This window comes from Tannerella serpentiformis, from assembly GCF_003033925.1.
Classification (GTDB): domain Bacteria; phylum Bacteroidota; class Bacteroidia; order Bacteroidales; family Tannerellaceae; genus Tannerella; species Tannerella serpentiformis.
Genome location: NZ_CP028365.1, coordinates 749,730 through 865,072, shown reverse-complemented (window position 1 = coordinate 865,072; position 115,343 = coordinate 749,730). Strand labels below are relative to the sequence as shown.

The 115,343-nt window shown below is 57.1% G+C and carries 101 protein-coding genes, 2 tRNA genes, 1 pseudogene and 1 riboswitch (2 of these 105 cut by a window edge); of the genes and pseudogenes, 56 read left to right on the top strand and 48 right to left on the bottom strand.

Translation table 11 applies throughout. The features are described 5' to 3' along the window. Nucleotides 1–40: the 3' end of a type I DNA topoisomerase gene (gene topA, locus C7123_RS03610; protein ID WP_069175801.1), read on the top strand. It extends 2,312 nt beyond the left edge of the window; the window shows 40 of its 2,352 coding nt (coding positions 2,313–2,352); the start codon falls outside the window, past its left edge; the stop codon is at nt 38–40. A gap of 659 nt (nt 41–699) precedes the next feature. Here topA and C7123_RS03605 read toward each other — a convergent pair. Further along, complete coding sequence (locus C7123_RS03605; protein WP_069175800.1) at nt 700–2,280, bottom strand: META domain-containing protein; 1,581 nt, start codon at nt 2,278–2,280, stop codon at nt 700–702. A gap of 424 nt (nt 2,281–2,704) precedes the next feature. On the opposite strand from C7123_RS03605, the gene C7123_RS03600 reads away from it, so the two are divergent. The 5 genes from C7123_RS03600 to C7123_RS03575 all read left to right on the top strand — a co-directional run bounded on the left by C7123_RS03600 (nt 2,705) and on the right by C7123_RS03575 (nt 10,311). After that, a complete protein-coding gene (locus C7123_RS03600) occupies nt 2,705–5,098 on the top strand; it encodes an FtsX-like permease family protein (protein WP_083206956.1) in 2,394 nt (797 codons plus the stop codon). Between the two features lie 833 nt (nt 5,099–5,931). Next, nucleotides 5,932–6,726, top strand: coding sequence for a head GIN domain-containing protein (locus C7123_RS03590; RefSeq protein ID WP_083206954.1), 795 nt, complete (start codon nt 5,932–5,934; stop codon nt 6,724–6,726). A 104-nt stretch (nt 6,727–6,830) separates the two neighbouring features. Next, nucleotides 6,831–8,036, top strand: a complete 1,206-nt coding sequence (locus C7123_RS03585; protein WP_069176417.1) for an L-serine ammonia-lyase — start codon at nt 6,831–6,833, stop codon at nt 8,034–8,036. Nucleotides 8,037–8,045: 9 nt separating this feature from the next. Next, entirely contained in the window at nt 8,046–9,326 is a 1,281-nt protein-coding gene (locus C7123_RS03580; RefSeq protein ID WP_037984278.1) for a hemolysin family protein, read from the top strand. Between the two features lie 52 nt (nt 9,327–9,378). Next, nucleotides 9,379–10,311: an RluA family pseudouridine synthase gene (locus C7123_RS03575; protein ID WP_069175796.1), complete on the top strand. Its 933-nt coding sequence runs from the start codon at nt 9,379–9,381 to the stop codon at nt 10,309–10,311. A gap of 115 nt (nt 10,312–10,426) precedes the next feature. Here C7123_RS03575 and C7123_RS12845 read toward each other — a convergent pair whose 3' ends face one another. After that, a complete protein-coding gene (locus C7123_RS12845; protein WP_216820863.1) occupies nt 10,427–11,119 on the bottom strand; it encodes a hypothetical protein in 693 nt (230 codons plus the stop codon). A gap of 191 nt (nt 11,120–11,310) precedes the next feature. On the opposite strand from C7123_RS12845, the gene C7123_RS03570 reads away from it, so the two are divergent. The 12 genes from C7123_RS03570 (at nt 11,311) to C7123_RS03515 (ending at nt 25,382) form a co-directional block, all read left to right on the top strand. Beyond that, a complete protein-coding gene (locus C7123_RS03570; protein ID WP_069175795.1) occupies nt 11,311–11,694 on the top strand; it encodes a co-chaperone GroES in 384 nt (127 codons plus the stop codon). A 15-nt stretch (nt 11,695–11,709) separates the two neighbouring features. Beyond that, complete coding sequence (locus C7123_RS03565; RefSeq protein ID WP_069175794.1) at nt 11,710–12,507, top strand: sulfide/dihydroorotate dehydrogenase-like FAD/NAD-binding protein; 798 nt, start codon at nt 11,710–11,712, stop codon at nt 12,505–12,507. Between the two features lie 22 nt (nt 12,508–12,529). Further along, nucleotides 12,530–14,005: an NADPH-dependent glutamate synthase gene (gene gltA, locus C7123_RS03560; protein ID WP_069175793.1), complete on the top strand. Its 1,476-nt coding sequence runs from the start codon at nt 12,530–12,532 to the stop codon at nt 14,003–14,005. A gap of 107 nt (nt 14,006–14,112) precedes the next feature. Beyond that, nucleotides 14,113–14,580, top strand: coding sequence for a copper resistance protein NlpE (locus tag C7123_RS03555; RefSeq protein ID WP_037985081.1), 468 nt, complete (start codon nt 14,113–14,115; stop codon nt 14,578–14,580). Between the two features lie 407 nt (nt 14,581–14,987). Next, nucleotides 14,988–16,346 (top strand): TolC family protein, encoded by a 1,359-nt coding sequence (locus C7123_RS03550; protein WP_069175792.1) that lies wholly within the window; start codon nt 14,988–14,990, stop codon nt 16,344–16,346. 10 nt (nt 16,347–16,356) lie between these two features. Further along, nucleotides 16,357–17,391, top strand: a complete 1,035-nt coding sequence (locus C7123_RS03545; protein ID WP_037998012.1) for an efflux RND transporter periplasmic adaptor subunit — start codon at nt 16,357–16,359, stop codon at nt 17,389–17,391. Nucleotides 17,392–17,402: 11 nt separating this feature from the next. Continuing rightward, nucleotides 17,403–20,567 (top strand): efflux RND transporter permease subunit, encoded by a 3,165-nt coding sequence (locus tag C7123_RS03540; protein WP_069175791.1) that lies wholly within the window; start codon nt 17,403–17,405, stop codon nt 20,565–20,567. 6 nt (nt 20,568–20,573) lie between these two features. Beyond that, entirely contained in the window at nt 20,574–20,867 is a 294-nt protein-coding gene (locus tag C7123_RS03535; protein ID WP_037998006.1) for a PG0541 family transporter-associated protein, read from the top strand. A gap of 114 nt (nt 20,868–20,981) precedes the next feature. Beyond that, nucleotides 20,982–21,563 (top strand): FG-GAP repeat protein, encoded by a 582-nt coding sequence (locus C7123_RS03530; protein ID WP_159049821.1) that lies wholly within the window; start codon nt 20,982–20,984, stop codon nt 21,561–21,563. Between the two features lie 48 nt (nt 21,564–21,611). Next, nucleotides 21,612–22,928, top strand: coding sequence for an alpha-L-fucosidase (locus C7123_RS03525; protein WP_069176416.1), 1,317 nt, complete (start codon nt 21,612–21,614; stop codon nt 22,926–22,928). 172 nt (nt 22,929–23,100) lie between these two features. Further along, a complete protein-coding gene (locus C7123_RS03520; RefSeq protein WP_037985064.1) occupies nt 23,101–24,423 on the top strand; it encodes an MATE family efflux transporter in 1,323 nt (440 codons plus the stop codon). A 527-nt stretch (nt 24,424–24,950) separates the two neighbouring features. Next, nucleotides 24,951–25,382 carry a YkvA family protein gene (locus C7123_RS03515; RefSeq protein WP_069175789.1) on the top strand — a complete coding sequence of 144 codons (432 nt, stop codon included), beginning with the start codon at nt 24,951–24,953 and terminating at the stop codon, nt 25,380–25,382. 47 nt (nt 25,383–25,429) lie between these two features. On the opposite strand, the gene C7123_RS03510 is transcribed toward C7123_RS03515, so the two are convergent. The 6 genes from C7123_RS03510 to C7123_RS03485 form a co-directional block, all read right to left on the bottom strand. Next, entirely contained in the window at nt 25,430–26,236 is an 807-nt protein-coding gene (locus C7123_RS03510) for an MBL fold metallo-hydrolase (RefSeq protein WP_069175788.1), read from the bottom strand. A 4-nt stretch (nt 26,237–26,240) separates the two neighbouring features. Then, nucleotides 26,241–27,392: a 1-acyl-sn-glycerol-3-phosphate acyltransferase gene (locus C7123_RS03505; RefSeq protein WP_069175787.1), complete on the bottom strand. Its 1,152-nt coding sequence runs from the start codon at nt 27,390–27,392 to the stop codon at nt 26,241–26,243. Then, a complete protein-coding gene (locus tag C7123_RS03500) occupies nt 27,389–28,696 on the bottom strand; it encodes a phenylacetate--CoA ligase family protein (protein WP_069175786.1) in 1,308 nt (435 codons plus the stop codon). The genes C7123_RS03505 and C7123_RS03500 overlap by 4 nt, the downstream gene beginning before the upstream one ends. Then, nucleotides 28,693–29,079: a hypothetical protein gene (locus tag C7123_RS03495; protein WP_037983512.1), complete on the bottom strand. Its 387-nt coding sequence runs from the start codon at nt 29,077–29,079 to the stop codon at nt 28,693–28,695. Before C7123_RS03495 ends, C7123_RS03500 begins: the two co-directional genes overlap by 4 nt. After that, the gene (locus C7123_RS03490) at nt 29,076–30,641 is read right to left on the bottom strand and encodes an HAL/PAL/TAL family ammonia-lyase (RefSeq protein ID WP_069175785.1); all 1,566 of its coding nucleotides are present in this window, start codon (nt 30,639–30,641) and stop codon (nt 29,076–29,078) included. The genes C7123_RS03495 and C7123_RS03490 overlap by 4 nt, the downstream gene beginning before the upstream one ends. A 49-nt stretch (nt 30,642–30,690) precedes the next feature. Next, nucleotides 30,691–30,764: transfer RNA gene (locus tag C7123_RS03485), tRNA-Ile, on the bottom strand. A 901-nt stretch (nt 30,765–31,665) separates the two neighbouring features. Here C7123_RS03485 and C7123_RS03475 point away from each other — a divergent pair. The 6 genes from C7123_RS03475 (at nt 31,666) to C7123_RS03450 (ending at nt 38,426) form a co-directional block, all read left to right on the top strand. After that, a complete protein-coding gene (locus C7123_RS03475; protein WP_069175783.1) occupies nt 31,666–34,155 on the top strand; it encodes an FtsK/SpoIIIE family DNA translocase in 2,490 nt (829 codons plus the stop codon). Beyond that, nucleotides 34,155–34,793 (top strand): LolA family protein, encoded by a 639-nt coding sequence (locus C7123_RS03470; protein WP_083207038.1) that lies wholly within the window; start codon nt 34,155–34,157, stop codon nt 34,791–34,793. The genes C7123_RS03475 and C7123_RS03470 overlap by 1 nt, the downstream gene beginning before the upstream one ends. 1 nt (nt 34,794) lies before the next feature. After that, the gene (locus tag C7123_RS03465; RefSeq protein WP_069175781.1) at nt 34,795–35,331 is read left to right on the top strand and encodes an NAD(P)H-dependent oxidoreductase; all 537 of its coding nucleotides are present in this window, start codon (nt 34,795–34,797) and stop codon (nt 35,329–35,331) included. Nucleotides 35,332–35,375: 44 nt separating this feature from the next. Continuing rightward, nucleotides 35,376–36,314 (top strand): thioredoxin-disulfide reductase, encoded by a 939-nt coding sequence (gene trxB, locus C7123_RS03460; RefSeq protein WP_037983532.1) that lies wholly within the window; start codon nt 35,376–35,378, stop codon nt 36,312–36,314. 133 nt (nt 36,315–36,447) lie between these two features. Next, the gene (locus tag C7123_RS03455) at nt 36,448–37,908 is read left to right on the top strand and encodes a glycoside hydrolase family 10 protein (protein WP_083206952.1); all 1,461 of its coding nucleotides are present in this window, start codon (nt 36,448–36,450) and stop codon (nt 37,906–37,908) included. After that, nucleotides 37,905–38,426, top strand: coding sequence for a UpxY family transcription antiterminator (locus tag C7123_RS03450; RefSeq protein WP_069175779.1), 522 nt, complete (start codon nt 37,905–37,907; stop codon nt 38,424–38,426). Before C7123_RS03455 ends, C7123_RS03450 begins: the two co-directional genes overlap by 4 nt. 358 nt (nt 38,427–38,784) lie before the next feature. Here C7123_RS03450 and C7123_RS03445 read toward each other — a convergent pair whose 3' ends face one another. After that, a complete protein-coding gene (locus C7123_RS03445; RefSeq protein WP_069175778.1) occupies nt 38,785–40,701 on the bottom strand; it encodes a RecQ family ATP-dependent DNA helicase in 1,917 nt (638 codons plus the stop codon). A gap of 77 nt (nt 40,702–40,778) precedes the next feature. Next, nucleotides 40,779–42,512, bottom strand: a complete 1,734-nt coding sequence (recJ, locus tag C7123_RS03440; RefSeq protein ID WP_037985041.1) for a single-stranded-DNA-specific exonuclease RecJ — start codon at nt 42,510–42,512, stop codon at nt 40,779–40,781. Nucleotides 42,513–42,872: 360 nt separating this feature from the next. On the opposite strand from recJ, the gene C7123_RS03435 reads away from it, so the two are divergent. Then, nucleotides 42,873–43,085, top strand: a complete 213-nt coding sequence (locus tag C7123_RS03435; protein ID WP_037985109.1) for a hypothetical protein — start codon at nt 42,873–42,875, stop codon at nt 43,083–43,085. Between the two features lie 10 nt (nt 43,086–43,095). Next, nucleotides 43,096–43,369: pseudogene (locus C7123_RS03430) on the top strand (type II toxin-antitoxin system RelE/ParE family toxin). Between the two features lie 22 nt (nt 43,370–43,391). On the opposite strand, the gene C7123_RS03425 reads toward C7123_RS03430, so the two are convergent. From C7123_RS03425 to panC, 9 genes are all read right to left on the bottom strand, one after another. After that, nucleotides 43,392–43,823: a hypothetical protein gene (locus tag C7123_RS03425; protein ID WP_069175777.1), complete on the bottom strand. Its 432-nt coding sequence runs from the start codon at nt 43,821–43,823 to the stop codon at nt 43,392–43,394. A 109-nt stretch (nt 43,824–43,932) separates the two neighbouring features. Continuing rightward, nucleotides 43,933–44,589, bottom strand: a complete 657-nt coding sequence (fsa, locus tag C7123_RS03420; RefSeq protein WP_037998585.1) for a fructose-6-phosphate aldolase — start codon at nt 44,587–44,589, stop codon at nt 43,933–43,935. A gap of 52 nt (nt 44,590–44,641) precedes the next feature. Next, entirely contained in the window at nt 44,642–46,183 is a 1,542-nt protein-coding gene (gene rny / locus C7123_RS03415; protein ID WP_037983527.1) for a ribonuclease Y, read from the bottom strand. 162 nt (nt 46,184–46,345) lie between these two features. Further along, nucleotides 46,346–46,654 (bottom strand): cell division protein ZapA, encoded by a 309-nt coding sequence (locus tag C7123_RS03410; RefSeq protein ID WP_069175776.1) that lies wholly within the window; start codon nt 46,652–46,654, stop codon nt 46,346–46,348. 17 nt (nt 46,655–46,671) lie between these two features. Then, nucleotides 46,672–46,947 carry a hypothetical protein gene (locus tag C7123_RS03405; RefSeq protein ID WP_069175775.1) on the bottom strand — a complete coding sequence of 92 codons (276 nt, stop codon included), beginning with the start codon at nt 46,945–46,947 and terminating at the stop codon, nt 46,672–46,674. Nucleotides 46,948–47,659: 712 nt separating this feature from the next. Next, a complete protein-coding gene (locus tag C7123_RS03400; protein WP_037983538.1) occupies nt 47,660–47,863 on the bottom strand; it encodes a winged helix-turn-helix domain-containing protein in 204 nt (67 codons plus the stop codon). A gap of 66 nt (nt 47,864–47,929) precedes the next feature. Then, nucleotides 47,930–49,252: an MATE family efflux transporter gene (locus tag C7123_RS03395; RefSeq protein WP_069175774.1), complete on the bottom strand. Its 1,323-nt coding sequence runs from the start codon at nt 49,250–49,252 to the stop codon at nt 47,930–47,932. A 101-nt stretch (nt 49,253–49,353) separates the two neighbouring features. Beyond that, complete coding sequence (panD, locus tag C7123_RS03390; protein ID WP_037983540.1) at nt 49,354–49,707, bottom strand: aspartate 1-decarboxylase; 354 nt, start codon at nt 49,705–49,707, stop codon at nt 49,354–49,356. A 45-nt stretch (nt 49,708–49,752) separates the two neighbouring features. Then, nucleotides 49,753–50,595 (bottom strand): pantoate--beta-alanine ligase, encoded by an 843-nt coding sequence (gene panC / locus C7123_RS03385; RefSeq protein WP_069175773.1) that lies wholly within the window; start codon nt 50,593–50,595, stop codon nt 49,753–49,755. Nucleotides 50,596–50,766: 171 nt separating this feature from the next. Between panC and C7123_RS03380 the strand changes: the two genes are divergently transcribed. The 4 genes from C7123_RS03380 to C7123_RS03360 all read left to right on the top strand — a co-directional run bounded on the left by C7123_RS03380 (nt 50,767) and on the right by C7123_RS03360 (nt 55,799). Then, complete coding sequence (locus tag C7123_RS03380) at nt 50,767–51,579, top strand: glycogen/starch synthase (protein WP_037983544.1); 813 nt, start codon at nt 50,767–50,769, stop codon at nt 51,577–51,579. Then, nucleotides 51,576–53,018, top strand: coding sequence for a DUF4270 domain-containing protein (locus tag C7123_RS03375; protein WP_069175772.1), 1,443 nt, complete (start codon nt 51,576–51,578; stop codon nt 53,016–53,018). The genes C7123_RS03380 and C7123_RS03375 overlap by 4 nt, the downstream gene beginning before the upstream one ends. A gap of 766 nt (nt 53,019–53,784) precedes the next feature. Continuing rightward, nucleotides 53,785–55,479: a SulP family inorganic anion transporter gene (locus tag C7123_RS03365; protein ID WP_069175770.1), complete on the top strand. Its 1,695-nt coding sequence runs from the start codon at nt 53,785–53,787 to the stop codon at nt 55,477–55,479. 101 nt (nt 55,480–55,580) lie between these two features. Continuing rightward, nucleotides 55,581–55,799, top strand: coding sequence for a hypothetical protein (locus tag C7123_RS03360; RefSeq protein ID WP_069175769.1), 219 nt, complete (start codon nt 55,581–55,583; stop codon nt 55,797–55,799). Between the two features lie 126 nt (nt 55,800–55,925). Here the strand turns inward: C7123_RS03360 and C7123_RS03355 are convergent, their stop codons facing one another. The 7 genes from C7123_RS03355 to C7123_RS03330 form a co-directional block, all read right to left on the bottom strand. Next, nucleotides 55,926–56,945, bottom strand: coding sequence for a 2-oxoacid:ferredoxin oxidoreductase subunit beta (locus C7123_RS03355; RefSeq protein ID WP_037997948.1), 1,020 nt, complete (start codon nt 56,943–56,945; stop codon nt 55,926–55,928). Between the two features lie 2 nt (nt 56,946–56,947). Further along, nucleotides 56,948–58,816 carry a 2-oxoacid:acceptor oxidoreductase subunit alpha gene (locus tag C7123_RS03350; RefSeq protein WP_069175768.1) on the bottom strand — a complete coding sequence of 623 codons (1,869 nt, stop codon included), beginning with the start codon at nt 58,814–58,816 and terminating at the stop codon, nt 56,948–56,950. A 56-nt stretch (nt 58,817–58,872) separates the two neighbouring features. Then, nucleotides 58,873–59,415, bottom strand: a complete 543-nt coding sequence (locus tag C7123_RS03345) for a shikimate kinase (RefSeq protein WP_069175767.1) — start codon at nt 59,413–59,415, stop codon at nt 58,873–58,875. 76 nt (nt 59,416–59,491) lie between these two features. Continuing rightward, the gene (lptB, locus tag C7123_RS03340) at nt 59,492–60,241 is read right to left on the bottom strand and encodes an LPS export ABC transporter ATP-binding protein (RefSeq protein ID WP_037985022.1); all 750 of its coding nucleotides are present in this window, start codon (nt 60,239–60,241) and stop codon (nt 59,492–59,494) included. A gap of 210 nt (nt 60,242–60,451) precedes the next feature. Further along, nucleotides 60,452–60,601 carry a hypothetical protein gene (locus C7123_RS12840; protein WP_159049820.1) on the bottom strand — a complete coding sequence of 50 codons (150 nt, stop codon included), beginning with the start codon at nt 60,599–60,601 and terminating at the stop codon, nt 60,452–60,454. A gap of 1,177 nt (nt 60,602–61,778) precedes the next feature. Next, nucleotides 61,779–63,506, bottom strand: coding sequence for a RagB/SusD family nutrient uptake outer membrane protein (locus C7123_RS03335; protein ID WP_069176415.1), 1,728 nt, complete (start codon nt 63,504–63,506; stop codon nt 61,779–61,781). Between the two features lie 48 nt (nt 63,507–63,554). Further along, nucleotides 63,555–66,890, bottom strand: coding sequence for a SusC/RagA family TonB-linked outer membrane protein (locus C7123_RS03330; RefSeq protein ID WP_069175766.1), 3,336 nt, complete (start codon nt 66,888–66,890; stop codon nt 63,555–63,557). A gap of 825 nt (nt 66,891–67,715) precedes the next feature. Here C7123_RS03330 and pdxH point away from each other — a divergent pair. After that, the gene (gene pdxH / locus C7123_RS03320) at nt 67,716–68,366 is read left to right on the top strand and encodes a pyridoxamine 5'-phosphate oxidase (RefSeq protein WP_069175764.1); all 651 of its coding nucleotides are present in this window, start codon (nt 67,716–67,718) and stop codon (nt 68,364–68,366) included. Between the two features lie 12 nt (nt 68,367–68,378). After that, nucleotides 68,379–68,777, top strand: a complete 399-nt coding sequence (locus C7123_RS03315; protein WP_069175763.1) for a VOC family protein — start codon at nt 68,379–68,381, stop codon at nt 68,775–68,777. Between the two features lie 449 nt (nt 68,778–69,226). Here C7123_RS03315 and C7123_RS03310 read toward each other — a convergent pair whose 3' ends face one another. Together C7123_RS03310 and pckA are read right to left on the bottom strand one after the other, a co-directional pair. Then, nucleotides 69,227–69,511, bottom strand: a complete 285-nt coding sequence (locus tag C7123_RS03310) for a GNAT family N-acetyltransferase (protein ID WP_083206950.1) — start codon at nt 69,509–69,511, stop codon at nt 69,227–69,229. A gap of 113 nt (nt 69,512–69,624) precedes the next feature. Next, complete coding sequence (pckA, locus tag C7123_RS03305) at nt 69,625–71,229, bottom strand: phosphoenolpyruvate carboxykinase (ATP) (RefSeq protein WP_069175762.1); 1,605 nt, start codon at nt 71,227–71,229, stop codon at nt 69,625–69,627. A gap of 212 nt (nt 71,230–71,441) precedes the next feature. Here pckA and C7123_RS03300 point away from each other — a divergent pair, with 212 nt between their 5' ends. From C7123_RS03300 to C7123_RS03230, 14 genes are all read left to right on the top strand, one after another. Further along, nucleotides 71,442–71,726 (top strand): hypothetical protein, encoded by a 285-nt coding sequence (locus C7123_RS03300; RefSeq protein ID WP_069175761.1) that lies wholly within the window; start codon nt 71,442–71,444, stop codon nt 71,724–71,726. Nucleotides 71,727–71,942: 216 nt separating this feature from the next. Next, nucleotides 71,943–72,638, top strand: a complete 696-nt coding sequence (locus tag C7123_RS03295) for an energy transducer TonB (RefSeq protein WP_037983564.1) — start codon at nt 71,943–71,945, stop codon at nt 72,636–72,638. Between the two features lie 129 nt (nt 72,639–72,767). Continuing rightward, on the top strand, nt 72,768–73,748 hold the full coding sequence (locus C7123_RS03290; RefSeq protein ID WP_069175760.1) for a polyprenyl synthetase family protein: 981 nt from the start codon (nt 72,768–72,770) through the stop codon (nt 73,746–73,748). 13 nt (nt 73,749–73,761) lie between these two features. Continuing rightward, nucleotides 73,762–74,550 (top strand): TatD family hydrolase, encoded by a 789-nt coding sequence (locus tag C7123_RS03285; protein WP_069176413.1) that lies wholly within the window; start codon nt 73,762–73,764, stop codon nt 74,548–74,550. A gap of 143 nt (nt 74,551–74,693) precedes the next feature. After that, nucleotides 74,694–74,781 (top strand) — tRNA-Ser (locus C7123_RS03280). Nucleotides 74,782–74,892: 111 nt separating this feature from the next. Next, nucleotides 74,893–75,636, top strand: coding sequence for a MotA/TolQ/ExbB proton channel family protein (locus C7123_RS03275; protein WP_038001358.1), 744 nt, complete (start codon nt 74,893–74,895; stop codon nt 75,634–75,636). Between the two features lie 8 nt (nt 75,637–75,644). Then, a complete protein-coding gene (locus C7123_RS03270) occupies nt 75,645–76,118 on the top strand; it encodes a hypothetical protein (protein ID WP_037983569.1) in 474 nt (157 codons plus the stop codon). 25 nt (nt 76,119–76,143) lie between these two features. Continuing rightward, nucleotides 76,144–76,752: a biopolymer transporter ExbD gene (locus C7123_RS03265; protein ID WP_037983571.1), complete on the top strand. Its 609-nt coding sequence runs from the start codon at nt 76,144–76,146 to the stop codon at nt 76,750–76,752. A gap of 23 nt (nt 76,753–76,775) precedes the next feature. Next, on the top strand, nt 76,776–77,249 hold the full coding sequence (locus C7123_RS03260) for an ExbD/TolR family protein (RefSeq protein WP_037983573.1): 474 nt from the start codon (nt 76,776–76,778) through the stop codon (nt 77,247–77,249). A gap of 220 nt (nt 77,250–77,469) precedes the next feature. Continuing rightward, nucleotides 77,470–77,958 carry an Lrp/AsnC family transcriptional regulator gene (locus C7123_RS03255; RefSeq protein WP_069175759.1) on the top strand — a complete coding sequence of 163 codons (489 nt, stop codon included), beginning with the start codon at nt 77,470–77,472 and terminating at the stop codon, nt 77,956–77,958. A gap of 349 nt (nt 77,959–78,307) precedes the next feature. After that, nucleotides 78,308–78,970, top strand: coding sequence for a peptidase E (locus C7123_RS03245; protein WP_237269268.1), 663 nt, complete (start codon nt 78,308–78,310; stop codon nt 78,968–78,970). A gap of 98 nt (nt 78,971–79,068) precedes the next feature. Further along, the gene (locus C7123_RS03240; protein ID WP_037998246.1) at nt 79,069–79,329 is read left to right on the top strand and encodes a SemiSWEET family transporter; all 261 of its coding nucleotides are present in this window, start codon (nt 79,069–79,071) and stop codon (nt 79,327–79,329) included. A gap of 252 nt (nt 79,330–79,581) precedes the next feature. Then, nucleotides 79,582–81,123 carry a PAS domain-containing protein gene (locus C7123_RS03235; RefSeq protein WP_069175758.1) on the top strand — a complete coding sequence of 514 codons (1,542 nt, stop codon included), beginning with the start codon at nt 79,582–79,584 and terminating at the stop codon, nt 81,121–81,123. Between the two features lie 131 nt (nt 81,124–81,254). Continuing rightward, on the top strand, nt 81,255–81,740 hold the full coding sequence (locus tag C7123_RS03230; protein ID WP_159049819.1) for a hypothetical protein: 486 nt from the start codon (nt 81,255–81,257) through the stop codon (nt 81,738–81,740). Between the two features lie 110 nt (nt 81,741–81,850). On the opposite strand, the gene C7123_RS03225 is transcribed toward C7123_RS03230, so the two are convergent. From C7123_RS03225 to C7123_RS03180, 10 genes are all read right to left on the bottom strand, one after another. Then, nucleotides 81,851–83,953, bottom strand: coding sequence for a biotin/lipoyl-containing protein (locus C7123_RS03225; protein WP_394365929.1), 2,103 nt, complete (start codon nt 83,951–83,953; stop codon nt 81,851–81,853). A 222-nt stretch (nt 83,954–84,175) separates the two neighbouring features. After that, entirely contained in the window at nt 84,176–85,729 is a 1,554-nt protein-coding gene (locus C7123_RS03220) for an L-lactate permease (RefSeq protein WP_037984119.1), read from the bottom strand. Nucleotides 85,730–85,774: 45 nt separating this feature from the next. Beyond that, nucleotides 85,775–86,356: a LutC/YkgG family protein gene (locus tag C7123_RS03215; protein WP_069175756.1), complete on the bottom strand. Its 582-nt coding sequence runs from the start codon at nt 86,354–86,356 to the stop codon at nt 85,775–85,777. A gap of 9 nt (nt 86,357–86,365) precedes the next feature. Next, nucleotides 86,366–87,742: a lactate utilization protein B gene (locus C7123_RS03210; RefSeq protein ID WP_037995693.1), complete on the bottom strand. Its 1,377-nt coding sequence runs from the start codon at nt 87,740–87,742 to the stop codon at nt 86,366–86,368. Next, the gene (locus C7123_RS03205) at nt 87,739–88,482 is read right to left on the bottom strand and encodes a (Fe-S)-binding protein (RefSeq protein ID WP_037985991.1); all 744 of its coding nucleotides are present in this window, start codon (nt 88,480–88,482) and stop codon (nt 87,739–87,741) included. Before C7123_RS03205 ends, C7123_RS03210 begins: the two co-directional genes overlap by 4 nt. A 170-nt stretch (nt 88,483–88,652) precedes the next feature. Beyond that, on the bottom strand, nt 88,653–89,948 hold the full coding sequence (locus C7123_RS03200) for an alginate export family protein (protein WP_159049818.1): 1,296 nt from the start codon (nt 89,946–89,948) through the stop codon (nt 88,653–88,655). Nucleotides 89,949–90,527: 579 nt separating this feature from the next. Continuing rightward, nucleotides 90,528–91,481, bottom strand: a complete 954-nt coding sequence (locus C7123_RS03195; RefSeq protein ID WP_069175754.1) for a DUF6261 family protein — start codon at nt 91,479–91,481, stop codon at nt 90,528–90,530. An 11-nt stretch (nt 91,482–91,492) separates the two neighbouring features. Continuing rightward, nucleotides 91,493–91,825: a hypothetical protein gene (locus C7123_RS03190; RefSeq protein WP_069175753.1), complete on the bottom strand. Its 333-nt coding sequence runs from the start codon at nt 91,823–91,825 to the stop codon at nt 91,493–91,495. A 3-nt stretch (nt 91,826–91,828) separates the two neighbouring features. After that, on the bottom strand, nt 91,829–92,182 hold the full coding sequence (locus tag C7123_RS03185) for a hypothetical protein (RefSeq protein WP_069175752.1): 354 nt from the start codon (nt 92,180–92,182) through the stop codon (nt 91,829–91,831). Beyond that, nucleotides 92,179–92,595 (bottom strand): HEPN domain-containing protein, encoded by a 417-nt coding sequence (locus C7123_RS03180; protein ID WP_069175751.1) that lies wholly within the window; start codon nt 92,593–92,595, stop codon nt 92,179–92,181. The genes C7123_RS03185 and C7123_RS03180 overlap by 4 nt, the downstream gene beginning before the upstream one ends. A 129-nt stretch (nt 92,596–92,724) precedes the next feature. Between C7123_RS03180 and C7123_RS03175 the strand changes: the two genes are divergently transcribed. Further along, nucleotides 92,725–93,744, top strand: a complete 1,020-nt coding sequence (locus C7123_RS03175) for a M28 family peptidase (RefSeq protein ID WP_394365933.1) — start codon at nt 92,725–92,727, stop codon at nt 93,742–93,744. Nucleotides 93,745–93,877: 133 nt separating this feature from the next. Then, nucleotides 93,878–94,306: a SufE family protein gene (locus tag C7123_RS03170; protein ID WP_037998646.1), complete on the top strand. Its 429-nt coding sequence runs from the start codon at nt 93,878–93,880 to the stop codon at nt 94,304–94,306. Nucleotides 94,307–94,404: 98 nt separating this feature from the next. Here the strand turns inward: C7123_RS03170 and C7123_RS03165 are convergent, their stop codons facing one another. The 4 genes from C7123_RS03165 to rplS all read right to left on the bottom strand — a co-directional run bounded on the left by C7123_RS03165 (nt 94,405) and on the right by rplS (nt 97,107). Beyond that, nucleotides 94,405–95,019, bottom strand: coding sequence for a ribonuclease HII (locus C7123_RS03165; RefSeq protein ID WP_069175750.1), 615 nt, complete (start codon nt 95,017–95,019; stop codon nt 94,405–94,407). A gap of 14 nt (nt 95,020–95,033) precedes the next feature. After that, a complete protein-coding gene (locus tag C7123_RS03160; RefSeq protein ID WP_037995024.1) occupies nt 95,034–95,348 on the bottom strand; it encodes a heavy metal-binding domain-containing protein in 315 nt (104 codons plus the stop codon). Between the two features lie 39 nt (nt 95,349–95,387). Next, nucleotides 95,388–96,590, bottom strand: coding sequence for an aminotransferase class V-fold PLP-dependent enzyme (locus C7123_RS03155; protein WP_069175749.1), 1,203 nt, complete (start codon nt 96,588–96,590; stop codon nt 95,388–95,390). Between the two features lie 157 nt (nt 96,591–96,747). Beyond that, nucleotides 96,748–97,107: a 50S ribosomal protein L19 gene (rplS, locus tag C7123_RS03150; RefSeq protein ID WP_037984771.1), complete on the bottom strand. Its 360-nt coding sequence runs from the start codon at nt 97,105–97,107 to the stop codon at nt 96,748–96,750. A gap of 268 nt (nt 97,108–97,375) precedes the next feature. Between rplS and C7123_RS03145 the strand changes: the two genes are divergently transcribed. From C7123_RS03145 to C7123_RS03110, 8 genes are all read left to right on the top strand, one after another. Beyond that, nucleotides 97,376–100,375 carry a glycoside hydrolase family 3 N-terminal domain-containing protein gene (locus tag C7123_RS03145; protein ID WP_069175748.1) on the top strand — a complete coding sequence of 1,000 codons (3,000 nt, stop codon included), beginning with the start codon at nt 97,376–97,378 and terminating at the stop codon, nt 100,373–100,375. A gap of 548 nt (nt 100,376–100,923) precedes the next feature. Next, entirely contained in the window at nt 100,924–101,646 is a 723-nt protein-coding gene (locus C7123_RS03140) for a DUF6261 family protein (protein ID WP_159049817.1), read from the top strand. A 210-nt stretch (nt 101,647–101,856) separates the two neighbouring features. Continuing rightward, on the top strand, nt 101,857–102,651 hold the full coding sequence (locus tag C7123_RS03135) for a dihydroorotate dehydrogenase electron transfer subunit (protein WP_069175746.1): 795 nt from the start codon (nt 101,857–101,859) through the stop codon (nt 102,649–102,651). Then, nucleotides 102,639–103,559, top strand: coding sequence for a dihydroorotate dehydrogenase (locus C7123_RS03130; RefSeq protein WP_069175745.1), 921 nt, complete (start codon nt 102,639–102,641; stop codon nt 103,557–103,559). The genes C7123_RS03135 and C7123_RS03130 overlap by 13 nt, the downstream gene beginning before the upstream one ends. A 162-nt stretch (nt 103,560–103,721) precedes the next feature. Further along, nucleotides 103,722–105,968, top strand: coding sequence for a leucine-rich repeat domain-containing protein (locus C7123_RS03125; RefSeq protein ID WP_069175744.1), 2,247 nt, complete (start codon nt 103,722–103,724; stop codon nt 105,966–105,968). 177 nt (nt 105,969–106,145) lie between these two features. Continuing rightward, nucleotides 106,146–107,312 carry an alpha/beta hydrolase family protein gene (locus C7123_RS03120; RefSeq protein ID WP_159049816.1) on the top strand — a complete coding sequence of 389 codons (1,167 nt, stop codon included), beginning with the start codon at nt 106,146–106,148 and terminating at the stop codon, nt 107,310–107,312. After that, nucleotides 107,309–108,010 carry an MgtC/SapB family protein gene (locus C7123_RS03115; protein ID WP_069175742.1) on the top strand — a complete coding sequence of 234 codons (702 nt, stop codon included), beginning with the start codon at nt 107,309–107,311 and terminating at the stop codon, nt 108,008–108,010. The genes C7123_RS03120 and C7123_RS03115 overlap by 4 nt, the downstream gene beginning before the upstream one ends. A gap of 381 nt (nt 108,011–108,391) precedes the next feature. Next, the gene (locus C7123_RS03110) at nt 108,392–109,102 is read left to right on the top strand and encodes a TlpA family protein disulfide reductase (protein WP_083206947.1); all 711 of its coding nucleotides are present in this window, start codon (nt 108,392–108,394) and stop codon (nt 109,100–109,102) included. Here the strand turns inward: C7123_RS03110 and C7123_RS03105 are convergent. The 6 genes from C7123_RS03105 to C7123_RS03075 all read right to left on the bottom strand — a co-directional run. Beyond that, on the bottom strand, nt 109,013–110,305 hold the full coding sequence (locus tag C7123_RS03105) for an acetyl-CoA hydrolase/transferase family protein (protein WP_037984758.1): 1,293 nt from the start codon (nt 110,303–110,305) through the stop codon (nt 109,013–109,015). The two genes, C7123_RS03110 and C7123_RS03105, sit on opposite strands and share 90 nt — an antisense overlap. A 554-nt stretch (nt 110,306–110,859) precedes the next feature. Next, nucleotides 110,860–111,074, bottom strand: a riboswitch (cobalamin riboswitch). Nucleotides 111,075–112,204: 1,130 nt separating this feature from the next. Beyond that, nucleotides 112,205–113,218, bottom strand: coding sequence for a UDP-N-acetylmuramate dehydrogenase (murB, locus tag C7123_RS03095; protein WP_069175739.1), 1,014 nt, complete (start codon nt 113,216–113,218; stop codon nt 112,205–112,207). 115 nt (nt 113,219–113,333) lie between these two features. Further along, a complete protein-coding gene (locus tag C7123_RS03090; protein ID WP_037984751.1) occupies nt 113,334–113,807 on the bottom strand; it encodes an SPOR domain-containing protein in 474 nt (157 codons plus the stop codon). 126 nt (nt 113,808–113,933) lie between these two features. Continuing rightward, entirely contained in the window at nt 113,934–114,479 is a 546-nt protein-coding gene (locus tag C7123_RS03085) for an RsmD family RNA methyltransferase (RefSeq protein ID WP_069175738.1), read from the bottom strand. Continuing rightward, a complete protein-coding gene (locus C7123_RS03080; protein WP_107490580.1) occupies nt 114,476–115,297 on the bottom strand; it encodes a DUF3822 family protein in 822 nt (273 codons plus the stop codon). The genes C7123_RS03085 and C7123_RS03080 overlap by 4 nt, the downstream gene beginning before the upstream one ends. Before the next feature lie 32 nt (nt 115,298–115,329). Next, nucleotides 115,330–115,343, bottom strand: the end of a protein-coding gene (locus C7123_RS03075) for a hypothetical protein (protein ID WP_069175736.1). Its footprint extends 673 nt past the window's final position; the window shows 14 of its 687 coding nt (coding positions 674–687); its start codon lies beyond the right edge, outside the window; its stop codon occupies nt 115,330–115,332.

Here is a 115,343-nt window from a genome sequence, read left to right as displayed (position 1 = left end):
GCCCAAGCGGCGTGTGCCGCGGCGTCGGTCGAACGGCTGACAGAGAAACGAAAAGTGGAGTTAGGCCGGAGGCAGCTTCGGCCGCCAGCGAAGTTAAACCGGGTACATGTGGGGGCGTTCCCATTATGTACCCGGCTTTGTTTTTATGGCCCATCAAGAATGACGGACAAATCATTCCTGATGGGCCATAAATTTCATACGGAAGGCTGTACCCGCTGCTTATTATTCCTCGTCATGCCGCATGACGGGCCCGCTGGGTCGCAGGCTCCTCAAAATGCGGCATGACGGGCTCGCTGGCACGCAGGCTCCTCAGAATGTCGCATGACGGGCCCGCTGGCTCGCAGGCTCCTCAAAATGTCGCATGACGGGCTCGCTGGCACGCAGGCTCCCCAGAATGTCGCATGACGGGCCCGCTGGCACGCAGGCTCCTCAAAATGTCGCATGACGGGCTCGCTGGCACGCAGGCTCCTCAAAATGTCGCATGACGGGCCCGCTGGCACGCAGGCTCCCCAGAATGTCGCATGACGGGCCCGCTGGCACGCAGGCTCCTCAAAATGCGGCATGACGGGTCCGCTGGCACGCAGGCTCCCCAGAATGTCGCATGACGGGCCCGCTGGCACGCAGGCTCCTCAGAATGTCGCATGACGGGGAGGCTTACTTCGGGCGGATGCTAAAGTGATGCGATGATGGTGGGCGTGGCTACATCCGCCGGAAAGAATACGCCGGGCCGCCGTCCGATTCGTAGTGGTTCGACAGCCAAAGCTCGTCGGCATTCAAGATGTAGCGGTATTCCGTGCCGCCGATGGTGATGTACTCCCGCTTGTTCCACGGGTGGAAGATGTAGTGCAACGTATTACCCTCTCCGAAGAACGTCAGACCTGTCAGCTCGGCGATGCCGTCGGCGCGGAGGGTGAGGACGTGCTGTCCCGGCGGATAGATGGTGGGTCTGGCGCGGCCATTCTGTTGTTCGACGAGTGTCCACCGACCGAGTAGGGCGGCGGGTGGCGTTTTGCCGATCAGCTCGGGTGCGGTGCGGAAGAGCAAGTAGCTGCGCCCCTCGTTATAGAAGATCTTCAGCCGCGTCCCGTCGGCGGTCAGCTTGAAGCGCTCGGAGCGGTTGAGGGCGTTGCGGTACTTATGGCCGTCGTCTGTTTCGCTCATTTCCGTGCCGCCGATATAGGTGATGCGAATACGATCGCCGTTGGCGTGATAGCGACCAAAGCCTCGATTGAAGGCCAAGGTGATATGCACCTCTCCGCTGCTCAAAAACTGAATTAAGAACCTCGATGATTTGTTCTCCGGAATGGTACTATGAAGCTCGGGCAAATACTGCGAGCCGTCGGCAGTGCGGCCAAAGGCGATGAGCTTCCAAGTGTTGAACAGCTTTTCCGAGAATGGACCGGCCATGAACACGTCTGAGCGGATGAAGAGCAGGTAGTCGTCATTGTCGCCATAGTAGAGTCGGAGCGAGTCATGGTCAGTAGCGGGGCGATACCACTGGACCTGCCGCAGGGCGTCGATGTAGCGACGGCCAAGGGCGCTCTCGCCAGCGGTTGTTGGCTCGGCGTCGAAGGTGAGCGTCAGGAGAGGTCCGTCGGTGCGGAAGGTACCGGAGAGGCGGTGCGTGGATGCGCAGCCCGTCCACGTCCGTTCCTCGAGGAAGATCAGGCTGAAGCGGTCGTCGCCGGTGGGTGCGACGGGTGTCAGCGAGCCATCGGAGATGCGGCCAAATCCGGCCAGTCTCCAGTGATGGAGCAGGAACGAAGTGACGGGGCGCTCGGGTTGGGGCGTGGGATCAGGGTCGGGATCGGGCGGAAGGTTGGAGAAATAGAGGCAGCGCCGACCGCCGGCGTAGTAGATCTTCAGCGAGTGGTAGGCCGTATCGATCTCGAAGCGCTCGATGTGGCGGAGGGCATTGCGGAGGCGTCGGGAGAGCTGGGGCAGGGCGGCCTCGTCGATGTCGGCGAGGGTGATGCGGAGCGTGGAGTCGGTCAGTGTGTAGCGGCCGCTGACGTCACGTCCGTAGAAGGTGCTGTCGGCGCGGAAGGTCAGCGTGTAGATGGCCGTATCGATCGTCTCCGAGGCGTACGCCGATAGGTTGCGGATAGCCACCAGGCGCCAAGTGTCCTCGATGGGGTTACGGCCAGGCGTCGGCGTCTGCGGGGTCGGGGGATTCGGGTTCGGCGTCGGGGTGGGCGTCGGATCGTCGTTGCAGGCTGCCCAAACCAAGGCGAAGAGCAGCAGGGCGAGAAGCCCGCGGAGGGTAGTTTTCGTTTCCATTATCGTGCATTGTTTAGTGTGAGGCATGTATGTGTAGGCTATCGTCCAAATGTTGGACGCCGTTGTCTACATCTTGGACAACAAAGGAAGGGCATTCGCTGCGTAACCGGTTGAGAATAATACGTTGGGCGCCGGTGGCATCGTTGTTGGATAAAACATGGAGGGTAGGCCGCGGGCTTCACGCTCCGTCTTCCACCTATTAAAATTGATTGAGAAGCTGTTTGGAATTTATTTCGGAGGCTATCGGGAGTATGTTTCTGATGATTTTGTTTCATCATTAGACGAGCATAGCGAGCTATGTGAGGATTAATGATGGGACAAAAGGGCAGAAACAGGCCTCGATAGACCCGAAATAGAAGAGGGAAAGCTCCGACCAAATGGCTTCTTAAAATGATCACTCAATAAATTCAAAACAGCTTCTCATATGATCCTTCTGAGACGATTACTAAAAAGCAAGTCCCTGCGCATGGTGAACGTGGCGGGGCTAGCGGTGGTCTTTGCTTGCATGCTCTTGTCGTATGCCTACGTGGCTTACGAATGCAGCTACGATCGCTTCCACACGAAGGCCGACCGCATCTATCGGCTCTCGCTGCGCACGGAGGGCGAGCCCGTCGACGTGCGTATTCATGGCTTTGAGACGGCCGACGCGCGGACGGCGGGCGTCAGCGGCATTGAGTCTGTGGTGCGGATGTACAAGGCCGACGGCTGCGAGATCCGCCACGAGGGCCACATCGACCTGCCCGGACCCTTCTACTTCGTGAGCGGAAACTTCCTCGACGTCTTCGACCTCCGACTGATCGACGGCGATCCCCGCACGGCGCTCGACACGCCCGACAAGGTCCTGATCAGTCGCAGCTATGCCCGCCGACTCTTCGGCGAGGCGTCGGCCGTGGGGCGTGAGCTGACGCTGGCTGGTGGACGACTGTATGCCGACCGCCAGATGTTCGTGGGCGGTGTGTATGAAGATCTGCCTGAGACGTCGCACTTCCACTCCGACCTGTTCGTGCGGCTGCCGGACGAGGATGCGGGCATGTTCACCTACGTCTACCTGCTGCTTAGCCCCGGCACACGCCCGGACGCCGTCGCACGAGGCATCGCCGCCAACATGCGCCGGCTGGGCGCTACGGACGATCCGCGGCCCGAGAGCCCGATGCTTTTCCCCCTCACCGACATCCACCTGCGCAGCCACTTCCAACGCGAACACGAGCCCAACGGAAACATCCTTTACCTCTACCTCATTGCCGGCGCTAACGTCATGCTGCTCGTGATCGTCCTCTTCAACCTCTGGCTTAACGCCGGACTGATCTTCGCCTTCAACCGACGCTATTACCAACTGCTGAGGCTGAATGGCGCCTCGTCGCGTCGGGTGCTCATCGACGAGATGATGATCGCCGGCGTCGTCGGAGGGCTGGCGGTGGCCGCCGGATGGGGGTTGGCGCAGGTCGTGGCGGCGCGATGGGCCGGAGCGGTCCCTGTCGGCGTGGTCGTGGGGATGAGCGCGGCGTTCGTGGCGATCGTCGTGGGCGTCTCCGTAGTGCCAGTCGTTGCGCGGATGTCGTCCACGCGGTTCCTGAGCATGCGGGCCGATCCGCGCGGTGGGGGCGTGGCGCTGTCGGGCGTCAAATACATGCTTATTGGGCAGTATGCCATTGTGCTTTTCGTGACGATCGTCAGTGTGTGCATCTCGCGACAGGTGGGGCGGATCCGCAGCTCGCAAGTGGGCGGACGAGAGCCGGCCGTGCTCGTCATGCAGTCGCAACCGATCGACGTCACGCGGCGCTTCGGGCTCTTGCGCTCCGAACTGCTGAAGCAACCGGGTATCGAGGCCGTGACGACGGCCATGCAGCTGCCCGGATCTGCCATCCGTGACGGGGTGATGGTGCAAAAAGAAGGCGAGAGCGAGGACAACGTGCGCCGCCTCGCTGTGCTGGTGGTGGGCGACGACTTCCTGCCCTTCTTTCGACTCCGCCCCGTGGCCGGCGAAGCCTTCGGGCGACTGCACCACACGGCCGATGAGGAGGAGCGCATGCTGGTCGCCGCCGCCCAGGGCCACCGCACGGACAACGGATCGGAGCAGTATATCGTGAACCGCAGCGCGGCCGAGGCGCTTGGTTTCCGCACGCCCGACGAGGCCATCGGCCAGCAGCTGCGCATCCGAACCGGCAACGGCGGGCTGGACTATATTGACCGCGGCACGATCGTGGGCGTCACGGACGACTTCAATTACACCACCTCGTTCGAGGTCACCCAGCCGCTGCTGGTCGTCCACCGTGCTTTTTTCCAGCATTGCCTCATGGTGCGGCTCGATCCGGACCGCAGGGACGAGGCGCTTGACAGTTTTCGGCGCGTCTGGGCGGCCGTGAATCCGGGCTACCCCGCGCAGTACACCTACCTCAGCGACGTCTACGACGGCGTCTATGCCAGCGAACGCTACGCCGAGCGCCTCACGCGGATCTTCGCGGCGCTTTGCCTGGCCGTTGCGACGCTGGGGCTGATCATCGTCATGGCGTTTGTCATCCGCCGGCGGACGAAGGAGATCGGCATCCGCAAGATCAACGGCGCGCGACCGTCGGACATCGTCCGTATGCTCAACTACCGGTTCGTCCTCTGGATCGGCGTGGCCTTCCTCCTGGCCGCACCCGCCGCCTACCTGCTGATGACGCGCTGGCTGGAGAACTTCGCCGCTCCGGCGCCCCTCGACTGGTGGCTCTTTGGGCTCACGGGCCTCGGTGTGCTGGTCATTTCGGTGGCCGCCGTCTCGTGGCAGAGCTGGCGCGCCGCTACGATCAACCCTGTGGACACGTTGAAGCTCGAATAAGTGTCCATTTTGAAGGCGAATGAGAGGCTGCCGATGGTGAAAAATTTTACGACGAGGGCGTCTGAGCAAAAAGACACCCCGTTGGAGAGTCCATTGAGGGTGTCTGAGCAAAAAGACACCTCGTTGGAGAGTCCATTTGGGGCGTCTGAGCAAAAAGACACCCCGTTGGAGAGTCCATTTGGGGCGTCTGAGCAAAAAGACGCTTCGTTGGAGAGTCCATTGGGGGCGTCTGAGCAAAAAGACGCCCCGTTGGAGAGTCCATTTGGGGTGTCTGAGCAAAAAGACACCTCGTTGGAGAGTCCATTGAGGGTGTCTGAGCAAAAAGACGCCCCGTTGGAGAGTCCATTGGGGGTGTCTGAGCAAAAAGACGCCCCGTTGGAGAGTCCATTTGGGGCGTCTGAGCAAAAAGACACCCCGTTGGAGAGTCCATTTGGGGCGTCTGAGCAAAAAGACGCCCCGTTGGAGAGTCCATTTGGGGCGTCTGAGCAAAAAGACGCCTCGTTGGAGAGTCCGACGGTAGTGTCTTTGCATCAGCGGCCCCTAAAATGGTTTCCAACGGCAGCGCCTTCGGGTCATTGGCCCCAAAAATGTTTTCCGACGGTAGCGCTTTCGGGTCATTGGCTCTTGAAATGGTTCCCAACGGCAGCGCCTTCGGGTCATTGGCTCTTGAAATGGTTCCCGACGGTAGCACCTTCGGGTCATTGGCTCCCAAAATGGTTTCCAACGATAGCGCCTTCGGGTCAGCGGCCCCTATAATTTTTTTCAGAGAAAACTGTAACAAACGACGCGCAAGTGCGTCTCAATGAGTAGAAACAACCTAACGTATAACGAATATGGAATCAAGAACAGTGAAGATCAGCTTGGTGGCTGCGGCTGCCTTACTTGTGACAACGGGATGCATCGCCCGCGGACTGCGACGCGAAAAGGGCCCGTCCGTGGAACAAACGCGTGAGGTGGCTGCCTACACGGCCATCCAAACGGGCGGCGGCATCGATGTGGTACTCTCCGACGAACTGAAGGCGGGCCAAATCGTGGTCGTGGCCAGTGAAAAGATGCAAGATCAGATCCTCACGGAGGTGGAGGGTGGCGAACTGAATATCCGTCTGCGGCCCTCACTCCTCGGGTGGTTCGGTCCGGGACCGATGAAGGTCATCGTGCCCAACACGGGCACCCTCACGCGGCTCCGGGCGTCGGGTGGCAGCGACATTTGGGCCGATCAGGTCATGCTGCGCGGCAGCTCGCTGGAGATCGGATGCTCCGGCGGATCGGATTTTAAGGGCAAGGTCACGGTCAATGAGCTTGACGTGGCTTGCAGCGGCGGCTCGGACTTCAAGGGCGAAGTGACCGCTACGACCTGCCGCTTCGAGGCCTCGGGCGGCTCCGATCTCGCGCTCTCCGGCAGCGCCAAGGAGTGCCAAGTGGACCTCTCCGGCGGATCAGACATGGACGCCAAGCGCTTCGAGGTCGGCGACTATGAGCTCTCAGCCAGCGGCGGGAGCGACGCCACGGTGCTCTGCACGGGCCATCTGACCGCCTCAGCCTCGGGCGGCTCCGACGTGCGCTACTCGGGGGACTGCCAGGCGACGACGTCGGACGACGTCTCGTCCAGTGTCAAGCGTCGGCGCTGAAGAAGCAGCCGATAGGATGGCCCTTCGGGGGCCGCATGGGGGGCTTTGCTCGTGGCGACGGACAGTTGCCCGACAAAGCCCTCCTCCTATCTTTGCCGCCCTTTATGAAATCGCTCAGAGAACTTTACAAGATTGGTAACGGGCCCTCCAGCAGCCATACGATGGGCCCCCAACGGGCCGCCCGAGCCTTCGCCGCGGACTCGCCCGGCGCACACGCCTTCCGTGTCACCCTCTACGGCAGCCTGGCTGCCACCGGACGCGGTCACTTGACCGACCAAGCCATCCTCCAAGTGCTTCAACCCCTCGCGCCGACGGAGATCGTCTGGCGCCCGGACGTCGTACTCCCCTTCCATCCGAACGGCATGTGCTTCGAGGCCCTCGAGGCCGACGGAGAGACCGTCGCACTCAGCCGCACCGTCTACAGCATCGGCGGCGGAGCCCTCTCCGACGGCCATTCGCGCGCCGAAACGACGCCCGACATCTACCCCCTGACCACCATCGCCGACATCCTCGCCCGCTGCGAACGCGAGGGCAGCACCTATTGGGAGTACGTCGAGGAATGTGAGGGCGCGGGCATCTGGGACTACCTCCGGGAGGTCTGGCAGGTCATGTGCGCGGGCATCGAACGGGGGTTGAACAACGAGGGCGTCCTGCCCGGCGGCATCGGTGTGCGCCGCAAAGCCGCCACGTACTACGTCAAGGCCAAGGGTTACATCGGCAGCCTCAATTCGCGCGGCCACATCTATGCTTACGCCTTGGCCACGTCCGAAGAGAACGCCTCGGGCGGCCGCATCGTCACTGCGCCCACATGCGGCTCCAGCGGCGTGCTGCCCGCCGTGCTCTATCACATCGCTAAGGCACACGAATCCCGAGAAATCCGCATCCTGCGGGCCTTAGCGACGGCCGGTTTGTTTGGAAACATCGCCAAGGAGAACGCCTCGATCTCCGGCGCAGAGGTGGGTTGCCAGGGGGAGGTCGGCGTGGCCTGCGCCATGGCCGCCGCAGCCGCCTGTCAGCTCTTCGGCGGCACCCCGGGACAGATCGAATATGCGGCCGAGATGGCCCTCGAACATCACCTCGGCCTCACCTGCGACCCCGTCTGCGGCCTCGTGCAAGTGCCCTGCATCGAGCGCAACGCCGTGGCCGCCGCGCGCGCCCTCGACGCGAACGTCTATGCGGTCTACTCCGACGGCAAACACCGCGTCAGCTACGACCGCGTGGTGGAAGTCATGAAAGAGACGGGCCACGACATCCCCAGCCTCTACAAAGAGACCTCCGAGGGAGGGCTGGCCAAGAACGCAATCCTCTAACCCTGCCTTATGGAAATCATTCTCATCCTCGGACTCATCCTCCTCAACGGACTGCTTTCGATGGCCGAGATCTCGCTCGTATCGGCCCGCAAAGCCAGACTCGAATCGCAGGTCAAGAAGGGCAAGCGCTCGGCGCAGAAGGCCCTAGACCTGGCCCAGAAGCCCGATCAGTTCCTCTCCACCACCCAGATCGGCATTACGCTCATCGGCATCCTCACGGGTCTCTTCTCTGGCGAGGCTTTCGCCCGAGATCTGGCCGGTGTGCTCGCCCGTGTGCCGGGGCTTGAGCCTTATGCGGTCGGGATATCCAAGCTGACGATCGTTGTCATTGTCACCTACCTCACGCTTGTGCTCGGTGAGCTTGTGCCGAAGCGTATCGGAATGAATTTCGCTGAGCAGGTGGCCGAACTTGTGGCTCGGCCGATGGACATCCTCTCCAAGGTGGCTTCGCCGATCGTATGGGTGCTTTCGAAGAGTACGCAGGGCGTGATCCTCCTGCTCGGGCTCAATCGCACGGGCGAGAATAAGGTGACCGAGGAGGAGATTCGGGCCGTCGTGCAAGAAGGCTTCGACAGCGGCGAGGTGCAAGACGTGGAGCAGGACATCGTGGAGCGCGTCTTCACCCTCGGCGACCGCGACGTCGGCTCGATCATGACCCACCGCAGCGACCTCATTTGGCTCAACATGCAGGACGGCATGGACGCCATCCGTCGGAAGGTCAAGGAGAACCTTTACAACGTCTACCCCGTAGCCTCGGAACGCTTCGACAACATTGTCGGCGTGGTCTTCCTCAAGGATTTATTCGGGCGCATTGATCAGCCCGACTTCACGCTGCAGCAGGTGCTCCGTCCGGCACAGTTCGTCCCCGAGAGCCAGAGCGTCTACAACGCCCTCGAACAGTTCAAACAAGCGCGAGTGAAGTACGGCATCGTCACCGATGAATTTGGTGGCGTGCAGGGGCTCGTCACACTGGCCGATATTGTGGAGGCACTCATTGGTCAATTGCCCGACGTGGACGAGGAGTTAGAGATCAAGCAGCGCGCCGATGGCAGTTGGCTCGTCGACGGACAATACTCCTTCTACAACTTCCTCGAGTATTTCGACATGGAGGATCTCTATGCCGACTACGACTACAACACCCTCAGCGGCCTGATCCTCGAGCTGCTTGAGCGCGTGCCCAAAACGGGCGACACGTTCAGCTGGCAGTGCTTCGACTTCGAGATTGTCGACATGGATCGCGCCCGCATCGACAAAGTGCTGGTCAAGAAGCATCCCGTGGCGAACACCTGATGGTCTCCGCGCATAACTAAACCCATAACATCCTCAAACGCCCCCTCATCGAATGAAATCGAACCGAACCTTCCGCCCCCACCGGGGCGCCCAGCCCGACGACCGTCAGCCGCGTGGCCAACGCGTCACCGTACGCGAGGCTTCGCCCCTCTTGCCCTTCCTTTTTGCTCACCTCACCGACCGCAGCCGGAGCGCCGTCAAGAGCCTCCTGCGCCACGGGCAGATCTGGGTCAACGGACGGGTCACGACCCATTTCGACATGCCGCTCCGTCCCGGCGATACCGTCCTCATCAGTCATGAGCGCGGCCGCCCCGCCTTCAATAGCCCCTACCTCAGGATCGTCTGGGAGGACGAATCGCTCATCGTCATCGACAAGCGTGACGGCTTGCTCTCCGTCTCCGACTCCGTGGCGCAGGAGCGCACCGCCTGGGCCATCCTCTCGGCCTACGTCCGCGAGCAAGACCCGAGGAACCGAATCTTTGTCCTCCACCGCCTCGACCGCGGCACATCCGGCCTGATGATGTTCGCCCGCAACAAAGGCGTGCAGGAGAAGATGCGGGAGGGATGGGCCGACATCGTCACACGGCGCTCATACGTGGCTGTTGTCGAGGGTGTGCCAGAGCCTGCGGAGGACACGCTGCGGAACTTCCTCGCTGAAAACAGTCGCATGAAGGTCTATTGCACTGACGCCCTGCATGGCAAGGAGGCCGTCACGCACTATCGCGTCCTCAAGGCCGCGAGCGACTGTGCCTTGGTGGAGTTCACGCTCGAGACTGGCCGCAAGAATCAGATCCGTGCGCAGATGGAAGCCTTCGGTCACCCCATTGCTGGAGACCCTAAATACGGCGCCCAGACCGATCCCGCGGAGCGTCTCATGCTGCACGCCTGTCGGCTGTGGTTCATCCACCCCGAGACGGGTCGTGAGATGCGTTTCGATACGCCCATTCCCACCGTCTTTTCCGCCCAAGTGCGCGATCGCGAGTAGGAAGTCGTTTAGGCACCCCATGCGGTGTGTTTTACGCCTAAATGTCAGTTTTGAGGTGACAAGATTGCTGAGAGATTATGTCTAATTGTCAGTCGACGCCCACTCTGCGATGCGTTTAGGACTCCAGTTGACGATTAGACAGACGAACGTGCCCCAGAGTGGGTACCCGCTTACGGTTAACGTGAGTCCGATGTAAGCAGAGAGCTTCCACGGAAGTCACGCGAGGGCCAAAACGTTTTTGGAAATGCTTGCAGCGTTCCTGCAAACTCCAGAAAGTTTTTCGAGGTCTTTGCAGCGTTCCTGCAAACGCCAAAAAGTTTTTCGAAGCACTTGCAGCATTCCTGCAAATTCCAGAAAGTTTTTCGAGGCCTTTGCAGCATTCCTGCAAACTCCAGAAAGTTTTTCGAGGCCTTTGCAGCATTCCTGCAAACTCCAAAAAGTTTTTCGAGGCCTTTGCAGCGTTCCTGCAAACTCCAGAAAGTTTTTCGAGGCCTTTGCAGCGTTCCTGCAAACTCCAGAAAGTTTTTCGAGAGACTTGCAACAGTGTTGTAAACGCCAAAAAGTTTTTCGTGGGACTTGCAACAGTGTTGCAAACGCCGAAAAGTTCTTCGTGAGACTTGCAACAGTGTTGCAAACGCCAGAAAGTTTTTCGTGGGACTTGCAACAGTGTTGCAAACGCCAGAAAGTTTTTCGAGAGACTTGCAACAGTGTTGCAAACTCCAAAAAGTTTTTCGTGGGACTTGCAACAGTGTTGCAAACGCCAGAAAGTTTTTTGTGGGACTTGCAACAGTGTTGCAAGCGTTTCCAAAAACACTTTGGCTGTCACAGTGCGCTATCCAAGACATTCTCCAGAAATAAGGAACCTCATTCTTTCGTCGAACACACGTTCAGTTAGAACTCCGGATTTCAAGGGCGACCAGCGCCCGTAAGTCCTTTCTTCTACTTTTGCGCGCCCAAGGGCCGCAGGGCCTATACGTATTTATGTAAGAGAGAAAAGAAATGCAGTTGTCGATAGACAGTAAAGAGTTTGACAAGTTTTTGATGGTAGGCGACAAGGTGCTGGTCAAGCCGACGAATCCGCAGGTGAAGACGAAGTCCGGGCTGCTCCTTCCGCCCTTGGTGCAGGAAGGCGAAAAGCTACAGACGGGCTATGTGATCCGCACCGGACCGGGTTATCCGCAGCCCTCGCACGTGGACGAGGACGAGGCGTGGAAGAAGAAGGACAACCGCAGCGCCTACATCTCCCTGCAAGCCCATGAGGGCGACTTGGCCGTCTACATGCAGAGCGCCGCTTATGAGGTAAGCATCAATCAGGAGAAGTTTCTCATCCTGCCCCACTCCGCCATCCTCATGTTGGTGCGCGACAAGGATTTGTTTGAATGAATAGGACTACGTGATATGAACAGAATCGTAAGCAAGGAACATTTCTCACCCCATGTGGTGAAGCTCGAAGTCGAGGCTCCGCTGATCGCACGGTCGCGCAAGGCGGGACATTTCGTCATCGTACGCGTAGGGGAGCAAGGCGAGCGCATTCCGCTGACCATCGCTTCCGCGGATACATCGCGGGGCACGATCACGCTGGTGGTGCAAGCCGTCGGGCGATCGTCGAAGAAGCTCTGCGCCCTCGATGAGGGCGACGCGGTGACGGACGTTGTCGGGCCGCTCGGGCAGGCTACCCACATTGAGCGCGTGGGCACTGTTGTTTGCGCCGGTGGAGGCGTCGGCGTAGCGCCTTTGCTACCTATCGTGGAGGCCTTCCATAAGGCTGGTAACCGCGTGATTGTGGTGCTGGCCGCTCGCACGAAGGACTTGATCATCCTTGAAGACCGCATGCGCGCCTGCTCAGACGAGGTGATCATTATGACGGATGATGGGTCGTATGGCACCAAGGGACTCGTCACGCAGGGCGTTGAGTCTGTGATCCAACGCGAGTCCGTCAACCTCTGCGTAACCATCGGGCCAGCCGTGATGATGAAGTTCGTCGCAGCCCTAACGAAGAAATACGAGATCCCGACCGTGGCCTCACTCAACACCATCATGGTGGACGGCACGGGCATGTGCGGCGCCTGTCGTGTGACGGTCGGCGGACGGACGAAGTTCGTCTGCGTCGACGGCCCCGAGTTCGACGCCCATCAGGTGGACTTTGACGAGATGATGATGCGCCTTCGCTCTTACAAGGAGGAGGAACAGAAGTAGAACGCCAGAAACGATAGACAGCATGGAAACCATACCGACCGTCGCCGACCGTCGCGCCGAATCGTGGCGCGAGGAACTTCGACAGGGCATGAAAGCCAAGGAACGCACCGCCATCCATCGGGTGGAGATGAACGAGCTCGACCCCGATTATCGCAGCCATAACAACGAAGAGGTGAACCAAGGCCTGACCGAGGAGCAGGCCTTACGTGAGGCGCAGCGTTGCCTCGATTGCGTGACGCCGACCTGCATGGAGGGTTGCCCGGTGAGCATACAGATCCCCTCATTCATTAAGAATATCGAGCGCGGCAACTTCCTCGAGGCTGCCCGCGTGCTGAAAGAAACAAGCGCACTGCCAGCCGTCTGTGGCCGCGTCTGTCCGCAGGAGAAGCAGTGTGAAAGTCGCTGCGTGCATGTGAAGATGAAGAAGGCGCCCGTGGCCATCGGTTACTTGGAGCGCTTTGCCGCCGACTATGAGCGCGAGAGTGGACAGATAGCCGTCCCTGAGTGTGCGCCATCGAAGGGCATTAAGATCGCCGTCGTCGGATCGGGCCCAGCGGGGCTGTCTTTTGCTGGCGACATGGCCAAGCGCGGCTATGACGTAACCGTCTTTGAGGCGCTTCACGAGATCGGCGGTGTGTTGAAGTACGGTATCCCCGAGTTCCGTCTGCCGAATCGCATCGTGGAGGTGGAGATTGACGGGCTGCGGAAGATGGGCGTGCAATTCATCACGAACTGCATCGTAGGCAAGACGATCAGCTACGACGATCTGCACGCCGACGGCTTCCGCGGCATCTTCGTAGCCAGTGGAGCCGGTCTGCCGAACTTTATGAACATCCCGGGCGAGAACTTGATCGGCGTCATGTCGTCCAACGAATACCTCACCCGCGTGAATCTCATGCACGCCGCTTCGACGGACGCCGATACGCCTGTCTTCAAGGGCAAGCACGTGGCTGTGATTGGTGGCGGCAACACGGCGATGGACTCTGTACGCACGGCGCGCCGCCTCGGTGCTGCCCGCGCCATGATCGTCTATCGCCGCAGCGAAGAGGAGATGCCTGCACGCATCGAGGAGGTGAAGCACGCCAAGGAAGAGGGCGTGGAGTTCTTGACGCTCCATAACCCGATCGAATACCTTGGCGACGAGAACGGACGTGTGAAGCACATGCGCCTCCAACGCATGGAGCTGGGTGAACCCGACGCTTCGGGGCGGCGCCGACCGGTACCAGTGGAGGGTGCAGTGGAAACAATCGACGTGGACGAAGTGATCGTCAGTGTGGGTGTTTCGCCCAACCCACTCATCCCGCAGGCCTTCGCAGGATTGGAGATCTCGAAACGGGGCACGATCATTGTAGGTGAGGCAGACATGCGTTCGTCGCTTGCGGATGTCTACGCCGGCGGCGACATCGTGCGCGGCGGCGCTACGGTGATCCTTGCTATGGGTGACGGGCGGCGCGCTGCTGCCGCAATGGACGAAGCCTTGCAGGAGCACAAATCGTGAATTAAATGTAAAAAGCAGCCTTTCTTGAGGAGTGCCCAAAACAATCCAACGGTGGGGCTGTTTCATATAGCGAATTTTGATTCTATGTTTTTTTAATTGCTACAGGTATGAAAAAGAAATTGCTTTATTGTGGAATCGCAGCTTTGACGCTGGGATTCGTATCGTGTAACCAAAACGCGAAGAACGCTGAGAACGCAGAAAATGCGGACAGCGCAATGGTAGCTGAGCAGCCCGCTGAGGCTCCGGCACCTGCATTTGATAAGGTAGGCGCATACGCCGGCACACTGCCCTGCGCAGATTGCAGCGGTCTGGAGACGACCGTAGAACTGATGGGCGACATGACCTACAAGGTGACGCAAGACGCCAAGGGTAAGAAGGACGGTGGCCACAGCGAGGCTGCAGGTAGCTTCACTTGGGATCCTGCAAGCGGCATTATCACGCTGGAGAATGCCGATGCACTGAGCTTCCGCAAGCTGCTGATTGAGGGCGACAACGTGGTAGTCGTAGGCGACGATGGCGCCAAGGCTGCTGAGAACGCTGACAAGTATGTCCTGACCAAGAAGCAACCGGCATAAGGATTTTTGATTTCAACGATAACATGCTTGAAAGCGTGCGGGCCGCGACGGTCTGCACGCTTTTTTTGTTTGCGCCAAACTGAAAAGCATCGTCTTTCGGGCTCTGCGTTGCGCAGGGAGCAAAAAAGGGTGTCTTTTGGAGCCCTGCGTAACGCAGGGAGCAAAAAAGGGTCTCTTTCGGAGCCCTGCGCAACGCAGGAAGCAAAAAAGGGTCTCTTTCGGAGCCCTGCGTTACGCATGGAGCAAAAAAGGGTCTCTTTCGGGCTCTGCGTTGCGCAGGGAGCAAAAGGCATTGCATTTTGGTGGAAGCTGTGAACTGATCTAAGTTCTGTCTTTCTTTGCAGCCCCGATTCACTGGGGAAGAACCTCGCCTCCTCCATTTTCCCGCTACATACACATTATACTATATGTCATTCCACAAGATCCTCTTCCTCGTTTGCCTTACGCCGTGGCTGTCCGGCCTTTCAGCGCAAGACGTGGAGACGACGCAGGCGCCTGACACGCTGCGCCTCCGATTAGACGAAGCGATTCAAATCGCCCTCACCGAAAATCCCACCGTCCGCGTGGCGGATTACGACGTCGAAATCAAAAAAGAAGCCCGACGCGAAGCGCGTGCCGGACTGCTGCCTGAGGCCTCGCTCAGCGCCTCCTACTCGCGCACGCTCAAGAAGCAAACGATGGTCATGGAGTTCGGCGGACAGTCCACCAAGATTCAAATGGGTACGGACAACTCCTACTCGGCCGGCTTATCCATCAACCTGCCCCTCTTTGCACCCGCGCTCTACCGCAGCATCCGGCTTACGGAGGCGGACATCGAGTTGGCCGTGGAGAAGGCGCGTGCATCACGCATCGGCATGGTCAACGAGGTCACGAAGGCCTTCTACCAGCTGCTTCTGGCGCAGGATAGCTACCGTGTGCTGCAAGAAGCCTATGCGCAGGCCGAGGCCAACCTCCGCATCGTCAACGAACGCTTCACGCTGGGGAGCGTCAGCGAGTACGACCGTATCCGCGCCGATGTGCAGGTGCGCAGTCTCAAGCCGGGGCTCGTCTCGGCAGGTAACGGTGTGGCGCTGGCGGGTCTGCAACTGCGTGTGTTGCTCGGGGTGGCTGGCGAACCCATCATCGCTGCCCGCGGCAGTCTGGCGGATTATGAATCGGCCATGAAGCCCGATCAGCCCATCGCCGAGACGCTGGAAAACAACAGCGATCTACGCCAGTTAGACCTCAACTTGGAGCTACTCAGCCACAACGAACGCCTGACGAAGGCCAACTTCCTGCCCACCATCGGCGCCTCCTACAGCTACTCGTATAGCTCGATGAACAACAACTTTCGCATTCGCAACTACTCCTGGTATCCCTATTCGCTCGTCGCGTTGAGCGTCAACATTCCGCTCTTCAAGGCCTCGAACTACCCGAAGCTGCGCAAGGTGCGCCTGCAAATGCAGCAGCTCCGCGAGACACGCCTCAACGCCGAACGTCAGCTCGGTATGCTCGTACAAAACGCTCGAGACAAGATGGCAGCGGCTTATGAACAGCAGGCCAGCAACCGCGAGGGCGTGGCCCAGGCGGAGAAAGGTCGGCTGATCGCCCGCAAACGCTACGAGGTGGGCATGGGCACTATCCTCGAACTCAACGACGCCGAGGTGGCACTCACACAGGCCGAGCTGGCCTATCGCCAAGCCATCTACGACTACCTCACCGCCCGCGCCGATCTGGAGAAGACGCTGGGGAATAACGACCTCGAACACACGATAAATCAGAAATAATAGAACAACAATGAAGAGAGAAATAATCATACGATCGGCAGTCGCCCTGCTGCTTGCGGCGGCTATCGTAGCCTGCTCGGGCGGAGGTAAACAGGCAGAAGAGACGGAGCAGGAAGCCCTGCCGAAGGTGAAGCTGGGCGCTGCCGTGCGAGAAGAGGTGGAGCAGGTGGAGACATATACCGCCACCGTCGAAGCGCAGGTCACGAACAATATCGCGCCCTCCATGCCCGTACGGATCGAGCGTATCAACGTCGAGGTGGGCGACCGCGTCAGCCGCGGGCAGGCGCTTGTGCAGATGGACGCCGCCAGCCTCCGCCAGCAGCAATTGCAGATGGAGAACCTGCGCGCCGACTTCCGCCGCATCGACGAGCTGTATAAGGTGGGCGGCGTGTCGCGCTCGCAATGGGAGGCCTCGAAGACGAGCCTCGATGTGAGCGAAACGGCCTACCGCAACCTGCAACGTAACACCACGCTGACGAGTCCCATCAGTGGCGTCGTCACGGCCCGTAACTATGACAATGGCGACATGTACAACGGCGCGCAACCCGTCCTCACCGTGGCGCAGATCCAGCCCGTGAAGCTGGTGATCAATGTGTCCGAAAGTCAGTTCACGCGCATCACCAAAGGCACCAAGGCCGAGGTGGAGCTGGATGTTTACCCCGGCGAGACGTTCGAGGGCACCATCAACCTGATCCACCCGACGGTGAACGCCACCACGCGCACGTTTGCAGCCGAGGTGCGGTTGCCTAACGCGGATCAGCGCGTGCGTCCGGGCATGTTTGGCCGTGTGAAGCTGAATCTTGGCAAGACGGAGCGCATCGTCGTGCCCGATAAGGCCATCATCAAGCAAGCCGGCTCGGGCGAACGTTACGTGTATGTCTGCCGCGACGGGCGCGTGTTGCGTCGCACGGTGGAGTTAGGTCGTCGCTTGGGCGACCGCTACGAGCTGCTCTCCGGCCTCGATGGCGAAGCCGACGTCGTTGTCGACGGGCAGTATCAGTCGGCTGTCAAGGACAGCGCACAAGTGGAAGTGGTAAAGAATTAATCAAGCACCCCATGAGCTTATACGAAGGAGCCGTAAAGAAGCCCATTATGACGAGCCTGAGCTTTCTGGCGATCGTCATCTTCGGACTCTTCTCCCTATCCCGTCTGCCGGTAGACCTCTATCCGGACATTGAAACGAACACCATCATGGTGCTCACCGCCTATCCTGGGGCCAGCGCGTCGGACATCGAGACGAACATTTCCCGACCGCTCGAGAACAGCCTCAACACGGTCAGCAACCTGAAGCATATCACCTCGCGCTCGTCCGAGAACTTGTCGCTCATCCAGCTCGAGTTCGAGTATGGTAACGACATCAATGAGCTGACGAACGACGTGCGCGATAAGCTCGATATGGTCAAGTCGCAGCTGCCTGATAACGCCGAGACGCCGATCATCTTCAAGTTCTCGTCAGACATGATCCCGATTTTGATCCTTTCGGTCGAGGCGGGAGAGAGTCAGCAGGCGCTCTACAAGATCCTCGACGACAACGTGGCCAACCCCTTGGCGCGCATCCCCGGCGTGGGTACCGTGTCGATCAACGGCGCACCCAAGCGCGAGATCCAAGTCTATTGCGACCCCGCCAAACTGGAGGCCTACAACCTGACCGTCGAAACCATCGGTGCCATCATCGGCGCAGAGAATCGCAACATCCCCGGCGGTAGTCTCGACATCGGTAACGAGACGTATGCGCTGCGTGTGGAGGGTGAGTTCAAGGACGCCCGCGAGATGGAGAGCATCGTAGTCGGAACGGTCGGCGGTGCGAACGTCTACCTGCGCGACGTGGCGCGGGTGGTCGACACCGTGGAGGAACGCACGCAGGAGGCTTACACGAACGCCATCCGCGGCGGTACGATCATCATACAGAAGCAATCCGGCGCCAACTCCGTCAACATCGCCAAGCAAGTACTCGCCAAGCTGCCCGAGCTGCAAAAGAACTTGCCGCCCGACGTGAAGCTGGGCATCATCTGGGACTCGTCGGAGAACATCCTCGAGACCATCGACAGCCTCACGGAGACGGTGCTCTACGCCCTGCTCTTCGTTGTGCTTGTCGTCTTCCTCTTCCTCGGTCGCTGGCGGGCCACGCTGATCATTTCGATCACCATCCCGCTCTCGCTCATCGCCTCGTTCGTCTACTTGGCCATCACAGGCAACACGATCAACATCGTCTCGCTCTCGTCGCTCTCTATCGCCATCGGTATGGTAGTGGACGACGCCATCGTGGTCTTGGAGAACGTTACGACCCACATCGAGCGCGGCTCGGCGCCGTCGCAGGCGGCTATACATGGCACAAACGAGGTGGCCATCTCTGTCGTCGCCTCCACGCTGACGATGATCGCCGTGTTCTTCCCCCTGACGATGGTCACGGGTATGACCGGCGTGCTCTTCAAACAATTGGGCTGGATGATGTGCGTCATCATGGTCGTTTCCACCGTGGCTGCCCTTACGCTGACGCCGATGCTTTGCTCGCGTCTGCTGCGCTTGCAACGCAAGCCGTCGAAGGCCTTCCGCACGTTTTATCACCCCATCCAACGCGCCCTCGACGCCCTCGACACGGGCTACGCGCGACTGCTCGACTGGGCCGTGAGTCACCGACGGACGATGGTGCTTTCGTGCATCGTCTTTTTCGTGCTCAGTCTCCTTTGCGCGGGTTACATCGGCACGGAGTTCTTTCCCCAGCAGGACAACGGCTACATCACCGCCAAGCTGGAGCTGCCTGTGGGTACGCGTAAGGAGGTGGCCCAGGAGTTGGCCGCGCGGCTGACGAACGAATGGCGACAGAAGTATCCCGAGATCACCGTCTGTAGCTATACCGTGGGTCAGGCCGACGCCACGAACACCTTCGCCGCGATACGCGACAACGGGTCGCACATCATCACCTTCAACCTTAGCCTTACGAAATCCAGCGAACGCAAACGCTCGCAGGCGATGATCGGCGACATGATGCGCGAGGATCTCAAGGCGTACCCCGAGTTCACGAAGACGAAAGTCGTGCCCGGCGGCGACAACGGCGGCATGGGCGGACAGGCTACGGCCGACTTCGAGATCTACGGCTACGACATGGCCACGACCGACCGCTTGGCGCAGGAGCTGCGCACGGAGTTGCTGAAGCAAGACGGCGTATCGGAGGTGAACATCAGCCGCGGCGACTACCTGCCGGAGTATCAGGTGGACTTCGATCGCGAGAAACTGTCCGTGCAAGGCCTCAACCTCTCCACCGCCGGCTCCTACCTGCGCAACCGCATCAACGGCTACACTGCGTCGCAGTATCGCGAGGACGGAGCGGAGTCGGACATCGTCGTGCGTTATGCGCCCGAGTACCGCACGGGCATAGAGGATATCGAGAACATACTCATCTACAATAATCAGGGACGCACCGTGCGGGTGCGCGACGTGGGTACCGTAGTGGAGCGTTTCGCGCCGCCGGCCATCGAGCGCAAGGACCGCGAACGCATCGTGACCGTCTCCGCTGTGCCGAAGCCGGGCGCGCCGTTAGGCACCGTCGTGGCCGAGGGCCAGAAGGTGATCGACCGCATGCAGACGCCGAGCAACGTCAAGATCCAAGTCTCCGGTTCCTTTGAAGATCAGCAAGACTCCTTCTCCGACCTCGGCGTCTTGGCGCTGCTCATCATCGTGCTCGTCTTCATCGTCATGGCCGCGCAGTTTGAGTCGCTGACGTACCCCTTCATCATCATGTTCTCCGTGCCCTTCGCTGTGAGTGGCGTGCTGATGGCGCTCTTCCTCTCGCGCACCACGCTGAACGTGATGAGCCTCCTGGGCGGCATCATGTTGATCGGCATCGTGGTGAAGAACGGCATCGTGCTCATCGACTACATCACCCTCTGCCGTGAGCGCGGTCGGGCGGTGAAGAACTCCGTCGTGACGGCTGGCAAGAGCCGTCTGCGCCCCGTGCTGATGACCACCATGACGACGATCCTCGGTATGGTGCCCATGGCCATCGGTGGTGGACAAGGCTCCGAGCTGTGGCGCCCGATGGGTGTCTCCGTCATCGGTGGCCTCACCGTCTCCACCATCCTCACGCTGCTGCTTGTGCCCGTGCTCTACTGCTCGTTTGCCGGCGTGGGCATCAAGCGCCAACGCCGCAAGATGCGCCGCATGCGCGAGATGGACGACTTCTATCAAGCCCACAAGCACCTCATCACGAAGCCCAAAGATTGACCCCTTATGAAAGCTGTATTTATAGCCTGCGATCAGGCCCATCACGAAGACGTCCTCACGCTGCTGACCCACTTCAACTGCCGCGGCTACACGGCTTTTGGACAAGTCACCGGACGCGGTTCCCAAACGGGCGATCCACATCTCGGGTCGCACGCCTGGCCGGCGATGAACGAGGCCATCCTGACCGTCGTTGACGCCGACCTCGTCCCCCGCCTGCTGGAGGCCCTTCGCGCCCTCGATGAGCGGTCCGACCAGCTCGGCCTCCGCGCCTTCGTCTGGAATGTGGAAGCGACCGTCTGACGAGCGCCCTGCGTCATCGTCCGATGATTCAGCGGGAGCCTCTCCGTAGCCGTCGCGATGCGTCTTGCGCGGGGGCTCCCGGTGTTTCCAATCATGCTTGCGGGATTTCCGCAAATGAAAAATCAACCATTAACGATGCCCCTCCTCGTCCTGCTTCTCGCCTTGATTCGTCTGCCCGACGGCGGCCACACGGAAGACACGCTCCGCCTCGTCACCGTCGCGGACACGCTTCACTACGTGCAGGTGGCCGACTACGCCGGTCGTGTCGAACGTTGGCCCTTGCCCTATCCCGTCTACCGTTTCCAGACGGGCGACATCAACGGCGATGGCCGCACCGACGTGCTTGTGGGCGTCATCAAGTCCACCCGCTACGACCCGCAGGTGGCGCGCCGGCTCTTCATTTTCAAGGTCTACAAAGACCGCTACATCCGCCCCCTGTGGATGGGTTCGCGGCTCAGCCATCCGCTCGTCGACTTCCGTTTCGCGCACATCGACGGCCAGCCGCGCGTGCTCACCATCGAGCGTGACACCACGCCCGAGCGCTACCTGATTGCCGTCTATCGCTGGCGTTCCTTCGGCCTCGACTTCGTCGCTTACCACGCCCGCGGCATCCCCCTCGACGAGGCTCGCCAACGGCTCGAGGGCGCGCCGATCTCCTCTGGGCAGACCCATCAAGGCCGCCCCTATAACCCCTAACTACTTTTACACCACATGACAACAAAAACTTGGTTTTGGGCTGCGACGATGGCAGCCCTGTGCCTGCTCCGGGCGGGCGCACAGACGGCGGACTACACGCCCACGAAAGAGAACCTCCAGGCGCGCGAGACGTTCCGCAGCGATCGCTTCGGCATCTTCATTCACTGGGGGCTCTACACCATGGCCGGCGATGGCGAATGGATGATGCACAACCGCAACGTCGACCGCGACGAGTACGCGCGGCTGGCCGGCGGCTTCTATCCCGCCGCCTTCGATGCCGATCGCTGGGTCAAGTCCGTGGCCGACGCCGGCGCGAAGTACATCTGCGTCACCACGCGCCATCACGACGGCTTCTCCATGTTCGCCACCCGCGAGTCGGACTTCAACATCATCGAGGCCACGCCCTTCCGCCGCGACGTGATCCGTGAGCTGGCCGACGCCTGCGCCCGACACGGCGTCCGCCTGCACCTCTACTATTCGCACCTCGACTGGCGTCGCGACGACTACTTCCCCCGTGGCCGCACCGGCCTCGGCACCGGTCGCACCCGCGAAGGTCGCTGGGACGACTACTGCGCCTTCATGAACCGCCAGCTCACCGAGCTGCTCACCGGCTACGGCCCCATCGGCGCCATCTGGTTCGACGGCATGTGGGACAAGGACATCTACCCCGACGGCGTGACCGACTCCACCTGGCGCCTCACGCCGCAGTACGCGCTCATTCACCGCCTGCAGCCCGCGTGCCTCATCGCCAACAACCACCACACGACGCCCTTCGCCGGCGAGGACATCCAGATCTTCGAGCGCGATCTGCCGGGCGAGAACAAGGCGGGGCTCTCCGGCCAGGCCATCAGCCGGCTGCCGCTCGAGACGTGCGAGACGATGAACCGCTCGTGGGGCTATCGTATGACGGATCAAGCGTACAAATCGACCGCCGACCTTATCCGCCTGCTTGTCCGCGCCGCCGGCAACGACGCCAACCTGTTGCTCAACGTTGGCCCGCAGCCCGACGGGCAGTTGCCCGACACGGCACTGGCGCGGCTGCGTGAGGTGGGCGCCTGGATGAAGACGTATGGGAAGACGGTGCAGGGCACGCGCGGCGGCGTGGTGCGGCCGCATGAGTGGGGCGTGACGACGCAGCGCGGCCGCACGCTCTTCGTGCACGTCTTGAGCGACGTCGATCGCCTCATCTGCCTGCCCTACGCCGGCAATCGTGTACGTCAGGCGGTGGACTATCGCACGCGTGTGCCGGTACGCTTCGTGCAAGACGCTGACGGCATCGTCCTCAAGCTCCCCACCACCGCCAAGGCCGACCCGGACTTTGTGGTCGAGGTGGAATTTGCAGAGGAACTGAAAACGACGAACTAAGGGCGGCCGTCATCTTGTACCCGGCCAAACTTCGCCGGCCGGCGCACCGGCCTTGACTTTCTTTTGCTCCTTTTCTTGTGTCAAGACAAGAAAAGGAGGTATGTCAAGGGAAGAAAAGAAGAAACCCCGAAGCGCCTCCTCAACCCTCGTTTAGTAATTCGATAAGATCAGCATGGCTCTTGACTTGACGCGCGGAGCGGTATGGCGGGTGATCCCCGCCTTCGCGCTGCCGCTGCTGGTGGGCAACCTGACGCAGCAGGTGTACAACCTGACCGACAGCGTCATCGTGGGGCGCTTCCTGGGCAAGGAGGCGCTGGCCGCCGTCTCGGCCTCTTTCTTCATCTATTACTTCATCATCTCTCTGGCCATCGGCGTGGGGAGCGGCATCACCGTCGTCGTCTCGCAGCGCTTCGGCGCCCGCGATCACGCGGCAGTGCGGCGTGCCTTCTCGTCCTTTCTGCTCTTTGCGATCGTGGCCGGGGCGGTGCTCTCCGTCGTTGGCGTCGTCGGTGCCGACGCGTTCTTTCGGCTCACCCGCACGCCGCCCGAGGTGATGCCCTACGCCTTGCGGTACTTCCGCGTCTACGCCGCCGGCACCCTCTTCTTCATCCTCTTCTACAGCGCCCTCTCCATCCTGCGCGGCATCGGCGACTCGGTGCGGCCCATGCGTTTCGTGCTGGCTACGGCCGTGCTCAACATCGCGTTCGATCTGCTTTTCATCCTCGTTTTTCGTTGGGACATCGAGGGCGCCGCCGCGGCCACCGTCCTGGCGCAAGCCTGTGGCGTGGCGTTAGTCATCCGGCGTATCCGCCGCCACGATCTGCTCTCGCTCCGCCGCCGCGACCTCGTTTTCGACCGCCCACTCTTCCTCCAAGGCGTCCGCATCGGCATCCCCACCGGCGTGCAGCAATGCGCCATCGCCATCGGGCTTGTCGCCCTCTTAGGCATCGTCAACGGCTTCGGCGCCGACACGCTCACGGCCTATGGTGCGGCGGGCAAGATCGACTCCATCATCGTGCAGATCATCCTCACGCTCGCCGGTGCCCTGTCGGCCTTCTGCGGACAAAACATCGGCGCCGGCCGCTTCGATCGCGTGCATGCCGGCGTACGCTTCGCCATGCTCTTCAACGTCTGCCTGTGTCTCGTTGTGCTGGCCGCCATCTTGGTCTTTGGCCGGCAGATGATGGGCGCCTTCACCGAGGATGCGGCCGTGGTGGCCATCGGGCAGGAATATTTGACGATACTCGGCGCCGTGCTCGTCTTCCACGGCGCGCTCAGCATCCTCAACGGCGCCATGCGTGGCGCGGGCGACACCTTCTTTGCGATGGTCACGGGCATCGTCTCCTTTTGGCTCATACGCATCCCACTGGCCACCCTCTTCAGCCGTGCGTGGGGTCGCGTGGGCATCTGGTGGGCCATTGCGGCCAGCATCACGCTCGCCTTTATCGCCACGCTCATCTATTACCGCACCGGGCGATGGAAACGGAGGCTCTGATTAGCCTCGGCCATCAGAAGGCGTAGCGTTTCTTATCCCAACAGATCGATTTGCCCCCCATTCCAGCCGGAAATGGCCTCGAAATACGCAGCGATAATAAGCAACATACAAGTTTCTTAATGTCGCATACAGTGATGATCAATTCCCGTACGGTAATTGAATGCTGCATGCAGCGATGATCAATTCTCGTACGGTATCTTAATGATACAGGCGATTATATTCGATTACCGAACGGTATCTTAATGCTACACACAACAATATTCGATTACCGTGCGGTAATTGAATGCCACGCGCAGCGATGATCAATTTCCGGACGGTTTCTTAATGCCGCATACAGTGACGATCAGTTACGCGTACGTTTTTTAATGCCGCACGCAGCGACGGGGGCGTCGCAGAGCCGCATGGCTTCGGAAATACACGATTCTTGAGGCTTGCATGTCCGCCTCGGAGCAGTTCGCCCCAAGGGATTGCAATGCGCTGCGTACCTTTGCCAGTGATATTAAACGACGAAACAGAACCGAAACGACATGGATAGGAACGAATCAAACGAAGAAAGGAATCTGCCTCTTCGGCAGCTTGAGGAGGCTACATCGTACAGCAAGTATTACGACGACAAACGTTTCTGGCGCAAGGTGCGGCGCATAGCACAGAAGGTGGGCGGAAGCGTGCTGAAACCTGTGCTACTGCTGTTTTACATGATGAAGAGCGATTCGGTTTCGCTCAAGGACAAGGCCTACATCGTCGGCGCGCTGGGCTACTTTGTGCTGCCGATCGACATCGTGCCCGACTTTCTGGCCGGGCTGGGCTACACGGACGACTTGGCCGTGATCACGCTCCTGATTAAGTATCTCAAGGACAACATTACGCCCGAGATCGAGATGCGAGTCGACGCTAAGATCCGCGACCTGATGGAAACCAAAGAGGAGCAGGAACAGGAAAAAGAGCAGCCGCAGGTGTAATGTGCGGCCCCCGGACCGCACGAAGAAGCGCCCCCTCCGACCAGACTTCAGTCCAAAATGAAGAGGTCGGAGGGGGCGTTGCGTTGGAGGACATCGAGGCGGATCGTGTCGGGCGCGATGCGGATGCCGGCCTCCGTGAGTCGCCGGCTGACGGTCTCGTAGGCCAGCTCGGGGCGGTTGTTCTCGCGGCTGAGGTGGCAGAGCCAGACGTGGCGCAAGTCGGGCGCGCGGTGAGCGGCCAGGAGGTCAGCCGCCTCGCGGTTGCTGAGGTGGCCGCCGGGGCCGGCGACGCGCTCCTTGAGGAAGTAGGGGTAGCGGCCATGACGGAGCATATCCTCGTCGTAGTTGGCCTCGAGGACGAGGTGTCGGGCGCGGGCCACGTAGCGCGCGATCGTGTCCGTCGGCTGGCCGATGTCCGAGGCGATCACCAGGCGGTGCGGGCCGCAGGTGATGAAGTATCCGACACAGTCGCTGCTGTCGTGCGGGATCTCGAAGGCCTCGATGGTGAGATCGCGGATGGTGAAGGGCACGCCCTTTTCGATCACGCGCCCGGCGGTGCGGAGGGGCTCGTCGACGTATCGACTGCGATTGATGCCGGTGTGCACGCGTTCGGTGGCGTAGACAGGGATATGGCAGCGTTCGCCGAGGCAGCCGACGGTCTTGATGTGGTCGCCGTGGTCGTGGGTGACGAGCACAGCCAGGATGCGGTCGAAGTCGATGTCGGCCTGGCGGAGCGCCTTACGGATGGTGCGCAGTCCGATGCCGGCGTCGACGAGGATGCCGTAGTCAGCGGTGCCAACGTAGTAGCAGTTGCCACTGCTGCCGCTGGCCAGACTCATGAAGCGGAGGGTCATAGTTCTATCGATGATTTATGCGGCCTTGAGCCCAATTCTCTACCGGATTGGCGTAGATGCCGAGGAAGATCGCCTTCAGGATGGAAGGATCGCCGTCGATCTCTTGCAGCATCTGTTGCATACGTGCTTCGAAGGCCGTGCGTGCCTCGGGCGTGTAACGGTCGGTGTAGGTCGACGTGCCGCTGCGGAGGTCGTGGGCGATGAAATTGTTGTCGAAGAGGCGGTAGTTGCGGTGGATCTGTTGGTCGATCTCGTCGGCCACCGTGCGATAGAACGCGTTGGCATGTCGGGCCTCGACGGTGTCGGGCAGCGAGCGGTCGAGCGGTTGACCGATGGCGAAGTGTACGCATCCCTTCGGCTGTAGGATGCCCGTGAGGATGCTGTGCAGATCCTCGCCCGGCTGCTTGACGTACTTGCGTCCGCCGCGACTGAGGTAGAGCTCACGCGTCTTGAGGATGTCGCACGGCTCCCACTGGTAGGAGACGGCCACGGGGACGATGTGCAGGCTACGGATGGCGCGCGCCGCGTTGGTGCGGTCGCTGAGGGCAAACATCTTGACGATGCCGCGGTCCGTGCGGTCGTCGCCATCCTTCGTGCGACCGTTGCGCTGGGCGATCCAGATCGACTCCCGCTTCTCGAGCAGCGTGTGGCGGATATACGCGGAGAGTTGGAGGGAATCGGCCAAGAAGTCGTGCATGTTGCTATCACGTACCACCTTGAACATCTTGTTGGCCCGACCGATGGCCGTGGCCAGTTCGCCCTGCATGAGGTTGCTGCCGAAGGTGATCTCCGTCGTGCGGTGGCCCGCCTCGTGCAGCAGGTTTTGCAGCAGCGAGGAGTCGAGCATAATGTCGCGGTGGTTGGAGATGAAGAGGTATCGCTCCGCCGGATCGAGGTCGTCCAGCCCGTCGACCGTCAGGCGTGTGATGGAGCGGCGGATGATCCGCAGATTGACATGATACATGACGCTCATCTGGAACTCATCCGTGGTGCGGATGGCGCGCACCATGCGGCGCACCTCCTCTACGTCGCGGTGAGGAAAGACGTAACGCGCCAGTGCGTCAAAGGCTTCACTGTCGGCAATGCGCTGCATGGCAGCGGGGATCTCGTCCGCAACGAAGGGACGCAAGTCCTCAAACTGATCCGTAACATTCATTGGGGGCGATTGCGTTTGTCGATAAACTTCACCGGCTTGCGGCTGATGTCCGGGTGATTGATGCGGCGCACCTCCTCGGGCGACGAGACGGCGATCTCGGGGGCTACGCGGATACGTGCACGGAAGCGGTCTTTCAGCTCCTTGACCACGTCAAACGCCGGCCGTTCGCGCAGCCCGACGCGGATTACGATTCGGTCGTTGCCGTATTCGTTGGCGCTGACTTCCATCACGTAATTCTCCACGTAGGGCGTATTGTCCAAGACGTCGAAGACGGCGGGCGGATAGAGCGTTGTGCCCTTGTATTTGACCATGTGGTTCCGTCGGCCGATGATCGGGCTGATGCGCATTGTGGTGCGTCCGCAACGGCATGGCTCACGGTGGAATCGCGCCAAGTCGCCCGTCTTGAAGCGCACGAGCGGCATGCCCTCCACACCGAGCGTAGTGACGACAAGCTCGCCCGCCTCATCGTCGGCTACGGGCAATCCATCGTCGCCGATCAGCTCGCAGATGATTAGCTCTGGGTGATGGTGTCCGCCGCAGCCGCAGGGACATTCGGTGAAGGTGGTGGCCATCTCCGTGGAGGCGTAGGTGGAAAAGAGTTCGATGTCCCACCGTCGGCGGATGCTCTCGCCAAGGAGGTTGAGCGAGAAGTCTTGCTCGCGGAGGTTCTCGCCGATGCAGACCGCACGGCGCACACTGCTGGCGTGGTAATCGATGCCGTGCGCCTCGGCATAGTCGATGATGCGGGGTATGAAGGAGGGCACGACGATGATCGTGTCTGGCCGTACACGCCGGATAGTATCCCACTGGAGCTCTGGGATGCCGTTCCCCACACGCACGATGCCTGCGCCCAAGCGACGGATGCCGAGGAAGTAAGCCAGCCCGGCCATGAAGCGCTTGTCGATCGTCGTCATCAGCTGGAAGACACTGCCTGGGCCCGCACCGGTGCACGCGAAGGAGATCTGCTCGTTGTAGGCCAGCCGATCCAGATCGGCATCGGTCATGGCGAATGTCACCGGGTCGCCTAAGGTGCCAGAGGTGGTGATATAATCAATGATACGGGCGCGAGGCACGCAGACGAACTCCTCGTTGTGGAGCTGCAAGTCGCTCTTTTCGGTAAAGGGAATTACGGTCAGATCCTCGATTCGGTGCACCCGCTCTGGGTCGACGCCGTGTTCGCGGAAGAGCCGACGGTAGAAAGCCGAATGGGCAGCTACATAACGAAGCGCTTCCCGAAGCTTTGCCTCCTGAAAGCGCTTGATCACATCGGCTGGCTGCCGCTCTATGTCTGGGACGATTGTCATTCTTTAGGCTGGTCGAAGAGTGCGGCCACTTCCTCGCGCGAGAGTTGGCGGTACGTGGGGCGTCCGCTCCCGCCCGTCGTCTCGGGGAAGGTCACTTCAAAATATTCCTCGTCGTAGAACGAGAGTTTCGATTGCGTGTCGGGGTTGCACTCCAGATAGCGCACCTCGGCCGGCGCCAACTGTTTGCGTTCGAAGATTTGCCGCGCCAGCGCGTAGCCAGCCGCCGTGACCGACGTGCCGGGATTGTCTTGATATAGCTCGGTGACGATCACTGTCACGGGTTGGCCAGGACGGCCGATCAGCTTGAGGCCGCACTTCGAGGGCACGTCCCACTGGCCGGAGAAGTCGAACACTTCGTCGTAATATTTTTCGGGTACTCTCATTGTGCTAAGAAGTTCGTGTTATCGGTTGTTTTCAGGAATTCCACCATCGCCTCGATCTCGCGATACTTCGGCTGGTCGTCCATGAAGGCGGGGAAGACGCCACGGATGGCGTCGTAGACCGTCCGCGTGCGAGGCGCCATCTGCGGCTGGAGCTTGAGGTAGTCCACCGCCTGGGCCAAGGCCATGAAGAGAATGGCTGTTACCTGATACGCATTCTCCACCACCCGCCGCGCCAAGAGCGCCGCGTTGGTGCCCATGCTGACGATGTCCTGGTTGTCGTTGTTGTTCGGAATGCTGTGTACATACATCGGGTTCGACAGCGTCTGGCACTCTGCCGTCGTCGACGTGGCCGTGAATTGTGCCGCCTGCATGCCGTAATTCAGCCCCGGTATGCCGAGGTTGACGAAGGGCGGCAGGATGCCGTCGTTGATACGGTCGTGACAGAGGTAGTTCAGTTGCCGTTCGGCCAGCATGGCCAGCTTCGTGACGGCGATCTTCAGCTTATCCATCTCGAGCGAGACGTAGTCGCCGTGGAAGTTGCCGCCGTGGTAGACGTTACGCGTCTCCGCGTCCACGATCGGGTTGTCGCACGCCGAGTTCAGCTCGTCGATCAGCACCTCGGTGGCCCGCTCGATCGTGTCCCACACCGGCCCGAGCACCTGCGGCACGCACCGCAGCGAATAGTAGGCCTGCACCTTCCGCTCGAACACCTCCTCCGTGTGCCGGTGAAACATCTCCGCTTCGCGTTGCCTCAGCGACTGGCTGCCCTCGGCCCAGCGGCGCATTTCGGCGGCCACGCGGCGCTGTCCGGCGTGTCGCTTCGCCTCGTTGAGCACGGGCGACATCAGGTCGTCGTACGATGCGGCCACCTCGTTCATCATCACCGACGCCGCCACGGCCCAGCCCATGAGGCGTCGCGCCTCGATGAGATTCACGAGCCCGATGCCGGTCATGACCGACGTCCCGTTCGTAGCCGCCAGTCCCTCGCGAAGTCTGAGTTGCAGCGGACGGAGGCCTTCTTCCTCCATCACGTCGCGCGTCGGGCGGAGCAGTCCACGGTGAAACACTTCGCCCTCGCCGATTAGCGCCAGCGCCATGTGTGCCAACTGCACGAGGTCGCCGCTCGCACCCACGCTGCCGTGCTCGGGGATCATCGGGCAGATGTCGCGCTCGAAAAACTCGTGGAGCAACAGGGGCAGATCGCGGTGCACGCCCGAATGGCTCTGCAAAAAGGTCACGAGTCGGGCCAGCAGGGCCGCGCGCACGCAGCGCAATTCCAGCGGACGCCCGGCGCCCGTGGAGTGACTGCGAATGATGTTGTATTGGAGTTGTTCGAGCGCCGCGTCGTCCACGCGATACTGCGCCATCGGGCCGAAGCCCGTATTGATGCCGTAAATGACTTTGTCTTTGGAAAATTCTCGGAGGAAATCGTATGAGCGATCCACCTTTTGAAGCGATTCCGCCGTGATGTTGAGCCGTCCGCGGCCAAACACGAGCGCTTCTACATCGCCGATCGACAGACCCTTTTCTTCGTGATACGTAACGGTTGTTTCTCTGTCCATTGTCAAGCAATAAAAAAGGCATTTTGTTCAAATGCCATTTTGTCTCATGTGGTCCCACTTGGGCTTGAACCAAGGACTCCCTGATTATGAGTCAGGTGCTCTAACCAACTGAGCTATGGGACCGTTTCGCTGCCGAGGTGTCATGCCCCGATCGAAACCGCGGCAAATGTAGATCTTAAATCCAAACACACAAACCCGCCATTTTCGCCCTCGGACGCCTGTCGAGCCCCCAAAACATTTTTGGACGGCCCATCGACGCGCGTTTATGCCTCGTCGTTTCGCTCGGGGGGCCATCGGCGGCCGTCGGAGTCTTCCAAAGTCACACGGCCGGCCATCGACGTACGCCGAAGCCTCATCATGTCACATTAGGGGGCATCAACTGGTGTATGGCTTTTATTTCCAACAGAAATATGACTTAGGCATAGTGTATCATTATAAAATACGCTGGATTTTATACTCATACACTATGTCTGATGATAAAATCTATTAGATAGATGGCTTATACATAGTGTATAGGTAAAAATGAATCCGGATATATAACTTATACATACTGTATAAGCCATTTTTCCATCGGATTGAATACCTAAACAGTATGTATAAGCAAATAATCTATCAGATAGAATGGTCATACAGTAGGCCTATATGGATGTGCTATAAGTGGGTAGAATCATATAACATGTATAAGAGATTATGCGTATAGAAAGGGAAGCTATACATGGAATGAATGCCATTTCAGGTGACATGAGGGGGCTTCGGCGTGCGTCGATGGCCGGCCATGTGACTTTGGGAGACTCCGACGTTCGCCGATGGTCCCCCGAGCGAAACGACGGGGCGTGGACGGGCGTCGATGCGCCGCGGAGGGGCTTTTTCGGGCCGCCGAAGCGGAGGGAGGGGGCGCGGCGAAACTTTCGGCGAATTGGAAGGCAGACGTATCTTTGGCCGCTCAAGTGCGCGGGGCACCTCTATTTTTCACGTTGAACAACCACAATCAAACAGGCCCCGGAGCCGGCATTACACGGATTATATGACTAAAAAGACAGGTAAAAAGAGACAACGAAGCGGGTCGAACGGCTCGTGGGAGGACGCGCTGCGTTCGTTTTTTTCGAGCGAGCGGGTGTGGTTTCTCACGGGGCTTATCGTGTGCTTCGTGGTGATGTATCTGGGTATCGCCATGACGTCGTTCCTCTTCACGGGCGGGGCGGATCAGAGCGTGGTGGAGAGCATGCCGCTGAGCGAACTGCCGGCGGATCATGCCCGGGTGGAAAACTGGGCGGGCGTGCGCGGGGCGTACGTGGCCGAGACGGTGATGAATCGCTGGTTCGGCGTGCCGTCGTTCTTCATGCTCTTCTTCCTGGGGTCGGTGGGGCTGTGGCTGATGCGCGTCTGCCGGATGTCGCTACTGAAGCGGTTCCTGCTGTGCAGCTCGATGATGATCTGGTCGTCTGTCTTTCTCTCGCTGGCCTTCGCATCGACCGTGGGGACGTCGTTTCTCTACCCCGGCGGGCGGCACGGGTGGTATCTGGCAGAGATGCTTACGCGCAATCTGGGGATGCCTGGCACGGTGTTGCTGCTGCTCATCACGGCCATCCTCATCGCTGTCTTTACGAGTAGCTTGGTGATACCCTTCATGCAACGACAATTGGTGGGCGGATGGAGCCTGATGGGCGAGCGGTGGCAGCGTAGTCGCGAGGCTCGGCGTGCACGCCATGAAGCAGAGGCTGAGGAAAAAGCCAAGCGTGAAACGACTCCCTCGGAACCTGCACCCACGACATATAATAAGGAAGCAGACACGAAGCCGGCCGCGGCGCCGCGGCGCGAGGGCCCCTCGGTGGAAGATGAGGGCTATGCGCTGGGCGAGGACGATGAGGACGAGATAGCGGCGACGCCGATCGTGCCGAATGGCCGTCGGGAGGCGGAGACGGTGGAAGCACCGACGATCTTCACCGTCGAAGTGCCGCGTGAGGAAGAGCCCGCCACGCCAGCCGAGGTGGTGGCCGAGCTGGGCGAATACGATCCGCGGCTCGACTTGTCGAACTACCACTTCCCGTCGCTCGACTTGCTCAAGAAGTACGACCGCAACGACAAGCCGATCGACATGGAGGAGCAGAGCGAGAACCAAAAGCGCATCAAGCAGACACTCGAAAACTTCGGCATCAGTATCTCGTCGATCAAGGCGACAGTGGGGCCGACCATCACGCTCTACGAGGTCGTGCCGGCGCAGGGCGTGCGCATCTCCAAGATCCGCAACCTCGAGGACGACATTGCGCTGAACCTTTCGGCGCTCGGTATCCGCATCATCGCGCCCATGCCGGGCAAGGGGACGATCGGCATCGAGGTGCCCAACAAGGATCCGCAGATCGTCTCTATGCAGTCGGTCATCAGCTCGCGGAAGTTTATCGAAAGCAAATACGACCTGCCCGTGGCACTGGGCCGGACGATCACGAACGAAGTCTTCATGTTCGACCTCTGCAAGGCGCCCCACCTGCTTATGGCCGGTGCGACGGGACAAGGAAAGTCGGTCGGGCTGAACGCCATCATCACGTCGCTACTTTACAAGAAGCATCCGGCCGAACTGAAGCTCGTCTTGGTCGATCCGAAGATGGTCGAGTTCAGCATCTACGCCGAGATCGAGCGCCACTACTTAGCCAAACTCCCGGACGAGGAAAAGCCGATCATCACGGACTTCAACAAGGTGGTGCACACGCTCAACTCGCTCTGCAAAGAGATGGACAACCGCTACGAACTGCTCACGCGGGCCCATGTGCGCAACATCAAAGACTACAACGAAAAGTTCATCAACCGTCGCCTCAGTCCAGACAAGGGACACGAATACATGCCTTACATCGTTGTTATTATCGACGAGTTCGGCGACCTGATCATGACCGCCGGGCGTGAGATCGAAATGCCCATCGCCCGCATCGCACAGAAGGCGCGCGCCGTGGGTATTCACATGGTTATCGCCACCCAGCGACCGTCGACAAACATTATCACGGGTACGATCAAGGCCAACTTCCCCGTGCGGGTGGCCTTCCGCGTATCGTCGATGATTGACTCGCGCACCATCCTCGACTCGCCCGGCGCCAATCAGCTGATCGGCCGTGGCGACCTGCTCTTCTCGCAGGGCAGCGACATGACGCGCGTACAGTGCGCCTTCGTCGACACGCCCGAGGTGGAGGCCATCTCCGAGTTCATCGGCGCACAGCCAGGCTATCCCAAGGCGCATGAGTTGCCGGAGTACGATCCTGAAGGCGAGGACGACGGCAAGTCGGTCGCCAGCGATCTCTCCGACCGCGATCCGCTCTTTGACGAGGCCGCCCGGCTCGTAGTCAGCCAGCAGCAAGGCTCCACGTCGCTTATCCAGCGCAAGTTCTCCATCGGTTACAATCGTGCTGGTCGGCTTATGGATCAGCTGCAAGGCGCGGGCATCGTCGGGCCCTACGAGGGTAGCAAGGCGCGTCAGGTGTTGATACAAGACATTTATTCATTGGAACAGAAACTAAACACGATCAAATGATGAGACGAATGATTGGCATGCTTTTGGCAACGCTCTGCGTCGCCGGAAGCCTTTCGGCACAGAAGGCCGAAGCGTTGCTCGACAAAGCCGCAGCAGCGTATGAGAAATCGAACGGCATACAAGCCACTTTCGCCGCTAACGTACGTCACGAGAAGACGGGCGTGGCAGAGAGTTTCGAGGGCACGATTCGCATGAAGGGCAACAAGTTCGCACTGGTGACACCCGACATGCGCACGTGGTACAACGGATCGACGCAGTGGACCTACATGGTGCGATCGAAGGAAGTGAACCTCTCTACGCCGACGGGCGACGAGCTGGAATCGACCAACCCGCTCACACTCTTGCGCACCTATAAGAAGAAGTTCACGGCCTCGTACATCGGCGCAAGCACAGCCGGCAACGGTCGCATGGCGGACGATGTGGCGCTCACACCGCGTGGCCGTAGCGACATCGCTCGCGTGGAGGTACAGCTCGAACGTAGCACGTCGCTACCGGCGCGCCTGACGGTGACGATGAAGAATGGCATGCGCAGCGTGATTCGCATCAGTCGCATGCAGACAGGCGTCAATCCGCCTGACAAGACCTTCACCTTCAACCGGGCCGATTATCCGGGCGTGACAGAGATAGATCTACGGTGAGATGAAGACGCTGATTCTTGTTGTGCACCCTCACCTCAATGAATCGCTCATCAACAAGCGATGGGTAGAGGAGCTGCAAAAGCATCCGGACAAGTATGAGGTACATCAGCTGTACGAGGCTTATCCGGATGGGAGGATTGACGTGGCTGCGGAGCAACAATTGATGGAGCGATATGAGCGTATCGTTTTTCAGTACCCCTTGTATTGGTTCAATTGCCCGCCGTTGTTCAAGACGTGGCTCGACGAGGTCTTGACCTATGGCTGGGCGTACGGTAGCCAGAGTGGATACAAGATGGGTGGCAAGAAGATCGCCCTGGCCATCACCGCCGGTATCGACGAGCATGAGTATGCGGCCTCGGGCAAATACCGGTACACGATAGAGGGGCTGACACGCCCGTTCGAGCTGACTTTTGAATACGTGAAGGCTGACTACCGCCGGCCGTTTGTCTTTTATGGCATTGAATTGAACTCATCTGAGGAATGGATCGAACAGAGTGTTCCGTTATACATGAAGTTCCTCGAGGAGTTTTCGAGATAAACAGATTAACAATAACCCCAAACGAAAAAGATTTGAAAGAGAATATGGAAAATGAGAAAGTGCGTTGCCTGATCATAGGCTCCGGACCGGCCGGATACACGGCTGCCATCTATGCGTCGCGAGCTAACCTGCAACCGGTGCTGTACGAAGGCATTCAGCCTGGTGGACAGCTGACAACGACGACGGAAGTGGAGAACTTCCCCGGCTATCCCGACGGTATTACGGGCACGGAGATGATGGCCGATATGCGCCGTCAGGCTGAACGTTTCGGCGCTGATATCCGCGCGGGCATCGCTACGGCGGCCGATCTTTCGGCGGCGCCGTACAAGATCACCATCGACGGTGAGAAGGTCATCGAGGCTGAAGCATTGATCATCGCTACGGGCGCCTCGGCCAAGTATCTGGGCCTGCCCGACGAACAGAAATATGCCGGCATGGGCGTCTCGGCTTGCGCCACCTGCGACGGCTTCTTCTATCGCAAGAAGAAGGTGGCCGTGGTCGGCGGTGGCGACACGGCGTGTGAGGAAGCGCTCTACTTGGCTGGCCTCGCGTCGCACGTTTACCTGATTGTTCGCAAGCCCTATCTGCGTGCCTCGAAGGTGATGCAGGATCGTGTACTGAATGCACCAAATATCACTGTGCTGTTTGAGCACAACACCCTCGGACTGTTTGGCGAAGGCGGCGTGGAAGGTGCGCATCTTGTGAAGCGTAAGGGCGAACCGGATGAGGAGCAGGTGGATATTGCCATCGATGGCTTCTTCCTAGCCATTGGCCACAAACCGAATTCGGACATCTTCAAGCAGTGGATCAAGACGGACGAAACGGGCTATATCATCACCGAAGCGGGCACGCCGCGCACGAATGTGCCGGGCGTCTTTGCTGCCGGCGATGTGGCTGATCCGCATTATCGTCAGGCTGTAACGGCAGCCGGAGCAGGCTGTCGCGCAGCCATTGAGGTTGAACGTTATTTGTCGAATCGTTGATGTATACATGTAGGGTCGGGTCTTGTGCCCACCCATCCAAAGGGGCGCAAAAAGCATGCGCCCCTTTTTGCATTTTTCTCGCGAGCTGTAAGCCATACTATAATAGACAAGAATGAAAAGAATCGCATGGTGGATGATGCTGTGGTGCCTGTGCATAGGGGCGGCGACCGGAGCGGAGGATGAGTATCCGAAGCAGGAGATTCGCGCCGTCTGGCTCACCACGATCTACGGACTCGACTGGCCTACGCGAACGGCTACCGATTGGGATGGGCGCGAACGGCAGAAGCAGGAGCTGCGCAACATCCTCGACCGCCTGCATGAGGCCAACTTCAACACCGTCTTCGTGCAGACACGCCTGCGTGGTGACGTGATTTATCGTTCCAAGATCGAGCCACTCTCGGCCGTCTTTGCCGGCTCTTACGGACAGTGGCCGGGCTATGATCCGCTAGCTTTTGTGATCGAGGAGTGCCATAAGCGCGGCATGGAGTGCCACGCCTTCTTCGTCACCTTCCCCGTCGGAACGGAGAAGATGGTGCGCGAGCAAGGCGGATCGTCCGTTGTGCGTCGCCACCCCGAGCTCTGCCTCCAGCACCACGGCAGCTGGTATCTCGACCCCGGACAGCCCGGAACGACCGACTACCTCCTCTCGCTTGTCGACGAGGTGGTCCGTAACTACGACATTGACGGTATCCAGTTCGACTACATCCGTTACCCCGAGAATGCAGCCACCTTTCCTGACAAGGACTCTTACCAGCGTTACGGTCGCGGTCAACGCCTCAGCGACTGGCGGCGGGAGAACATCAATCGCCTCATGAGTCGCATTCACGACCGCGTGAAGCAGCTCAAACCGTGGGTGCAAGTCAGCAGTTCTCCGCTTGGGAAATACAGCAAGTCGGGCCGAACGCCGAACGCCAAATGGACGGCTTACGAAGACGTCTTCCAAGATCCCAAAGCCTGGCTACAGGCCGGCAAGCAGGACATGATCGTGCCCATGATGTACTACCGCCGCAGCGACTTCTACCCCTTTGTCAGCACTTGGCTTGAGCAGTCCGGGCAGCGCAATATGGTGGCCGGGCTGGGCGCCTACCGCCTGAGTCGTGGCGAGGGCGACTGGAACCTTTCCGACATCTCCGACCAGATTGTTTACGTCCGCAAGCAGGGCGGCAAGGGGTGCGCCTTCTTTCGCGCCGGCTTTGTTATTGGCAACGAGAAGGGGTTGTACAACGAGCTCAAGAACCGCTTTTTCAAGTACCCTGCCCAGCTGCCCCCACTGACGTGGATGAGCACCACGCCCGCAGCTCCCTGCGAACCGCAAGAGGTGCATGTTACCCGTGAGCGCGGCGGCTTGCGCCTGCGTTGGGAGGGGGCGCCTGACTGTATCTACACGCTTTATTACGCCCAAGCCGACTCCATCGACTTAGGCTCGGCGCGCTCCATCTTGGCCACCGGTATTCGCGCCAACGAGTGGTTCCTGCCCATCAATGCCGACGCCGAACGGGAGTACACATTCTGCGTGACTGCCTCCAATCGCTACCGCATCGAGAGCCGTCCCTCACGCTCCACCTACTACTATTTTTCTCGCTACGACAAATGACTGAAGAAGAACTGAGTCGCATCCGCGCCGCCCGTACCCTCAATTGGTACGTGCTCTACACCGCTCCTCGGGCCGAGAAAAAGGTCGAGGAGCGTCTGCGCGAGCGCGGCGTGGAGTGCTACCTACCTCTGCACCGCTCGCCACAGATCTGGTCCGACCGCGTCAAGATAGTCGACAAGCCGCTCTTCATCTCTTACGTCTTTGTCCGCTCGACCGAGACGGAGGCCTTGAATTTTGTCCGACAGATCTACGGTGTGGCGCGCGTCGTCTTCTATAATGGTCGCCCCGCCATCGTGCAGCCGTCCGAAATCGAAGCCATTCGCGCCTTCCTTGAGCAGGCCGCTAACCATCCGCTCTCTATGGGCGAGGAGGTGGAAATCCTCAGTGGCGCGCTGAAGAAGGTCTCCGGCGTCATCCAAAAGATGGGTCGCAACCGCCTCAGACTGTACATCGAGCAGATCGGAATCACCGTCACGGTCGACCTCAGCGAGGTTGCGCCCGTGAAGCGCATCAAATAGCCGTCGCTGTGTGTTTTGAGTTGTTGCAAATCTGCGGCGGCTCGTCGCTGTGTGTGTTGAGCTGTTGCAAATCCGCGACAGCCCGTCGCTGTGTGTTTTGAGCTGTTGCAAATCTGCGACGGCTCGTCGCTGTGTGTTTTGAGCGTTGCAAAATCTGCGACAGCCCGTCGCTGTGTGTTTTGAGCTGTTGCAAATCTGCGACAGCCCGTCGCTGTGTGTTTTGGGCGTTGTAAAATCTGCGACGGCCCGTCGCTGTATGTTTTGAGCTGTTGCAAATCTGCGACGGCCCGTCGCTGTGTGTTTTGAAGCCTGTTTTGAATGGGGAGCACCGCTTGTTCGACTAATGGTGGCTCACGGTTCAGCCCTCCTCATGGAAGCTGACGAGGCCGTCGGTGAGGTGGAAGCGGGCGTCGTTGTCGAAGAGATAGCGCAGGGCGTGGTGGTTCTTTTCGGAGCTGAGGGGGAGGCGGCTGACGATGGCGTGGATGGATTGCGGGGCGCGGTCGCGGAGCAGTGTGGCGAGTGTGTCGCGGACGGCATTCAGTTCCCATTGCACGAGGCCTGAGCGGGTATGATGGTTGCAGACGTCGCAGCGGCGACAGTCGGCGGTGTGGAGCTCGCCGAAGTAACGCAGCAGGAGGCGCGATCGGCAGTGTCGATCGTCGGTGATGTACTCGATGACATGTTTGATGCGGTCTTGGCTGCGTTCGAGACGCTCCTCGTAGGCCGAGCGTGGGATGCGCACGTGTCGCGGCTCTTCACGGGAGCGGGTGAAGGTGATGCGAGGCGTGTCGCGGCGGGGGATGTAGCTGATGATGTGCGCGCGGGAGAGCTGGATGAGCGCCTCGCAGACCTCAGCGCGCGTGAGCTGGCCGCGGGTGGCCAGTAGCTCCTCGTCGATGAAAACGTAATCGGCAAAGAGTCCGCTGTAGGAGCGGAGCAGCTCCCGCAGGACGATGTCCGTGTGGGGCGTGTTGTGAGCCAAGTCGTAGAGGTCCTCGCGGGTGACGAGGATGCGCACGCGGGAGGCGTTTTCGGGCTCCTCCTCGTAGAGCAGGTAGCCCGATAGCTCGAGGATTTTGAGGGCGTAGTAGGCGTGAATGAAGGAGAAGCGATAGATGGTGCAGAAGGCCTCGAGCGAGAAGCTGTGGCGGGTGAAGAGGCCGTAGCCGGAGGCGATGCCGAGGTGGCTGCCGAGGGCGTCGTAAACGCGGAGGATGAGGTCGCGGTCGGGATATTCGTTGCTGATTCGTCGGCGCAGACGCTGGGTATCGCGTGGGTCGCAGAGGGCGATGGCGTAGGCCGGCTCCCCGTCGCGTCCGGCACGTCCGGCCTCTTGGAAGTATTCCTCGAGCGAGCTGGGGATGTCGATGTGCACCACCAGCCGCACGTCGGGCTTATCGATGCCCATGCCAAAGGCGTTCGTGGCCACCATGACGCGCAGTTGGTCGTCCATCCAAGCGCGTTGCCGTTCGAACTTTTTGTCGCGACTGAGTCCGGCGTGAAAGAAGGTGGCCGTGATGCCTTCAGCATGCAGCGCAGAGGCGATCTCGGCGGTGCGTTTGCGGCTGCGGACGTAGACGACGGCTGATCCTTGGGTGCGCTGGAGGATGCGAATGAGCTGGCTCAGCTTGTCGTCGCAACGGCGGACGAGGTAGGTGAGGTTGGGTCGGGCGAAGCTCTTGCGGAGGACGTTGGGGGCGCGGAAATGGAGCTTCTCCTGAATGTCGTCGACGGTGCGAGGGGTGGCCGTGGCGGTGAGGGCCAGCACGGGAACGTCGGTCGGGAGCGCCTCGCGGATGTCGGCAATGCGGAGGTAGGAGGGTCGGAAATCGTAACCCCACTGCGAGATGCAGTGACACTCGTCGACGGCCAGCAGGCAGACGCGCATGGCGCGGAGCTTCGTCAGGAAGCGCTCCGTGGTGAGGCGTTCGGGAGAGAGGTAGAGGAACTTGTAGTCGCCGAAGATGCAGTTGTCGAGCTGCGTGTCGATCTCGGTCGTGGTCATGCCCATGTAGACGGTCGTGGCCTTGATGCCACGTCGGCGCAGGTTGTCCACCTGGTCTTTCATCAGGGCGATGAGCGGTGTGACGACGAGGCAGAGCCCGTCCATAGCCAGCGTAGGGACTTGGAAAGTGAGCGACTTGCCGCCTCCGGTAGGCATGAGCGCGAGCGTGTCACGTCCGGCCCCGACGGAGCGGATGATGTCTTCTTGCAACGGTCGGAAGGCATCGTAGCCCCAGTACTTCTTGAGGATTTCGTGATAGCGATCCACCCGGTTTAATCGTTAGTCGTCAGTGAATGATCGTCGAGTACCCGGCCCAACTTGGGGCCGGGTACTTGGTCTGAGCCTTACCCCTCAGCGATCGATGAGGGACGGATGTCCTTGACCATGAGTTGCAGCGTGGTGTTATCGTTGTAGGTGTTCTCTTCGAGGGTGTAGCAGAGGTCGAAGGCGTTTTGCTGCTTGACGTAGTAGCTGTGCTCGCTCATGCCGAAGGCAATGCCGTGCACGGGGCCGCCACCGTGACGGTCGGTAAGCTCGAGCTTGAGGTGCTCCAGCTCACGACCGACACGCCGACTGGTGCCGTGGTCACGCACATGCATGGTGGCGAAGACGGGCCGCTCGTTCTCTGGGCCGAGTGGCTCCATGCGCTTGAGGTCGGCCATGAGCTTGGTGTTGATGTCGCGGAGGGAGATGACGGTGTCGATGTCTATCTGTGGCGTCATCTGCTCCGGGCCGATGTCGCGTGCGGCTTGCTCCATGAAGCGGTCGATGAAGGCTTGGAGGTTCTCCTCACGCAGGGAGAGACCAGCAGCGTACATGTGTCCACCGAAGTTTTCGAGGATGTCACGGCAGGACTCGATGGCGCGGTAGATGTCGAAGCCAGGGATGGAGCGCGCCGATCCGGTGATGAGCTCGGATGAGCGGGTGAGGACGACCGTCGGCCGACAGTATTTCTCTGTCAGCCGTGAGGCCACGATGCCGATCACGCCCTTATGCCACGTGGGGTCGTAGACGACGATGCCCTTCTGCGCCTCCATGTCGTGAATCTGCTCGATGATGGCGTTCGCCTCGTCGGTGATCTTCTTGTCCAGCTCGCGCCGATCCTCGTTGTAGCGGTCGATGTTTTCGCTGAGCTCCTCGGCTGCCTCCATGTCGCGCGAGAGGAGCAGGTCGACGGCTTCCTTGCCGTTCATCATGCGTCCGGAGGCGTTGATGCGCGGGCCGATCTTGAAGACGATGTCGCTGACGAGGATGTCCTTGCCGGAGAGTCCGCAGACGTTGATGATGCCCTTGAGGCCGAAGCTGGGGTTGTTGTTCAGCTGGCGTAAGCCGTGGAAGGCCAGGATGCGGTTCTCGCCCGTGATGGGGACGATGTCCGAGGCGATGCTGACGGCCACGAGCTCGAGCAGCCCCTCGAGTGTACTGAAGGGGATGTCGTTGCTCTGCGCAAAGGCTTGCATGAACTTGAAGCCCACGCCGCAGCCGCTGAGATGGGCGTAGGGATACTGGGAGTCGGCGCGTTTGGCATCGAGCACGGCCACGGCCTCCGGCAGCTCGTCGTCGGGCATGTGGTGGTCGCAGATGATGAAGTCCACGCCGCGCTCATTGGCGTAGGCCACCTTGTCGATGGCTTTGATGCCGCAGTCGAGCGAGATGACGAGTGTGATGCCACGGCTGACGGCGTAGTCGATGCTCTTGAACGAGATGCCGTAGCCCTCATCGTAGCGGTCGGGGATGTAGTATTCGATCGACGAGGAGTAGGCGCGGAGGAATTTGTAGACCAGCGCCACGGCCGTTGTGCCATCCACGTCGTAATCGCCATAAATCATGATCCGCTCCTTGTTACCCAAAGCCTTGTTGAGGCGCTTGACGGCCTTGAGCATGTCGGGCATCAGGAAGGGGTCGTGCAGGTCGCGGAGGTCGGGGTTGAAGTAGTGGAGGGCCTGGTCAGCGGTGGTGATACCTCGCTGCACGAGCAGCAGGCTGATGATTGGGTTAAGCCCCAGCGTGGCGGCCAATGCGTCTCGGAGGTGTATCTCCTCTTTCGTTTGGGGTCGGATGTTCCATCTGTGTGTCATTATCTATTGTGGTTTTGTTTCTGTCGTACCTATAAAATGAAAACCGAAACCCCGTCTTCTCTTCGGTAGGCATCGGTTTTCTCTTTGGGGGAGGCGCTCCGCTTCAATGTTTCTTCTGGGGGAATCGGCCCCGTGGGGGATCCGCCGTGTGTGGGAACGCTTCCTTTTTGACGGGGGTAAAGGTAGGGAGATTCTGCGAGGCGCCTGTTTGGAGGCCGGTTCTGCGCAGGGGCGGCTTGTACCGCGCACACTTCCCCGGCCTCGGCAGAGGCCTGCGCGGAGCGTTCGGGGGGATCAGCGCCATTCGTAGGAGGGTGTAATTTTGTCAGGCTCACAATGACTATACAACACGTTATAGATATGGAAACAACGACACATGATGGTATCACTATTAAGATGATGCTTCCGGAGGCGTCTGACCTCCATTTATTGAGGGAGCTTGCAGCTCGCATGGGATGGGTTATTGAACGTGAGAAGCGTACCGGCTTAGACGAGGCTATTGATGACATCAAGGCCGGCCGTGTGCATAAGGCCAAGGATGTTGATGACCTGATGGAACAACTGATGAGATGAGAAGCTCCTCATGTACGAAATAGCATACTCGACGCGGTTCAAGAGGTCGTTCAAGAAATGCCTTAAGCGGGGATTGAATCCTAACATTTTCAGAAAGGCTGTGGAGATCCTCGCTGAGACAGGAAGGCTGCCAAGCCAGTATCGCCCTCACAAATTGTCGGGCAAATACAAATGGGTGCTGGGAGTGCCACCTTCAGCCCGATTGGCTGCTTGTTTGGCAGCAAGATGATCGTCGGTTGATTTTAATTTTTGTCGACACTGGCACGCATACCGATCTCTTTTGAGGAATGCTTTAGTAGCACGTTTTCACCCTTCCGTCTCGAACTCGTCGAGGCGGCGGCGGATGTCGGCCATCTTGCGCTCGCGATCCCAGGAGTAGGTGCGGCTTGTGCGACCGATGTAGGCAAAGAGGTAGAGCGACTTCTCGAGTAGGTCGAGGCGCTCCACCAGCGAGGACTTGATGAGCGCGTTGCGATAGAAGAGTTCGGCCAGCATCTGGGCACGGCCCTCGGTGCGTCGGGGGTCGGACTGGGCGACGAGGTCGTCCAAGATATCCTCCTTCTCGAGGCGGAGGAAGTGGCTCGTGGGCTGCTGGAAGAACTGACGGCTGACGGCGTCGAAGTGTGCCTGCATGCGTTGTTCGGCTGCCTGGTCGTCCTCGTTAGGCCGGCGCATGATCTTGCCGATGGCGTCAATAAACTCCTGCATGATCTTCAGGAGATAGTCTTGTTCGATCATCGTAGGGGGGAAGAATGGGGGGCGAAAGGCTGAGAATGAGAAGTCCTACCGAGTGATTGCTTCCAATCAGGGCCGGCAGGACTTCTTCGTTGTTCACTTCTTAGCTCTCTTATCCGTTCAGCTTGTGGTAATCGGCCAGAAAGGTGGCCAGACCACTGTCGGTGAGCGGGTGGCGGAGCAGGCCCTTGATGGCTGAGAGCGGACAGGTGGCCACGTCGGCGCCGACCTCGAGGCACTGGATGATGTGCTGCGTGGTGCGGATCGAGGCTGCGAGCACCTCGGTCGAGTAGCCGTAGTAGCTGTACATCTTCACGATCTGCGCCACCAGGGCGATGCCATCGCTGGAGATGTCGTCGAGTCGGCCGACGAAGGGCGAGACGTACGTGGCGCCAGCCTTGGCGGCCAGCAGTGCCTGCCCGGGCGAGAAGACGAGGGTGCAGTTGGTGCGGATGCCCTTTGTGGAGAAATGGCGGATGGCCTTGATGCCGTCGGCGATGCAGGGCACTTTGACAACGATGTGCGGGTCGAGGTCGGCCAGCACCTCACCTTCGCGCACCATGCCCTCGAAGTCGGTCGAGATCACTTCGGCGCTCACGTCGCCACCGACAATACGGCAGATCTCCACGTAATGGTTGCGGATGTTTTCCTCACCGCGGATGCCTTCCTTGGCCATCAGTGAGGGGTTGGTGGTGACGCCGTCGAGGACGCCCAGGTCGTTGGCCTCCCGGATCTGATCCAGGTTGGCCGTATCTAAAAAGAACTTCATTGTATGGGTAGTAATAAGTAGTTAGGGGTAAGTATATAGTAGTCTGGCCGTGTCACTTGGCGTAGCTCACGGCGCGGGTTTCGCGGATGACGGTGATCTTGACTTGTCCCGGGTAGGTCATCTCGTCCTGAATCTTCTTGGCGATTTCGTTAGAGAGGTTCTCCGTGTCCTTGTCGTCGATCTTGTCGGCGCCGACAATGACGCGCAGCTCACGGCCGGCTTGTATGGCGTACGTCTTGACAACACCGGGATATGACATGGCCAGCTGCTCGAGGTCGTTGAGACGCTTGATGTAGGCCTCCACCACCTCGCGGCGGGCACCGGGGCGGGCGCCGGAGATGGCGTCGCACACTTGCACGATGGGTGCCAGCAGGGTCTGCATTTCGACCTCATCGTGGTGCGCGCCGATGGCGTTGCAGATGTCGGGCTTCTCTTTGTACTTCTCGCAGATCTTCATTCCGAGGATGGCGTGCGGCAATTCGGGCTCGTCGTCGGGCACCTTGCCGATGTCGTGCAACAGTCCGGCTCGGCGTGCCTTCTTCGGGTTCAGGCCCAGCTCTGCGGCCATGACGGCGCAGAGGTTGGCTGTCTCGCGGGCATGCTGGAGGAGGTTCTGGCCGTACGACGAACGGTATTTCATCTTCCCGATTAGTCGCACCAGCTCCGGATGTAGGCCGTGGATACCGAGGTCGATCGTGGTGCGTTTGCCGGTTTCGATGATCTCCTCCTCGACCTGTTTGCGCACCTTGTTGACCACCTCTTCGATGCGTGCCGGGTGGATGCGTCCGTCGAGGACGAGCTGATGGAGTGCCAACCGGGCCACCTCACGCCGCACGGGGTCGAAGCCCGAAAGGACGATGGCCTCGGGCGTGTCGTCGACAATGATTTCGATGCCCGTAGCGGCCTCCAGTGCACGGATGTTGCGCCCTTCGCGGCCGATGATGCGGCCCTTGATCTCGTCCGAATCGATGTGAAAGACGGTGACGGAGTTCTCGATGGCGGTCTCGGTGGCCACGCGCTGGATGGTCTTGATGACCACCTTTTTGGCCTCCATGTTGGCCGTCATTTTGGCCTCCTCCATGATCTCGTTGATGTACGATGCGGCGTCGGTTTTGGCTTCGTCCTTGAGCGACTCGATGAGGCGCTCTTTGGCTTCGCCAGCGGAGAGTCCGGAGATGGTCTCCAGGTGTACGACCTCTTGCTGGTGCATCTTTTCCAGATCCAGCTTACGCTTCTCGATCAGCTGAGCCTGATTGTTCAGGTTCTCCTTCAGGATGTCGGCCTCGGTGAGCTTACGTTGCAGCTCCTCTTGGCGTTGGCTGAGGCTCAGCTCGTGTTGCTTGAGCTTGGTCTCGACGGACTGGATTTTGGAGTTTCGTGCGGCCACCTGCTTCTCCAGTTCGGCCTTGAGCTGGATGAACTTCTCCTTCACCTCCAGCATCTTGTTCTTCTTCATCACGTCCGTTTCGCGTTCCATTTCGCGTTGCATTTCCTCCCTGCGCTTGGCTTGGGTGGCTTTGTTCATTGCGGCCACCACCAGCGCGGCGATCACTCCGCCGGCCACGAAGGCTACAATCATCCATATCCAACTCATTTCTTCTGTTCTGTTTGATGTGTTATAAAAAAGCACTCATCCTCTTTCTGTTCCGGAGGGGGGGCGAGGGGGCCCGTACCTCCCCCGGCTTACAAAAAGAGCTTGCGTGCGTCTACATTCCCTTGTTTTCCCTTCTGTTTCCTGATCCGTTCGGGGCGGGCGTCAGTGATTCTCCTTCAGGTAGCGCTCCAGGTCGGCTGTGAGCCGTTGGATGCGTTCGATGAGGGGTTTCGTGTCGTTACGCTCCTCCAGGGGGATCATGTCCGTGGCCAACTGTATGGCCACCATGGCCAGAAGGTCCTTGTCGTCTACGGCTTTGGAGAATATGTTTTTGCGCTCCAGATACATCTGCTGCACACGTCGGGCGGCCAGACGTGCGCGTCGCTCCGTCTGCACGTCGCCCCGTCGGAGGGTGACCGGATACTTCTTTCCGGCTATTTCCAAATGGATAATGAACTCGTTTGCTTTCACACTCTTGTCCTTTTGCGCTATCCGTTCAGCAGGGCCAAACACTTATCGACCTCCCGCACCATATCCGAGAGGCGTTTCCGGGCCACCTTTCGTTCGTTCTCGTCGGCTGAGGTGATGTAGCCCGCCGCCAGCAGGTCGGTGTATTTGGCTTCGAGGGTGCGATAATCGGCCTCCATCCGTTGGATGGTTTGGGTCAGGCTTTCGATTGTTTGTTTTCGTTCGTCGCAGAGGGACATCAAGTCTTGCAGTCTGACCTCCAGCACGGCCCATATTTTCTGATCTTTTTCGTTCATCTTCTGCCAAATCGCTGGGCAAAAGTAGAAAGAAGTATAAAAAAGTTCGGGAGACCATTGGCTCGCAGTCGCCAAAGGAGGGAGGATCACCCACTCCGCCTACCCGCAGCCCGTCGTCCGATTCCCCCATGAAGCGCATCCCCCAGCCCGCTAACCACGTTCGGAACCTATCTCAACCACGTTCCGAGGTACCCAAGACCACGTTCCGGACGTATCACAACCACGTTCTGAACGTATCAAGACCACGTTCGGAACGTATCGAGACCACGTTCGGAACGTATCGCAACCACGTTCGGAACGTATCGTAACCACGTTCCGGACGTATCACAACCACGTTCCGGACGTATCACAACCACGTTCGGAACGTATTAGAACCACCTCCCTAACGTATTCCAACCACCTCGGAACGTATTAGAACTACCTCCCTAACGTATTTCGACCACCTCGGAACGTATTAGAACCACCTCCCTAACGTATTCCAACCACCTCGGAACGTATTAGAACCACCTCCCTAACGTATTCCGACCACCTCGGAACGTATTAGAACCACCTCCCCAACGTATTCCGACCACCTCGGAACGTATTCCAATACGTTCGGAACGTGTCGAGGCAACCGGACCCTTTCACCCAAAAACAGAAGAGCCACCCGATCACTTGATTTGATCGAGCGGCTCTTTCTTTTCGTCTCTTCCATTGGGATGGTGGGGGGGGCTTATTGCAGCAGCCAGAAGTAGATCTCGGAGTCTTTTTCGCCGGATTCTATTTTCCCTTCTTTGGCCAACCATCCGATGGCGGCAAACAGTTCTTTGTCTGTTCTCAGCTTTGTTTCCTTCTTGAGCTCTTTTACACTCATGCGTCCAGCCTTGCTCAAAGCTCTCCATACAAGGCCTGCGTTTGTTCCGATCAGCTTAATCATATTCCCTTGAAAATGTATGTTTAACGTGGGCGCAAAGATAGGAGTGCTTTTGAAATCGAGGCACTATCAAACGTCCTTCTGGTACCACGCGGCGCGGCGGAAATAGACGATGCTGCCGATTGTGATGGCGACGTAGTAGACGATGTCTGAAACGAAACTCAGGTGTACCGGCAGGCGGAAGCGGACGACGGCGACGTAGATATATAAGGTATAGACCGCCAGGGCAAGCATTTCCAAGAGGAAGGCGTGCCGCGTGTTGCCCGTGCCGGAGATGGCGCTGAAGGCGATGCTCGAGGCCGCGGAGCTGAGCGAGGCCAGGGCGATGACGACGACCGAGGGGATGGAGGCGGTGATCAGCTCGGCCTCATTCGTGTAAACGGATAGAAAGAGGCGAGGCAGGAGCACAAGCAGGGCGGCAAAGAGGGCCGTGATGCCCACGGAGATGAGCGTCAGGTGGCGAATGAGGGGGATGACCTCCTGCGTGCGACCGGCACCCAGCAGGTTGCTGACCATCGTGTTGGCGGCCGTGGAGAGGGCGCTGACGGGGATGAAGAGGGCGATGTAGAGGCTGCGGGCGATGTTGGCCACGGCCAGATCACGTTGCCCGAGGCGCTCGACGGCCAGAAAGAAGATGAAGTAGGTGCTCATCGAGATGAAGTATTGCAGCATGGTGAAGCCGGAGATGCTGAGCACCTGGCGGATGAGCCGGAAGTCAAACCGTCGGAGGCGGTCCAGGCCGTAGCGCCGACGGTCGACCGTGAGGCGGGTGTAGACCGCCAGGAAGAGCACCGAGGCGGCTTCGGCCACCACGGAGGCGATGGCGGCACCGGCGATCCCAAGTCGGGGCAGGCCGGCATGGCCGAAGATGAGCAGGTAGTCCAGCACCACGTTGACGACGGACATGACGACCGAGGCCAGCGTCAGGACCCTCGTCCGGGTGATGCCCACAAAGAGGGCGCGAAACATGACGCTGGTAAAGGCGAAGAAGAAGCCGTAGATGCGCCAATCGAGATACTCCATCGTGGCCCTGCGCAGTTCGTCGGACGAGACCATGACGCCCATCATTCGCTCGCCCCAGAGCCTCGAGGCGACGAAACACACCGCCGCCAGCACGAGCAGGAAGAGGGTGCCCTGAAGGACGACGGGCCCGACGGCCTCGTAGCGCCGCTCCCCGTTGCGTCGGCCGATGATGATCTGCGATCCGGCGCTGAAGCCGAAGGCCACGGTGAAGATGCAGATGTAGTACAGTCCGCCCATGGCCGAGGCACCGAGCGCCACCTCGCCGACGCGCCCCAGGAAGGCCGTGTCGGTGATGTTGATGACGTTTTGCGCCAGAAGGCTGAGGAAGATGGGCAGGGAGATGTCCCAGATCTGTCGGTTGGTGTACATGCGTTTCGTGCGGAGTGGGGTGGGGGGAACATGAAACAGGCCTGCCGTCTATTGCGCCGACAGACCTGTGTCTTGTACTCTGATGTGGGGGGATGTGTGTCTTACTTCACGAGGCGGTTGGTAGCCGTGTCGGGGAAGATGACAGTGGGCTTGAATCGCTTCGCCTCTTCAAAGTCCATCGAGGCGTAAGAGAGGATGAGGATGATGTCGCCACGCTGTACCCGTCGGGCCGCCGCGCCGTTGAGGCAGATCGTGCCCGAGTTCGCTTCGCCAGCGATGACGTACGTCTCGAAGCGTTCGCCGTTGTTGTTGTCCAAGATCTGGACCTTCTCATACTCGATCAATCCCGCGGCCTCCATCAGGGTGCGGTCGATCGTAATGCTGCCGATATAATTCAGGTCGGCGTCCGTCACCGTCACGCGGTGAATCTTCGATTTTAATACTTCAATAAACATAGGGGTTGGTGTAGGGGCGTATGCCCAGTAGTTAGAAGCTGGAAATTACTTGTAGCTGATGTTGTCGATCAGTCGCACCTCGCCGCAGTAGACAGCGATGCAGCCGCGAGGCTCGGGCGAGTCGGCCCAAGCGTGGATAGGCTGTAGGGTGGTGCTGTCGACGATCTCGTAATACTCCACGCGGAGTCCTCCGACAGCGTTCAGTCGCTCCGTGACCCACGCCTTGACCTCGTCCGGCGTCTTGGTGTCCACGAGAGCGCGACTCTCCGTGAGTGTGCGATAGATCGCGGGCGCCACCTGTCGGCCTTCGGGCGTAAGGCGTGCATTCCGACTGCTCAGCGCCAGCCCGTCGGCCTCGCGCACGATGGGGCAGGGCACAATCTCGACCCGTAGCCCCAGCTCGCGCACCATCGCACGGATGATGGCAATCTGCTGAAAGTCCTTCTCTCCGAAGTACGCCCTGTCTGGCTCCACAGCCTCGAAGAGCTTGCTGACGATCTGCGCCACGCCATTGAAGTGGCCCGGACGGAAGGCGCCCTCCATGACGGTGGCCACGGTCCCGAGGTTGAACACACGCGTATCCGTCTCGGGGTACATCTCATCGACCGACGGCATGAAGACATACCGACAGCCCGCCTCGGCCAGCATAGCGGTGTCACGCTCCGGCGTGCGCGGGTAAGTCTCCAAGTCGTGCGGATCGTTAAACTGCGTCGGGTTGACAAAGACACTGGCCACGCACACGTCGTTCTCGCTCACACAGCGACGGACAAGGCTCAGATGCCCCGCATGCAGTGCGCCCATCGTGGGCACCAGCCCGATGCGTCGGCCGGCCTTTCGCTCCTCGTCCAAGAGTTGGCGTAGCTCCCGGACAGTGGTTATTGTATTCATTCTTATGCGGATTATATGGATAAAACGGTTCGTCTGAAACGGCCGCAAAGCAACAAAATCTACCACACATACACTCCCGGCTGGCGTAGCGGCCCCGGGCCACAGAGGCAGTCGGCTGACTGCCTGTTTTTTACTACCTTTGTGCTCAGTTTCACGTTATCGAAGAAAAATATGGACGCAAAAAGAATTTTGTTTATCACGCAGGAAGTAACGCCATACATTCCCGACACACTGATCGGCGACATCAGCCGAAACCTACCGCAGGGAGTGCAGGAGCGAGGCTATGAGATCCGAACTTTTATGCCCAAATACGGATGCATCAACGAACGTCGGAACCAGCTCCACGAAGTGATCCGACTCTCGGGCATGAATCTCATCATCGACGACACCGATCACCCACTTATCATCAAAGTAGCCTCCATACAAATGGCCCGTATGCAGGTCTACTTCATAGATAACGAAGACTTCTTCCACCGAAAAGCCACACTCACCGACGAATCGGGCAACGGATTCCCCGACAATGACGAACGCACCATCTTCTTCGTTCGTGGCGTCTATGAAACCGTCCGCAAGCTCCGCTGGATGCCCGACATCATCCACTGCCACGGTTGGTTCTCCGCCCTGGCTCCCCTCTATCTCAAGCGCAAATACTTCGACGACCCCTGTTTCGCACGGTCGAAAGTCGTTTACTCCCTCTACGACCAGTCCTTCCAGCCTGCACTCGACAGCCGCATCGCGCGGAGACTCAAGCAGGACGGCGCCACCGAGCGCGACCTCAAGCTCTTCGAAGACCACGACTATATGGGGCTTTCTAAGCTCGCCATCAAGCATGCCGACGGTATCATCCAAGGTAGCCCCACCATCAACGGTGAACTTGAGGAGTTCATCACCCAGAGCAAAAAGAAACTCCTCCCCTTCCAAGGCCCCGAGCAATACATCGAAGCCTACGACGAGTTTTACCAGACAATCCTGAAAAAGAAATGAGAAGCAACCTCCGGATCTTGGCCGCCCTGCTCTTTGTGGGGTGGCTTTCCTTTTGCCCTGCCTGTAGCGACGACCTGACCCAGGTGGGCTCCTCCACGCTGCCCGACGGCGACCGTAACACGGTCTACAGCGACACCTTCCAAATGACGGCTGCCACCGTCCGCGTCGATTCGCTCTATCTGCGGTCCAGCGACGGCATGCTCGGCAACCTGGACGACCCCGCCTTCGGGCAGATCAAGTACGACTACCTCTGCCAATTCTATTGCGTGCAGGGCTTCCGATTCCCTCACACACCGCACAACGGCCGCATCGACTCCGTCGTCCTCCGCCTCCGCTTCTACAACTGGACGGGCGACGCCCGCGTCTCCATGCGTGCCCGTGTCTATGCCCTCAACCGTCAGCCTGTGCGGTCGCCCTACGGACGCCTCAACCCGGAGGATTACGCCGACATGCAGACCGTCCTCGGTACACGCGTCTATCGCCTCACCGACTTCCCGAGTCTCCGTAACGACTCCACGATCCGCGATCTCTACAACGCCTCTACGCGCAGCTATCAACCGGTCTCAATTCACGGACGCGATCTGCGGATCACCTTGCCTAAGTCGCTCGGGCAGTCCTTCTACGACGAGACCGTGGCCCGGCCCGCCAGCTTCGCCACGCAAGACGCCTTCAACCGTTTCTTCCCCGGTCTTTACATCACCACCGACTATGGTACCGGGTCTATGATCGAGGTGGGAGAAACGCGCTTGCTCATCTATTATAGTCGACCCAAGAGCGCCAAGAATGACACCTTGGTGCGCGACTCCGTCACCTTCCGCTTCACCCGCGAAGTGATCCAGTACAACCATATCCGCACCTCGGACGACAACAGCCTCCTCCGTCCCTCGGCCGATAGCTTTGCCTACGTCAAGACCCCGTCGGGCATCTGTCCGCGCATCGTTATTCCCGCCGCTGAGATCGCACGTAAGACCCAAGGTCGTGTGCTCAACGCCGCCAGCCTCTCGCTGCGCTTCATGCCGCAGGACGCATGGAATGACGCCCTCGTGCCGCCGCCCTTCCTGCTGCTCTTGCCTGAGGATTCGGCACGCGCCTTCTTCGATAACCGTACGATCGACAACGGCCTCCTCTACCTGCGTTCCACCAACGAGAGCAATAGTCCCGACATCGGCTTTGACGCCATCACGCGCAACTATCGATTCGCCAACATCGCCCCGATTATCGAGGCGCACATCCGCCGTAACCCCGGTACGGATCTCCGCCTGCTGGCCATCCCCATCGATCGCCGATACTCCGTGACAACCGACCGCAACAACCAACCGACGCGACACACCACGGCCATCATCCCCTATCTCTACCCCGGTGGCGTCCGCCTGCGTGTCGATCCGGCCAGTATGAAGCTCGTCCTCCTCTCCAGCCAACACGGCACGGGGTTGCGCTGATCTGCGCCGCCTCGGGGGTGGTCGATCCCCCTTCAGAAGCCTCATCGGAACAACCCCGCACCGATGAGGCTCTTTTCATTCTTCCCAGCCTCGGCAGAGGCTTTGCCGGATACCTCAAAAGCCCGTACCCGACCAGCTTGGCCGGTGTCCCTGACGGCCTCTTCCGAGGCTGGGAAGTTTGCCGGATACCTAAAAAGCCCGTACCCGGCCAGCTTGGCCGGTGTCCCTGACGGCCTCTTCCGAGGCTGGGAAGTTAGCCCGGGTACCTCAAAAGCCCGTACCCGGCAAACTTGGCCGGCGTCCCTGACGGCCTCTTCCGAGGCTGGGAAGTTAGCCCGGGTACCTCAAAAGCCCGTACCCGGCAAACTTGGCCGGCGTCCCTGACGGCCTCTTCCGAGGCTGGGAAGTTGGCCGGGTACCTCAAAAGCCCGTACCCGGCAAACTTGGCCGGCGTCCCTGACGCCCCGAGGCCTCGGAAATCTTGAAACAACCTGTTTGAGCCTTTCCGACGCGTCGGAAACCTTGAAACAACTTGTTTGGGCCTTTCCGAGGTCTCGGAAACCTTGAAACAACTTGTTTGAGCCTTTCCGAGGCCTCGGAAACCTTGAAACAACTTGTTTGAGCCTTTCCGAGGCGTCGGAAACCTTGAAACAACTTGTTTGAGCTTTTCCGAGGCCTCGGGGCGTCCGTAGACGCCTCCGGCCAAACTTCTCCGGGGCCCGCAGGCCCTCTCGGCAAAGACTTCATCTCATTAACCACTATTTATATGAAAGAGAAAAGCAAACTCCGGCCGGAGTTCCGGCCCAAACTCCTCGCCGCGCTCCGGACCTACTCGAAGGAGCGCTTCGCCGGCGACCTCATGGCCGGCATCATCGTCGGCATCGTGGCCCTACCGCTGGCCATCGCCTTCGGTATCGCCTCCGGAGTCAGCCCGGAGAAGGGGCTCATCACGGCCATCATCGGCGGCTTCATCGTCTCCATGCTTGGCGGCAGCTCGGTGCAGATCGGCGGGCCCACGGGCGCCTTCATCGTCATCGTCTACGGCATCATCCAAAACTTCGGCATCGAAGGCCTCACCATCGCCACGCTGCTGGCCGGCGTCCTACTGCTGCTCATGGGCCTGATGCGCCTCGGGACGGTCATCAAGTTCATCCCTTACCCCATCATCGTCGGCTTCACAAGCGGCATCGCCCTGACCATTTTCACCACGCAGATCAAGGACCTGCTCGGGCTGACGATCGATCACATGCCGGGCGACTTCCTCTCCAAATGGGTGGTGTACGCCGAAAGCATCACGACCATCTCGTGGCCGGCTGTCGTGGTGGGCCTCGTGAGCATCGCCCTGATCGTGCTTACGCCGCGCGTCTCGAAGCGTGTGCCGGGCTCGCTGGCGGCCATCGTGGTGATGACCATCGTGGCTTACATCCTGCGCGAACACTTCGGCCTGACGGGCCTCGAGACCATCGGCGACCGCTTCCAAATCAACGCCTCCCTACCCACGCCGACGCGCATCGCCATCAATCCGGAGACGATCAATCTGCTCCTGCCCTCGGCCTTCACCATCGCCATGCTCGGCGCCATTGAGTCGCTCCTCTCGGCCACCGTGGCCGACGGTGTGACGGGCGACAGGCACGACTCGAACACGGAGCTGATGGCCCAGGGCGCGGCCAACATCATCGTGCCCCTCTTCGGCGGCATCCCCGTCACCGGCGCCATCGCCCGCACGATGACGAACATCAACAACGGCGGTCGCACGCCTGTGGCCGGGCTCGTCCATGCCATCGTGCTACTGCTCATCCTGCTCTTCCTCGGCCCCCTGACGCGCCACATACCGATGGCCTGCCTGGCCGGTGTGCTCGTCGTCGTGGCCTACAACATGAGCGAGTGGCGCACCTTCCGCTCGTTGTTGAAGAACCCTCGGAGCGACGTTGCCGTGCTGCTCTCCACCTTCTTCCTGACCGTCATTTTCGACCTCACCATCGCCATCGAGATCGGCCTACTGCTGGCCATGGTGCTCTTCATGCGCCGCATCTCCGAGACCACGCGCGTCTCCGTCACCACGGACCACATCGACCTCTCTGACGAGGGCGAGATCCACCACGACGACGAGCACCTCGACGTGCCTCGTGGCGTAGAGGTCTACGAGATCGACGGCCCCTTCTTCTTCGGTATCGCCAACAAGTTCGACGAGTGCATGAAGCAAGTCGCCGGCGGCAAGCCCGCCATTCGCATCATCCGTATGCGTAAGGTGCCCTTCATGGACTCCACCGGCCTGCACAACCTGGAGAGCCTCTGCCGACTCTCCCGCCGCGAAGGCATCACCGTCGTCCTCTCCGGCGTCAACGACAACGTCCGTGCCATGCTCCTCCGCAGCGGCATGGACACCCAGCTCGGAGCCGACAACATCTGCAGCAACATCCAAGAAGCCCTCACCCGATCCAGGACGCTGCTGGAGGGATGAACTCGTTCTACTTTTGTTGCACAAAACGACAGACGAGATGAAATCAAGTGAGCTACAGAGGTTGATCGTCAAGAATGGATGGAAGCTCCTGCGTGTGAGACATGACACAGATAGAAATCATCTTAGAGCGAAGCAAAGATTTTTGGTGGGCCTATAGCACCAACGTGGAGGGCATCAACGGTGGTGGCGAGACGGAAGAGGAAGCTCGGCGCGAGGTTTTGCAGTGTATCGAACTGCAAAAAGAGTTGGGAAACCTCTCCGCGCACGAGACCTATAAACCGGTCTTCCATTACGCAGCCGTTGAGCTCTGCGCCTATTGACTGAATAGCGTAATGGAGTGACCTAACCCGCCCCCAAAACACCGAAAGCCCCACCGAACAGATCCGATCGGCGGGGCTTTCTTTTTTGTGTACGCACGAGCTATCATGCGACCGCGTGCGTGGGGGTTATTTCACCTCCCAAGTGTCGCCAGAGAGCAACATGTCGCGCAGGGAGTGGGCTTTCTTCTTCGCCTTCACTTCGGCGATCTGCTGGTGCACAGACTCGTCGTAGGTCGGGGCGTCGACGTCGCGAATGATACCGAGGGCCACGGGCAGGTCGCCACTCATCATGGCCAGCATGAGGTGAAGCGTGTTGTCGCGCTCATGGGCGTCGTGCACCAAGATGTCGTCCATCGTGTAGCCGTCTTCGCCGATGGTGACAGCCTTCAGCTTCAGTCCGTCGAGCACGAGACCCTTGTCGCGGTTCTTACCGAAGATCATCTTCTCGCCGTGGCGGAGGAAGATGGAACGTTCGGCACGCACCTCGCGATCCGTGATGCCCGTGTGGGTGCCGTTGTTGAAGATGACGCAGTTCACGAGCACCTCCGTCACGGCAGCGCCACGGTGGCGGGCCGATGCAGCGAAGATGGCCGTCAAGTTGGCTGCGTCCGTATCGATGCCACGGGCGAAGAAATTGCCGCGTGCGCCGAGGGTCAGCTCGGCCGGGACGAAGGGATCTTCCACCGTGCCGTAGGGCGAGCTCTTGGAGACGAAGCCGCGGTCGGACGTCGGGGAGTACTGCCCTTTGGTGAGGCCGTAGATCTTGTTGTTCATCAACACGACGTTCAGATCTACGTTGCGGCGTACGGCGTGGATGAAGTGGTTACCACCGATGGCGAGGCAGTCGCCGTCGCCGGTGACGAGCCATACGCTGATGTCGGGGCGTGCCGTCTTGACGCCGGTAGCGATGGCTGCGCCACGGCCGTGAATGGTGTGGAAGCCGTAAGTGTTCATGTAGTACGGCAGACGCGAGGAGCAGCCGATACCAGAGATGACGGCCATATTATCGGGCGAGGTGCCGACTTCGGCCATCGCTTTATGCAGGCAGCTGAGCACGGCGTGGTCGCCGCATCCGGGACACCAGCGAACGTATTGATCGCTCTTGTAGTCTTTGGGGCTGTAGGTTATATCTGTTGTTGCGTTCATAATTAGTTCTTCTCCTCAATGATGTGGGTAAATTCTTCGACGAGTCGCGAAACGATGAAGGGCTGCCCTTTGACGCGGTTGAAGCGATAGGGCGTGAAGTCGTCGATCTTGCTGCGCAGGTAGTTGGCAAACTGGCCCTTGTTTTGCTCAGCCACGACCACCTTCGGGTAACGCTTCAGTACCTCGGCCGTGTTCTTGGGTAGGGGGTTGATGAAGCGGAAGTGTGCCAAGGCGACCTTCTGGCCATTGCGGCGCATGGTGTCCATCACTTCGTGCAGATGGCCGGAGGTGCCGCCCCAGCCTACGATCAGCAGGTCGGCGTCGTCCTTGTCGCCCTTCACTTCCACCTCAGGGATGAAGTCGGCGATCTTGTCAATCTTGGCCTGACGCGTCTCCACCATCTTCTGGTGGTTCTTCGGGTCGGTGGAGATGGAGCTGGTGTCATAGTCCTTCTCGAGTCCGCCGATGCGGTGCGCGAAGCCCTCCATGCCGGGCGTAGCCCAGTAGCGGACGAAGGTCTCTTTGTTCCGGCGATAAGGTTTCCAGACGGCCTCACCGTGATAGTTCGAGACGTAGTTCGGCTTAATGTCGGGGAAGTCGTTTATGTAATCTGGGATGCGCCATGCGGCCGAACCGTTGGCGATGAAGGAGTCGGTGAGGAGGATGACGGGCGTCATGTGCTCCACGGCCAGCTTAGCCGCCCAGAAAGCCATGTCGAAGCAGTCCGTCGGGGTGGTGGCGGCTACGACCACGAGCGGGCTCTCGCCGTTACGTCCGTAGAGGGCCTGCATGAGGTCCGTCTGCTCGCTCTTTGTCGGCATACCCGTCGAGGGACCGCCGCGCTGTACATCGATGATGACGAGCGGAAGCTCTGCGATAACGGCCAAGCCGATGGCTTCACTCTTCAGTGCCAGACCGGGGCCGGAGGTCGACGTGGCACTCAGGCAACCGGCGAAAGAGGCACCGATGGAGGTACAGATACCGGCGATCTCATCTTCGGCCTGCACGGTGATCACGCCGAGGTTCTTGTACTTCGAGAGCTCGTGCAGGATGTCGGTGGCGGGTGTGATGGGGTAGCTACCGAGGAAGAGTTGCAAGCCAGACTTCTCGGCGGCGGCGATGAGACCGTAGGAGGTGGCGTTGTTTCCGCTCACGTCCTTGTAGATGCCCGGTTCCTTCTTCGAGCCTTCGATGCGGTAGGTGGAGACGGAGGCGTGGATGTTGTGCCCATAGTTGTAGCCGTCGGTCAGGGCTTTAATGTTGGCCTTGGCGATGTCGGGCTTCTTGGAAAACTTGGTCTGGAGCATCGTCATGGCGTGGTCGAGCGGACGGTCGAAGAGCCAGCAGACGAGGCCGAGGGTGAACATGTTCTTACACCGCACGGCAGACTTGTTGTCGAGGCCATACTCGGCCAGTCCGTCACGCACCATCGTAGAGATGGGGGCGGCCACGAGTTGCACCTTTTCCGTGAGGCCAAGCTCCTCGATCGGGTCGTCGGTCTTGAACTCAGCCTTCTCCAGGTCACGCTTGGCGAAGGAGTCCGTGTCGATGATGACGATGGAGCCCTTGCGCAGATTCTTGACGTTGACCTTGAGCGCGGCGGGGTTCATGGCCACGAGCACATCGGCCTTGTCACCGGGGGTATAGACCTTCTTCGTGCCCAAATGGAGTTGGAAGCCAGAGACGCCGAAGAGTGTTCCTTGCGGCGCGCGAATTTCGGCCGGGTAGTCGGGAAAGGTGGAGATGTCGTTCCCGAAAACGGCTGACAGATTGGAGAAGATGGTGCCGGTAAGCTGCATACCGTCGCCGCTATCTCCCGAAAAACGGATCACGACGTGATCCAGAGTCGTTACTTTGGTTTGCTCTGTCATGAGATAAAAAAACTATACTGTAATACCTAAATCAAATAAGCGTGTGTGGGGATGGTTTAGCGGCGCTCCCCGTGGCCGTATAGGAGTTGTTGTAGTCGATGAGCCGCATCGTCGGTGTCGTTGTCGTTGACGAGTCGCTCCACATCGAACGCATGATGGGCGCGTTCGTAGTAGGGGGTGCGGTGCGTGAGGGCCTTGCGGACGAAGGCGTGGAGGGCCTTGTCATCGAGGTGGCGCACGGTGGGGCGACTCTGTTTGCCGAGTGCGATGCGTTCGGTCAGCGCCTCGGGTGAGGCCTTGAGATAGACCGTCGTGCCGACACGGTTCATGTACGTCATGTTGTCGAAGAAGCAGGGCGTGCCGCCACCGGTGGAGAGGATGATGTCCTCAAACTCGGCCACCTCGTGGAGCGCCTTACGTTCTATTTCGCGGAAGGCCTCCTCGCCCTCTGCCTCAAAAATCTGTCGGATGGTCTTGCGATAACGCCCTTCAATAAAGAGATCCAAGTCGATGAAGGATAATCCAGTGCGGTCGGCCAAGGCTTTGCCCAAGGTCGTTTTACCGACGCCCATGTAGCCGATGAGGAAGATGCGTTGCATGTGTGTGTGAATAGTGTAGTGGAGATGTGTAGCGTTGTAGAAACGCGGGCAAAAGTAGGAAAGTTGCCGTGCTGCCCTACAGGTTCTTCTTACGCAGCTCAAAGTCGCGGCCGAGGTACTTCTCGCGGACGATCTCGTTGGCGGCCAACTCCTCGGCGGTGCCTTGAAAGAGCACCTTGCCCTCGAAGAGCAGATAGGCGCGATCGGTGATGCTGAGCGTCTCGTGAACGTTGTGATCGGTGATGAGGATGCCGATGTTCTTATGCTTGAGGCGGGCTACGATGGTCTGAATGTCTTGCACGGCGATGGGGTCGACGCCGGCGAAGGGCTCGTCGAGCATGATGAACTTCGGGTCGATGGCCAGACAGCGGGCGATCTCGGCGCGCCGCCGTTCACCGCCGGAGAGTCGGTCGCCGAGGTTCTTGCGCACCTTCTGAAGGCCGAACTCCTCGATAAGGCTTTCGGTCTTGGCTTGCTGATAATCCTTGGGGCGGTCGGTCATCTCGAGCACAGCGCGGATGTTGTCCTCGACGGTCATCTTGCGAAAGATGGAGGCCTCCTGCGCCAGGTAGCCGATGCCGAGGCGGGCGCGTTTGTAGACGGGGTAGTCGGTGATCTCGGTCTCGTCGAGAAAGATGCGACCTTGGTTGGGGGTGACCAGCCCGACGGTCATGTAGAAGGTCGTTGTCTTGCCCGCGCCGTTGGGCCCGAGCAGCCCGACGATCTCGCCTTGTTGCACGTTGATGGAGACGTGGTTCACCACCGTGCGTGCCTTGTATTTCTTCACCAGATCCTCGGTGCGGAGGATCATCTTGGGTTCGTCCATATAAAGAGGTATAGGGTGATAATGAGGGGCGGCAAAGGTAAGCCGGGCGACGAATGCAGAAAGCGGCCCAGTCCCCATGGCCCGCCAGCCCACGCCGTTCAGCAGCAGCCGTCTCACCTCCTCGGTTCAGCCTTCCTTTTCCTCCAGCAGCAAGCGCACTGCCTCGGGGCAGCTTTCCTTTTCCTCAAGCAATAGGCGCACCGCCTCGGTTCAGCCTTCCTTTTCCTCCAGCAGCAAGTGCACCGCCTCGGGACGACTCTCCTTCTTCTCCAGCATTAGGCACACCGCCTCGCGACAACCCTCCTTTTCCTCAAGCAATAGGCACACCGCCTCGCGACGACTCTCCTTCTTTTCAAGCATTAGGTGCACCGCCTCGGGACGGTCTTCCTTTTTTCCAAGAAGAGCTGATACTTGATTTAGATCAGACTATATTTTGAAATATGCTATGATCTGAGGTCTCGTTTGTCTTCTCATTTTCTGATAGTGTATAGATCATGGCTTCATTCTATACCGTATCTTGAAATTCGCGGCTATATGTGGTTATTTTGATAGCATATTTCCAAATATGCTCATATATATGGCTTCATTGATCTATGTATTTTGGAATGCATAGATGAACGATATGTATATCATAGCTCATTTTGAAATGTGCTCTTATCCAATGTTCTTATTCCATTGTATCTGGAAATATGCTACCATATAAGTCTTATTTTGTATCTGCATTTTGAAATGAAATAGAATCTCTATCTCGTTTTATAGCGCATTTCGAGATGTGATATGGACGGAATACGGATTAGCTATGTATTCCGGAATATAGATGTGTAGGCGTATGATTTGAGATCTCCTTTTGAGATATAGTATTTGCCGAGTCTTCGTTTTCCATCATATCCAGAAATATGATACTATATGAATAGGGTGCCGGTCCTACTTGAAAAAAAGGAGAGTTGTCGAGAGGTGGTGTGACTGCTGCTTGAGGAAAAGGAGAGCTGTCTCGAGGCGGTTCGCCTATTGCTTGGAAAGAAGGAGAGTTGACCAGAGGCCGTGCGCCTACTGCTTGAGAAAAAGGAGAACCGGCTTGAGGTGTAGAGCTTGCTCTGAGGGAAAAAGGAGGGCGAAACGGTGTGCTTTCGATGGGGGCTTTTTGTGTAGAAGCAGGCGCATCGCCTCGGGATAGGTCGGGATACAAAAAAGGCGGAACGGACCTATCTCAGGTGCGTCCCGCCGAAATCAAATGTTATAAAAGTGGTTACAAAAAGCCGTGTGGATGAGAAGCTGTTTTGAATTTATTGAGTGATTATTTAAGGAGCTGTTTAGGCAGATCTTTCTCCTTTCTTGTTTCGGGTCTATCGGGGCCTGTTTCTGCCCTTTTGTTCCATCATTAATCCTCACATAGCTTGCTATGCTCGTCTAATGATGAAACAAAATCATCAGAAACATACTCCCGATAGCCTCCGAAATAAATTCCAAACAGCTTCTGAAGCGGGAGGGGCGAACCCAGTGTCCGCCCGCGTCCCTCTTCGCGCTGCGATGTGAAGCCTTACCAGCCGGGATTCTGCTTCAATTGCTTGTTCAGATCCATCTGATCCGTGGGGATCGGGTACCAGTAATGCTTCTTGTCGTAGGTGCGGGTCTTGCCCTTCGAACCGTTGACGTAGTTGCCTGAGCGGGTGACGAGCTTGTCGGTCACGTCGGCCGAGATGTTGGCGCCGTTCAGGATGTCGGGGTGCGTGGACGAGTCGAGGCGGTCGAGCTGGTGCCAGCGGATGAGGTCCCAGTAGCGGAAGTCGTTGTCGAACATCAGCTCGCAACGGCGCTCGCGGCGGATCTCCCAAATGAGTGAGCTGACGCCCATCTTGTTTGCCGGGTCGTCGAAGCCGGGGTTGACGTTGAGATGAGGCAGTCCAGCGCGATCGCGGAGCAGGTTGACGCTGCGATCGAGGTCGGCCTGCGTGATGGAGCCCAGTTCGGCGCAGGCTTCAGCATACTCCAGATAGACGACGGAGAGCCAGAAGAGCGGCGCATGCGTGTAGTTGCGCGTCGTTTGGTTGCGGTCGCGTTCAGGCAGGGCGGGGTTGTCGTACTTGCAGACGCCGTAGCCGGTGGAGGAGGTCATGGCCATGCCGACGCCGTAGCGCGTGAAGCCGCGGCCGACGTAGCAGAGGGCCGTGTCGATGGTGGCCGAGAGGCGTTTGTCGCGTAGGGCGAGCAGGTGGCTGATGGACATGACGGTGTCATGGACCGTCTTTCCGGCCACGGTGCGCGTCACGGGTATGGTGCGGGCGGCGTCGCCCTTGTCGAGCGAGGTCAGGGCCAACGGCTTGCCGTCGGTAAAGAGGTAGGCCTCGAAGGCGTCCTTCGACATGCCGTTGAGCTGCGTCGAGGAGCTGACGTAGGCGACCAGTGAGTGTTGCATCACATCCTTTTTATAGGCTTTGTAGAAGATCATCTCCGGGTTCGAGCTGAGGTCGACCGCGTTGTAATTCTCCTGATAGGACGGGTTCAGCTTGAAGCTCTTCGACATCAGATGCGCGGCGGCGTCGCGGGCGGCGGTCAGATAGCGCGTGGCACCGGCGGCGTCGGGGGCCGTCTGGCCGTCCTCCGCCTTGCGATACTTGCGGAAGGTGCCCTCGAAGAGGCAGATTTCAGCCTTCATGGCGTAGGCCACGTTGCGGTTGAGCGTCGTGCGGGAGGTGTTGTCGTACATGTTCTCGCAGGCGTAGTTGAGGTCCTCGAGCACCTTATCCATCACCGCGTCGCGGCTCTCACGGGGGCCGTAGAGCTTGGCCTCGTCGTGGAAGTCGATGGGCTTATCGACCCAGGGCAAGTCGCCATAGTCGCGGACTAACTTGTAGTACTGCCAAGCGCGCATCAGTCGGCCCACGCCGCGCCAGTGTGCCTTGGCGGCGTCGGGCATGTTGACACGGTCGACACGGTCGACGAGGATGTTGGCGCGTCGGATTTCCACCCAGCCGTCTTTCCATTCGGCACTATTGGCGGGCACGTTGGTGAAGGTCCAGTCGGCGAAGCTGTATCCGCCGGCCTGGTCGTCAGAGAGGGTTTTGAAGTAGAAGTCGCCGTAGGAATTGCCGTTGCCGTAGCCCGCGAACTGCTCGTAGAAGCTGTTGGCGTAACTGGCGACGGTGTTCTCGCTCTCCCAGAAGTTCTCGTCGGTGAACATGTCGAGCGGCTCTTTATCGAGGAAGCTGTTGCAGGCCGAGGTGAGCGCTACGGCCAGCAAAAGGCTTGGTATTGCTATTCTTTTCATCATGTATCCTTTTAAGTGATGATTAAACGATGGTTGAATGAAGATGGATTAAAGCGTGAGCTGAAGACCGAATGAGAAGGTGCGATACATCGGGTCGATGCGTCCCCAGGTGGCATTGCCAAGGGCGGCGCCTTCCTCCTTATCGTTCACTTCCGGATCGACGGGGGCTTTGCTCCGCTTGATGATCTCCATGATGTTGCTGCCACTGAAGTAGACGCGCACCTTCTGAATGTGTGCCTTGCGGGTCAGAGCCTGCGGCAGGGTGTAGCCCACGGTGAGGTTTTTGAAGCGTAGGTAGGCCATGTTGACTAAGTACTTCGTCTGCGGATAGAAGTTGTTGCGGCCCTGCTCCAAGACGCTGATCGTACCGCGCGAAGCATTGCCGGGGAAGAGGCGCGGGAAGTCTGCATTCTGATCCGGATTCTTCTCCGTCCAGTAGCTCGTCTGGTTCGCGTAGAGCGCATCGGCGCCACGCATGAAGGGCATCACGAACGCACTCTGCGTCCATACGTCGCGTTTGCCTACGCCTTGGAAGAAGAGGTCGACGTCGAAGTTGCGCCATTCACCACCCAGGTGGAAGCCATACTGATAGCGGGGCGTGGTGTTACCGATCACCTTCAGGTCGCCGTGGTCATCGGCCGTACCCTTACCGCCGTCGATCTTGCCGTCTCCGTTGAGATCCTTGAACTTGATGTCGCCCGGGCCGTAGGTGAACTTGCCGCTCTCGAGTCCTTTCTGCGAGGCGACGCCAGACTTATACGTGCCGTCGGCATTGAAGTCCTCCTTCGTGAAGTAGCGATCCGTTTCGAAGCCCCAGATGTCACCGTAGCGCTTGCCGCTGTAGTTGGAGTTGAGCAGCTTCGTGTCGTTGTCCCACTCTACGATGGTGGTCGTGTAGTCGCCTAGGTTGGCGTTGGCATAAACCGTGACCTCATTGAAGCGGTGACGCCAGTCGATGTTCAGCTCCCAACCGCGGGTGCGGAGCACACCGGCGTTGACGTAGGGCGGATTGGCGCCGAGCACTTGCGGCACGGTGCGTCCGGGGGCGAGCATATCGCGTGTGGTGCGTTGGTACCAGTCGAAGGAGATGTTCAGGCTGTTATCCAAGAAGCCGAAGTCGGCGCCCACGTCGAGCGTTTGGATGCGTTCCCAACGCAGCTTCGAGGAGACGAGCTTGGGCATGCCGTAAGCCACGACGAGGTCGCCGCCCTGTCCTAACCAATGGATGACGTCGTCCTCCTTGTCACTCGTCTTGCCCTTTTCATCGTTGCGCTTACCGATGGTAGAGATGAACATGTTGTCGCCCACGGCCTGGTTGCCGATTTCGCCGTAGGAGGCGCGCAACTTCATGTTGTTGATCGTGCGACGGATCGGCTCGAAGAAGCTCTGCTCGCTGATGCGCCAGCCGCCCGATATGGACGGGAAGAAGGCCCAGCGACTGTTCGCCGGGAAGCGTGACGAGCCGTCGTAACGGCCGTTAAGTTCCAAGAGCCAGATGCCTTTATAGTCGTAGTTGACACGTCCGAAGTAGCCCGCCGTAGCCCAGTGCGAGTGCGAACCGTCGACGAACTGGTCGCCGTTAGCGAGGTTGAACTCCGGCATGCCCGCGGCCAGCAGGTCGTTGCGTGTAGAGCTGTGCATATCGAGTTCGCCACTCTCCGCGTTGGCGCCGAGCATGAAGTTGAAGTGGTGTGCGTCCTGCACGTCGAGCAGGTAGTTGCCGTAGAGATTGAAGACGTAGGAGCGGTCGACGATCGATCGCTCTTCGAGGTTCGATGAGGTGGTGTAATACACGATGTCGTCGAGCTTACCGCCCCATGAGTTCCAGCCCTTCAGGGGCACCTCGGCGATGCGTCGGTTGCGGTTGAGGACATTGAAAGTGTAGTCTGCATTCAGCGTCAATCCCTTGGCCAGTGTAGCCTTGAGGAAGCCTCCGAGGCGCGTAAAGGCATCGTTCTCGATGCGGTCGCCAGCCTGCTTGCGGTAGGCAATGTCGTTGCGGAAGTCAGTGCCTTTATACGTGCCGTAAGGCCCGAAGAAGCTGCCCCAGCGCCACATGTATTGGTAGGTGGTGCGTCTCGTGGCCGGCCCCGTCATGCCCTTGTTGCTGTAGCTGAAGCGAGCGCCCACTTGCAACCAGTCGGTGAGGTCGGTGGTCACGTTCAGCATCGTGGTCCACTTGTTCAGCTTCTCGGGGTTGAACTTCATCACGCCCTCGTCGTGGTTGTAACCCACGGACATGTAGTACGACGTCTTGCCGCTTGTGCCCTGCACGGAGATGTTGTGGCTCTGTGAGGGGCGCCATTTGCGGAACATGATGTTCACCATGTCCCAGTCGGCGAAGTAGCTGCCGACGCCGTTTTTGTCGAGCGTAAAGTCTTCGCCGAGCACCATCTCGCGATAGCCTGTCTTCCGCCCGTTGTTGCGATCGCGCCATTTCTCCGCATCCGGCAGCATTTGCTTGAGGTACATGCCGAAGAGTTCGCTCTCATCGCCCGCGCGGTCGTTGGCCTCGATCAGGGCGCGGAGCTGCGTCGGCACGTCGGGATAGTTCGGCAGGATGGTGGGCGTTTCCCAGGCGATGTTGTTCGTGTAGTTCACGGTGGTGCGATCCGTTTTGCTGGCCGATTTCGTGGTGATGAGGATCACACCGAAGGCCGCACGCGCACCGTAGATGGAGGTCGATGCGGCGTCCTTGAGCACGGAGACGCTTTGGATGTCCTGCGTGTTGAGGAGCGAGAGGTCGTCCATCGGCACCCCGTCGACAAGGATGAAGGGGGCGCTCTGTGCGCTGTTGCTCAGCGTACCCACGCCGCGGATGGTCATCGTGGGTGCGGCGCCAAGCTGACCGCTGCTGTTCACGACCGAGAGGCCCGACACGGCGCCCTGAAGCGCCTTCGAGACGTCAGAATATGGCCGCGCCTCGAGTGTCTTACCGATGTCGACCGTGGCCACGGCGCCGGTCAGGTTGACCTTTTTCTGGGTGCCGTAACCCACGACGACGACTTCGTTCAGCAGCTCGCTATCCTCATGCAGTACGATGCGCATCGTGGCCGAAGCCGTCACCTCTTGGGTGCGGTAGCCGATGTAGGAGATGACGAGCCGCGTGCCCGCTTTGGCACGGAGCGTGAATTTCCCGTCGGCGTCGGTGATTGTACCGTTCGACGTGCCTTTTTCCAGCACGCTGGCGCCGATAATGGCCTCGCCCTTATCGTCCACGATCACGCCGTGCACGACGCCGTCGGCCTGCATTTCGGCGGTTGCCGCCCTGAGGGCCGCCCCGTCCGCTTTCATGACATGGGGCATGCCCCCCGTCAGCGCAATCACTGCCCAGGCTGCAATGATTCGCTCATAATGAGTTCTTCGTTTTCCTGTGTTTGCCATAATATGCAATGCATTAAATAATGATGAAGTGTTGATGATATGGGGTAGCTCCCCGGCAGGATCATCCCCGGCCGTGGGTGCGTATTTCGCTCTGTATTACTTCTTGTCCACGTGTATAAGTTCCTTGATTCTTGCAGCTTCAGGGGGGTGTGTTGGTCCCCTTCGCCGTTCTGTATCCGTGAACAAAGGTAAACGCGGTTTTGGGATTAAAAAGCATTCGGGGCGGCAGAGATGCATTCGACGGCCGCGGATCGTGATTTCTACGGATGGCTGAGGGGGCAAGCCTCGGTCTGGAGGCTTATTTCGATGGGGGTCATGTCGCCAACGGTAGGCGAGGGGAGGAGTACGTCGTCCGCGAACTTGCTGACAGTTGAAAATGGGCTGGAGGAGGCGTTATGGCAGTATTTGTCTGTAGACAAAAAGGGGGTATAGATATATGAGCCTCTATTGTCTGCGGACAAAATGGGTCTATATCTATTTCATAGGTCATTGTCTGCGGACAATCTATGGATATAGGTCTAATGAATCGATTTGTCCATAGACATTATAAGGTGAAATACATATACACTCATTTTGTCTGTAGACAATAGCTATGTATAGGCCTATATAAGCTTTTTGTCCGTAGACAATGGACTTGTAAATAGGTATCAGGTAGTTTTGTCTGCAGACAATGACTGTTTAATCAAGGGGAGGAGAACTTTGCTGATCGTTTTTGCGCTTGGGGATGGCCGGACGAGGGCTTGGGTCTATACTTTATGACCGGAAGACGGATTTAGCGGCCCCGTTTACATTTGCGGCCCTCATCAATAGAAGAGAACAACACCTATGGCACAAGATTTACACTTAGAGAATATCCGCCGCGAGTATTCCTCGCGCAGCCTGAGCCGAAAAGAACTGCCCGACGATCCGCTGGAAATGGTGGATCAATGGCTCAATGAGGCCCTCGAAACGAAAGTCAACGAACCCACCGCCATGATCGTGGCCACGGCTACGCCAGACGGTCGGCCGAGTGTCCGCACGGTCCTGCTCAAGGAAGTCGTGGGCGGCCGCTTCGTCTTTTACTCCAACTATGAGAGTCGCAAAGGGCGACAGATGGCCGAAAACTCGCACGTGGCTGTCACCTTCCTCTGGCACGAGTTGGAGCGGCAGATTCATGTCGAGGGCACCGTCACGCGGCTCAGCCCCGAGGAGAGCGACGCCTATTTCACCATGAGGCCCTACAAAAGCCGCGTCGGGGCACGCATTTCACCGCAGAGTCAGCCCATCCCCTCGCGCGAATACATTATGATGCGCTTCGCCTCAGAGAGCCTGCGCTTCGTCGGCCGCGAGGTGCCCCGGCCCGACAACTGGGGCGGGTACGCCGTCACACCCAGCCGCATCGAGTTCTGGCAGGGCCGCGACAGTCGGCTGCACGACCGCTTCCTCTACGAGCTCCAACCGGATGGCCACTGGGATCTTCACCGCCTCGCCCCCTGATCGCTCCTCCCCATGTCGCCCACCCCGCTACGCATCGAGCATGTGGCGCTCTACACCGCTGATCTGGAGGCTACGCGCGATTTCTTCGAGCGTTACTTCCATGCCACCGCCGGTCCGCTCTACCACAACCCGACGAAGCAGTTCCGGTCGTACTTCCTCACCTTTCCCGGCGGCAGCGCACGGCTGGAGATCATGACACGCCCGGCGTTGCTCCCATCCGCCACGGCCGACAGTCTCGGCTACGCCCACATCGCCCTCAGCGTGGGTAGCCCGGCGGAGGTAGACGCCTTGACCGATCGGCTGCGGCACGACGGTTACGCAGTCCTCAGCGGCCCACGCACCACCGGCGACGGATACTACGAAAGCGTCGTCGCTGCCGTCGGCGGTCTCACGATCGAGATCACCGTCTGATGTGGGTGTTGAGTTGTTGGTTTGTTGGTTTGTTGAGTTGTTGAGCTGTTATGGTGCGTACCCGGCAAACTTGGCAGGCGTCCCTGACGCCTTGAGCTGTTATGGTGCGTACCCGGCAAACTTGGCAGGCGTCCCTGACGCCTTGAGCTGTTATGGTGCGTACCCGGCAAACTTGGCAGGCGTCCCTGACGTCTTGAGCTGTTATGGTGCGTATCCGGCAAACTTGGCAGGCGTCCCTGACGCCTTGAGCTGTTATGGTGTGTACCCGGCAAACTTGGTTGGCGTCCCTGACGCCTTGACTTCCTTTTCGCCTCCTTTTCCCCGTGTCAAGACAAGAAAAGGAGGAGGGTGTCCCCAAGAAGAAAAAAGAAGAGGCGCCACCTCGGAGAAGTCGCTCATCAACGACTCCCCGAGGCAGCGCCCCTATACCTATTTATATAGCGCGGCCGTCAGGCCTTCACGTCCGCCAGCGACGCGTCGCGCTCGAAGCTCTTCCTGACAAACGAGCACACGGGGACGATCCTCAGTCCCTCGCGTCGGGCAAAGTCCACGCCCGCGCCAATCAGCAGTCGGCCGTAGCCCTTACCGCCGAAGTAGCTCTCCACGCCTGTGTGATCCACGATGATCGTCCGCGCGTCCTGCCACTCGTACGTCATCTCGCCGGCATACAGCTCATCTTCATAGATGACGAAGCGGCCACGCCGTCCGTCGTCTTCTCTGTCTATTCGTATCATTTCGTTTTGGGGGATAAAAAGAAGCGTGCCCCCCTGCGCTCTTTTTGAGGTGAGGGAGACACGCTGAATCGATTCATGTAAATCGAGTTGCTACAACTCTCGACTGTGGAGGATTACAGCTTCGGGCCCGCAGCTACGAGCGCCTTGCCAGCTGCATTGCCTTCGTACTTCACGAAGTTCTTCACGAAGCGTCCGGCCAGATCCTTCGCCTTCGTCTCCCACTCGGCTTCGTTAGCGTACGTGTCGCGCGGATCGAGGATCTTCGGATCAACACCCGGCAGTTCCGTCGGGATCTCGAAGTCGAAGAAGGGCAGCTTCTTCGTCGGTGCCTTGAGGATGTGTCCCTCGAGGATGGCGTCGATGATGCCGCGTGTATCGCGGATCGAGATACGCTTGCCCGTGCCGTTCCATCCCGTGTTCACCAGATAGGCCTTGGCACCGCTGCGCTCCATCTTCTTCACCAGCTCTTCGGCATACTTCGTCGGATGCAGTTCGAGGAATGCCTGTCCAAAGCAAGCGGAGAAGGTCGGTGTCGGCTCGGTGATACCGCGCTCTGTACCGGCCAGCTTCGCGGTGAAACCAGAGAGGAAGTAATACTTCGTCTGCTCCGGCGTCAGGATAGACACGGGCGGCAGCACCCCGAACGCGTCGGCAGAGAGGAAGATCACATTCTTCGCAGCCGGACCCTTCGAGATGGGCTTCACGATCTTTTCGATGTGATAGATCGGGTACGATACGCGCGTGTTCTCGGTCACGCTCTTGTCCTTGAAGTCGATCTTGCCGTTCGCATCTACCGTCACGTTCTCCAGCAGGGCGTTGCGCTTGATGGCGCGATAGATGTCTGGCTCGCTGTCCTTATCTAGGTTGATCACTTTGGCGTAGCATCCGCCCTCGTAATTGAAGACGCCTTCGTCGTCCCATCCGTGCTCGTCGTCGCCGATCAGCAGACGCTTCGGGTCGGTCGATAGCGTCGTCTTACCTGTGCCCGAGAGGCCGAAGAAGATCGCTGTATTCTGTCCGTTCGTGTCCGTGTTGGCGGAGCAGTGCATGGAGGCGATGCCCTCGAGCGGCTTGAAGTAGTTCATCATCGAGAACATACCCTTCTTCATCTCGCCGCCGTACCATGTGTTGATGATCACCTGTTCCTTGGAGGTCAGGTTGAAGACCACGGCGGTCTCTGAGTTAAGCCCCAGCTCCTTGTAGTTCTCCACCTTCGCCTTCGAAGCGTTGTAGACGATGAAATCTGGCTCGAACGACTCCAGCTCTTCCTTCGTCGGACGGATGAACATGTTCGTCACAAAGTGCGCTTGCCAAGCCACTTCCATGATAAAGCGTACCCTCAGACATGTCGACCGATTGGCGCCGCAGAAGCCGTCCACTACGAAGAGCCGCTTGTTCGACAGCTCCTTCTTGGCAATCTCCTTGACCGCATTCCACGCCTCGGCCGATGCCGGCTTATTGTCGTTCTTGTATTCCTCCGACGTCCACCATACGGTGTCCTTACTCGTCTCGTCCATGACGATAAACTTATCCTTCGGCGATCGCCCGGTGTAGATGCCCGTCATAACGTTCACTGCACCCAGCTCCGTCAGCTGACCTTTTTCATAGCCCTCCAAACCGGGCTTCATCTCTTCGTTAAACAGATCCTCGTAAGAAGGATTGTGCACAATCTCCGTGGTACCCGTGATACCGTACTTCGTCAAATCGAGTTTTGCCATGTCTCTAATATATAATGTGTAAAACAATCGCGTCTTCATGTCCGAAGGGGCGTGCTTTTCCGTCCTTTTCCTGAAGACGCAGGCAAAAGTACGACAATTCCGATACGGCTACGGGGTAATTAGAGAAATATTTCCGTAATTGAGGATAGGCCCTTCTCCCCTCTGTAAAATGACATGAGTTAGAAGTCTGTGAAGGCTTTGCCGAGGCCCTCATGGTCTATGAGTGCCCCGGCGACACTGTCGCCAGGACTATCATGGTCGATGAGTGCCCCGGCGACACTGTCGCTAGGACTATCATGGTCGATGAGTGCCCCGGCGACACTGTCGCCAGGACCATCATGGCCGATGAGAGCTTCGGCGACACTGTCGCCGGGACCATCATGGTCGATGAGTGCTTCGGCGACACTGTCGCCAGGACTATCATGGTCGATGAGAGCTTCGGCGACACTGTCGCCAGGACTATCATGGCCGATGAGTCTCCTAACGATGGGGTATAAAAAGCAGATGGCTTAGACTGAACTCGCGCTGAGTAAGGTCTTTCATGTTTCCCCTAAACCCACTAGTCTTCCTCAATTTTCGTCGTTTTCGTTTGGTTGCGTTTGTTTTGTCTCAGCTTTGAATTTTTTGGCAGCTTCGGTTGTCGCATTCATTTTTCTCTATCTTTGCCTCCGATAAGAAGATAGACGAATAATCACTCTTTAAATAGATAACTCATGGAAGTCAAGAAATCGCCAAAAGCAGATCTTGAAGGTAGTAAGGGCCTAGGCATCCTCATGGGGTTGGTCGTGGGCTTGGCTGTTCTGTTCGTTGGGTTTGAATGGGGTACCCAAGATCAGGTCGTTCAGAAAGACGAAGGGATCAGCGATGTTATCGCGGAGGAAGAGATGGATATCACAAGGCAGGATGAGACGCCTCCCCCTCCCCCTCCTCCCGATGTGCCCAATGTGGCTGAAGTGCTGAATGTGGTAGAAGATAATGTGCAGGTTGCGAATAATGACCTGATATCTTCCGAGGACAATCAGAAAGCAGCCCAGGTGCAGGTTTATACTCCTCCTGCGGTAACGCATGAGGAAGAAGAAGAGTCTCCACAGCACATTTTTGTAGTGGTAGAGGAAATGCCGGAGTTTCCGGGTGGACAGGCTGAATTGATGAGCTATATCGCTAAGTCAATTAAGTATCCTGTTGTAGCGCAGGAAAATGGCATTCAAGGACGTGTTACTTGTACGTTTGTTGTGAACAGAGACGGTACGATTGTAGATGCTCAGGTGGTCCGTGGTATTGATCCAGCTCTCGATAAAGAGGCGCTTCGTGTGATCAATTCCATGCCGAAATGGAAGCCTGGTAAGCAGCGTGGCAAGCCTGTACGTGTGAAGTTTACACTTCCCGTAACGTTCCGCCTGCAGCAATAATACCCCCCATTGAACGTACCTCACTCACGTGCAAAATAGCAGACGATGATGAACTAAAAAGAAAAAGGTCGTTCTCCCTCCCCGAAGAGAGCGACCTTTTCTAATTATCTCTCTGCTACAACCGTTGCTATGTTGTCATTTGAATACATCCTCAAGGCGATTGAAGAGGCCATCCATCAGTTGCGTTTCGATGATTCTCCACAAAGTCTTTTCGATCCGATCGTCTACACATTGTCTGAAGGTGGGAAGCGTTTGCGGCCAGCTTTTGTGCTAATGGCCTGCAATCTTTACCGAGATGATATAGAGTGTGCGATGTCGTCGGCTTTGGGGGTGGAGATGTTCCACAACTTCACGCTACTGCATGACGACTTGATGGACGAGGCGAAAAAACGTCGCAATCAGCCGACCGTCCATGTGAAATGGGATAGAAATACGGCCGTGCTTTCAGGTGACGCCATGTTGATCGTGTCCTATCGTCTGATTGGACAGACCCCGTCCTCATCATTAAAGCTTGTCTTGGATCTGTTTACGCAGACGGCGCTTGAAATCTGTGAAGGTCAACAGTTCGATATGGAGTTTGAGCGGCGTGACGATGTGACGGAAGAAGAATACATGGAGATGATCCGCCTGAAAACAGCCGTATTATTGGCTTGCAGCTTGAAGATGGGAGCATTAATCGGTGGTGCATCCGTGCATGACGCAGAGGTGCTTTATCGTTTTGGAATCCATATCGGGTTAGCGTTCCAGTTGCAAGATGATATGTTGGATGTCTACGGTGATACGAGTACATTCGGAAAAAATATAGGAGGTGATATTCTGTGCGACAAGAAGACCTTTTTGTCAGTGCTCATGTATCAGCTTGCAACAGATGAGCAAAAGACTTGCATAGCGCATTACAGAAAAGAGAACGATTCAGTTTACACTGCGAATGAGAAAATATCAGTGATCACCAGTATATATGATGAATTGAAGCTGAGGGAGCGTACACAAAGCAGGATAAAGTATCATTATGATCTCGCTGGGAGTGAATTAGCACGGTTGAGTGTAAATCAGGAAAGAAGCCAAGAGCTACTCCGTGTTTGCAGTCTGCTGATAGATCGAGCAAAGTAAAAACATGGCTGCAATGAAGTTGATAGACAGTCATACCCACCTTTACGCCGAGGATTTTTACAGTGATCGGGATATAGTAATAGAACGAGCAAAGGCTGCTGGAGTGACGGCCGTACTATTACCAAATATAGACGAGTCGAGCATTGCTCCGATGTTTTGCTTATGTGATGAGCATCCTGAATTTGCCTTTCCGATGATGGGGGTACATCCGACAAGTGTGGACTCTCACTATTCGTCAAAACTACAGGCGATAGAGAAAATGTTGACAAAGCGTCCTTATTGTGGAATTGGTGAAATTGGAATCGATTTACACTGGGAACAGGCGTATCTGAAAGAGCAAAGGATTGTGTTCGAAGAACAGTTGAAGTGGAGTGTCGATATGAATCTTCCTGTAAGCATTCATGTTCGTGACGCTTTTTCAGAAGTGTTTGACTGCATATATAAGGTAGGAGCGGAGAGATTGAAAGGTGTTTTTCATTGCTTTTCAGGGACGGTCGATGAATTGGAGGAAATAAAGCGCATGCAGCGATTCAAGATAGGAGTTAATGGGATCGTTACTTTCAAAAAGTCTGCATTGTCTGATATTATACGGATGGTACCATCAACGATGCTTTTATTAGAGACAGATGCGCCATATTTATCTCCTTCACCGTATCGAGGAAAACGGAATGAGCCAGCTTTTCTCGTAGAAGTCGTAAGGAAGGTGGCGGAAGAATTGCAGATATCAGAGGAGGCAGTGGCAGATCTTACAAGAGAGAACACATTGGCCCTGTTTGATATTCCATTTCCTACATCTAATTGACGTCTACATAATGTGTTGACGTATTATGGAAGAGATGATGACATCAAGGAAAACTAAGTTATACCAGCAAAAAGTTTGCGTGTCATGTTTTTTTCCGTACTTTGCACTCGTTTTCAGAAAGAATGAGGGCGATTAATAAGAAAGGAGAGATGCTCGAGTGGTTGAAGAGGCACGCCTGGAAAGCGTGTATACGCCAAAAGCGTATCGCGGGTTCGAATCCCGCTTTCTCCGCAAGCAAACGGTAGAAAGATAAAAATAAGAAGCGCGAACAAGCGAAGTTTCTAATCAATAAGTATATTCATCAAAGTAAAATTCAGGCATTAATTCCAAATTATCATCACTATGAAAAAGTTGTTTACGAAAGCCTTCTTGGGTGTATTGGCCGCGGGTATCTCTACAGTAGCATTTGCACAAGAAGCGGCAGAGGCTGCAGCTCCCGTTGAGGGAGGAGTTCATCAAGCATTAAAGACGAAGTTTATTGAAGGTAGTGCAGACTTCATGAGCTTCGTTGCTATCGCTTTGATTTTGGGTCTAGCATTCGTCTTGGAACGAATCATCTACTTGAACTTGGCGGATGTGAATCCTAACGGTATGTTGAACGATATTGAGGCTGCACTCGATCGAGGAGATGTAGATGGCGCAAAAGCTATTGCTCGAGATACTAGAGGCCCGATAGCTTCTATTGCATATCAAGGATTAATGAGGATCGATCAAGGGATCGATGTTGTAGAGAAGTCTATTGTCGCTTATGGTGGTGTGCAGAGTGGACTGTTGGAAAAGAATCTGTCTTGGATTACCCTGTTTATCGCGATGGCACCGTCATTGGGCTTTTTGGGAACAGTCGTTGGTATGATCATGGCGTTCGATAAGATTGAGCGTGTTGGTGATATTAGTCCGACGGTTGTTGCCGGTGGTATGAAGGTAGCCTTGATCACTACGGTCGGTGGTTTGATCGTTGCATTGATCCTTCAGGTTTTCTATAACTATCTGTTGAGCAAATTGGAAGCTATTCTGAATAAGATGGAAGATGCGTCGATTACATTGCTCGATATGGTTATCAAGTACAATGTGAAATACAAAAAGTAAGACGAGTCATGGCTGTAACCAAGATAAGGAAACTGTCGAGCTGGATGTTGACAGGCGTCATCATAGTTAGTGTGATTGTCCTAGCAATGTTCTATCTCGGTGGTGTGGTTGATCCTGCTGCAGAGAATAAGGAGCCCGTAAATACATCGCTGTTACTTTATTGGTGCTATGCACTCTTTGGAGTTACGATGGTTTGTTTGGTGCTGTTTGGAATTATGCAGTTCTTCTCTACACTGAAGACTAAACCGAAAGCAGCACTAGGATCTTTAGTAGTGTTGATTGCTTTTGTAGTCTTGCTTGGAGTAACCTATGCGATGGGTGATGCTACTCCTCTACCAGGAATCAATGTTGATTCAGCACAATTCAATACAGCGGGCTGGTTGAAGGTCTCGGATATGTGGATCTATTCAACGTATGTCCTGTTGGGACTGTCTGTATTAGCTATGATTGCTGGCAGTCTTAAGAAGGTTCTGAATAAGTAATAGATATAGAGAGCATAGAAAGAACATGAGTAAGAAAAGAAAAGTTCCGGGAATTAATGGATCTTCTTCTGCTGACATCGCTTTCATGTTGTTGCTGTTCTTTCTTTTGACGACTTCTATGGATACGGATATGGGGTTAGCGCGAAGATTGCCTCCTCCACCCGATAAACAGCAGAAGAAACAGGAAATCGATGTCAAAAAAAGGAACATGCTTGTAGTTTTGATCAGCTCCACTAATCAAGTGTTGTGCGGTGGTGAATACATGGATATAAAGCAGGTCAAAGCTAAGGCTAAGGAGTTCATAGCCAATGTGAATAACGATCCGAATTTACCAGAGAAGGAAGAAGCTGATGTCCCGTTTTTTGGAAAGATGATGGTGTGCAAACCTCATATTATATCGTTGCAAAACGACCGAGGTACGCAGTATCAAGCATATATCCGGGTGCAAAATGAATTGGCCGCTGCTTATAACGAACTGCGTGATGAAGTAGCTAAGCAGAAATGGGGCAAAACATTTGCAGAGTTGGATGAAAAACAGCAGGAAGCTGTACAGATGATATATCCTCAGAAGATATCCGAGGCTGAGCCGAAGAACTATGGTGGAGGATCTAAGTCTGCTCCTGCTGCGAACTAAAGATTTAAGGAAGGAAAAATGTAATGGGAAAATTCAGTCGATCGGGTGGACGTGAAATGCCCGAATTGAACACGTCATCATTGCCAGACTTGGTCTTTGCGTTCTTGTTTTTCATTATGATGGTTACGACCATGCGCGAAGTGACTTTGAAGGTGCAATTCCGTGCCCCGCAGGCTACGGAGCTACAGAAACTGGAGAAGAAATCACTGGTCACGTTTATTTATGTCGGACAACCTATAGAGGAATATCGTGCCAAGATGGGGTCGGAGAGTCGTCTGCAATTGAATGATGCTTTTGCGGAAATCTCTGAAGTAGGAACATACATCGGGCAGGAAAAGTCGAGTATGAAAGAGGAGGATCAGCCTTTTATGACCGTCTCAATCAAAGCCGACCAAGACACCAAGATGGGGTTGATCACTGACTTAAAGCAGGCGCTTCGAGAAGCATATGCCTTGAAGATCAGTTACTCGGCACGTAAACAAGTAGATAACAAGTAAGAGGTATTCGATTTTTTGCATCCACGAATTGAATATCAACATTAAAAAGAGAGTGGGGGCGAATCTTACAGGTAAGAAAGTAGGTTCGCTCCCCTCTTTGTTTTTGCATAGAAAGAGATTTCATCAGACGAAATGATGACGGTCAAGGAGGATATAAGTGGGAGGCTGTCTCTACGCCTCTTTGTTACAGCTAACAATGTCATCTTAATCTGAAAAGACGATGGAACAATACGAATTAGATGAATTGGACGAGAAGATTCTGAGCATGATGGTCAAAGACGCTCGGAAGCCGTTTCTTGAGGTGGCGCGGGAGTGCAATGTATCCGGGGCGGCTATCCATCAGCGGATTCAGAAGTTGATTCATGCTGGAGTCGTGAAAGGCTCCGAATTCATCATTGATAATAGCAAGATCGGGTTCAAGACGTGTGCTTACATGGGGCTTTTTCTCCAGAGTTCGGATCAATACGCATCGATCACGGAGGCATTGAAGCAGATCCCGGAGATTGTGGAGTGTCACCATACGACTGGGAAATACGACCTCTTTGTAAAGATCTACGCCAGAGATAATGAGCATCTGCTTAGCATCATCCATAAGAAGCTATTGCCATTAGGATTGGCGCGGACGGAGACGCTGATCTCTTTCAAAGAAGGATTCCGTAGGAGACTGCCGATCGATATCGGTAAGTTGGAAAAGGCGGATGAAGAATAGTTGCAGTGTAGACTTTCGGGCTGTGTCGTTGGGCCGTTTGATTGAAGTTGCATGGTTACTGCTCCTATCGCTGACGAGTTGCAGCGGAGGCGTCAACAAGAGCTACATTTAGGATTGGCGCGGACGGAGACGCTGATCTCTTTCAAGGAAGGATTCCGTAGGCGACTGCCAATCGATATTGGCAAGTTGGAAAAGGCGGATGAAAAATAGTTGCAGTGTAGACTTTTGGGCTGTGGCGCTGGGCCGTTTGATTGGAGTTGCATGGTTGCTGCTCCTATCGCTGACGAGTTGCAGCGGGAGCCGTCGACAAGAGCTACAATGCGAATCGTATCAAACAGAAAAGTACATTATGAAGACAGAAAAGTACATTATGAAGAGATTGTTTTTGTGCTCATCTTTTGCAGATGTGGCGGACTTATTACCTGAATTGGTGGGAAAGGAACGGGGGACGGTGACTTTTATCCCGACTGCGGCGCTCCATGAGGAGTATAATCTGTATGTGGCAGAAGGACGGGCGGCGCTCGAGCGATTGGGCTACACGGTGGAGGAGTTGGAGATTACGCAGGCGACGGCCGAAGTGATCGAGCAGACTTTGGAGAGAAATGACTGCATTTACGTCAGCGGTGGTAACCTGTTTTTCCTCATGCAGGAACTTAGGCGGAAGGGTGCTGATCGGGCGATTGTCCGTCGGGTGAAGGCTGGGGCGCTGTACATTGGAGAGTCGGCGGGGAGCATGATTGCTGCGCCGAACATTGCCTATGCACAAGTAATGGACGCTGTTGCAACGGCCTACACGCCTGACTTTCGAGATTTTGATGCGCTTGGACTGGTCGATTTCTATACGGTGCCCCATTACGGTTGTGAGCCATTTGAGGAGTCTGCCGAGGAGACCGTGCGGACATATAGCCACCTCCCTCTGCGCCCAATCACGAATACACAGGCGATCTGTGTAGAGGGCGACCGAACGCGGATTGTCTCGATAGGCAGCACTCCGGTTAGCGGAGGGGAGTAGACTCAGCGCTAACGAATGAAAAAGAAATGGATGTGACAACTTATTGCAGGTGCACTTTTACCTTTGCGGCGATTTATCACTACAAATAGGACATTAGTATGAACGAGAAATGGTTTCGCATCCTGGCTATAGCAGCCACCTGTGCTTCGATCCTGATGTATGTATCGTACATCTCGCAAATCCAAATGAATCTGTCCGGGCAGAAGGGAACTCCCGTTCAGCCTCTGTGCGCAGCATTCAACTGTATGCTTTGGACCACTTACGGGTTGTTTAAGAAGCCATCGAAAGATTGGCCGATCATCCTGGCCAATATCCCCGGTATCATCTTGGGGATAATCACCTTCGCCACCAGCTTCTAAGATCCGGCAAGTAACGGCGGACCACCGATCCCGAAGCGGGCTCTTTGGGAGAAATGAAAACCGCGCGACGGGCCTACTACTCGCCGCGCGGTGTGTTTTTAGCCCCGTTTTCATAGGGAAAGAGGGCGCGGAGTTTTTCAATGTTGCTCGGGCGTTACTAGGCGCCCATGGCTTTCGTTATATCATCGGCTTCAGTGTCTCTGCCCCTCTTTCTTCTCCATATAATCCCCCCAACATTAAAGAACAAGACGTATGACAAATCCGATTTTTGAAAGTATGGATCAGGATAAGCTGCGCCGAATGATCGCGATTCGCGAGGCTTATAATAGCAAGCAACTGACCATAGACGAGGCGCGTGAGCGCGTGAGAAAAGAAGTGGGCGAGGTATCGCCCGAAGAATTTGCCGCGGCCGAGCAGTTGGTCAAGGACGAGACTCCGGACGAATGCCGCGACGAGGACACGCAAGAGATCGTTCACATCTACGAGGGCCTGATTAAGGAGCCGCGGAAGGAGTTGCCTTTCGGTCACCCAATTGATGCCTACCGGCGCGAGGCTGACCGTATGAAGGAGCTGATGAAGCAGGGCGAGGAGCTGGCTGCAAAGCCCTTCGACGAGGCGGCATGGACAGCGTTGATGAAAGACGTATTGAAATACAAAGTGCACTTCCACCGCAAGCAAAACCAGCTCTACTCCGCCCTGGAACGCAAGGGATTCACGCGGCCTTCGACCACGATGTGGACCTACGACGACTACGTGCGTGACGAGATGAACAAGGCCCGCGACCTGCTCCAACTGGGGCGCACGGAAGATTTCCTCCAGGCCTTCAAAACGATGTCAGAAGATGTGCTCGACCTCATCGGCAAGGAGGAATTGATCCTTTACCCGACGTCGCTCAAGCTGATTTCCGACGCGGAGTTTGAGGAGATGAAGCACGGCGATCGCGAGATCGGTTTCTTCCTGATCGACATGCCGGGCGACGCGCCGAAGGCTGCAACTGCATCGACTAACGCACCCGCGGGTGGAGACTTTATGAACGATTTGGCCGCGCTGCTCGGCAAGTACGGGATGGGTGCGAAGGCCACCGACGACGACGACCGTGTGCTCGACGTGGCCGAGGGCAAGCTGACGCTGGAGCAGATCAACCTGCTGTTCCGCCACCTGCCTGTCGACATCTCGTACGTGGACGAAAACGAGCTGGTCAAGTTCTACACCGACACGCCCCACCGCGTCTTCCCGCGCAGCAAGGGCGTCATCGGCCGCGAGGTGCGCAACTGTCACCCGCCCAAAAGTGTGCACATCGTGGAGGAGATCATCGAGAAGTTCCGCACCGGTGAGCAGAGTCGTTCCGAGTTCTGGATCAACAAGCCGGGCCTCTTCATTTACATCGTCTACGTGGCCGTCCGCGACGCCAACGGGCGCTTCCGCGGCGTGATGGAGATGATGCAAAACTGCACGCACATTCGTGAGCTGGAGGGCTCTCGCACCCTCCTCACGTGGGATGACGAGCAGAAAAGCGAGCAAGAGCAACCCGCAGCCAAGCCGGGAGAGACGCCCGCGTCGCCCGAGGCGATCACCAAAGACACGAAGCTCAAGGCGCTCGTGACGCGTTTCCCGAAGCTGATTGACGACCTACCCACCATCAATGAGAAGTTCGCCATGCTCAAGACGCCCATCGCCAAGGTGATGCTCCCCATCGCCACCGTAGGCATGATGAGCGAGCGATCGGGCATGCCGCTCGACGAGCTGATCACGAAGCTCGAGGCGCTGATTGGGACGTATCAAATGAAGCACTAAGCGCCGACGGTCCCCGAGGCAAGATGCGCCGGGTACATGCTGTGTGGTGAGGCTCTCTCACCCGGCGTGTGCCCGGCGCTTCATCTTTTCGTGGCGTTTGCGGAACTTCCGCAAGCGTCAAAACGGGAAAAATGGTCCTTGCGGAACTTCCGCAAGCATCAAAATGGAGAAAATGGCGTTTGCGGGACTTCCGCAAGCATCAAAATGGAGAAAATGGCCCTTGCGGAACTTCCGCAAGCGTCAAAACGGGAAAAATGGTCCTTGCGGAACTTCCGCAAGCATCAAAATGGAGAAAATGGCCCTTGCGGAACTCCCGCAAGCGTCAAAACGGGAAAAATGGCCCTTGCGGAACTTCCGCAAGCGTCAAAATGGAGAAAATGGCCCTTGCGGAACTTCCGCAAGCATCAAAATGGGGAAAATGGCCCTTGCGGGACTTCCGCAAGCATCAAAATGGAGAAAATGGTGTTTGCGGGACTTCCGCAAGCATCAAAATGGAGGAAATGTCCCTTGCGGGACTCCCGCAAACACCAAAAAGTTCTCCGCGGCCACTTGCGGGACTCCCGCAAGCATTTCCAAAAGTGATTCGCCTCCTTTTGGTGTTCGATTTTTGGCCATAGTATGGGGATGCATAAAAAAACAGGGCATACGATGTCGAATCGCAAGCCCTGCTGTGTCTATCAGCGAAAAACCAACGCACCGGAGGAGCGGTGCGCGGTCTTCATGTCATCTATTCCACGATCTCAACCATCGGCGCACCCACCTGAACGGAGTCACCTGCCTTGACGAGGATGCGGCGAACGGTGCCGGCAAAGTCGGCCGTGATGTCGTTCTCCATCTTCATGGATTCGAGCACCAGCAGCTTGTCGCCCTTGTTCACCTTCGAGCCCTCCTTGACCGTCACCTCGATGACACTACCAGGCATGGGGCATTCTACCATGCGGCCCTTGCCGGCGTCAGCGGCCTTGGGCGCGGGAGATGCTGCGGCGGCTGCCTCGTCTACGATCTCAACCATCGGTGCACCCACCTGAACAGAGTCGCCTGCCTTCACGAGGATGCGACGAACCGTACCGGAGAAGTCGGCCGTGATGTCGTTCTCCATCTTCATGGATTCGAGGATCAGCAGCGTATCGCCCTTCTTCACCTTGGCGCCCACTTTCACGTTCACCTCGATGACATTACCCGGCATGGGGCATTCTACCATGCGGCCCTTCACGGAGTCGTCCACTGCGGCCGTAGCCTCTTCCTGCGCCGTTTCCTTACCGCCGCAAGCGCAAGCGCCAGAAGCCTTCTGCGTCTCGTTGTACTCGGCTTCGCGTTTCTTGCGCAGGAAGCCAGTGGCTACGTTCGGGAAGAGCTCCAGCAGCAGCATGTCCTTCTCGTCCTTGGCCAAACGTACACCGCCAAATTCCTCAAGCACGGGGTTATCCGGTGTCTTGTGGGTGGTCGTGTCGTACGGTGTCTCAACAGGCGAACCTGTGATCTGCTCGCGGAACTTAGGATCAACCGGAACCGGCGTCTTACCATATTCACCCTTCACCAAGTTCACGAACTGGCTCGAGGTGTTGGCGTACTTATCCAGCCCTTTCTTCAAGCTCAGCGCGCAAGACACGGCCTGTGCACCTACGATCTGGCTGGTCGGTGTTACGAGCGGTGGCAGACCGGCGTCGAGGCGTACGCTCGGGATGAGCTTCATCGAATCTTCGAGCAGATCCATCGCGTTGAATTGCTTCAACTGAGCCACCATGTTGCTGTACATACCGCCGGGGATCTCAGCATTCTTCACCAGCTCGTTCGGCTTCGGGAAGTTGAAGTAAGCCTCGATGGTGTGGCAAGCATCCAGCAGCGCGGCTTCGTCTTCCTTGCGGACAGCCTCGATTGCCTTGTCGAACAGGGCATCGATCTCAGCCGGCAGCGTGTCGGTCAGCGGGTTGAACGGATTCGGGAACAGCTTCGATGCGTCGTAAGCCTCGAGCTCCTTGCGGATCTCTTTCAGCTCCTTGCTGATCTTGGCCACGGCCTCCATGTTCACGTCGAGCTCCACACCGAGTTTCTTGCAGAAGATGTAGATCAACTCAATAGCGGGAGCACCCGTACCACCGGCGAAGTACCAGATGTTCGTGTCCACGATGTCGGCACCGCACATGATAGCCGTCAGGACGGAAGCCAGACCGAAGCCCGGCGTACAGTGCGTATGGAAGTCCACGGGCACATTGAGGTGCTTCTTGAAGAGCGGTATCAGCTTGGCTACGCGTGAGGGCGGGATGAGTCCGCTCATGTCCTTGATGGTGATCATGTCAGCACCCAGTGCCAACATTTCCTGTGCCTTGTTCAGGAAATAAGCGTCGGTGAAGACCGGCTCGCGATCGTCATCATACTTCGGATCCACGGTGTAGCATACGGCGCAGTCGGCCATACCGCCATACTTCTTAATGCTCTTCACGCTCGACTTCACGTTGTTCACGTCGTTCAGGGCATCGAAGATGCGCATGATGTCCAGGCCGGATTTTACGGCGTTACGGAAGAAACCGTCGATGATCTCGTCGGGATACGGAGCATAACCATAGAGGTTACGGCCACGGGAGAGGGCGGTTAGCTTGGAGACATCGCCTACAGAGGCCTTGATTTTCTCCAGTCTGTCCCAAGGGTTCTCGCCAAGGTAGCGCATCACGGAGTCGGGCACAGCGCCGCCCCATACTTCCATTGCGTAGAAGTTGGCGTCCTTGTAATAGGGTAAAACACGATCAACCTGCGATTGATTCATACGCGTTGCAAACGAAGACTGCTGTCCGTCTCTCAATGTGAGATCTCTGATCAAAAGTTTCTGTGTCATGATTAAATCTGTTTCTTATGAGATGAATTTTTAATTGGATAAAATCGATTCCTTTTCTTCCACGTGGATCTCCGGATACGACGTCAATGAGCCATAGGCGCCGGCGGAGTGGCCGCAAAGAAAAGGCTTTTCGAAGAGACCCCACCTGAATTACGGAAATATTTCCGCAATTCGGGCAGGGCTCACTCTTTCATTGGATTCTGGGCATTAAGCTCGTGAAAGTCATGCAGCAAAATAGACCATCAAGCCAGCTAGGACGATGTATCCGATGGCGTAAGGCAAGGCGCTTCGGAGGATCTCACCGTCACGTCCAGGCATGTTGCAAGAGGCCGTGGCGATGGCAATACTTTGCGGCGAGATGATCTTACCACCGGTGGCACCGGCCGTATTGGCACCCACCAACCAGTTCGGGTCGGCGTAGTTCAACTTGGCAGCCACATTGGCTTGGAGCTTTCCGAAGAGGATGTTCGACGAGGTATCGCTACCCGTAACGAACGTACCAATTGCACCGATCAGCGGAACGAAGAGCGGATAATAAGCTCCCGTTGCATTGGCCAAGGCCTCGGCGATTACGAGGATCATACCGGCGTAGTTCATTACCGACGCAATGGAGACAAGGCTCATGATCGTGATCACCGTCTTCCCGAGGTTCTTCACCGTACGCGCCAACACGACGATCAGTTTCTGAGCGGACACACCCTGTACCAGTCCACCGAGGAACGTGCCGAGGAAGAGCATCAGACCGGCGTTGGAGATCCAGCCAAACTTGAAGGCTTTGCCCTCAGCATAAATCGGCAAGTGTACACTGCTGACCAAGTGCGTGCGGAGGAACTCGTTGACGGGCTTTACCAGCGGGCCACTGAAGATGATGAAGAAGAGGATGAAGCCGTACACACTCCAAGCGCGGAGGGTCTGTGCCATCGTGAACGTCTCTTTCGGTGCTACGTCTTCAGTATCCTTTTCGCCAAAGAGGCGTGCGTAGAGGATGATCGCTAAGATGGCGGCCACACTACCGAGGATAGCCGGCGTTTCTGCTCCGAGATAGCGTGCGCAGAGGTACTGCACGACGAGCGAGATACCACCGATCCAAAGGGAGAGTAGGATGTGCTTCACGATCTTCTTCGGCGAGCTGTCCGTCAGTGTGAGGATAATGAACGGGATGATCAGCATGAGCGGCGAGAGCTGGATGACCACCTTGGATGCGATGTCGCAGATGGCATCCGGCGTGGCTGCACCAGAAGGAGCCACCTCGTTAGCCAACGTGATGACAGGCACACCCACGGCACCAAAGCCCGTCGGCACGCTGTTCGCGATCAACGACACCAAAGCACTGAAGCCGGGCTTGAAGCCGAGGCCGATCAGAATAGCGGCAGGAATCGCTACGGCTGTACCGAACCCGGCCATGCCTTCAAGCAAGCCACCGAAGCCCCAAACAAGGAGCAACACGATGATGCCACGGTCGTTCGTCAGAGAGGTAAATTGCTTCTTGATCACTTCGATCTCGCCACTTTCGAGCAACGTGTTGTAGCTGTAGATGGCCATCAAAATGATGATCAGAATGGGGAAGGTGGCCTTCAGTAGACCCTCGATGAAGGCCCAAAAGACACCGAACTGCGTGTAACCCTCGGGAGCGAATCCGAGTGCAGGCGCTGCGAACACAGCAACGAGCAACGTGGCCACAAGGGTGATAAAGGCGCTCTTGTGTCCGGCCATTTTGATGCCGAGCATGAGCACGAACAAGAGCAAAATCGGGAGAATAGAAAGAAATACGTTCATGGCAGGAATGCTATTTATAGAGTTAGAATATCATTTCGATACATGTTACACAAGCAAGACGACTACTCGCTTCGGGCCATGCGCACCTTTGACGAGCGACTGCTCGATGTCCGCTGTCTTTGACGGGCCGGACATGAAGCCGCGAAACTCGCCCGGATGAGCCTCTGGTACGCGGGCATAAGCATCGTGCATGGTGTCTACCAACTGATCCTTGGGGAGGAGGAAGACAAGCGCCTCGGAGATAAAGTAGATGGCGCGCTGCAGGTATTCCTGCTCGTAGTAGACGGCGGCGTTCTCGCATACGCCAAAGATGCCGTGACAGACAACGAGATCCGTGCCGTTCAATTCGGATGGTGTCTCGATCGTGTCCGGGTTATAGGTGGCACAAGTCACCTCGGGAAAATTGCAGGCGATGCGTTTGGCTTCGGGGAAGAGGCGACGGATAGCGTCGTCCACACTTTCACCCTTGCCCAACTCTTCGGCACTGCCGCCTACTCCGGCGGAGATCTCTATAAACTGCTTGATCTTATCCGGATAGACGGTGTGAGGGATCTTGATTTCAGGGCGGGGAAAGTGCTCCTTGATGTTATCCCTCAGGCTGTTCAATATAAATTCTTTGCTGCTCATACTTGGTTCTTATTTAGCGTTCTTCTCCTTTTGATTCTTCTTCCACCAAGCCTCAAATGATTGCTTGGCAAACTTGGGCAGCTCGCGCTCTTTACCCCAATCGTTCAGCCCATTGTAGAGCATAAAGCGCGGCATGGAGTTGACCATCGGTGCCATCTTAAGTGCAGAGTGGAACAGCTTTGGGCGATCCATGAGGTACTTGATGCCTTGACACATCACTTTCTTCTTCGGATCTGCCTTGCCGAAGCCGTCCAGCTTCTGGCGCCAGATATAGATCTGCTCACCGAGGTCGACCATAGCGGGGCAGACGAACGAGCAGGAAAGACAGAGTGAGCACGCCGAGACGTTGCCACTGTGCTTCTGCGGATCGTTGAGCATACCGAGGTTGATGCCGATCGGACCGGGGATGAAGTAAGAATAGGAGTAGCCACCACTGCGACGATAGACGGGGCAGGTATTCATGCAGGCACCACAGCGGATGCAGTTCATCACCTTACGATGCTCAGGCATACCGAGGATTTTGCTGCGCCCGTTGTCTACGATGATAAAATGCTGCTCGCCACCTTGGTGCGGACGACCGAAGTGTGACGTATAGGTTGTGATCGGTTGGCCGGTAGCCGAACGGGCCAATAGACGCGTAAAGACGCCCAGCGAGCGCAAGTCGGGAATGATCTTATCGATACCGAAGGCCGTAATGTTCACCTTCTGGCACGACATACCCATATCGGCGTTACCCTCATTGGTGCAAACTACGACCTCACCGGTAGCGGCAATAGCGAAGTTGCCACCCGTCATGCCGGCCCCTGAATTAAGGAAGTCTTGACGCAGGGCACGACGAGCCTGGTGGGTGAGATACGTCGGGTCGGAATTGCCCTTTTCGCTACCCAACTTCTCCTCGAAAAGCTCACCCACAGCTTGGCGCTTAATATGGATGGCGGGCATAACGATGTGGCTGGGGTGGAGGTGCATTAATTGCAGGATGCGTTCGCCGAGGTCACTTTCGATCACGTCGTAACCCTTCTCAATGAGGTAAGGATTGAGTTTACACTCTTCGGAGAGCATGGATTTACTCTTGACCAGCTTCTTCACGCCGTGATCGCTGAGGATACCTTCGATGATGTGACGATACTCCTCGTCGTCTTTGGCAAAGTGCACGTGGCAACCGTTCGCTGTGGCGTTTTTTTCGAACTGCTCGATGAGCTCAGGCAGGTGCGAATTGCTGTAGAGCTTGATGTCGCGGGCGGTGTGGCGCAGGTCTTCCCATTCGGGGATGGCGTGCGAGAGGAGGTCGCGTTTGTGGCGAACCATGTAAAGCGTTTGGTCGTGCCAAACGGCATTCTCTTTATTGGCTAAGAAGGCTTTTGCAGCCTTGGCATGTGCGCTCATAACTGTGCAGATAGGATTTCGAGGTAGTGAATGGTTTGGATGGGGTAATGTTCGCGTTCGATGACGCCATTCATATGCATCAAGCAGGAGCTGTCGGCTCCGGTAATGTATTCGGCTCCGGTGGACATGTGATCCTTCACTTTGTCACGGCCCATGCAGGCGGATACTTCAGACTCCTCAACGGCGAATAAGCCGCCGAAACCGCAGCATTCGTCGACGCGCTTAGGCTCTACGACCGTGATACCGGGTACACGCTCAAGCAGCGAGCGGATCTTGTTGAAGTAGGGCACTGTCAGCTCAGAGGGAGAAGAGAGGCCTAACTCGCGCACACCGTGGCAGCTGTTGTGAATGCTGACCTTGTGAGGGAATTTGGAGGGAAACTTCTCGGGCTTGATCACGTCGTGCAGGAACTCGGTGATGTCGTAGATGTGTTTCGCTGCGGTGCACTCGCCCTTCTTGGCTTCGGCCAGAAGACGCGGGTGATTCTCTTTGACGAAGGCTACACAGCTGGCTGAGGGGCCGACGATGTAGTCGTACTTTTTGAATAGATCCTCGAAGCGTTCGGCCAGATAGACAGACCCGGTTTCAAAGCCGCCATTGGCCATTGGCTGGCCGCAGCAGGTCTGTCCCACGGGATAGTCGACATCCATTCCTAAGCTGACGAGCAACTTGTAACAGGCTATACCTACGTGCGGATAGACCGCATTGATATAGCACGGAATAAATAATCCGATTTTCATAACCACATAAGTTTAGTGTCAAATAACAATTGAATATTCTCGCTTTAATAGGTTCGATAGAGGGGAGAGAGTCAGCGAATAGTCGGGGGGGAAGGGGGGAGGGAGTAAGGCAAGGGCTATCATCGCCCGCCCCTCCCGACTATCCTCTTTGACTCTCTGATTCGTTCATATTACAGTTTATACATCAGCTCGAAGCGCACCCAGTTGAAGTTGTCGGCACCCTTGAAATAGTAGTTGCCGGGGTTAAAGTGCTCAAAGTGCAGGTGGCCCGACCAGTGCGGATTGATCTGGTAGGAGATGCGGGCGTAGTAGAGGTCGCCGCGCGTCTTGCCTCCGCCAGAGGTGAAGGCGGATCCGGGGTGCAGCTGCATGGCCATGAGGTGCATGTAGTTGGCATTAAGGTGCACGTTGGGGGCGAGGGTGGCCTTGAATCCGGCGTTGATGGAGCCGATGTTAGACCAGTAGCTGATCTTGCCCGTCTCTGCGCCCAGGGTGTAGACGTAGCTTTCGCCCCAGGGTGTCCAGCGGTTCCACATCGGGTCGAAGCCTTCGACGGTGGGAGTCGAGGGGTCGTCGCCACTGAGATAGATGCCGCCGATGGAGAGCTGATCGAGGACGTAGAGATAGCGCCCGATGTTGTACTCCAACCGGGAGTAGCCGCCCCAGGAGCGCCGATCGTTGTTGCCCACCTTACCGAACTGATAGGCGAACTCACTGATGAAGTGGAAGTCGTTGCCCGGTAAAGCCACATTGGCGCGAGCACCTACGACGTGCGTCTCGGCATCGGGGGCGGTAGCGTTCTTGAAGTAATTCTTGTAGAAATAGTAGGCCGAGAGGTCTACGGGGTTCAGGTGTCCCTTGTAGTAAAGGGCGGCACCGTTGTTGGTTTGCTCCTCGAGGGGCTGATAGTGGTCGCCCTCGTTGAAGACGGGCAGGAGCTTGTCGCGATGGGGGTTGTAGACGAAGACGGCGGAGAGGTTGTTGTTCTCGTTGAAGCGGAAGGTGGCCTTAGCGGCGTTGAAATAGTCTGACCGGGAGCCTACGAGGGGGTTACCGTCTACCATGACAAAGCCTTCGTCAAACATGATATTCTGTCGTCCCACGCGGAGGTCGATCGGCAGGTCGGCGATGTCTTTCCAATCCACATAGAGTTGATTAAAGAAGATCTCGTTGAAGGCCGTCTTAGCTGTCGGGGGGGTGAGGTAGATACGGGCCTCATTGCCCAGCTCGGCTCTAAACTCGAAGTGTTTGCTGGGGTTGTAGTAGGCGCCGAGATAGGTGCGCCACCGGGTGAAGGTGGTTACGGGCGCATTGTGATCCAGCGTGGCGGCTTCACCGACGGAGGTCATTCGTGCGCGTTCGGAGAAAGTGATGCGGAAGGGCTTCTGCTCCGGCTCTTCCGTTTGTGCTGTGGTCGTACTGTACAGACCCAGCAGGATACCCAGGGTAAGGATAAACTTCTTCATTTTCTTTCGGTTTTCAGGTTGGTGGATGCTGTTTCTCTTTTTGATTCGGTAAACCGTGGGAGCGATTCGGCTGCACAAGTTTGGGGGGTGTGGGATGTGTTTCCGTGGGCCGGGTGTACACCTATTATAATAGGTACGCGATGAGCTGCGGCGGGAGCGGACACCGAGTTGCATCGTGTACACCTATTAAGGATAGGTAAGGTGCACCAGCCGGCGAAAAGGCGTCCGACATGGTGGTTTGGATGCGGTTGTGAATTGTGTAGACCGAATAACATTCCCTTCGATTTTGCCCCCAAAATTAGCGTTCCTTGAATCTAATGCAAGCATGAGGTGAAAAAAATGCACCCTCACCCCGCATTTTCTCACAGATCGTAAGTGCGAAACAGGTGGCTGAGGGGCTCATAGTCAACCTCCATAGCCCTCAAAAGCATCGAGGTAGGGGGGCACGGGCGACACCTTCGGGCGACTGTAAAAAGGGCATCCCACATCGGTTTGGGGATGCCCTTCGAATGCTTCATGCGAGGATTCGCTGGTGGCCTCACTCGCGGCTACGGCCGCTGGCGAAGTGGACCGGGTGCGCTATTCCTCCGGCAGGTGGATGTCCGGCCCGCCGCCCTCTTCGGGCTTCTTGGGATCGGGCTTTTTGGGGCCCTCCTCCGGGAGCTTGATGTCCGGCTTATCGTCGGGCTTCGGCTTGTCGGGTTTCGGATCCTTGGGGTCCTTCGGCTGCTTGGGATCCTTGGGTTGCTTCGGGTCTTTCGGCTTCGGATCCTTGGGCTGCTTGGCGACACGCTTCTGAGCGGCTTCTTCGCGCTGCGAGGTGCGGAACTTGACCACGGTACGGTTCATCTCTGCGACCAACTCCTCGAGCATCGTCCGATCCTCGTCGCTGGTGGCGTTGAGGTAGGCCGACTGGATGTACTGGCAGATCACCTCATAGGCAGCGTCCGTCAGCGGTCGGATCTCCTTGGAGCTCGGGCCTTTGGTGACGGCCGTCGTGTGTTCACGTTGCGCGCTGAGGGATTCATACTCGTCGTTCAGCGTCTTGAGGCTGGCGAACTCTGAGGTGAGTCCGAGGGTGGTGATGTCGGCCGCGATGGGCACGATGTCCTTCAGCATGCCATCAATATGCAGCGTCTCCTCGTCGAACGACTCCGTGCGTATGTCTTTATACGTACCGAGGGCCGCCCAAATGCGGTGGGCTGCCGCGGAGGTCGCATCGACGGGCGAGCGCAGCTCGTTGCGCACCTTGCCGAAGATGTAGATCAAAAGCTGGTCACGCTTTTCGTCTTTCTCCAGCATCAGGGCCGTGTTGGCCGACATGGTGGACTGCTTGTTGGCCTCCACCTCGGCGTCCGAGCGAGCGTCATACTCCTCCAGCAATCCTGCGGGGAACTTGAGTTTCGTTTTGTCCACAGCCTTGATGATGTCGTATATCCGGCGGTGAAACTTAGCGTGGCGGGGGGCACTGAAGTGCGATCCATTTCCGCTGATTCTAACGATCTTAGGCAAAGCCTTAAATTCCTTTTTCATGTGGTTTGATCTTAATTTAATGAGTGTATTGTGTGATAAAACATTGAGTTTACTTGTTGCATATCGCCGGCGACACTGTCGCCAGCATGACCATAGGCCATGATAGCCCCGGCGACACTGTCGCCGGCATTACCATAGACCATGATAGCCTCGGCGACACTGTCGCCAGCATTACCACAGACCATGATAGCCCCGGCGACACTGTCGCCGGCATTACCACAGACCATGATAGCCCCGGCGACACTGTCGCCGGCATTACCACAGGCCATGATAGCCCCGGCGACACTGTCGCCGGCATTACCATAGACCATGATAGCCTCGGCGACACTGTCGCCGGCGGCCACTTTTTACACGACTGCGGGTTCGGCCACGGAGCGCTTCTTGCGCGGCGACACGTGTCGCACGGCTCGCTCGGGCGCATGATGGCGGACCACCTCTGCCTCGGGCGAGAGCTTGAAGAGCCGCTCATCTTCGCAAAACAGCGGCGCATCGTCGCCATAGACGTCATTCATCCGGTCTTCGAAATCCATCATCTCGTTGATGAGCGTATCGTTGCCCGAAATCAGACATTTGGGTGAGTAGGAAACGAGGTATACGCTTCGCTTTTCGCTGTATTCAAACCGGATCGTCAGCCAGGTGTAGCGGCTGACCAAGTCCTCGGCATATTGCCGCAGGATCCGTTCTACTTCAAGATCTTTCATAGGTCACCAAAATACGTTTTGAGTTTAGTAATCAATTCCTCCGCCAGGCGTTTGCAGGCCAGGCTCTCTTCCAGTGTGAACTGCCGCGAGCGGTAATCGGCATCGATCCGGTCGCCCTTCAATTCACGCACATCGCGAGCAAAATCTTTCGCCGTATCCAGATTGGCCAAACGGCCGATTCGCCGCCTGATCTCCTTGATAATAAAGTCGTGCGACCCCATCCGGTACTCCTTCGCTTTCACCGTCTGCTCCTCGTAGGAGAGCGGCTCCATGTCGGTGTGCGCCAGCTCGTACTTCATGTATTGGAACACGGCGTAATAGACATGGTGTATGCTGGCCGTGTAATAGCCTTCTTCCGCTTTGTCGATCAGCGCCTCGGCGGCTTTTATGTTATGGATGGCTTTCGTCTTCATCTGCTCCTGTTGCCTTTCGTGTGGGCGCAAAGATAGCCGCGGCCCCGTTTTTCGTTTTTCATTTTTCGATTTTCCCTCCTCAGGCCCCTACTTTTGCCGCCGCTTCTAACAAACGAACGTAACATGAACTTGAAATTGATGACTAAATGGATCATCCCCGCGACCGTCGGCCTACTCCTGGCCACCGCTTGCGGACGAAAGGTCGAGCCGGCGACGCAGGGCGAAGCGGCGGCTCCCACCGGGGCGACGGCTACGGCGCCCGACTTCGACGCCGACAGTGCTCTGGCTTACGTAGCCCGACAGGTGGACTTTGGGCCACGCGTGCCTGGCACGGAGGCGCATCGTGCCTGCGCCACCTATCTGGCCGACGAGCTGCGGCGCCACGGCGCTACCGTCACCGTGCAGGAGGCGGAGGTCACCACCTACGACGGCCGTCGCCTCACGGCCAAGAACATCATCGGCGCACTGGCCCCCGATCGCACACGGCGCATCCTGCTTTGCGCGCACTGGGACTCGCGCCCCTTCGCCGACCGTGACCCGGACGCGGGTCGCCAGCGCACACCCATCGACGGGGCCGACGACGGGGCCAGCGGCGTGGGCGTCTTACTGGAGATCGCTCGCCAGCTCAACGTCTCGGGACTACCTGCGGACGTGGGCATAGACATCGTCTTCTTCGACGCCGAGGATGGCGGTACACCGGCCTTCGATCCCGCCTCGAACGACCCGCAGAGTGAGACCACCTGGTGCCTCGGCTCGCAACATTGGGCGCGCTACCCGCACACGGCGGGCTATACGGCCGAATACGGCATCCTGCTCGACATGGTCGGCTCGCGCGACGCCGTCTTCTACCGCGAGCAGACCTCCGACCGCTACGCCGCAGCCTACGTCGACCGCGTCTGGTCGGCCGCCCGCGACCTCGGCTTCGGACGCTACTTCGTCAACGCCCCCGGTGGCAACCTGGTCGACGACCACGTCTACGTCATCCGCGGCCTGCGCATCCCCTGCCTCGACATCGTCAACTACGCCCCCGACCGCTCCACAGGCTTCGGCGCATATTGGCACACGGGCAACGACACGATGGACAACATCGACCGCGCCACACTCCGCGCCGTCGGCCAAACCGTCCTCTACGTCATCAAAGGATCGTAGAAAGTCCTATCCCATAACAACCCTTTGACTACCCTCTAACAACCCTTTGACTACCCCCTAACTACCCTTTGACTACCCCCTAACTACTCATAACTACCCTTTGACTACCCCCTAACTACCCATACCCCCCTATATGAATACGATAAACGAACTGCAAGACGAGGTGATCGAGGAGTTCTCCACCTTCACCGATTGGATGGATAAATACGCGTTGCTGATCGAAATGGGCAACGCGCTGGAGCCGCTCGAGGAGCGCTTCAAGACGTCGGACAACCTCATCGAGGGCTGCCAAAGTCGCGTCTGGCTGACGGCCGACTTGGGCACCGACGGTCGGATCACGTTTCGCGGCGATAGCGATGCGGTGATCGTCAAAGGCATCGTGTCGCTACTGATCCGTGTGCTTTCGGGCCACACCCCGTCGGAGATCACGGCCTCCGATCTCTACTTCATCGACCGCATCGGCCTCAAAGAGCACCTCTCCCCGACGCGCTCCAACGGCCTCGTCTCCATGCTCAAGCAGATGAAGATGTACGCCGTAGCCTTCCAAGCGAAAGGGGAATAGCCAACGCCCCTTCCACCCTCGGGCTATACGTAAATCCTTGCAGAGGACACTCCCACCTCGGGAGACCTTTGCAAGGATTTTTTTCGTGGGGCTATGGATCACTCCCCAAACACAATCTCCCCCTGCGTCGCTTCGGGCAACAGCGCGAAAGAGCGTCGGTGGTGCGGTGTGACGCCGAACCGACGGATCGCGTCACGGTGAGCGGCCGTGGGGTAGCCCTTGTTTTTCGCCCAACCATAGGCGGGATAATCCGCATCAAGCGCCGCCATCATCTCGTCGCGATGTGTCTTAGCCAGCACCGACGCAGCCGCAATACTCATCATCCGCGCATCGCCATGCACGATTGTCGCGTACGGAATCCCTTCCGGACACGGCGCAAAACGGTTCCCGTCGATGAGCAAGAAGTCCGGCCGCAGACAGAGTCCAGCCACGGCGCGATGCATGGCCAAGATCGATGCCCGCAGGATGTTCATCTGATCGATCTCCTCCGCCGTCGCCACCCCGATAGCCCACGCCACGGCCTCACGTTCGATGACCGTTCGCAAACGTTCGCGAGCACGCTCTGTGAGCTGCTTGCTGTCATTCAGCTCCTCATTCTGAAAGTCCGGCGGCAACACAACGGCGGCCGCAAACACAGGTCCGGCCAGACATCCACGGCCTGCTTCATCGCAGCCCGCTTCCGTCCGGCCGGGTTCCAAAAACGGTTGGAGCATCGGCGCTCCCTCCTTTACTCCACGATCACGGCTGTGCCTGAAGCCGTCACCATGAGCATGCTACTGCCGATCGTCTCGTAGTCCAGATCGATGCCCACCACGGCGTTCGCTCCCATCGACTGCGCGTGGTGCGACATCTCGTTCAGTGCCGTGTCCTTGGCCTTGCGCAGCACCGCCTCGTAGGCGTTCGAACGTCCGCCAACAAAGTCGGTGATGCTGGCAAAAAAGTCCCGAAACACGTTGGCGCCGATGATGGCTTCGCCACTGACGACGCCATAGTAATGCGTAATCTTTTTCCCCTCCAGTGAGGGGGTTGTCGTAAGAATCATAGGGGTTTAATGAGTGGTTAAAGGGTGAATAACTATCGATTAAAACATCTTCTGCGCCCGCTCGATGCCCTCAGCCAACGCATTGACCTCGGCCTTTGTGTTGTATAAAGCGAACGAGGCGCGCGCCGTGCCTTCTACGCCGAGCAGGTGCATGAGCGGTTCGGCACAGTGATGCCCCGTGCGGATGGCGATGCCGAGACGATCGAGGATCATGCCAAGATCGTAGGGGTGAATGTCACCCACGAGGAACGACAGCACGCTGCCCTTCTCCGGCGCCTGTCCGATGAAGCGCATGCCGGGGATGGCGCCAAGGCGCTCCGTGGCGTAACGGAGCAGTTCGTGCTCGTGCTCAGCGATGGCATCAAGGCCGATGCGCTGCACATAATCCAACGCCGTAGCTAACGCCGTACTGCCGATGAAGTCCGGTGTACCAGCCTCAAACTTGTAAGGCAATTCGTTGTAGGTTGTCTTCTCAAACGACACATTGCGAATCATCTCTCCGCCGCCCTGATAAGGCGGAATCCGGTCGAGCCATTCGGCCTTGCCATAGAGTACGCCCATACCCGTCGGGCCGTAGATCTTATGCGACGAAAAGGCGTAAAAGTCCACGTCCGCCGCCTGCACATCGACCGCGCGATGGGCCACCGCCTGCGCACCGTCCACAAGGATCGGCACCCCGTGCGCATGTGCCACGCGAGCGATCTCCGCCACCGGATTGACCGTCCCTAACACGTTCGACATGTGTGTGACGGCCACCAGACGCGTCCGGTCGGTGAACAATCCCGGCAGCGCCTCCAGGTCCAGCGTGCCATGCTCATCGATGGGAATTACTCGTAGCCGCATGCCTTGCAACTGCCACGGCACAATATTCGAGTGATGCTCCATGGCCGTGACGATCACCTCATCACCCGGCTGCATGCAAGCGCGTGCGTAACTCGAAGCCACAAGGTTGATCGCCTCCGTTGTGCCCCGCGTGAAGATGATCTCTGCCGACGACGGTGCATTCAGAAACGCCCGCACGGTCTCACGCGCGGCCTCATGCGCCTCCGTAGCCTGCTGGCTGAGAAAATGCACACCGCGGTGAATGTTGGCGTTGACGTTGTAATAGGCTGCTTCGATCTTCTCCACCACGCAACGCGGCTTCTGCGTCGTGGCGGCATTGTCGAAATAAACAAGCGGCCGGTCGTAGACCTCACGCCGCAGGATGGGAAAGTCTTCCCTGATACGTTCTATATCTAACATGTCTATATCTAATGAATAAGTGCACAAAAGTAGAGGTGAGAGTATGCTAACAGCATCGCATCCTTCGTCTCAAGAGCGTCGGTAACAAGAAACCCCGAAAGCCATCCACGAATAGTAGGGGCTCCCGGGGTTTCTCACTGTTTCTCGCTGCGCCTTATCAGGCCGTGGCCGTACCGCGTTTTTCCTTGATACGTGCCTTCTTACCCGTCAGGTTGCGCAGATAGTACAGCTTCGAGCGACGCACTCTGCCGACCTTGTTTACCACGATCTGCTCGATGAACGGCGACTCAATCGGGAAGATACGTTCCACGCCGACGTTTTCCGACATCTTACGTACCGTAAAGCGCTTCTTGTCGCCCTCGCCCGAGATGCGGATCACCACACCGCGGTACTGCTGAATACGTTCCTTGTTTCCCTCTTTGATTCGGTACGAAATCGTCACCGTGTCGCCGCTCTTAAATGCGGGATGCTCCTTTCGAGTAGCAAATGCTTCCTCTGCAATCTTGATTAAATCCATTTCTAATGATGCTCTTTATATGTTTTGAAATCGAACAAAACGCAACATAACGGGTCTCTCGTGTTTGCCCGCCAGCGATTACGTAAAGCGGCCGCAAAGAAAGGACAGAAAAGCCTCTTTACACACTCCCATCTAAGTATTATGCGGCTTTTTAACAACATCCCAACGCATCGTGCAGCTCTGCGCGAAGACCACTTTAGTCGACGATTGCCCTTTCTGTAGTGGCATATACTTTTGCCGGCCGTAAAAAAACAAACGGAACAGAAACATGAAGAAAATTCCCCTCCTACTCTCCCTCCTACTTACATTTTGCCTCTCTCTCGCCACGCCCACAGCCTCGGCGCAGCACGAACCAAGCCTCCTCCGCAAGGCTGACCGCGAAAAAATGAATCGCTGGGTCGATTCCGTCTATAACGCCATGACCGACGACGAACGTGTCGGACAACTGATCATGATTATCGCCGAACCAAAGCTCGATGCAGCCAATATGCGCCGTCTGGAGCGCTATGTTTCGGAGCTGAAGATCGGTGGCGTACTCTTCCACACGGGAGATCCCGGCACTCAGGCCGAAGTCACGAACCGACTACAACGGGCCGCCCGCCTACCCCTCTTTATCGCCTTGGATGGTGAGTGGGGGCTCTCCATGAGACTACGTGGCACCACGCGCTTCCCTAAAAACATGATGCTCGGTGCCGTACAAGACACTCGACTGATCGAGGATTATGGTGCTGAGGTGGCCCGTCAATGTCGCGAGATGGGCATACACATCAACTTTGCGCCGTCGGTCGACGTGAATACGAATGCCAGCAACCCTATTATTGGCACCCGCTCCTTTGGCGATGATCCCGAAGCGGTCGCAAAGCGGGGCATCGCTTATGCCCGCGGACTCGAAAGTCGTGACATTATGGCCGTTGCCAAGCATTATCCCGGCCACGGCAACACCTCCAGCGACTCTCACTACACGCTCCCCCTCGTCAATCGTTCCGAGCGGCAGATGGACAGCATCGACTTGCTTCCCTTCCGTCGATTTATTGCGGCGGGCTTCTCAGGCATCATGACTGGCCACCTGAGCGTTCCCGCCCTCGATGGCGGCGAACAGGGCCGCGCTGCTTCACTCTCGCCAACTATCGTGACGGAGATCCTCCGAAAGAAGGACGGTTTTCGCGGTCTCTGCTTTACGGATGCCTTAAACATGCGTGGCGCTCGCCCCGGTGAACGCGAAAATCCGGCCCTCAGTGGTATTAAGGCGGGCAATGATATAGCCCTCGCACCCTCATCGCCTGACAAGGCCGTGGCTGCGCTCCGTGCGGCCCTCGATAGCGGCGTGATTTCTCGTAAAGACCTCGAAAGTAAATGCCGCCGCATTCTTGCTTATAAATATGTAGCGGGCCTCAACCATTATCGACCCATTGAGACGCGTGGCCTCTCCGAACGCCTCAATACGCCTCATGCGGACTGGCTTGTGGCTAAGCTCAACGAAGCGGCTATCACGCTACTTAAGAACGACGCCAACTGTCTGCCCATCAAGCAGCTCGATAAGAAGCGCATTGCACTGGTCACCATCGGCAGTGCAGATGGCGACGCCTTTTTCAGCATGCTCCGCCGTTACGCACCCGTCGACATTTTCCGAATTTATGCCACGACAAGAGACGCGGACTTCCGCCATATTCTATCTCGCCTACAGCCGTATGAAACAGTCATCTGCGCCGTCTATTCCTCGCGCGGCGCCGAACGCGCGGACTTCCTCCAACTTCTCGGACAGAAGCAAACGATATATACTTTCTTCACTACGCCTTACACGCTCCGTAATCACCGCGATGCGATCCGTACGGCTGACGCCGTTGTTTTGGCTTACGAGTCGACCGTACCGGCCCAGGAATATGCCGCCCAGCTCATTTTTGGAGGTATCCCGGCACGCGGACGTCTCTCGGTTTCTCTCCCCGGACTCTTCCAAGCGGGTGCCGGGTTAACGACTACCAAGACGCGCCTCGGCTACCATCGCCCCGAAGAAGTGGGCTTCGATCCCGCGCGACTCGCTGAGATCGACGCCATCGCTAACGAGGGGGTCACGAAGGGTGCCTATCCTGGATGCCGCGTGTTGGTGGCTAAAGACGGCATGATCGTCTATAATAAATCGTTCGGATGGTACGACAGCCGCAAGACGCGAAAAGTCACCGACGATGCAGTCTACGATCTCGCGTCCGTCTCTAAAGCTACAGGCACACTCCCGGCGGTGATGAAGGCCTACGACGACGGATTAATTCGCCTAAATAGTCCCATCTCCGCCTATGTTCCAGCCTTGCGCGGATCTAATAAGAGCGACTTCACGGTGGAGGAATTGCTTTATCATCAATCTGGAATTACGCCTTACATCGCCTTCTATCAAAATGCCCGGTCGGATCATAGCTATATGTGTGACGACGGCACGTCCCAATGTGCAGATACGTCGCGCAACGCGTTCCCCGCAAGCAGCCTACGCACCTCATCGATCAGCCCCAGCTGGTTGTCGGACAGCCCCAAACCAGGCTATACGACCGAGGTCGCTCGGCGGATGTATATACATGATTCCTTCCGCGACCATATCATGCGAGACATTCGCAATTCTCGATTGGGGACACGTGGAAAATACACATATAGCTGCATCAACTTTATCCTACTCAAGATGGCCGTCGAAAACGTGTACAGCCAACCTATGGATCGTTTGCTCAATACGTATTTCTTTTCTCGTCTGGGTGCTTCCTCGACGACCTATAATCCTTTACGCAAGATGGATACGCTACGCATTGTTCCCACAGAAGACGATCGCGTGATGCGCCATCAACTCTTACGCGGATACGTACATGATGAAGCGGCTGCACTGCAAGGCGGCGTGTCGGGTAACGCCGGCCTCTTCTCCTCTGCCGACGACTTGGCCAAGCTCCTCCAGCTCTATCTCAATAATGGCAACTATGGCGGTGAGTCTTATATCTCGGCCCTTACTTGTAATATGTTCACGCACAGCCAGAGCCACGCGTCTCGCCGCGGACTGGGATTCGATCGCCCGGAAAAGACGCCCGGCAAGTCGTCACCATGCGGACGATTAGCGCCTGCCTCTGTCTATGGCCACACAGGGTTCACCGGCACTTGTTTCTGGGTCGATCCGGATAATCAAATGATCTATATTTTTCTCAGCAATCGCGTCAATCCTTCGCGCGACAATAATCGGCTATCCACTCTGGGTATCCGCTCCCGCATTCAGGATGCTATCTATAAAGCGCTCAAGAAGTAACGTCAAGACGTGAAGCGCCACATCGTAACGATTTAGACTTTTCGTAAAGCAGCAAATGAGGTAGGTTACATCTCGTTTGCTGCTTTTTTATGTGCTTTACGCCCAAATCGTTCCGTGTTAGCTCATACGATCTATATCAATTTATCCAACCTGTTACTCAAATATACGCTCGATCCTGATCAGGCATACTAAATAGCAACACAGAAGTACATTTGACTGAAGTCGAAAGCTATTTTGTGTTACATAATACCCCATTTGACTCCATTCAGACAAATCATCTACCCCATCGAAATCGCAATTGATCAAGATCGAACATGTAAAAGTGCAACAAGATGGAACCATTGATTGCAATCTTATCGAGCAACAATATAATGATTATAGTTGATACACACAGCGCGCAAAGCAAAGCATCTACCGCCTTGAATACGCCGCATAAAATAAAAGAATATCGCGGCCAATTTGTACAATCAAAATGGATAGCGGATATTTGCAGCGCATAAAACATATATGAGATGATACACCACGTCAATCTATCCCGCATTCGCGTCATGAACTTCTACTTAGCAATGAGCAATGTTAGCACCTTCTTAGCTAAGGAAGATTTGGAGACGCTGAAACTAAAAGATCAAGTAGCGATCTTTAATGAGAAATACAAAGCCTTCGACGATGCTGTAGTTCCGCTCCGAAAAAGTGGTAAGACGGATAAACTCCACAAGCATGGATCCGAACGCGACGACGCGCTCATTGGTCTCGGGAGACATTTACGGCTTTACATCACCTATCCGGTAAAGACCATGTCCGATGCTGCTTGGCGCCTCTATCCCGTGTTGAAGGGTTATGGAAAGATGCCGCACCTTAAACCGCAGCGCGAGAAGACAGCACTCATCAGCAATCTACTTCAGGACTATGACACCGCCCAAGCCAAGGCCGACTTAACCCTAATCGGCGCCGACAAATGGGTGGAGATTCTGAAGGATTCTAATTCGAAGTATAAAGGGACCTACCAGGAACGTGTTGAATTTGAGTCCGCGTTGAAGAAGGGCCTGACACAGAAGACAAGAGATGACCTCTACGAGGAATTCAAACGACTCGTTCAGCGCATTAATTCATTGGCCCTGATTGAAGGAGAGGCTCCCTATTTGAAGCTGATGGAGGAAATTAATGTGGAGATGAAGCAAGCTAATTTGTCTGAACGTCCAGACCGAAAGAAAAAGGATGATCCCGACATCCAGCTTCCCGAAGATGACGAAGTCGAGGAGAAAAAAGATTAAGCTATTTGCCACAATGCGGATCGGCGGAGGGGATAACTTTCATATACATTATACGGTTCGATTAGTCCGTGTATAGATAAATAGGAATGAGATACCCATACGCCGTGGAGTGCAACATGCAAATATTGATTGATCTCGCTTCTATTTATAGCTACATAAGGGCTAACACATCAACTATTTAGAGGAAAAGACAAGAGATAAAGCACTGGAATGAAGAAGAAATACCTGCTCGACTTGCGAGTTGTATCCAACGAATGTTTGCAGGGACGATATAGCTTATTGAAACTGACCTCCGACAGTGAGCAGTTGCCCGAAATGGATCCGGGGCAGTTTGTAGAGATTCGCGTAGATGATTCTCCCGGCACGCTGCTTAGGCGTCCTATATCCATTCATAATATCGACCGGGAGCGCAATGAGCTATGGCTATTGGTGCTTCCGATAGGCGATGGGACGCGGCGCATGGCACGCTATAAGTCGGGCGACATTGTGAATATCCTGTTGCCACTGGGCAATGGATTTACAGTACCGCACGCTGTGCCGTCGAATGCTAAGAACTATCTTTTGGTTGGCGGCGGAGTAGGCGCGGCGCCGATGCTTTATCTCGGTAAGGCGCTCCGTGAGAGCGGTCTTACCCCCACTTTTTTAATCGGAGCACGGTCGGCTGATGGCATAGCCCAACGTGAGGCCTATGCAGCCTATGGCGACGTCTACGTGTCTACCGAAGATGGATCGATGGGTGAACGCGGCTTCGTGACGGATCACTCCATTTGGAAGCAGGCATCTTTCGAACGTATCTATTCCTGCGGGCCAAAACCGATGATGATGGCCGTAGCCAAACAGGCACGGCGCACAGAAACACCTTGCGAAGTCTCGCTTGAAAACATGATGGGATGCGGCATAGGGGCTTGCCTTTGCTGCGTAGAGGATACGACCGATGCAGGACGTGTTTGCACCTGCACAGAAGGTCCAGTCTTTAACATAGATAGATTGACATGGCCGATTTAACGACGCACATAGGCGAGCACTTAGTGCTTAAGAATCCCGTGATGACCGCTTCTGGCACCTTTGGTTATGGGTTGGAATATGCGGATTTGATGGATATCAGTCGTTTGGGCGCGATTATCGTCAAGGGCACGACGGCTGAACCGAGGCAGGGAAATCCTTATCCACGCATGGCGGAGACTCCGGCCGGCATGTTGAATGCTGTCGGATTGCAGAATCGCGGTGTAGACTATTTTGCAGATAAAATCTATCCCACGATCCGATCGATAGACACCGCGATGATCGTCAATGTAGGCGGGTCTACGGTCGAGACTTACGTGGAATGTGCGGAGAAGATCGCCGCATTAGACGATATACCGGCCATTGAACTCAATATCTCTTGTCCGAATGTGAAGCAAGGGGGAATGGGTTTCGGGTTATGCGCTGCGTCCGCAGCGGAAGTAGTGCGTTCCGTGCGACGTGTCTATCCGCGGACCCTGATCGTGAAGCTCTCACCGAATGTGACAGACATCACGGAGATCGCGCGCGCCGTAGAAGCCGAGGGGGCAGATGCGGTATCGCTGATCAATACCCTGCTGGGAATGGCTGTCGATGCGGAGCGCAGAAGACCGATCCTCTCCACAGTGACAGGCGGACTCTCAGGCCCTTGCGTGAAGCCGATTGCACTGCGTATGGTGTGGCAAACGGCAAAAGCGGTACGCATACCTGTGATCGGGTTGGGCGGTATCGCCTCGTGGCGAGATGCCGTAGAGTTTATGTTGGCCGGAGCGACTTCGGTGCAGATTGGCACCTCAAATTTTGTTGATCCCACCGTCTCGCTCAAGGTGATCGACGGCATAGCGGCTTATTGTGAACGGCATGGATTTTATCACGCATCGGAATTAGTGGGGGCATTAGAGACAGACAGCTAACCTGTAAAAGCTGAAAACTATACACTAACGGCTAACGACAAAACAGCTAAAAACCCATATCGCAGGATGCCTGTTTATGATCAGGCATCCGGCTCAGATGATGATTCGTTTTTCGCTTGTAGATTGTAGCTCTTAGTTCGGATTAGGCTATATATATTGTATATGAAGAAGAATATCATCGTTTTATTTGCTGCGTCATCGCTGCTCTATGCAAGTGCGCAGACTGTTGTAATCCCGGATGCGGATTTTAAGGCCTACTTAGTAACGTCTTTCGATGCAGATGGTAACGGCGAGATCTCAGCTGCCGAAGCGCAAGCTGTACGAAAGATCGAATACACGGATCGCCCCCTACAGTCGCTAAGTGGGATTGAGGCATTTACAGCACTGGAGGAGCTGGATTGTTCCTATGCGAACCCGTTTGAGCGGGGTGGGCTGACACAAATTGATGTCAGTCAAAATCCATCGCTCAAAGTGCTCCGCTGTGATAATAATAGCTTGGAGCAGATCAACGTATCGCACAACGCCGCTCTGCGGGAGCTGCATTGCCGAAACAACAAACTCAGCGCTTTGGATGTGAGTGGGCGGAAAGAGCTTGAAGAATTGCTCTGCGATAACAATCGTTTGAAGCGTTTACAGACGGCGGACTGCCCATCCTTATCGTTGATGAATTGCAGCATGAATCAACTGGAGGCATTAGACCTTCAGGGTTGCCCCTCGCTGCGTTGGCTGAATTGTGCAGAGAATCAATTGACGACACTTGACGCCAGTCCGGCCGTAGGTTTGGAGCAACTCTATTGCAACGACAACCGATTGGCTTCGCTTGATGTGTTACAGAATGGGGCCTTGCGTCAGCTCTATTGCGGCCACAATCGATTGGATTCGATAGATTTATCGCGTAACACTGCATTGACTGACTTAGACTGTGGCAACAACAGATTGACGCGATTGGACGTCTCGCAGAATGCTGCACTGACCGAGTTAGAATGTAGCATCAACCGTCTGGCGGAGTTGGACGTCACGCATAATCCGGAGTTAAAACAGCTTTATTGCAATGCCATCCCCACCCTTACGGCTGTACGACTCATCAAGAATCAGGCTTATCGTACACTCAGCTATCAGACGGCCTCAGTAACAACTTATCGTGTAGATCGGGAGACGGCAGTGGCAGAAGTTGCTCCGTTGGCAGAACCGTCTCATCCGGAAGTGGCCGATGTGGATGTGAAGAACCTGCCTGATTTTGCGCAAGCCGCCCCAGTTCGTTCCATATCAACCGCCGCGCCAGAAACGAAAGAGGAGAAAGCACAACCGGCAACGCATACCCGCACGGCGCGAGAGATCTTTTTTGATGAGGAATATCGCCGAGAGGAAGCACGTAAAGCTGAGGAAGCTAAGCGAGTAGCCGAAGAAAGTCGACGCGCCTCCATACGGTCGTACAATGGTATCGTATCCGTACCTGATGCAGAGTTCAAGACGTTCCTTGTTCAATCATTTGACACGGATGGGAATGGTGAAATATCTGGTGCGGAGGCGCGTGCGGTCACATCGATGGATTGCTCCGGATTGAATTTATCCTCGGTGGAAGGACTCGAATATTTCACCTCGTTAGAGGAGCTAAAATGTCAGGACAATCGAATCACCACGTTGGATATGAGTTACTTTCCAGCGCTTCGTTCGTTGGATTGCGCACGAAATAAGCTGCACTATTTGAACGTGAAGGCTAATCCCAAATTGGTAGATCTGGAATGTTCTGACAACAATCTGATTAACCTGGATGTAAGTCGGAATCCCGCTCTTCGTACGCTGGGATGTAATAGCATTCGCTTGATTCGATTGGACGTAACCAAAAATCCTGAATTGGAGGCGCTAAAGTGTGGAAACAACCATCTTGCGGAGCTTAACATTGCCAATAACCGAAGGTTAGATACATTGAATTGCAGCAAAAACAAATTGAAGTTGCTCACGGTGTCGCACCTCGATGGGCTTAACTATTTAGATTGTAGCGGGAACCAATTGACCGCGATCGATGTGTCACGGAATAAAAAATTAGGCACGTTAGATTGTGGTATGAACGCTTTGAGCAAGGTGGACGTGTCGAAGAACCTCGTATTGGCTGACTTTGCCTGCAATGGCAATCTGCTGGACAATCTGGATGTGGCCATTAATACGGAGCTTGTATCGCTGAATTGCGCGAATAACCGCCTGACTCAACTGGATGTGTCGCGTAATGCCGCACTGAAGCGTCTGCGTTGTATGGGCAACCGACTGACGGTGGTGGACGTACGAAAGAACTTAAAGCTGAAGTTTTTGGAGTCGGCGCCGATGCCTACGTTGGAAACACTTTACTGTCCGCAGGAGGTGATTTATTCCAAACTTGCTTATCCGATCATGTCGAAAGTAGTCTATAAATAAGCAGTTTGTACGTATTTGAGCGTGTTGAGGCCGATGGCGGATATGGAGAATAAGCCGAAGAGGAGGAAGCGTTGCCGTATGGAATGCCGGAAGGGAGATCTGTGGAAGATTTTTCCCGTCCTCGTTCTGTATCTTCTTACCTCCTGCGAAAGGGCGAATGAGCCGGCTCCTCGCCCGGTGGAACCGAGTTCGAGTCCTGAGTGGGCCGTACTGAAGGAGTTCACACAGGATGACCTTCGGGAGATGGAGCGCGGATTGGGGCTATCTCACTTCAGCATCATCGGCGCTATGCCGCGTTATCCGGGTAAGGTGCAAGTAAGGGCTGTGAAGATGACGTTTTCATCGGCGCATCCGAGTGGTGGCGCTGCACGGATTCGTCTCTCTGGCCTGCTACTCCTTCCGCCGACTATCGATTCAGCGCGGATACACAGCCAATTGTTGGCATTGCCATACACCTACGTTCTCAATCGACAAACACCTACACAACAAATAGCAGACTATGTACCCGCGCGGCTCGAGGCCTATATGCTTTTTGGCATATTACAGGCATCGCGTGGGTACGTAGTACTCATGCCAGACTATCCCGGCTTTGGCGAATCCTTCGGACAGTGTGCCATGCCCTATGTGGAGCGACGTCCGATGGTGCACGCGACCATCGATTTTATCCGTGCGTCGCAACAGGTATTGCAAGCCATGCACTACGGCCGGAAGCGCGAATTGACGATCACCGGCTACTCGCTCGGTGCTTATGTAGCGACTCAGACCGCGCGCGAAATGGAGACGAATGCCTCGGCCGTCAGCGAGCTGACGATCGACCGGCTATGGGTTGGCGGAACGCCCTGCGACTTGAAGCGAATCGCCGACGAGGCCAAGGTGGCTACCCACCTTCCGACGCCTTATCTCCTCCCGCTGGCTATCCATAGCTACCGGCGCAACGGATACCCGAAGATCGCTGTGGATAGCCTGCTCCGATCGCCCTACGCGGAGCAACTCATGTCTCGTTTTGATGGTATGAATGAGGCGTATGCCGATGGATTGCCCACACGTGCTTCCGACCTCTTCACCGAAGCCTTCGTCCGCGGTGATGCCGATGTCTCCGCGCCTATCGATGCTATCCTAAGCGAGAACAGCCTGACCCCTTGGCGCAACCGCTGCGCCTTCGTCATGCTCCACGGTGCATCTGACCGCACCGTCTATCTCGACAATGCACGTGCTTATGCAGAACGTCATCAAGCAGGCGGCGGCCAAGTGGATTTCCGGGTAGTTCCCGGCAACCATAAGGAGGCCGGCATCCTCTATTATCTCTATGTCATCCTTCACCTTCCCGAAGACCGCAACACATGAATGAATGGATTCGCCTGATCGACAGTAGCACGATCGATGCAGGTACGGCAATCGTGCGCCTACTCGTAGGATTCCTCTTAGGAGCCGTTATCGGTGCCGAACGTCAGGCACGCCGCCGCGAAGCTGGACTGCGCACCTTCACGCTGATCTGCCTCGGATCGACCATGTCTATGCTCGTCTCTATTTGGATCCCGCAGACCTACCCAAACTTCCTCAACGGAGATCCGGGACGTATCGCGGCGCAGGTGCTCACTGGTATTGGTTTCCTCGGTGCAGGTGCCATTATCCAAGGTAAAGGCAGTGTACATGGATTGACTACAGCGGCAGGTGTATGGGTCGTAGCGGTTATTGGCCTCGCGGTTGGAGCGGGCATGTTTCTGCCGGCTATTATCCTGACGCTCCTAACCGTGTCCGTCCTCACACTATTAGAACATCTCGAGAAGCGCACCTGCGCAGGGGGTGTAAATAAGATCTTGGTCGTGGTCTGCTCCACGTCTGAGCCCGACATCAAGGTCTTTCGACGCATCCTCGATCGGCAACAGGTCTACCTGATGAGTAACTCCTATGAAGCGGACTATACGACAGACACCGCCGTACTAACATGTAAGGTGAACGTCAAGGCGCGCTCCTCCTACACGGCTCTCTTTGCCGACCTCCGCCAGACTGGTTACGTGGCGCAAATTAAGATTTTCGACTAAGATCCTCTCCGCGATATGCCACCTAATAAGAGTCTTCATCGCCACCAATTCCTTTTTCCACATGATCTGAAAACACCTCGGAGAGGTCCCCGAAATAAACTTGAACAGACTCTAAAATAGGAACAGCAGCTCTGATCGCCGGAATATTTTACTTTACATTTGCCGCCGATCGGAACAAACAACGGCCTTGGAGAAGGCCGTTTTTGTTTCTACTCCCGAAAATCGGGAGGGTCGGGAAAAGCAATTCTTGATCGTGTCGGGAGGCCCCACCACAAACGCAGTGATTCCCCCTTTGTGCGTAGAGAGAGGCGGAGGCGCTAACGACCGACACGCTACAAGCGATGCAAAACCCGGTTCGAGTCTAATTCATAAACGAGAAGTATGAAGATCAAAGCAAGTATCCTGTCCGGAGTGGTTGCGACGCTGTTCCTATCCGTCGGAACCGAAAGGGCAGGTATCACCGAAGGATTTCAGATCGGGGACTATGCCCCGGCGATCATCCTTCCGGAGTTCGGAGGTCGCGCGATCGACTTCCGAGAACATGCCGGACAGTACACGTTGGTGAACTTTTGGGCGGCCTACGATGCCGAATCCCGCGTTCGCAACATACAGCTCCGGAACAGTGTAAAAGAGCTGGATTCTTCGCTCCTGGCAGTGCATTCCATTTCGATGGACGAACGGAAGTCCGTATTCGAGGGTACACTGAAGGCTGACGGCTTGGAGAAGACGAATCAATGGAACGATCGAAGAGGAAAATCCTCAGCACTGTACAAGATGTACGGACTGGAGAAAGGCCTGAGGAACTTTTTGATTGACGACAAGGGCGTGATTGTAGGCGTCGATCTTAGCCCCCGCGAAGTGATCCGGATCGTGACCGGAAACCGTGTAGCAAAAGCAAAACCCATTACGAACGACAGAAAGGAGTTGTCCCACCGCATCAGGCGGGACAACTCCTTTCTCTTTTTAGGCACCTCGCACGGCCCCCAAGTTGCGCGAGCCAGATCAGCGGAACCTTCTGACAAACTCCTCCATCAGCCCTTCGCGAAACGAAGGGTGCGCAATGGCTATCAGACTGCGGGCACGCTCGCGTAAGGTCTTCGCCTTGAGATGCGCAATGCCATACTCCGTCACCACATAGTCCACATCATTGCGCGACGTTGTCACCGCTGCACCCTGAGACAAGAAGGGCACGATCCGCGACACCGTCCCATGCACCGCCGTCGATGGCATGGCCATGATCGATTTGCCACCGGGCGATAGCGACGCGCCGCGCACATAGTCCACCTGACCACCCGCACCGCTAAACTGACGGAGACCGATCGTCTCCGAGTTCACTTGGCCCATCAGATCCACCTCGAGGCAGGAATTGATGCTCACCATACGCTCGTTCTTCATAATCACAAACGGATGATTCACGTGATCTACCGGATAAAGCGCTACCTCCGGGCATGCGGCCGCAAACTCATACAGCCGACTGGTGCCAAGAAGGAACGTCGCCACGTGTTCGCCCCGATGCAACGTCTTGCGACGGCCGTTGATCACGCCCCGCTCGATGAGATCGATCACCCCATCGGCAAGCAGCTCCGTATGCAGTCCCAAGTCGTTCTTTTCCGTCAGGCTGTGCAGCACCGCGTCCGGTATGGCGCCAATGCCCAGCTGCAGCGTGGAGCCATCCTCCACCAGCTGCGCGCAGAATTGCCCGATGGCCTCTTCCACAGCGCCAATAGCCGGCGGTGGCGCCTCGGGTAACGCCCGCGAACAGGGCACCACATAATCTAACTCTGAGATGTGGATCGTGTTTGTCCGACCAATGCGCGGCATCTGATCGTTCATCTCTGCAATCACCACGCGAGCCGCTTCGCATGCGGCCGGCACATAATCGCACGCCGGCCCGAAGCTGCAAAAGCCCTCCGCATCGGGCGGAGAAACCTGCACCACCGCCACGTCGACCGGCAGCAGACCGCTGCGGAAGAAGTGCGGCACCTCGAAGAAGAAACACGGCATGTAGTCCGCCCTATTCGCGGCCACCGCCTCACGCGTTCCCGCACAGACAAAGGCGGCGCAATGCCTAAAATGCCGCTCCATACCTGCCGACACATAGCCGACTGTACCCGGGCGCAGCATGTGAAAAATCTCAACATCAGCATACTCCTCACGACGTTTCAGGAGCTCTTCCGGCACGACCTGAGGAATCCCTGCGCCCTGCGAGAAGACCACCCGATCACCGTTACGTATCACCTGCACGGCCTCTTCAACCGTCACCGTCCGTGTGGAAAAAATCTCTTTTCTATCCATACACGTATCTTTCAATGGTTGTTGTGTTTGTGTTTCGTTATAAATAAGTCGTGGGATAAGATCGAGCTACCCGAAGGCATCCGCACCCTTTATGTCACTTTATATCACGGCCGCGCTCGCCGCTCGATTCATCCCGAAGCGAGTCGGTAAGTCTGATCCTCAATCGTTGCAGGTCGCGTGCAGAAAAGGGCAGAAACAGCAAGTACCCGGTATACCGACGGCTGACACGCACCCCCACGACCTTCGCGGCCGATCGGCCGTCCGTAGGCCTCCACGTCTCCCCCTCCGCTCCGTATGTGCTGAGGGGTAGCCACGTAAGACTTTTCCGGACGACGCGGAATTGAGCGCGCGGCTCGATCTTCCCGTTCGACTTTTCTTCTTTTCACACAGGCGCCCGCGCTCCAATCCGTCTCTTTCGCTGTCACCGAATGGATCCCCTCTTCTGGGGGGTGGGAGCGCTACGTCCTGTTCGTGTACCGGCGGCTCTCGCCTGCCGGCTCATCTATATGCTGAAATCCTATGTCAAATTTCCCTGCTCGCCTTTCCTCAAACAGGAAATGAAATCGGAGTCGGCAGGTCTTCTGACTTGTTCCCGATCCCGCGGGGCCTTCCCTTTTCGTGTGGTACGAAAAAGTGACGCTTGCAGAGCGGGGTCGCTTTCTAAAGAACTTACAGCTGAGGACGCAGTCCCGGACTTTCACCGGGTTCCCTTTTCAGTTCGACAGTCTGGACTGTTGAGCATCGAATCACCAACTCGGGGGCAAATGTAAAAAAAGGCGCATAAGAGCAACCAGCCCTATCCGAATATTTCATGCCCTCAAAAACGATCCGTTAGGCGGAAAAACGAGTAGCCGAAGCCCCAAAAACGGCTTGCAAAGCGGCCGCGGAGTGCTCCAAGGACACCTCTCGCCCTCGCGCAGGCCATCCGCAGTTTGTCGCGGGCCCGCTTTTTTCTGCGCAAGTCTCAAACCATAGTCCGGCAAGTCCTCATTTTCTTTCTCAGGTCTAAACGCCCCCGTTTTCACTCATTCGGAACTTCCCGAAAGTCTTTACTCATCTATTCCAATCATTCGGGAACCTCCGATCCTATATCAGTGCATGTATCAATTATTCGGAATCTCCCGAAGCATTCTACATCTATGATACAAGCCTTCGGGAATCTCCGATCCAATTAAAGCGCTCATTTTATCCATTCGGATAGATCCGAATCTTTATATTATCGATTTTCTCCATTTCGGATTCTTCCGAATCGTTGCTATCAAGTATCTTATTCTTTCGGAAGATTCCGAATCCTATAAATGTATGGTTTTAATTGATCGGAAACTTCCGGAGACTTGTAATTGGATGAGTAATCCGATCGGAAGTCCCCGAATCTATGTGACACATATTCAATACGCTTCGGGAAGTTCCGATTGATGGGAGCAATATGTAATAGGCTTTCGGAAGATTCCGAACGGATAAAAATGAGGGCGTTTAGGCCTGAGAGAAAAAGAGAGGGTGTGTCGGAGAGGTGCTTAAGATCTTCGCGAACGGATCGGGGGCTGCGGAGTTGTGGTTGGGATGTTCGGTGAGCCGAAAAAGGCTGGAGGAGTTGTCGTTGAGACCTTCGGCGAGCCGAGAATGGGCCGAGGAGATGTGGTTGAGGTGTTTGGTGGGTCGAAAAAGGGCCGAGGAGATGTGGTTGAGATGTTAGGTAAGCCGAAAAAGAGCCGCGGGGATGGCGTTGGGGGCTTCGGTGATCCGAAAATGGCTGGCGGAGTTGTCGTTTAGGTCTTCAGTGAGCTGAAAAATGGCTACGGGGATGGTGTTGGGGTGTTTGCCGTGTCATTTTGGCATAAAACAAAGAGAGGCGACGCCTTTTTGGCGCCACCTCTCTCTGATTTTCGGGCCACGGGTGGGTTATTCCACGTAGCGGACTTCGGGCGTGAGGAGGATGCCGAAGCGATCGCTGACGGTGCGGCGGATGCGCTCGGCAAAGAGGGCGATCTCGTCGCCGGTGGCGTGGCCGTGGTTGACGATGATGAGCGCTTGGTGTTCGTAAACGCCGACTTCACCCTCGCGGAGGCCTTTGAATCCGCAGCGCTCGATGAGCCAGCCGGCGGGGATTTTGACGCGTCCGTCGGGCGCAGGATAGGACGGGATGTCGGGGTGGAGAGCGCGGAGGGCGTCGAACTGGGCGCGGTCGACGAGGGGGTTCATGAAGAAGCTGCCGGCGTTTCCGAGGCGTTCGGGGTTGGGCAGTTTGCTGTGGCGAATGGCGCCGACGGCCTCGCGAACGTCGCTGACGGTGGGGCTGGTGAGAGCGCTGAGGGCGTCGCGTAGGGGGGCGTAGTCGAGGCGAAGGACGGGGCGCTTTTGGAGTCGCAAGTTGAGGTGGGTGACGATGTGCGGATCGCGCTGTTCGTCCTTGAAGATGCTATGGCGGTAGGCGTATTGGCAGGCGTCGACGGTGTAGGTGTGGGGCTCGAAAGTGAGCTGGTTGAAGGTCTCGACGCTGTCGACGACGTCCTTCAGTTCGACGCCATAGGCGCCGATGTTCTGGACTGCGGCGGCGCCGGCTTCGCCGGGGATGTGGGAGAGGTTTTCGATGCCGCCCCAGCCGCGGCTGACGGCGTAGCGGACGACGTCGTCCCAGGGTTCGGCGGCGCCGATACGGAGGATGACCTCGGTGTCGGTCTCGCGAGCGACACCGATGCCGCGGATGCGGGAGTGGACGATGATGCCGTTAAAGTCGGCGACAAAGAGGAGGTTGCTGCCGGCGCCGATGTGGAGGGAGCGGAGCTCTTGGAAGTATTCGTCGCGGAGGATGCGACCGAGCTCGTCTTCGTTGTCGTACTCCATGAACCAGCGGGTGCGGACGGGCAGGTGGAAGGTGTTGTGATCCTTGAGGGAGAAGTTTTTTTCGATGCGCATGTCAATGAATATGTGTGTGTTTCGGATGAGGATAAAAAAAGGATGCCGGCCCGTGGTGTGGGGCGGACATCCTTGTTTATGGTCGTTTGGGCTCAACTACCCCGGCCATGGGAGATCAATAGGTGCGTTCCAAAACCCATGCGTCCTGGAAGTTGGGGCGATACTTCGCGCGGATGGCGTCGCGGCTCTTTTCGGCCTCAGCTTTGGTTTCAAAGCTGGTGACGATGACGCGGAGCATGCCTTGCTCGTTTTCGCCAAGGACGGGGGTGTAGCCTTCGTTCTGCATGCGTTCCTTGAGGGAGAATGCGTTGGTGCGGTTCTTAAAGCTGCCGACTACGACGCTGTAGAGCTTGATGGCATCGGCGTCTTCACCCTCTACGGGGGTGATTTTCTCTTGTCGTGTCTCGCCGGAGTCTTTCGACTTGGTTACGGGGGCGATCTCTTCGTCTGTGGGCTCGTCGCTTGATATCTCGCGTTCCTTGGCCTGCTCGTAGGCTGCTTTGTAGGCGCTCTGTTTTGATTTGCACGAAACGGTGCCGATCGCAAAGACTAAGCAAAGAGTAACTCCTAACAATCCTATCCTTTTCATATCTGTTTGATGTTATTTGAATTAACGGGGGCAAATATAGAAACAAATTCCTCTTTTCGTGGGTGAAATGTCTTATAGGGAGCGGCTTTGGGGGCCTTTCGTAGAAGATTTTACTCCTACGGTCGGTCACTCTTTGGGGGCGTGAAAGAGGGAAAAATGGACAGCGCCATAGGTGCGCATTTCGGTGAAGAGGGGGTGGGTGGAGAAGTCGTACGAGCCGGGATGTTCGAGGATGAAGAGGCCTCCGGGGCGGAGCAGATCGCGGCCCAGAATGGCTTCGGGGAGCTCGGGTAATCGGGGGAGGGCGTAGGGGGGATCGGCAAAGATGAGGTCGAAGGGCGGGGCTGTGCGGAGGTAGCGGAAGGCGTCGCCACGGACGAGTGTGAAGGTGCCCGATGGGGGGGCGAGGCGGCGGGCCACGTCGGCGATGAAGGCTGCGTGCGTGCGGTCGGACTCGACGGCTGTGACGCGACTGCAGCCGCGCGAGAGCAGCTCGAAGGCAATGCTGCCGGTGCCAGAAAAGAGGTCGAGGGCCTGTGTGTCGTCCCAAGTGACGAGGTTTTCGAGCACGTTGAAGAGGTTCTCTTTCGCAAAGTCGGTGGTAGGTCGGGCGGCGAATGTGGACGGGACTTGGAAGCGTCGTCGGCCGTAGATTCCTCGGATGATTCTCATGTGTTCGTGGTGGGTGTGACGGTTAGACGACCGACGGTGGCTGCGCGATCATCAGCGCGATAGAGCGTCTGAATGGCTTCCACGCGGATGTCTCGGAGGTAGGTCTGGAGTTGCTCTTTGAGGTCGAAAGCGACGGAGGCGACGGCCGATAGGGTGAGCGTATCGTTGCGTTGGTCGAGCTCGAGCTGTTTCCAGACGTAAAGCAGGTAGTACATCATGTCGTCGTGGTTCTCGACCTCGAATCGGTTGACGAACCGCAGGACGCCCCGATCGAAGCAGGCAACGTCCATCGTGCGGTCTTGGACGACGGCGTACATGTGGGCGTGAAGTGCACGTAGACTCCGTTCGTGCCACCCGATGAGCAGTGAGGCGAGGGTGTGCTCCCAGTGTGCAGTGGGGAGTGTTTGGGCGATGAAATCGTGCATATCGCGCCTCAGACCAAAGAGCAGCACGGACTCCAGTTCGCGCAAGGGTTGGGCGACAACGGTCTCGACGGGTGTGGCGAAGGTGAAGCGATAGAGGCGCTCTTTGGCTTCGTCTTCGTAGATCGCCTCGGGCACTATGGTGTAGTTCGGTTCGGAGGTAATGATGCGGACGGCGGCGTAGGGATAGCTGAGAAAGGGGTGTTCACGGAAGAGATCCCGGAGTGTCTGGAGGGGGGAGCGAGTGACGTCGACCTCCGTTTCTTCACAGAAAAAGGATCCCTCGTCCGAAGGGATCCCACCGGAAAAAGAAAGTCCGCCCGGCCAAAGCCGGACAGACGTTCTATATCCTTCTGAATTACTCGCGGTGAGCGAGTCGGGAACACGAAGGCTCATTCGATACTTCTGGCGTAGGAGTCTCGGTAGGATTATTCCCAGTTAC

Bases quoted from the DNA above. Each gene is read 5' to 3' on its own strand.
- C7123_RS03495 (WP_037983512.1), bottom strand. From the start codon at position 29,079: ATGAGAGTACCCGAAAAATATTACGACGAAGTGTTCGACTTCTCCGGC.
- panD (WP_037983540.1), bottom strand. From the start codon at position 49,707: ATGTTTATTGAAGTATTAAAATCGAAGATTCACCGCGTGACGGTGACG.
- C7123_RS03360 (WP_069175769.1), top strand. From the start codon at position 55,581: ATGACACAGATAGAAATCATCTTAGAGCGAAGCAAAGATTTTTGGTGG.
- C7123_RS03345 (WP_069175767.1), bottom strand. From the start codon at position 59,415: ATGCAACGCATCTTCCTCATCGGCTACATGGGCGTCGGTAAAACGACC.
- C7123_RS03435 (WP_037985109.1), top strand. From the start codon at position 42,873: ATGGAAACAACGACACATGATGGTATCACTATTAAGATGATGCTTCCG.
- C7123_RS03315 (WP_069175763.1), top strand. From the start codon at position 68,379: ATGTCGCCCACCCCGCTACGCATCGAGCATGTGGCGCTCTACACCGCT.
- C7123_RS03225 (WP_394365929.1), bottom strand. From the start codon at position 83,953: ATGACACAGAAACTTTTGATCAGAGATCTCACATTGAGAGACGGACAG.
- C7123_RS03380 (WP_037983544.1), top strand. From the start codon at position 50,767: ATGGACGCAAAAAGAATTTTGTTTATCACGCAGGAAGTAACGCCATAC.
- C7123_RS03090 (WP_037984751.1), bottom strand. From the start codon at position 113,807: ATGAAAAGGATAGGATTGTTAGGAGTTACTCTTTGCTTAGTCTTTGCG.
- gltA (WP_069175793.1), top strand. From the start codon at position 12,530: ATGGAAACCATACCGACCGTCGCCGACCGTCGCGCCGAATCGTGGCGC.
- C7123_RS03145 (WP_069175748.1), top strand. From the start codon at position 97,376: ATGAAGAAAATTCCCCTCCTACTCTCCCTCCTACTTACATTTTGCCTC.
- C7123_RS03240 (WP_037998246.1), top strand. From the start codon at position 79,069: ATGAACGAGAAATGGTTTCGCATCCTGGCTATAGCAGCCACCTGTGCT.
- C7123_RS03455 (WP_083206952.1), top strand. From the start codon at position 36,448: ATGATGCTGTGGTGCCTGTGCATAGGGGCGGCGACCGGAGCGGAGGAT.
- C7123_RS03375 (WP_069175772.1), top strand. From the start codon at position 51,576: ATGAGAAGCAACCTCCGGATCTTGGCCGCCCTGCTCTTTGTGGGGTGG.
- C7123_RS03255 (WP_069175759.1), top strand. From the start codon at position 77,470: ATGGAACAATACGAATTAGATGAATTGGACGAGAAGATTCTGAGCATG.
- C7123_RS03105 (WP_037984758.1), bottom strand. From the start codon at position 110,305: ATGGATAGAAAAGAGATTTTTTCCACACGGACGGTGACGGTTGAAGAG.
- trxB (WP_037983532.1), top strand. From the start codon at position 35,376: ATGGAAAATGAGAAAGTGCGTTGCCTGATCATAGGCTCCGGACCGGCC.
- C7123_RS03355 (WP_037997948.1), bottom strand. From the start codon at position 56,945: ATGAACGCAACAACAGATATAACCTACAGCCCCAAAGACTACAAGAGC.
- C7123_RS03510 (WP_069175788.1), bottom strand. From the start codon at position 26,236: ATGACCCTCCGCTTCATGAGTCTGGCCAGCGGCAGCAGTGGCAACTGC.
- C7123_RS03300 (WP_069175761.1), top strand. From the start codon at position 71,442: ATGGTCTATGAGTGCCCCGGCGACACTGTCGCCAGGACTATCATGGTC.
- C7123_RS03330 (WP_069175766.1), bottom strand. From the start codon at position 66,890: ATGGCAAACACAGGAAAACGAAGAACTCATTATGAGCGAATCATTGCA.
- C7123_RS12840 (WP_159049820.1), bottom strand. From the start codon at position 60,601: ATGCTTGAAAAGAAGGAGAGTCGTCGCGAGGCGGTGTGCCTATTGCTT.
- C7123_RS03125 (WP_069175744.1), top strand. From the start codon at position 103,722: ATGAAGAAGAATATCATCGTTTTATTTGCTGCGTCATCGCTGCTCTAT.
- rplS (WP_037984771.1), bottom strand. From the start codon at position 97,107: ATGGATTTAATCAAGATTGCAGAGGAAGCATTTGCTACTCGAAAGGAG.
- C7123_RS03160 (WP_037995024.1), bottom strand. From the start codon at position 95,348: ATGATTCTTACGACAACCCCCTCACTGGAGGGGAAAAAGATTACGCAT.
- C7123_RS03565 (WP_069175794.1), top strand. From the start codon at position 11,710: ATGAACAGAATCGTAAGCAAGGAACATTTCTCACCCCATGTGGTGAAG.
- C7123_RS03365 (WP_069175770.1), top strand. From the start codon at position 53,785: ATGAAAGAGAAAAGCAAACTCCGGCCGGAGTTCCGGCCCAAACTCCTC.
- C7123_RS03490 (WP_069175785.1), bottom strand. From the start codon at position 30,641: ATGGACAGAGAAACAACCGTTACGTATCACGAAGAAAAGGGTCTGTCG.
- C7123_RS03110 (WP_083206947.1), top strand. From the start codon at position 108,392: ATGAAGATCAAAGCAAGTATCCTGTCCGGAGTGGTTGCGACGCTGTTC.
- C7123_RS03295 (WP_037983564.1), top strand. From the start codon at position 71,943: ATGGAAGTCAAGAAATCGCCAAAAGCAGATCTTGAAGGTAGTAAGGGC.
- C7123_RS03395 (WP_069175774.1), bottom strand. From the start codon at position 49,252: ATGTACACCAACCGACAGATCTGGGACATCTCCCTGCCCATCTTCCTC.
- C7123_RS03350 (WP_069175768.1), bottom strand. From the start codon at position 58,816: ATGACAGAGCAAACCAAAGTAACGACTCTGGATCACGTCGTGATCCGT.
- C7123_RS03600 (WP_083206956.1), top strand. From the start codon at position 2,705: ATGATCCTTCTGAGACGATTACTAAAAAGCAAGTCCCTGCGCATGGTG.
- C7123_RS03570 (WP_069175795.1), top strand. From the start codon at position 11,311: ATGCAGTTGTCGATAGACAGTAAAGAGTTTGACAAGTTTTTGATGGTA.
- C7123_RS03400 (WP_037983538.1), bottom strand. From the start codon at position 47,863: ATGATTAAGCTGATCGGAACAAACGCAGGCCTTGTATGGAGAGCTTTG.
- fsa (WP_037998585.1), bottom strand. From the start codon at position 44,589: ATGAAGTTCTTTTTAGATACGGCCAACCTGGATCAGATCCGGGAGGCC.
- C7123_RS03500 (WP_069175786.1), bottom strand. From the start codon at position 28,696: ATGACAATCGTCCCAGACATAGAGCGGCAGCCAGCCGATGTGATCAAG.
- C7123_RS03260 (WP_037983573.1), top strand. From the start codon at position 76,776: ATGGGAAAATTCAGTCGATCGGGTGGACGTGAAATGCCCGAATTGAAC.
- C7123_RS03220 (WP_037984119.1), bottom strand. From the start codon at position 85,729: ATGAACGTATTTCTTTCTATTCTCCCGATTTTGCTCTTGTTCGTGCTC.
- C7123_RS03080 (WP_107490580.1), bottom strand. From the start codon at position 115,297: ATGAGCCTTCGTGTTCCCGACTCGCTCACCGCGAGTAATTCAGAAGGA.
- C7123_RS03290 (WP_069175760.1), top strand. From the start codon at position 72,768: ATGTTGTCATTTGAATACATCCTCAAGGCGATTGAAGAGGCCATCCAT.
- C7123_RS03180 (WP_069175751.1), bottom strand. From the start codon at position 92,595: ATGAAGACGAAAGCCATCCATAACATAAAAGCCGCCGAGGCGCTGATC.
- murB (WP_069175739.1), bottom strand. From the start codon at position 113,218: ATGCGCATCGAAAAAAACTTCTCCCTCAAGGATCACAACACCTTCCAC.
- C7123_RS03215 (WP_069175756.1), bottom strand. From the start codon at position 86,356: ATGAGCAGCAAAGAATTTATATTGAACAGCCTGAGGGATAACATCAAG.
- C7123_RS03540 (WP_069175791.1), top strand. From the start codon at position 17,403: ATGAGCTTATACGAAGGAGCCGTAAAGAAGCCCATTATGACGAGCCTG.
- C7123_RS03285 (WP_069176413.1), top strand. From the start codon at position 73,762: ATGAAGTTGATAGACAGTCATACCCACCTTTACGCCGAGGATTTTTAC.
- C7123_RS03230 (WP_159049819.1), top strand. From the start codon at position 81,255: ATGGTCCTTGCGGAACTTCCGCAAGCATCAAAATGGAGAAAATGGCGT.
- C7123_RS03310 (WP_083206950.1), bottom strand. From the start codon at position 69,511: ATGATACGAATAGACAGAGAAGACGACGGACGGCGTGGCCGCTTCGTC.
- C7123_RS03505 (WP_069175787.1), bottom strand. From the start codon at position 27,392: ATGAATGTTACGGATCAGTTTGAGGACTTGCGTCCCTTCGTTGCGGAC.
- C7123_RS03605 (WP_069175800.1), bottom strand. From the start codon at position 2,280: ATGGAAACGAAAACTACCCTCCGCGGGCTTCTCGCCCTGCTGCTCTTC.
- panC (WP_069175773.1), bottom strand. From the start codon at position 50,595: ATGAATACAATAACCACTGTCCGGGAGCTACGCCAACTCTTGGACGAG.
- C7123_RS03210 (WP_037995693.1), bottom strand. From the start codon at position 87,742: ATGAGCGCACATGCCAAGGCTGCAAAAGCCTTCTTAGCCAATAAAGAG.
- C7123_RS03575 (WP_069175796.1), top strand. From the start codon at position 9,379: ATGAAATCGAACCGAACCTTCCGCCCCCACCGGGGCGCCCAGCCCGAC.
- C7123_RS03155 (WP_069175749.1), bottom strand. From the start codon at position 96,590: ATGTTAGATATAGAACGTATCAGGGAAGACTTTCCCATCCTGCGGCGT.
- C7123_RS03200 (WP_159049818.1), bottom strand. From the start codon at position 89,948: ATGAAGAAGTTTATCCTTACCCTGGGTATCCTGCTGGGTCTGTACAGT.
- C7123_RS03450 (WP_069175779.1), top strand. From the start codon at position 37,905: ATGACTGAAGAAGAACTGAGTCGCATCCGCGCCGCCCGTACCCTCAAT.
- C7123_RS03550 (WP_069175792.1), top strand. From the start codon at position 14,988: ATGTCATTCCACAAGATCCTCTTCCTCGTTTGCCTTACGCCGTGGCTG.
- C7123_RS03135 (WP_069175746.1), top strand. From the start codon at position 101,857: ATGAAGAAGAAATACCTGCTCGACTTGCGAGTTGTATCCAACGAATGT.
- C7123_RS03470 (WP_083207038.1), top strand. From the start codon at position 34,155: ATGAGACGAATGATTGGCATGCTTTTGGCAACGCTCTGCGTCGCCGGA.
- recJ (WP_037985041.1), bottom strand. From the start codon at position 42,512: ATGACACACAGATGGAACATCCGACCCCAAACGAAAGAGGAGATACAC.
- C7123_RS03140 (WP_159049817.1), top strand. From the start codon at position 100,924: ATGAACTTCTACTTAGCAATGAGCAATGTTAGCACCTTCTTAGCTAAG.
- C7123_RS03465 (WP_069175781.1), top strand. From the start codon at position 34,795: ATGAAGACGCTGATTCTTGTTGTGCACCCTCACCTCAATGAATCGCTC.
- C7123_RS03520 (WP_037985064.1), top strand. From the start codon at position 23,101: ATGGCTCTTGACTTGACGCGCGGAGCGGTATGGCGGGTGATCCCCGCC.
- C7123_RS03235 (WP_069175758.1), top strand. From the start codon at position 79,582: ATGACAAATCCGATTTTTGAAAGTATGGATCAGGATAAGCTGCGCCGA.
- C7123_RS03170 (WP_037998646.1), top strand. From the start codon at position 93,878: ATGAATACGATAAACGAACTGCAAGACGAGGTGATCGAGGAGTTCTCC.
- C7123_RS03530 (WP_159049821.1), top strand. From the start codon at position 20,982: ATGAAAAATCAACCATTAACGATGCCCCTCCTCGTCCTGCTTCTCGCC.
- C7123_RS03525 (WP_069176416.1), top strand. From the start codon at position 21,612: ATGGCAGCCCTGTGCCTGCTCCGGGCGGGCGCACAGACGGCGGACTAC.
- C7123_RS03265 (WP_037983571.1), top strand. From the start codon at position 76,144: ATGAGTAAGAAAAGAAAAGTTCCGGGAATTAATGGATCTTCTTCTGCT.
- C7123_RS03590 (WP_083206954.1), top strand. From the start codon at position 5,932: ATGGAATCAAGAACAGTGAAGATCAGCTTGGTGGCTGCGGCTGCCTTA.
- C7123_RS03205 (WP_037985991.1), bottom strand. From the start codon at position 88,482: ATGAAAATCGGATTATTTATTCCGTGCTATATCAATGCGGTCTATCCG.
- C7123_RS03535 (WP_037998006.1), top strand. From the start codon at position 20,574: ATGAAAGCTGTATTTATAGCCTGCGATCAGGCCCATCACGAAGACGTC.
- C7123_RS03245 (WP_237269268.1), top strand. From the start codon at position 78,308: ATGAAGACAGAAAAGTACATTATGAAGAGATTGTTTTTGTGCTCATCT.
- C7123_RS03335 (WP_069176415.1), bottom strand. From the start codon at position 63,506: ATGAAAAGAATAGCAATACCAAGCCTTTTGCTGGCCGTAGCGCTCACC.
- C7123_RS03130 (WP_069175745.1), top strand. From the start codon at position 102,639: ATGGCCGATTTAACGACGCACATAGGCGAGCACTTAGTGCTTAAGAAT.
- C7123_RS03085 (WP_069175738.1), bottom strand. From the start codon at position 114,479: ATGAGAATCATCCGAGGAATCTACGGCCGACGACGCTTCCAAGTCCCG.
- C7123_RS03580 (WP_037984278.1), top strand. From the start codon at position 8,046: ATGGAAATCATTCTCATCCTCGGACTCATCCTCCTCAACGGACTGCTT.
- C7123_RS03270 (WP_037983569.1), top strand. From the start codon at position 75,645: ATGGCTGTAACCAAGATAAGGAAACTGTCGAGCTGGATGTTGACAGGC.
- C7123_RS03555 (WP_037985081.1), top strand. From the start codon at position 14,113: ATGAAAAAGAAATTGCTTTATTGTGGAATCGCAGCTTTGACGCTGGGA.
- C7123_RS03275 (WP_038001358.1), top strand. From the start codon at position 74,893: ATGAAAAAGTTGTTTACGAAAGCCTTCTTGGGTGTATTGGCCGCGGGT.
- rny (WP_037983527.1), bottom strand. From the start codon at position 46,183: ATGAGTTGGATATGGATGATTGTAGCCTTCGTGGCCGGCGGAGTGATC.
- pckA (WP_069175762.1), bottom strand. From the start codon at position 71,229: ATGGCAAAACTCGATTTGACGAAGTACGGTATCACGGGTACCACGGAG.
- C7123_RS03585 (WP_069176417.1), top strand. From the start codon at position 6,831: ATGAAATCGCTCAGAGAACTTTACAAGATTGGTAACGGGCCCTCCAGC.
- C7123_RS03545 (WP_037998012.1), top strand. From the start codon at position 16,357: ATGAAGAGAGAAATAATCATACGATCGGCAGTCGCCCTGCTGCTTGCG.
- pdxH (WP_069175764.1), top strand. From the start codon at position 67,716: ATGGCACAAGATTTACACTTAGAGAATATCCGCCGCGAGTATTCCTCG.
- C7123_RS03515 (WP_069175789.1), top strand. From the start codon at position 24,951: ATGGATAGGAACGAATCAAACGAAGAAAGGAATCTGCCTCTTCGGCAG.
- lptB (WP_037985022.1), bottom strand. From the start codon at position 60,241: ATGGACGAACCCAAGATGATCCTCCGCACCGAGGATCTGGTGAAGAAA.
- C7123_RS03405 (WP_069175775.1), bottom strand. From the start codon at position 46,947: ATGAACGAAAAAGATCAGAAAATATGGGCCGTGCTGGAGGTCAGACTG.
- C7123_RS03195 (WP_069175754.1), bottom strand. From the start codon at position 91,481: ATGAAAAAGGAATTTAAGGCTTTGCCTAAGATCGTTAGAATCAGCGGA.
- C7123_RS03115 (WP_069175742.1), top strand. From the start codon at position 107,309: ATGAATGAATGGATTCGCCTGATCGACAGTAGCACGATCGATGCAGGT.
- C7123_RS03425 (WP_069175777.1), bottom strand. From the start codon at position 43,823: ATGATCGAACAAGACTATCTCCTGAAGATCATGCAGGAGTTTATTGAC.
- C7123_RS03185 (WP_069175752.1), bottom strand. From the start codon at position 92,182: ATGAAAGATCTTGAAGTAGAACGGATCCTGCGGCAATATGCCGAGGAC.
- C7123_RS03475 (WP_069175783.1), top strand. From the start codon at position 31,666: ATGACTAAAAAGACAGGTAAAAAGAGACAACGAAGCGGGTCGAACGGC.
- C7123_RS03165 (WP_069175750.1), bottom strand. From the start codon at position 95,019: ATGCTCCAACCGTTTTTGGAACCCGGCCGGACGGAAGCGGGCTGCGAT.